The sequence below is a fragment of the Bacillus infantis genome (assembly GCF_050107595.1).
GTDB classification, from domain to species: domain Bacteria; phylum Bacillota; class Bacilli; order Bacillales; family Cytobacillaceae; genus Bacillus_AB; species Bacillus_AB infantis_C.
In genome coordinates, this window is the sequence record NZ_JBNILH010000012.1 from 1 (window position 1) to 114,186 (window position 114,186).

At 46.0% G+C, this 114,186-nt stretch carries 116 protein-coding genes, 1 other RNA gene and 1 riboswitch (1 of these 118 only partly in view); of the genes, 27 read left to right on the top strand and 90 right to left on the bottom strand.

The window, feature by feature from the left end; all coding sequences use genetic code 11:
• Nucleotides 1-359: 359 nt before the first annotated feature.
• From ACQCVH_RS21045 to ACQCVH_RS21060, 4 genes are all read left to right on the top strand, one after another.
• Nucleotides 360-1,445, top strand: a complete 1,086-nt coding sequence (locus ACQCVH_RS21045; RefSeq protein WP_426837545.1) for an SGNH/GDSL hydrolase family protein — start codon at nt 360-362, stop codon at nt 1,443-1,445.
• Between the two features lie 65 nt (nt 1,446-1,510).
• The gene (locus ACQCVH_RS21050; RefSeq protein ID WP_426837546.1) at nt 1,511-2,098 is read left to right on the top strand and encodes a DUF502 domain-containing protein; all 588 of its coding nucleotides are present in this window, start codon (nt 1,511-1,513) and stop codon (nt 2,096-2,098) included.
• Between the two features lie 103 nt (nt 2,099-2,201).
• On the top strand, nt 2,202-2,534 hold the full coding sequence (locus ACQCVH_RS21055; RefSeq protein WP_426837547.1) for a transposase: 333 nt from the start codon (nt 2,202-2,204) through the stop codon (nt 2,532-2,534).
• Nucleotides 2,535-2,545: 11 nt separating this feature from the next.
• A complete protein-coding gene (locus ACQCVH_RS21060; RefSeq protein ID WP_426837700.1) occupies nt 2,546-3,382 on the top strand; it encodes an IS3 family transposase in 837 nt (278 codons plus the stop codon).
• Between the two features lie 54 nt (nt 3,383-3,436).
• Here ACQCVH_RS21060 and ACQCVH_RS21065 read toward each other — a convergent pair whose 3' ends face one another.
• The 4 genes from ACQCVH_RS21065 to rsgA form a co-directional block, all read right to left on the bottom strand.
• The gene (locus ACQCVH_RS21065) at nt 3,437-3,931 is read right to left on the bottom strand and encodes a PTS sugar transporter subunit IIA (protein WP_426837548.1); all 495 of its coding nucleotides are present in this window, start codon (nt 3,929-3,931) and stop codon (nt 3,437-3,439) included.
• A gap of 14 nt (nt 3,932-3,945) precedes the next feature.
• A complete protein-coding gene (gene msrB / locus ACQCVH_RS21070) occupies nt 3,946-4,389 on the bottom strand; it encodes a peptide-methionine (R)-S-oxide reductase MsrB (RefSeq protein WP_426837549.1) in 444 nt (147 codons plus the stop codon).
• Nucleotides 4,386-4,925 (bottom strand): peptide-methionine (S)-S-oxide reductase MsrA, encoded by a 540-nt coding sequence (gene msrA, locus ACQCVH_RS21075; RefSeq protein WP_224901293.1) that lies wholly within the window; start codon nt 4,923-4,925, stop codon nt 4,386-4,388. Before msrA ends, msrB begins: the two co-directional genes overlap by 4 nt.
• A 252-nt stretch (nt 4,926-5,177) precedes the next feature.
• Entirely contained in the window at nt 5,178-6,239 is a 1,062-nt protein-coding gene (gene rsgA / locus ACQCVH_RS21080; protein WP_426837701.1) for a ribosome small subunit-dependent GTPase A, read from the bottom strand.
• A gap of 336 nt (nt 6,240-6,575) precedes the next feature.
• Between rsgA and ACQCVH_RS21085 the strand changes: the two genes are divergently transcribed.
• A complete protein-coding gene (locus ACQCVH_RS21085; protein ID WP_426837550.1) occupies nt 6,576-7,340 on the top strand; it encodes a DUF4397 domain-containing protein in 765 nt (254 codons plus the stop codon).
• 151 nt (nt 7,341-7,491) lie between these two features.
• Here the strand turns inward: ACQCVH_RS21085 and ACQCVH_RS21090 are convergent, their stop codons facing one another.
• The 11 genes from ACQCVH_RS21090 to ilvA all read right to left on the bottom strand — a co-directional run bounded on the left by ACQCVH_RS21090 (nt 7,492) and on the right by ilvA (nt 17,857).
• A complete protein-coding gene (locus tag ACQCVH_RS21090; protein ID WP_426837551.1) occupies nt 7,492-8,076 on the bottom strand; it encodes a YpmS family protein in 585 nt (194 codons plus the stop codon).
• A 1-nt stretch (nt 8,077) separates the two neighbouring features.
• Nucleotides 8,078-8,911 (bottom strand): SGNH/GDSL hydrolase family protein, encoded by an 834-nt coding sequence (locus tag ACQCVH_RS21095; RefSeq protein ID WP_426837552.1) that lies wholly within the window; start codon nt 8,909-8,911, stop codon nt 8,078-8,080.
• 117 nt (nt 8,912-9,028) lie between these two features.
• The gene (locus tag ACQCVH_RS21100; protein ID WP_426837553.1) at nt 9,029-9,613 is read right to left on the bottom strand and encodes an SCO family protein; all 585 of its coding nucleotides are present in this window, start codon (nt 9,611-9,613) and stop codon (nt 9,029-9,031) included.
• A gap of 104 nt (nt 9,614-9,717) precedes the next feature.
• Complete coding sequence (locus ACQCVH_RS21105) at nt 9,718-10,866, bottom strand: Ger(x)C family spore germination protein (RefSeq protein ID WP_426837554.1); 1,149 nt, start codon at nt 10,864-10,866, stop codon at nt 9,718-9,720.
• A complete protein-coding gene (locus tag ACQCVH_RS21110) occupies nt 10,850-11,980 on the bottom strand; it encodes a GerAB/ArcD/ProY family transporter (RefSeq protein WP_426837556.1) in 1,131 nt (376 codons plus the stop codon). Before ACQCVH_RS21110 ends, ACQCVH_RS21105 begins: the two co-directional genes overlap by 17 nt.
• 12 nt (nt 11,981-11,992) lie before the next feature.
• Nucleotides 11,993-13,516 (bottom strand): spore germination protein, encoded by a 1,524-nt coding sequence (locus ACQCVH_RS21115; RefSeq protein ID WP_426837557.1) that lies wholly within the window; start codon nt 13,514-13,516, stop codon nt 11,993-11,995.
• A 151-nt stretch (nt 13,517-13,667) separates the two neighbouring features.
• On the bottom strand, nt 13,668-14,654 hold the full coding sequence (locus tag ACQCVH_RS21120) for a nucleoside hydrolase (RefSeq protein WP_426837559.1): 987 nt from the start codon (nt 14,652-14,654) through the stop codon (nt 13,668-13,670).
• A 129-nt stretch (nt 14,655-14,783) separates the two neighbouring features.
• Entirely contained in the window at nt 14,784-15,626 is an 843-nt protein-coding gene (locus tag ACQCVH_RS21125; RefSeq protein WP_426837560.1) for a DegV family protein, read from the bottom strand.
• A 148-nt stretch (nt 15,627-15,774) separates the two neighbouring features.
• Nucleotides 15,775-16,026, bottom strand: coding sequence for a YpmP family protein (locus ACQCVH_RS21130; RefSeq protein WP_022544097.1), 252 nt, complete (start codon nt 16,024-16,026; stop codon nt 15,775-15,777).
• Between the two features lie 113 nt (nt 16,027-16,139).
• Nucleotides 16,140-16,439, bottom strand: a complete 300-nt coding sequence (locus tag ACQCVH_RS21135; protein ID WP_426837561.1) for a DUF5658 family protein — start codon at nt 16,437-16,439, stop codon at nt 16,140-16,142.
• Nucleotides 16,440-16,588: 149 nt separating this feature from the next.
• Entirely contained in the window at nt 16,589-17,857 is a 1,269-nt protein-coding gene (gene ilvA / locus ACQCVH_RS21140) for a threonine ammonia-lyase IlvA (protein ID WP_426837562.1), read from the bottom strand.
• Nucleotides 17,858-18,069: 212 nt separating this feature from the next.
• Here ilvA and ACQCVH_RS21145 point away from each other — a divergent pair, with 212 nt between their 5' ends.
• Nucleotides 18,070-18,288, top strand: coding sequence for a hypothetical protein (locus tag ACQCVH_RS21145; RefSeq protein WP_426837563.1), 219 nt, complete (start codon nt 18,070-18,072; stop codon nt 18,286-18,288).
• 14 nt (nt 18,289-18,302) lie between these two features.
• Here ACQCVH_RS21145 and ACQCVH_RS21150 read toward each other — a convergent pair whose 3' ends face one another.
• From ACQCVH_RS21150 to ACQCVH_RS21185, 8 genes are all read right to left on the bottom strand, one after another.
• Nucleotides 18,303-18,800 (bottom strand): dihydrofolate reductase, encoded by a 498-nt coding sequence (locus tag ACQCVH_RS21150; RefSeq protein WP_426837564.1) that lies wholly within the window; start codon nt 18,798-18,800, stop codon nt 18,303-18,305.
• Nucleotides 18,797-19,591, bottom strand: coding sequence for a thymidylate synthase (locus tag ACQCVH_RS21155; protein ID WP_426837565.1), 795 nt, complete (start codon nt 19,589-19,591; stop codon nt 18,797-18,799). Before ACQCVH_RS21155 ends, ACQCVH_RS21150 begins: the two co-directional genes overlap by 4 nt.
• A 25-nt stretch (nt 19,592-19,616) precedes the next feature.
• Nucleotides 19,617-20,321 (bottom strand): anthrax toxin lethal factor-related metalloendopeptidase, encoded by a 705-nt coding sequence (locus ACQCVH_RS21160; RefSeq protein ID WP_426837566.1) that lies wholly within the window; start codon nt 20,319-20,321, stop codon nt 19,617-19,619.
• Between the two features lie 307 nt (nt 20,322-20,628).
• On the bottom strand, nt 20,629-21,843 hold the full coding sequence (thrS, locus tag ACQCVH_RS21165; protein ID WP_426837567.1) for a threonine--tRNA ligase: 1,215 nt from the start codon (nt 21,841-21,843) through the stop codon (nt 20,629-20,631).
• A 966-nt stretch (nt 21,844-22,809) separates the two neighbouring features.
• Entirely contained in the window at nt 22,810-23,388 is a 579-nt protein-coding gene (locus tag ACQCVH_RS21170) for a TerD family protein (protein ID WP_426837568.1), read from the bottom strand.
• A gap of 53 nt (nt 23,389-23,441) precedes the next feature.
• Complete coding sequence (locus ACQCVH_RS21175) at nt 23,442-24,053, bottom strand: TerD family protein (RefSeq protein ID WP_426837569.1); 612 nt, start codon at nt 24,051-24,053, stop codon at nt 23,442-23,444.
• Between the two features lie 74 nt (nt 24,054-24,127).
• Complete coding sequence (locus ACQCVH_RS21180) at nt 24,128-25,234, bottom strand: toxic anion resistance protein (RefSeq protein ID WP_426837570.1); 1,107 nt, start codon at nt 25,232-25,234, stop codon at nt 24,128-24,130.
• Between the two features lie 3 nt (nt 25,235-25,237).
• Entirely contained in the window at nt 25,238-26,881 is a 1,644-nt protein-coding gene (locus tag ACQCVH_RS21185; protein WP_426837571.1) for a YceG family protein, read from the bottom strand.
• 257 nt (nt 26,882-27,138) lie between these two features.
• Between ACQCVH_RS21185 and ACQCVH_RS21190 the strand changes: the two genes are divergently transcribed.
• Nucleotides 27,139-27,405 carry a hypothetical protein gene (locus ACQCVH_RS21190; protein WP_426837572.1) on the top strand — a complete coding sequence of 89 codons (267 nt, stop codon included), beginning with the start codon at nt 27,139-27,141 and terminating at the stop codon, nt 27,403-27,405.
• Here the strand turns inward: ACQCVH_RS21190 and ACQCVH_RS21195 are convergent.
• The 20 genes from ACQCVH_RS21195 to ACQCVH_RS21290 form a co-directional block, all read right to left on the bottom strand.
• Complete coding sequence (locus ACQCVH_RS21195) at nt 27,365-28,210, bottom strand: hypothetical protein (RefSeq protein ID WP_426837573.1); 846 nt, start codon at nt 28,208-28,210, stop codon at nt 27,365-27,367. The two genes, ACQCVH_RS21190 and ACQCVH_RS21195, sit on opposite strands and share 41 nt — an antisense overlap.
• Nucleotides 28,207-29,319, bottom strand: coding sequence for a cysteine protease StiP family protein (locus ACQCVH_RS21200; RefSeq protein ID WP_426837574.1), 1,113 nt, complete (start codon nt 29,317-29,319; stop codon nt 28,207-28,209). The genes ACQCVH_RS21195 and ACQCVH_RS21200 overlap by 4 nt, the downstream gene beginning before the upstream one ends.
• Nucleotides 29,312-30,688 (bottom strand): phosphoribosyltransferase family protein, encoded by a 1,377-nt coding sequence (locus ACQCVH_RS21205; protein ID WP_426837575.1) that lies wholly within the window; start codon nt 30,686-30,688, stop codon nt 29,312-29,314. The genes ACQCVH_RS21200 and ACQCVH_RS21205 overlap by 8 nt, the downstream gene beginning before the upstream one ends.
• On the bottom strand, nt 30,630-31,826 hold the full coding sequence (locus tag ACQCVH_RS21210) for an HpcH/HpaI aldolase/citrate lyase family protein (protein ID WP_426837576.1): 1,197 nt from the start codon (nt 31,824-31,826) through the stop codon (nt 30,630-30,632). The genes ACQCVH_RS21205 and ACQCVH_RS21210 overlap by 59 nt, the downstream gene beginning before the upstream one ends.
• A gap of 175 nt (nt 31,827-32,001) precedes the next feature.
• Entirely contained in the window at nt 32,002-32,775 is a 774-nt protein-coding gene (locus ACQCVH_RS21215; RefSeq protein ID WP_426837577.1) for a TerC family protein, read from the bottom strand.
• Between the two features lie 86 nt (nt 32,776-32,861).
• Nucleotides 32,862-33,443 (bottom strand): TerD family protein, encoded by a 582-nt coding sequence (locus ACQCVH_RS21220; protein WP_148974352.1) that lies wholly within the window; start codon nt 33,441-33,443, stop codon nt 32,862-32,864.
• Between the two features lie 104 nt (nt 33,444-33,547).
• Nucleotides 33,548-34,138 (bottom strand): YpjP family protein, encoded by a 591-nt coding sequence (locus ACQCVH_RS21225; RefSeq protein WP_426837578.1) that lies wholly within the window; start codon nt 34,136-34,138, stop codon nt 33,548-33,550.
• A gap of 29 nt (nt 34,139-34,167) precedes the next feature.
• A complete protein-coding gene (locus ACQCVH_RS21230) occupies nt 34,168-35,349 on the bottom strand; it encodes an LL-diaminopimelate aminotransferase (RefSeq protein WP_426837579.1) in 1,182 nt (393 codons plus the stop codon).
• A 318-nt stretch (nt 35,350-35,667) separates the two neighbouring features.
• A complete protein-coding gene (locus ACQCVH_RS21235) occupies nt 35,668-36,456 on the bottom strand; it encodes a class I SAM-dependent methyltransferase (protein WP_426837580.1) in 789 nt (262 codons plus the stop codon).
• Nucleotides 36,457-36,575: 119 nt separating this feature from the next.
• Nucleotides 36,576-37,013 (bottom strand): BrxA/BrxB family bacilliredoxin, encoded by a 438-nt coding sequence (locus ACQCVH_RS21240; protein ID WP_426837581.1) that lies wholly within the window; start codon nt 37,011-37,013, stop codon nt 36,576-36,578.
• Nucleotides 37,014-37,088: 75 nt separating this feature from the next.
• Nucleotides 37,089-38,801: a dihydroxy-acid dehydratase gene (gene ilvD / locus ACQCVH_RS21245; protein ID WP_426837582.1), complete on the bottom strand. Its 1,713-nt coding sequence runs from the start codon at nt 38,799-38,801 to the stop codon at nt 37,089-37,091.
• Between the two features lie 206 nt (nt 38,802-39,007).
• Nucleotides 39,008-40,138 (bottom strand): conserved virulence factor C family protein, encoded by a 1,131-nt coding sequence (locus ACQCVH_RS21250; protein ID WP_426837583.1) that lies wholly within the window; start codon nt 40,136-40,138, stop codon nt 39,008-39,010.
• Between the two features lie 93 nt (nt 40,139-40,231).
• Nucleotides 40,232-42,112 carry an ABC-F family ATP-binding cassette domain-containing protein gene (locus ACQCVH_RS21255; RefSeq protein ID WP_426837584.1) on the bottom strand — a complete coding sequence of 627 codons (1,881 nt, stop codon included), beginning with the start codon at nt 42,110-42,112 and terminating at the stop codon, nt 40,232-40,234.
• Entirely contained in the window at nt 42,109-42,753 is a 645-nt protein-coding gene (locus ACQCVH_RS21260; protein WP_426837585.1) for an HD domain-containing protein, read from the bottom strand. Before ACQCVH_RS21260 ends, ACQCVH_RS21255 begins: the two co-directional genes overlap by 4 nt.
• Nucleotides 42,754-42,893: 140 nt before the next feature.
• On the bottom strand, nt 42,894-43,742 hold the full coding sequence (locus tag ACQCVH_RS21265) for a DegV family protein (RefSeq protein ID WP_426837586.1): 849 nt from the start codon (nt 43,740-43,742) through the stop codon (nt 42,894-42,896).
• Nucleotides 43,743-43,823: 81 nt separating this feature from the next.
• The gene (locus tag ACQCVH_RS21270) at nt 43,824-44,684 is read right to left on the bottom strand and encodes an amidohydrolase family protein (RefSeq protein WP_426837587.1); all 861 of its coding nucleotides are present in this window, start codon (nt 44,682-44,684) and stop codon (nt 43,824-43,826) included.
• Nucleotides 44,681-47,779: a GNAT family N-acetyltransferase gene (locus tag ACQCVH_RS21275; RefSeq protein WP_426837588.1), complete on the bottom strand. Its 3,099-nt coding sequence runs from the start codon at nt 47,777-47,779 to the stop codon at nt 44,681-44,683. Before ACQCVH_RS21275 ends, ACQCVH_RS21270 begins: the two co-directional genes overlap by 4 nt.
• Nucleotides 47,780-48,063: 284 nt before the next feature.
• Entirely contained in the window at nt 48,064-48,546 is a 483-nt protein-coding gene (locus ACQCVH_RS21280; RefSeq protein ID WP_426837589.1) for a glutathione peroxidase, read from the bottom strand.
• Between the two features lie 62 nt (nt 48,547-48,608).
• Nucleotides 48,609-49,133, bottom strand: coding sequence for a hypothetical protein (locus tag ACQCVH_RS21285; protein WP_426837590.1), 525 nt, complete (start codon nt 49,131-49,133; stop codon nt 48,609-48,611).
• Nucleotides 49,134-49,147: 14 nt separating this feature from the next.
• Entirely contained in the window at nt 49,148-50,836 is a 1,689-nt protein-coding gene (locus ACQCVH_RS21290) for a formate--tetrahydrofolate ligase (protein ID WP_426837591.1), read from the bottom strand.
• Nucleotides 50,837-50,999: 163 nt separating this feature from the next.
• Between ACQCVH_RS21290 and metA the strand changes: the two genes are divergently transcribed.
• Nucleotides 51,000-51,905 carry a homoserine O-acetyltransferase MetA gene (gene metA / locus ACQCVH_RS21295; protein WP_426837592.1) on the top strand — a complete coding sequence of 302 codons (906 nt, stop codon included), beginning with the start codon at nt 51,000-51,002 and terminating at the stop codon, nt 51,903-51,905.
• Nucleotides 51,906-51,981: 76 nt separating this feature from the next.
• Here the strand turns inward: metA and ACQCVH_RS21300 are convergent, their stop codons facing one another.
• Together ACQCVH_RS21300 and ACQCVH_RS21305 are read right to left on the bottom strand one after the other, a co-directional pair.
• Nucleotides 51,982-52,674, bottom strand: a complete 693-nt coding sequence (locus tag ACQCVH_RS21300; protein ID WP_009791608.1) for an AIM24 family protein — start codon at nt 52,672-52,674, stop codon at nt 51,982-51,984.
• Nucleotides 52,675-52,689: 15 nt separating this feature from the next.
• Nucleotides 52,690-53,370 carry a class I SAM-dependent methyltransferase gene (locus ACQCVH_RS21305; RefSeq protein WP_426837593.1) on the bottom strand — a complete coding sequence of 227 codons (681 nt, stop codon included), beginning with the start codon at nt 53,368-53,370 and terminating at the stop codon, nt 52,690-52,692.
• A 113-nt stretch (nt 53,371-53,483) separates the two neighbouring features.
• Here ACQCVH_RS21305 and ACQCVH_RS21310 point away from each other — a divergent pair, with 113 nt between their 5' ends.
• Complete coding sequence (locus ACQCVH_RS21310) at nt 53,484-53,690, top strand: DUF3892 domain-containing protein (RefSeq protein ID WP_426837594.1); 207 nt, start codon at nt 53,484-53,486, stop codon at nt 53,688-53,690.
• A 349-nt stretch (nt 53,691-54,039) separates the two neighbouring features.
• Here ACQCVH_RS21310 and mntR read toward each other — a convergent pair whose 3' ends face one another.
• The 8 genes from mntR to ACQCVH_RS21350 form a co-directional block, all read right to left on the bottom strand.
• Complete coding sequence (gene mntR / locus ACQCVH_RS21315) at nt 54,040-54,468, bottom strand: transcriptional regulator MntR (protein WP_426837595.1); 429 nt, start codon at nt 54,466-54,468, stop codon at nt 54,040-54,042.
• A gap of 239 nt (nt 54,469-54,707) precedes the next feature.
• A complete protein-coding gene (locus tag ACQCVH_RS21320) occupies nt 54,708-56,897 on the bottom strand; it encodes a DNA topoisomerase III (RefSeq protein WP_426837596.1) in 2,190 nt (729 codons plus the stop codon).
• A gap of 323 nt (nt 56,898-57,220) precedes the next feature.
• Complete coding sequence (locus tag ACQCVH_RS21325; RefSeq protein WP_426837597.1) at nt 57,221-58,102, bottom strand: metal ABC transporter permease; 882 nt, start codon at nt 58,100-58,102, stop codon at nt 57,221-57,223.
• Nucleotides 58,099-59,412 carry a metal ABC transporter permease gene (locus ACQCVH_RS21330; protein WP_426837599.1) on the bottom strand — a complete coding sequence of 438 codons (1,314 nt, stop codon included), beginning with the start codon at nt 59,410-59,412 and terminating at the stop codon, nt 58,099-58,101. Before ACQCVH_RS21330 ends, ACQCVH_RS21325 begins: the two co-directional genes overlap by 4 nt.
• Before the next feature lie 10 nt (nt 59,413-59,422).
• Entirely contained in the window at nt 59,423-60,172 is a 750-nt protein-coding gene (locus ACQCVH_RS21335; RefSeq protein WP_426837600.1) for a metal ABC transporter ATP-binding protein, read from the bottom strand.
• Between the two features lie 11 nt (nt 60,173-60,183).
• Nucleotides 60,184-61,107: a metal ABC transporter solute-binding protein, Zn/Mn family gene (locus ACQCVH_RS21340; RefSeq protein WP_426837601.1), complete on the bottom strand. Its 924-nt coding sequence runs from the start codon at nt 61,105-61,107 to the stop codon at nt 60,184-60,186.
• Nucleotides 61,108-61,303: 196 nt separating this feature from the next.
• Entirely contained in the window at nt 61,304-61,591 is a 288-nt protein-coding gene (locus ACQCVH_RS21345; RefSeq protein WP_426837602.1) for a hypothetical protein, read from the bottom strand.
• Nucleotides 61,592-61,703: 112 nt separating this feature from the next.
• Entirely contained in the window at nt 61,704-62,681 is a 978-nt protein-coding gene (locus tag ACQCVH_RS21350) for an HD-GYP domain-containing protein (RefSeq protein ID WP_426837603.1), read from the bottom strand.
• Nucleotides 62,682-62,972: 291 nt separating this feature from the next.
• On the opposite strand from ACQCVH_RS21350, the gene cspD reads away from it, so the two are divergent.
• Complete coding sequence (gene cspD, locus ACQCVH_RS21355) at nt 62,973-63,173, top strand: cold-shock protein CspD (RefSeq protein WP_009791749.1); 201 nt, start codon at nt 62,973-62,975, stop codon at nt 63,171-63,173.
• A gap of 102 nt (nt 63,174-63,275) precedes the next feature.
• Here the strand turns inward: cspD and ACQCVH_RS21360 are convergent, their stop codons facing one another.
• On the bottom strand, nt 63,276-63,452 hold the full coding sequence (locus ACQCVH_RS21360) for a zinc-finger domain-containing protein (RefSeq protein WP_426837604.1): 177 nt from the start codon (nt 63,450-63,452) through the stop codon (nt 63,276-63,278).
• A gap of 43 nt (nt 63,453-63,495) precedes the next feature.
• Nucleotides 63,496-64,152 (bottom strand): ribonuclease H family protein, encoded by a 657-nt coding sequence (locus tag ACQCVH_RS21365; protein WP_426837605.1) that lies wholly within the window; start codon nt 64,150-64,152, stop codon nt 63,496-63,498.
• A gap of 194 nt (nt 64,153-64,346) precedes the next feature.
• Between ACQCVH_RS21365 and ACQCVH_RS21370 the strand changes: the two genes are divergently transcribed.
• The 3 genes from ACQCVH_RS21370 (at nt 64,347) to ACQCVH_RS21380 (ending at nt 66,515) form a co-directional block, all read left to right on the top strand.
• On the top strand, nt 64,347-65,048 hold the full coding sequence (locus tag ACQCVH_RS21370; protein ID WP_426837606.1) for a queuosine precursor transporter: 702 nt from the start codon (nt 64,347-64,349) through the stop codon (nt 65,046-65,048).
• Nucleotides 65,049-65,187: 139 nt separating this feature from the next.
• Nucleotides 65,188-65,595 (top strand): reverse transcriptase-like protein, encoded by a 408-nt coding sequence (locus tag ACQCVH_RS21375; RefSeq protein ID WP_426837607.1) that lies wholly within the window; start codon nt 65,188-65,190, stop codon nt 65,593-65,595.
• On the top strand, nt 65,592-66,515 hold the full coding sequence (locus tag ACQCVH_RS21380) for a DMT family transporter (protein ID WP_426837609.1): 924 nt from the start codon (nt 65,592-65,594) through the stop codon (nt 66,513-66,515). The genes ACQCVH_RS21375 and ACQCVH_RS21380 overlap by 4 nt, the downstream gene beginning before the upstream one ends.
• Nucleotides 66,516-66,659: 144 nt before the next feature.
• Here the strand turns inward: ACQCVH_RS21380 and ACQCVH_RS21385 are convergent, their stop codons facing one another.
• Together ACQCVH_RS21385 and ACQCVH_RS21390 are read right to left on the bottom strand one after the other, a co-directional pair.
• The gene (locus tag ACQCVH_RS21385; RefSeq protein ID WP_257991620.1) at nt 66,660-66,929 is read right to left on the bottom strand and encodes a DUF6123 family protein; all 270 of its coding nucleotides are present in this window, start codon (nt 66,927-66,929) and stop codon (nt 66,660-66,662) included.
• Between the two features lie 29 nt (nt 66,930-66,958).
• Complete coding sequence (locus tag ACQCVH_RS21390; RefSeq protein ID WP_426837611.1) at nt 66,959-67,456, bottom strand: divergent PAP2 family protein; 498 nt, start codon at nt 67,454-67,456, stop codon at nt 66,959-66,961.
• A gap of 116 nt (nt 67,457-67,572) precedes the next feature.
• On the opposite strand from ACQCVH_RS21390, the gene sspL reads away from it, so the two are divergent.
• On the top strand, nt 67,573-67,710 hold the full coding sequence (sspL, locus tag ACQCVH_RS21395; RefSeq protein WP_022544111.1) for a small, acid-soluble spore protein L: 138 nt from the start codon (nt 67,573-67,575) through the stop codon (nt 67,708-67,710).
• A gap of 54 nt (nt 67,711-67,764) precedes the next feature.
• Here sspL and ACQCVH_RS21400 read toward each other — a convergent pair whose 3' ends face one another.
• The 8 genes from ACQCVH_RS21400 to ACQCVH_RS21435 form a co-directional block, all read right to left on the bottom strand.
• Complete coding sequence (locus ACQCVH_RS21400; protein WP_426837613.1) at nt 67,765-68,664, bottom strand: 5'-3' exonuclease; 900 nt, start codon at nt 68,662-68,664, stop codon at nt 67,765-67,767.
• 130 nt (nt 68,665-68,794) lie between these two features.
• Nucleotides 68,795-69,403 carry a hypothetical protein gene (locus ACQCVH_RS21405; protein WP_426837614.1) on the bottom strand — a complete coding sequence of 203 codons (609 nt, stop codon included), beginning with the start codon at nt 69,401-69,403 and terminating at the stop codon, nt 68,795-68,797.
• Between the two features lie 74 nt (nt 69,404-69,477).
• Nucleotides 69,478-70,329: a sulfurtransferase gene (locus ACQCVH_RS21410; protein ID WP_426837616.1), complete on the bottom strand. Its 852-nt coding sequence runs from the start codon at nt 70,327-70,329 to the stop codon at nt 69,478-69,480.
• The gene (locus ACQCVH_RS21415) at nt 70,307-70,513 is read right to left on the bottom strand and encodes a hypothetical protein (RefSeq protein WP_426837617.1); all 207 of its coding nucleotides are present in this window, start codon (nt 70,511-70,513) and stop codon (nt 70,307-70,309) included. Before ACQCVH_RS21415 ends, ACQCVH_RS21410 begins: the two co-directional genes overlap by 23 nt.
• Before the next feature lie 9 nt (nt 70,514-70,522).
• Nucleotides 70,523-71,272: a nucleotidyltransferase domain-containing protein gene (locus ACQCVH_RS21420; RefSeq protein WP_426837618.1), complete on the bottom strand. Its 750-nt coding sequence runs from the start codon at nt 71,270-71,272 to the stop codon at nt 70,523-70,525.
• Nucleotides 71,273-71,276: 4 nt separating this feature from the next.
• The gene (locus ACQCVH_RS21425) at nt 71,277-74,927 is read right to left on the bottom strand and encodes a dynamin family protein (RefSeq protein ID WP_426837619.1); all 3,651 of its coding nucleotides are present in this window, start codon (nt 74,925-74,927) and stop codon (nt 71,277-71,279) included.
• 372 nt (nt 74,928-75,299) lie between these two features.
• A complete protein-coding gene (locus ACQCVH_RS21430) occupies nt 75,300-75,857 on the bottom strand; it encodes an isoprenylcysteine carboxyl methyltransferase family protein (protein WP_426837620.1) in 558 nt (185 codons plus the stop codon).
• 1 nt (nt 75,858) lies between these two features.
• On the bottom strand, nt 75,859-76,944 hold the full coding sequence (locus ACQCVH_RS21435) for a type III polyketide synthase (protein WP_426837622.1): 1,086 nt from the start codon (nt 76,942-76,944) through the stop codon (nt 75,859-75,861).
• Nucleotides 76,945-77,310: 366 nt separating this feature from the next.
• On the opposite strand from ACQCVH_RS21435, the gene ACQCVH_RS21440 reads away from it, so the two are divergent.
• The gene (locus ACQCVH_RS21440) at nt 77,311-77,760 is read left to right on the top strand and encodes a chemotaxis protein CheX (RefSeq protein WP_426837623.1); all 450 of its coding nucleotides are present in this window, start codon (nt 77,311-77,313) and stop codon (nt 77,758-77,760) included.
• Between the two features lie 76 nt (nt 77,761-77,836).
• On the opposite strand, the gene ACQCVH_RS21445 is transcribed toward ACQCVH_RS21440, so the two are convergent.
• The gene (locus ACQCVH_RS21445) at nt 77,837-78,610 is read right to left on the bottom strand and encodes an SDR family NAD(P)-dependent oxidoreductase (protein ID WP_426837702.1); all 774 of its coding nucleotides are present in this window, start codon (nt 78,608-78,610) and stop codon (nt 77,837-77,839) included.
• 107 nt (nt 78,611-78,717) lie between these two features.
• Nucleotides 78,718-78,858, bottom strand: a complete 141-nt coding sequence (locus ACQCVH_RS21450; RefSeq protein ID WP_426837625.1) for a hypothetical protein — start codon at nt 78,856-78,858, stop codon at nt 78,718-78,720.
• Nucleotides 78,859-79,034: 176 nt separating this feature from the next.
• Here ACQCVH_RS21450 and pnuC point away from each other — a divergent pair, with 176 nt between their 5' ends.
• Nucleotides 79,035-79,730, top strand: a complete 696-nt coding sequence (gene pnuC / locus ACQCVH_RS21455) for a nicotinamide riboside transporter PnuC (protein WP_426837626.1) — start codon at nt 79,035-79,037, stop codon at nt 79,728-79,730.
• Entirely contained in the window at nt 79,727-80,764 is a 1,038-nt protein-coding gene (gene nadR, locus ACQCVH_RS21460; RefSeq protein ID WP_426837627.1) for a multifunctional transcriptional regulator/nicotinamide-nucleotide adenylyltransferase/ribosylnicotinamide kinase NadR, read from the top strand. The genes pnuC and nadR overlap by 4 nt, the downstream gene beginning before the upstream one ends.
• A gap of 40 nt (nt 80,765-80,804) precedes the next feature.
• Here the strand turns inward: nadR and ACQCVH_RS21465 are convergent, their stop codons facing one another.
• The 3 genes from ACQCVH_RS21465 to ACQCVH_RS21475 form a co-directional block, all read right to left on the bottom strand.
• Nucleotides 80,805-81,248 carry a DUF6376 family protein gene (locus ACQCVH_RS21465; RefSeq protein WP_426837628.1) on the bottom strand — a complete coding sequence of 148 codons (444 nt, stop codon included), beginning with the start codon at nt 81,246-81,248 and terminating at the stop codon, nt 80,805-80,807.
• A 103-nt stretch (nt 81,249-81,351) separates the two neighbouring features.
• Nucleotides 81,352-82,659: a nucleobase:cation symporter-2 family protein gene (locus ACQCVH_RS21470; protein ID WP_426837629.1), complete on the bottom strand. Its 1,308-nt coding sequence runs from the start codon at nt 82,657-82,659 to the stop codon at nt 81,352-81,354.
• Nucleotides 82,656-83,252 carry a xanthine phosphoribosyltransferase gene (locus ACQCVH_RS21475; protein WP_426837703.1) on the bottom strand — a complete coding sequence of 199 codons (597 nt, stop codon included), beginning with the start codon at nt 83,250-83,252 and terminating at the stop codon, nt 82,656-82,658. Before ACQCVH_RS21475 ends, ACQCVH_RS21470 begins: the two co-directional genes overlap by 4 nt.
• Nucleotides 83,253-83,374: 122 nt before the next feature.
• Nucleotides 83,375-83,476: riboswitch (purine riboswitch) on the bottom strand.
• Between the two features lie 446 nt (nt 83,477-83,922).
• Here ACQCVH_RS21475 and ACQCVH_RS21480 point away from each other — a divergent pair.
• The 3 genes from ACQCVH_RS21480 to ACQCVH_RS21490 are packed head-to-tail and all read left to right on the top strand — an operon-like array spanning nt 83,923 to nt 86,256.
• The gene (locus tag ACQCVH_RS21480; protein WP_009791219.1) at nt 83,923-84,072 is read left to right on the top strand and encodes a hypothetical protein; all 150 of its coding nucleotides are present in this window, start codon (nt 83,923-83,925) and stop codon (nt 84,070-84,072) included.
• Between the two features lie 52 nt (nt 84,073-84,124).
• Nucleotides 84,125-84,604: a cytochrome c oxidase subunit II gene (locus ACQCVH_RS21485; protein WP_426837630.1), complete on the top strand. Its 480-nt coding sequence runs from the start codon at nt 84,125-84,127 to the stop codon at nt 84,602-84,604.
• Nucleotides 84,604-86,256, top strand: coding sequence for a b(o/a)3-type cytochrome-c oxidase subunit 1 (locus ACQCVH_RS21490; protein WP_426837631.1), 1,653 nt, complete (start codon nt 84,604-84,606; stop codon nt 86,254-86,256). The genes ACQCVH_RS21485 and ACQCVH_RS21490 overlap by 1 nt, the downstream gene beginning before the upstream one ends.
• 119 nt (nt 86,257-86,375) lie before the next feature.
• Here the strand turns inward: ACQCVH_RS21490 and ACQCVH_RS21495 are convergent, their stop codons facing one another.
• Both ACQCVH_RS21495 and ACQCVH_RS21500 read right to left on the bottom strand, forming a co-directional pair.
• The gene (locus ACQCVH_RS21495) at nt 86,376-87,284 is read right to left on the bottom strand and encodes a DMT family transporter (protein ID WP_426837632.1); all 909 of its coding nucleotides are present in this window, start codon (nt 87,282-87,284) and stop codon (nt 86,376-86,378) included.
• Nucleotides 87,285-87,347: 63 nt separating this feature from the next.
• Nucleotides 87,348-88,880, bottom strand: coding sequence for a carboxypeptidase M32 (locus ACQCVH_RS21500; protein WP_426837633.1), 1,533 nt, complete (start codon nt 88,878-88,880; stop codon nt 87,348-87,350).
• Between the two features lie 102 nt (nt 88,881-88,982).
• On the opposite strand from ACQCVH_RS21500, the gene ACQCVH_RS21505 reads away from it, so the two are divergent.
• Nucleotides 88,983-89,117: a hypothetical protein gene (locus ACQCVH_RS21505; protein WP_426837634.1), complete on the top strand. Its 135-nt coding sequence runs from the start codon at nt 88,983-88,985 to the stop codon at nt 89,115-89,117.
• A gap of 105 nt (nt 89,118-89,222) precedes the next feature.
• On the opposite strand, the gene ACQCVH_RS21510 is transcribed toward ACQCVH_RS21505, so the two are convergent.
• The 9 genes from ACQCVH_RS21510 to ACQCVH_RS21550 form a co-directional block, all read right to left on the bottom strand.
• Nucleotides 89,223-91,145 carry an ATP-dependent DNA helicase gene (locus ACQCVH_RS21510; RefSeq protein WP_426837635.1) on the bottom strand — a complete coding sequence of 641 codons (1,923 nt, stop codon included), beginning with the start codon at nt 91,143-91,145 and terminating at the stop codon, nt 89,223-89,225.
• 436 nt (nt 91,146-91,581) lie between these two features.
• Entirely contained in the window at nt 91,582-91,749 is a 168-nt protein-coding gene (locus ACQCVH_RS21515) for a hypothetical protein (protein ID WP_224901073.1), read from the bottom strand.
• Between the two features lie 91 nt (nt 91,750-91,840).
• A complete protein-coding gene (locus ACQCVH_RS21520; protein ID WP_426837636.1) occupies nt 91,841-92,986 on the bottom strand; it encodes a THUMP domain-containing class I SAM-dependent RNA methyltransferase in 1,146 nt (381 codons plus the stop codon).
• A gap of 191 nt (nt 92,987-93,177) precedes the next feature.
• An RNA gene (gene rnpB / locus ACQCVH_RS21525) (RNase P RNA component class B) lies at nt 93,178-93,566 on the bottom strand.
• An 81-nt stretch (nt 93,567-93,647) separates the two neighbouring features.
• A complete protein-coding gene (gene gpsB, locus ACQCVH_RS21530) occupies nt 93,648-93,950 on the bottom strand; it encodes a cell division regulator GpsB (protein ID WP_009791232.1) in 303 nt (100 codons plus the stop codon).
• 85 nt (nt 93,951-94,035) lie between these two features.
• On the bottom strand, nt 94,036-94,596 hold the full coding sequence (locus ACQCVH_RS21535; protein WP_426837637.1) for an SLOG family protein: 561 nt from the start codon (nt 94,594-94,596) through the stop codon (nt 94,036-94,038).
• A 112-nt stretch (nt 94,597-94,708) separates the two neighbouring features.
• Nucleotides 94,709-95,032, bottom strand: coding sequence for a CotD family spore coat protein (locus ACQCVH_RS21540; RefSeq protein ID WP_426837638.1), 324 nt, complete (start codon nt 95,030-95,032; stop codon nt 94,709-94,711).
• 404 nt (nt 95,033-95,436) lie between these two features.
• Complete coding sequence (locus tag ACQCVH_RS21545) at nt 95,437-96,726, bottom strand: ribonuclease H-like domain-containing protein (protein WP_426837639.1); 1,290 nt, start codon at nt 96,724-96,726, stop codon at nt 95,437-95,439.
• Entirely contained in the window at nt 96,710-99,013 is a 2,304-nt protein-coding gene (locus ACQCVH_RS21550; protein WP_426837640.1) for a DEAD/DEAH box helicase, read from the bottom strand. The genes ACQCVH_RS21545 and ACQCVH_RS21550 overlap by 17 nt, the downstream gene beginning before the upstream one ends.
• Nucleotides 99,014-99,266: 253 nt before the next feature.
• Between ACQCVH_RS21550 and ACQCVH_RS21555 the strand changes: the two genes are divergently transcribed.
• The 3 genes from ACQCVH_RS21555 (at nt 99,267) to ACQCVH_RS21565 (ending at nt 101,873) form a co-directional block, all read left to right on the top strand.
• Entirely contained in the window at nt 99,267-100,169 is a 903-nt protein-coding gene (locus tag ACQCVH_RS21555) for an ABC transporter permease subunit (RefSeq protein ID WP_426837641.1), read from the top strand.
• Nucleotides 100,166-101,083, top strand: coding sequence for a peptide ABC transporter permease (locus ACQCVH_RS21560; protein ID WP_426837642.1), 918 nt, complete (start codon nt 100,166-100,168; stop codon nt 101,081-101,083). Before ACQCVH_RS21555 ends, ACQCVH_RS21560 begins: the two co-directional genes overlap by 4 nt.
• A gap of 310 nt (nt 101,084-101,393) precedes the next feature.
• Complete coding sequence (locus tag ACQCVH_RS21565) at nt 101,394-101,873, top strand: Hsp20/alpha crystallin family protein (RefSeq protein ID WP_426837643.1); 480 nt, start codon at nt 101,394-101,396, stop codon at nt 101,871-101,873.
• Between the two features lie 117 nt (nt 101,874-101,990).
• Here ACQCVH_RS21565 and ACQCVH_RS21570 read toward each other — a convergent pair whose 3' ends face one another.
• The 3 genes from ACQCVH_RS21570 to ACQCVH_RS21580 form a co-directional block, all read right to left on the bottom strand.
• On the bottom strand, nt 101,991-104,387 hold the full coding sequence (locus tag ACQCVH_RS21570; RefSeq protein WP_426837644.1) for an ABC transporter permease subunit: 2,397 nt from the start codon (nt 104,385-104,387) through the stop codon (nt 101,991-101,993).
• The gene (locus ACQCVH_RS21575) at nt 104,380-105,243 is read right to left on the bottom strand and encodes an ABC transporter permease subunit (protein ID WP_426837645.1); all 864 of its coding nucleotides are present in this window, start codon (nt 105,241-105,243) and stop codon (nt 104,380-104,382) included. The genes ACQCVH_RS21570 and ACQCVH_RS21575 overlap by 8 nt, the downstream gene beginning before the upstream one ends.
• Nucleotides 105,244-105,395: 152 nt before the next feature.
• Entirely contained in the window at nt 105,396-105,938 is a 543-nt protein-coding gene (locus tag ACQCVH_RS21580) for a YppG family protein (RefSeq protein ID WP_426837646.1), read from the bottom strand.
• A gap of 190 nt (nt 105,939-106,128) precedes the next feature.
• On the opposite strand from ACQCVH_RS21580, the gene ACQCVH_RS21585 reads away from it, so the two are divergent.
• The gene (locus ACQCVH_RS21585) at nt 106,129-106,335 is read left to right on the top strand and encodes a YppF family protein (protein WP_426837647.1); all 207 of its coding nucleotides are present in this window, start codon (nt 106,129-106,131) and stop codon (nt 106,333-106,335) included.
• Between the two features lie 81 nt (nt 106,336-106,416).
• Here the strand turns inward: ACQCVH_RS21585 and ACQCVH_RS21590 are convergent, their stop codons facing one another.
• From ACQCVH_RS21590 to ACQCVH_RS21600, 3 genes are all read right to left on the bottom strand, one after another.
• On the bottom strand, nt 106,417-106,785 hold the full coding sequence (locus ACQCVH_RS21590; protein WP_426837648.1) for a YppE family protein: 369 nt from the start codon (nt 106,783-106,785) through the stop codon (nt 106,417-106,419).
• Between the two features lie 90 nt (nt 106,786-106,875).
• Nucleotides 106,876-107,142 (bottom strand): hypothetical protein, encoded by a 267-nt coding sequence (locus ACQCVH_RS21595; protein WP_426837649.1) that lies wholly within the window; start codon nt 107,140-107,142, stop codon nt 106,876-106,878.
• Between the two features lie 945 nt (nt 107,143-108,087).
• The gene (locus ACQCVH_RS21600; protein WP_426837650.1) at nt 108,088-109,074 is read right to left on the bottom strand and encodes a DUF2515 domain-containing protein; all 987 of its coding nucleotides are present in this window, start codon (nt 109,072-109,074) and stop codon (nt 108,088-108,090) included.
• Between the two features lie 132 nt (nt 109,075-109,206).
• On the opposite strand from ACQCVH_RS21600, the gene recU reads away from it, so the two are divergent.
• Together recU and ACQCVH_RS21610 are read left to right on the top strand one after the other, a co-directional pair.
• Nucleotides 109,207-109,824, top strand: coding sequence for a Holliday junction resolvase RecU (gene recU, locus ACQCVH_RS21605; RefSeq protein WP_426837651.1), 618 nt, complete (start codon nt 109,207-109,209; stop codon nt 109,822-109,824).
• Nucleotides 109,825-109,858: 34 nt separating this feature from the next.
• Entirely contained in the window at nt 109,859-112,612 is a 2,754-nt protein-coding gene (locus tag ACQCVH_RS21610) for a PBP1A family penicillin-binding protein (RefSeq protein WP_426837652.1), read from the top strand.
• A gap of 42 nt (nt 112,613-112,654) precedes the next feature.
• On the opposite strand, the gene ACQCVH_RS21615 is transcribed toward ACQCVH_RS21610, so the two are convergent.
• The 3 genes from ACQCVH_RS21615 to ACQCVH_RS21625 all read right to left on the bottom strand — a co-directional run.
• Nucleotides 112,655-113,185: a YpoC family protein gene (locus ACQCVH_RS21615; protein WP_426837653.1), complete on the bottom strand. Its 531-nt coding sequence runs from the start codon at nt 113,183-113,185 to the stop codon at nt 112,655-112,657.
• Complete coding sequence (gene nth, locus ACQCVH_RS21620; protein WP_426837654.1) at nt 113,185-113,832, bottom strand: endonuclease III; 648 nt, start codon at nt 113,830-113,832, stop codon at nt 113,185-113,187. Before nth ends, ACQCVH_RS21615 begins: the two co-directional genes overlap by 1 nt.
• Nucleotides 113,833-113,972: 140 nt before the next feature.
• Nucleotides 113,973-114,186, bottom strand: the 3' portion of a protein-coding gene (locus ACQCVH_RS21625) for a DnaD domain protein (RefSeq protein WP_426837656.1). The gene runs 491 nt beyond the window's last position; 214 of the gene's 705 nt are visible here — the last part of the coding sequence; the start codon falls outside the window, past its right edge; the stop codon is at nt 113,973-113,975.

The window sequence follows — 114,186 nt, forward strand, 5'->3', positions numbered from 1 at the left end:
AGGCGACTGTTCAGGTGCGACAAGCATAAGGCGCTTTGGAGTTGAAGGCGTTCTTTGCCTTCGGGTCCAAAGTGACTTATGACTCGAGCACCTAGGAGCCGGAGCTGGACAAAAAGAAAAGCGGAGGCGACTGTTCAGGTGCGACAAGCATAAGGCGCTTTGGAGTTGAAGGCGTTCTTTGCCTTCGGGTCCAAAGTGACTTATGACTCGAGCACCTAGGAGCCGGAGCTGGACAAAAAGAAAAGCGGAGGGCGCTTGCTCAATTTAGGAACCCAGGAAAAGGACGCCCCCGGACCAGCAGCAGAGCTGGATTAAATAAAAAGATTAAAATCGACCATCAGGGGGAACTTGAGACACCAATGAAAAGAAGATTAATGGCTGTTATCTCACTGATTTTGGCAGCAGCCTCCTTGTGGAGCCTGCAGATTTTCTCACGGGCGGACGAAACAGAGTCGACAGTATATGAAAAACTGGCGCGAAATGAAGATATCCGCTATATGATCATCGGAGACAGCATCGGCAGGGGCTCAGGAGCCGAGAAGAAGGAGCTTACCTGGTTTGCCCAGCTTGAGGAGCTGCTAATGGAAAAGTTTCACAATGATTATACAAGAGTTTCAGTCGTACAAAGCGGTGCAACTGCTTTCGAAGGTATATATAAGCTGCAGCATACTGAACATCAGGGAAGAATCGACCTGATTTTTCTTGTATTCGGGGAAAATGACCGCAAGTATATGAAAGAGCAGGATTTCTCCTACTTTTATGAAATGCTGCTCAGAAAAGCGAAAACAAAATATCCGGCAAGCGAAATTATTACCATTACTGAAAGCCCGCTGGACAATGAACTCTTTACGAATGAAATCGAAAGAATTTCGAAGCATTATCATGCAAAGAACGTAAATATGAGAGACGCATTTGAAAAGTCAGGCCTTGCAGATGAACAATTGACCAAAGATCTAGTCCATCCAAATGGAATAGGCTATAAATTTTATGCAGAAGAACTTTTTACTGTCATCAGTTCACTTTTAGAAGCCAATCCTGCTATTGCTTCCCTGGAATCACCCATTCACGATGCTGCCGATTGTTCCATGGACAGAAAAAGCTATGCCCGAAAGTTGGAAGGGGATTTCCGCTATCAAAACGGATTCCTGAAAAGCTCGGCAAAGGGCAGCTTTCTGGAATATGAATTTAGAGGCACCTTTGTTGGTGTAAATGTACTGAGGAGTGACGAAGGCGGCATGCTTGATGTCTTCATAGACGGACAGCATTATACCACCCTTTCCACCTGGTGGCCATTTGAGAGAAAAAGGGCGCTATATGCAGCAAGCGGACTATCCGACGGACCTCATACCATTAGACTTGTCGTGAAAGGTGAACAGAGCCTCCAAAGTCTATTGACCTATTCGTCTGTCAGCATATCTTCCATTATCGTGCCGGAGAAACATTAAAGGAACCCTGGGCTGCCCTGCGGCAGCTTTTTTTTCGGAGGAAACAATGATAAAGGAGAAACAAGATGAAAAACCTATTGAAAAATTTTATTAATGGCATATTGACCATAGTCCCAATCATTCTGGTGATTTTCGTTATATACAAATTATTCATGTTCCTGGATAATCTTCTGGGCAGTACCCTGAAGCCGTATTTGAAGGAAGATTACATCCCTGGCGTGGGACTGCTGGCAACAGCTGCTGCCATTACGTTATTGGGATGGCTGTCGACCAAATTCATCACCGGCAGCGTGATCCGGTTCATTGACAGGATACTGGATCGGATTCCGCTGATTAAGACGATCTACTCTGTCATCAAAGATACAATTAATTCCTTCCTTGGTGAAAAGCGGGCCTTTTCAAAAGTGGCGATTGTCACCATACCAGGCACCGGCATGAAAAGCATCGGTTTTATAACCGCAGAAAATCTGGAACATTTTTATGAGCCTTTGAAAAATGACATTGCTGTCTATATCCCTCAGACTTTTCAAGTGGCAGGCTTCACATTCCTGATTCCAAAGGATAAGGTAGAGATCATTGATGTAAAGCCGGAGGAAGCAATGAAATTCATCTTATCCGGAGGCATGGCCACGCATAAGGGCGATGTTTCCTGAATGGAAAAAAGCCGTCTTATGATATTGTCCCCTTTAAGTAGACATTCAAAAAAACCTTCATGTTACCATGGAGGAAAGAATGCTACTTGGAGGGGATTTTTTCATGGCAAAGAAAGGACAAACTTTTAATAGCTATTCGGAGGAATTTAAACATAATGCCGTCATGAGATACGTGAATGGGTCTAAAAGTTATAAAGTGTTGGCAGAAGAATTGGGAATTCGTCACTGTAGCCAGCTAAAAGTGTGGGTTAAGAAATGGAAAGAAGGAGTACCGTTTGATGAGCGTAATGGAGTCTCTAACCCTTTAAAAGGCAGGCCTAGGACTAAATTCAAATCGGTTGAAGAGGAAAGGGATTATCTAAAGGCACAGGTTGACTTTCTAAAAAAGCAGTATCCAAATCTGGTAAAGGAGGAGGAATCATACCCAGAGGATTAAAGTATGAGCTGATCGATGAGTTAAGGGATACCTATCCGGTATCCTGGCTGCTGGAAATAGCCTATATCAAACCGGCTAGTTATTATAAATGGAGAAAAACGAATGCTATACGGGAAGAAAAGGCTAGGGGTGACCATGACATTCGAGAACACATATTAGGGATTCATTTCATACATCCTGAATATGGTCGGCCACGTATTACAGACGAATTACATGAAAACGGGTATGTAGTTAACCACAAGAAGATTAACAGGCTGATGAAGGAAATGGATATAAAATCAGTCATCCGGAAGAAAAGAAAACGGCACGGTCATAGTCCTTCTATCATCTTCCCTAATCGCCTTAAAAGGAATTTTAAGGCTGCAGGACCTAATCAAAAAATGGTAACGGATATCACATTTGTGTCTGTTGGAGAAGAATTTTATTATTTATCGGTCATACAGGACCTCTTTAATAACGAAATAGTAAGTTGGGAGCTATCTAAGAGAAATGACTTGGAACTTGTGTTAAATACAGTAGAAAAATGGACAAAGAAAAAAGACGTGGCTGAAGCCGTTCTCCATTCAGATCAAGGCTTTCAATACACGTCAAAGCAATACAGCAGCCGATTAGAGAAGAATGGCATCAAGGGCAGCCACTCTCGAAAAGGAAACTGCCTGGACAACGCGTGTGTAGAATCATTCTTCTCACACCTTAAAACCGAGAAGCTGTATTTAAATAAATGTAAGTCAGAAAAAGAACTAGAGCAAGCTCTTGAGGATTACGTCTACCATTACAACTACAAAAGAAGACAAAAGAAACTAAAGAAACGCGCGCCGATTGAATATCGACACGCGCTCACTGCATAGCTTTTTATATTGTCTACTTGACAGGGACAAGACCACTTATGACGGCCTTTTTTATTATTTAACGAGAGTGATAATAGGTGTCTCCCCGCGGTTTACGGCTCCTAAAGGTTTCTTTTCAATTGAAGAAAGAGCATCTCCATTGGTGATGATTACAGGTGTGACGGTGCTTTTCGCCTTTTCTTTGACCAAATCAATATCAAAGCTTACGAGCTTGTCACCTGTTTTCACTTTTGAACCTTCGGAGATGTGGGTTTCAAAGCCTTCCCCTTTCATTGACACGGTTTCAAGGCCGATATGGATAAGGATTTCCGCTCCATTTTCAGCCCTTAATCCAATCGCGTGCTTTGTCGGGAACACTTGTACAACCTCCCCATCCACAGGTGAAACGACAATGCCTTCAGAAGGTTCAATTGCCAGACCGTCTCCCATCATTTTTTCTGAGAATACAGGATCCGGCACTTCTTCCAAATCAACCGCCTTCCCTGTCAAGGGTGCCTTCAGCTCTACTTCCGTAATTTCCTCTTTTTTGCCAAATAATTTCTTGAACATACAAACACCGCCAATTATTTTTTCTCGTCTTCGTCAAAAAGCTTTTCATACTCTTTATATCCTTCTTCTGCGAGCTTTTCCTTCGGGACGAACCGCATTGCAGCAGAATTGATGCAATAGCGAAGTCCGTTTGGACCCGGCCCATCATCAAACACATGCCCAAGATGGGAGTCAGCTTCCTTGCTCCGTACTTCCGTCCGGACCATGAAATGGCTCATATCCGCTTTTTCAATGATTTCTTCGTCCTGAATAGGTTTGGTAAAGCTCGGCCAGCCGCATCCCGCATCATATTTATCCTTTGAGCTGAACAGCGGCTTGCCTGAAACGATGTCCACATAGATACCGTCATTAAATTCGTTCCAGTATTCATTCCGAAACGGCGGTTCTGTACCATTGTTCTGAGTCACTTCGTATTGCATCGGAGACAGATTCTTTTCAAGGTTTGCTTTATTCTTCATTTTATGTCCCTCCAGTTATTGCGGATGAACGCATCTCTTCCCGAGCCGATACGGTATGATTCGTACCTGTCCGGGTTTTTCTTATAATAGTCCTGATGATAGTCCTCAGCAGGGTAGAATTCCTGGCCAGGCAGTATCTTTGTCGCAATCGGCTTATTAAACCGGCCGCTTTCCTGAAGCTGCTTCTTTGATTCCTCTGCAAGCTCCTTCTGTTCATCATTATAATAGAAGATGGCAGTCTGGTAGGACTGGCCTCTGTCAAAGAACTGGCCTCCAGGGTCGGTTGGATCGATCTGCTGCCAGTAGACATCAAGGAGTCTGCTGTAAGAGTAGACCTCAGGATCGTAAGTGATTTCAACAGCTTCATAGTGTCCTGTCGTTTCGGAGCAAACTTCCCTGTAGGTTGGGTTTTTCACGGTACCTCCTGTATATCCGGAAACCACTTTTTCAATTCCGGGCTCCTGGTCAAATGGTTTGACCATGCACCAGAAACAGCCTCCAGCAAAAACGGCCTTTTCAAATTTCTTCTCATTCACTTGAAGACACCTCTTTTCAGCTTTACATTCACCTTACTCTTATTCCCTTTAAAACAAGGTTTTAAAGCTATCTTCCCTAGATTATCCGATTATGCCGGGTGAGTGCAAGCGCTTTGCATTGATCAGGCGGCAGGCAGCTGTTTTGCTGTATTTTATCGGGAAAACCGTGAAATTGAAAAAGCCCCCTTGACTCAGGAGGCTTTCAAATATCGGGATTAATCAGCATAACCGGACAGCAGCAGTCTATCTATGTTAATGCCTGGTTTTATGCTTGATTTGTTTATGGATGCTCTTCCATTTTTTCTTTTCGTCAGACTGGGCTTTTTTGTCCATTCGCCTGTCGAGGTATGCCAGTTCGCGCTGAAGCTTTTTATAGCTCGCAAGCCTGCTTTCCTCCAATGCTCCATCCTGTATGCTTCTGCGGACAGCACAGCCTGGCTCATCTTCATGGGAACAGTCCCTGAACCGGCAGGAATCAGCCAGTGCTTCGATATCAGAAAAGCTTTCGGACAGCCCATTTTCAGTATTCCAGAGCTGAAGCTCCCTCATGCCCGGTGTATCAATAAGCACACCTCCGTCCGGAAGGATGAACAGCTCTCTATGTGTTGTCGTATGTTTCCCTTTGTCATCATCCTCACGTATCTCCTGGACCTTTTGCACTTCTTTTCCCATGAGATAGTTGGTAAGGGTCGATTTGCCTACACCAGAAGAACCAAGCAGGGCAACTGTTGACCCCTGCCCGATATAAGGACGGAGCTCTGCAATCCCCGATTCAGACATAACACTGACCGGAATCACAGGTACACCCATGCTGATTGATTCAACGAGCGACTTTTTCTCATCCGCATCTTCACATAGGTCTGCTTTGGCGAGGATGATGACGGGATTTGCACCTGACTCCCATGCCAGGAGCAAATAACGTTCGATTCTCCGGAGGTTAAGGTCGTCATTCAGAGAATTGACAAGAAAGATGGTTGAAACATTGGCTGCCACAATCTGCTCTTCGGTTGTATTTCCAGCCATTTTACGGGAAAATTTTCCTTTACGCGGCAATAGTGCCTGTATGGTCCCTTTTTGTTCTCCAGTTCTGGGTTTCACAGCCACCCAATCACCAACTGCGGGGTAATCTTCCCTGCTGCCTGCCGCAAAGGCATATTTGCCGGAAACCTCGCAGAGCAGCTCTCCTTCTTCCGTCCAGACCCGGTACATTCTTTTATGTTCAAGAGCCACTCTGCCCGGAATAAGTCCTTCCGCTGCAAGATGGTTAAACTCTGTTTCAAAATGTGAATCAAAGCCGATTTGTTTTAAGTTCATGTTCATTATTTCCTCCATGCTGACCGTTTTATTTGTTTTTTGACATAATAAAAAACCATTGGCACACAGCCCATGGTTTTAGTCAGCATAAAAAAGGAATAGAACTATTCTCAGGTTTATACAGCTACTCTCCGGGCCGTGCTTGAAAATACAATCTCATTTACTGCAAATAACAATTTTTCCATAGCACTTCACCCGCTTTCGCTTATATTTGTTTCCATTATATTCTTTTTATCCTCGAATGTAAACCTTTTTCCGAAAATTCCGCTAGGCACACACCTATCCTTGGAGGCATATCATACTCTGAGAATATTTGAGGATAGGAGCGGAAAAGGTATGTCTTTCAACAGAGATCATCATGATTATTTTTCAAAAGCCAGTAAATACGATCTTCTTGCCAAGTATTATAAGTACAGCGATCCAGCTTTGCATGTTTCCTATTATTATCAGCATCTAAAATATATTAGAAGGGCTGTCCAAAGCATGCGAATGGATGCCGTCCAGCAGTATGAAAGCATGCGGCAGCCAGCTATGGTCCGGGTCGTGCACGCTTCCCCCGATGCACCGAATGTCGATATTTATGTAAATGGGAACAGGATATTGAAGGATTTCCCTTACAAAGATGTCAGCGGCTATTTGTCCCTTCCTGCGGGGAAATACCAGATAGATATCTATCCTGCCGGTGATATGGTGTCAACCGTTCTCAGCAAAAAAGTGACTGTGGAGGGCGGAGAATCCTATACCCTTGCTGCAGCAGGACCGGCTGCCAAATTGAAGCTGCTTGCCATTGAAGATCAGCCTTCTGTACCGTCCGGCGAGACAAAAGTCAGATTCATTCACCTTTCACCGGACGCACCGGCTGTCGATATTGCCGTCAAAAAAGGGGATGTCATTTTCCCGAACATCTCTTTCAGGCAGGCGACTCAATATTTAGGGCTCACTCCGATGACAGTCGATCTCGAAGTCAGGGTTGCCGGTTCCAGCAATACAGTCCTTTCCCTCCCGGGAGTCAAGCTGCAGCCGAATAAAGTGTATACCATTCTTGCAGTGGGCACAGCAGCCGGGGAACCGCCTCTTGAAGCCCTTATCATTGAGGGGTGACCTGATCTCCCCCATGATGCTGCGGCTGGAAACCGGCTGGCACCTTTCCCGCATGCCTCTATTAATCCTATCAGGCCCATGTCTGCACGATTATCCTGCCTATTAATCTCTTATGGAAAGAAAAAAACTGGCTGAAATATCAGCCAGTTTTTTATTTAGTCGGAACAAATAAGGTAACGCGGATATCATCCTTTTTCAAGTCAAACTCATCAACCTTAACTTTAAGATCGCTCTTCAGCTTCATATCCTGCAGAGAGACATATATCTGCTCTTTATCAGGCTGGATGACAACCCCTTCAGGCAGCTGATATCTGTCGCGGACAAACTTCAGCACATAAGATACCGGGAGATTCAGCTGGCCGACAGCAATGGATTTCTGGCTGAGGACAACATCGCCGTTGTCCAGTGCTTCAGGCTCGAAAGTCAGTTTCATTTCAAGGTTCTGGCTGAATACCGGGAGATTTCCATAAAGCTCAACCTCATCATCAAGAATCACTTCATAGTCAATCGGACCGTCCAGTCCTTCCTTGGCAATATAGTGAGCAATGATTCTGTTAAGGTCGTGTTTATTGGTCTGAAGATGAAATGGAACATATTCGTCTTCATCCACCTCTGCTGTATTAATCTCTTCATCTTTCGCCGGGAGATTTATCATAATGAAAAAAAGGGCTATGAAGGCAATCACAATCCCCAATAAGAGGAAAAACAGGACCTTCCATTTGTTTTTTTTGTTCAAGTCAATTCTCCTCATTCCTGGCTGTATATTTCTGCTGCTCGGCAATCACTTCGAGTGTCTCCCGGCCAATCTGCCTGTAGACTCTGTCAGCAATAAGCTCATACCCTTTATCATTCGGATGGAAATAATCGGTATACAGCAAATCCTCTGCCTTATTTTCAAATATATCCTTAATATCAACAAAATAAGTATAATCATAATGGGAAAGGATTTCCCTGCTGGCTTCATTCCAGTTGTCCATGATATCAGATATTTCCGTAATATCCGAAAACCATTTATAAAATGGATTGTAAAGTCCAATCAGTGCAATCTGGGTATCAGAATTCTCACTGCGTACTGTATCGATGATTTCTTTAAGATTTTCTTCATACTGGGCTTTCTGGCCCTTAAAATCGCTGACATTCAAATTGGAGAAATTCTGCCTTACAACTTTCATGACATCATTTCCGCCGATAGTGATAATGACCAGGTCTGCATCCGAAATGGCAGACCGGACTTCCGATGATTTGAGCTTTTTCAGCAATTGGTCTGTCCGGTTCCCTTTAACTCCAAAATTAAGGAATTCCGTCTGTGCAACGCCTTTCTCCTGTTCCAGCTGTTCTTGGAGGTAAGGCAGGTAGCCTCCCCTTCCAGTACTGTCGCCAACACCCTCTGTCAGCGAATCCCCAACTGAGACCACATGAATATCACGCGGAATAAAGTCATTGGGCACCTTTTCCTTTTCGAAAATGCCGGTTTCCTTCAGTCCCATATTCTTAGGGGATGAGTCCCCTGCCCCGCTGCAGGAAGAGAGGAACAAAGCTGCCAAAACAAGTAAGGTGAATGTCTTTTTCATCTAATCACCTGCCTTTTCTAGTATAATTATTATAACACGTTTGCTTTCAATCGAAACCAATCAGGGCTCGATGCCCCAGCCGGAAAGAAAAAGAGGCAGCACGGGCTGCCTCTTCGCTTATTGAATCGATTTAATATCCTTAATGATCTCCTCATAAGGTATATCCTTCAGCCCTGTGTAAGACTTAAGGACTTTGCCTTCCTGGTTTATAAGATAAAATTCGGTCCCATGGATTACCTGATCATCTGATTCCGGTTTCACGACAAGAGTCTTAAAGCTTTCCTTCGCAAAATCCTCAATTTCCTGCTGTTCATAGCCTGTCAGAAAGCTCCAATTGTCATAGTCTGCTTCAAAATTATCGCCATATGCCTTCAATGTTTCCGGTGTATCAATGGCAGGATCGACGCTGAAGGAAACAAACTGAAGATTTTCTATGCCCTCTTCCTTTGCCTTATCCTGGAGCTTTGACATATTGAAGGTCATTGGAAGACAGACATCCTCACAGCTTGTAAAAATGAAATCTGCAAGCCATACCTTTCCCTTCAAATCCGCAAGCCCTGTCTGTTCTCCAGCCTGATTGGTATATGTAAAGTCCTGAACTGTCCAATTATATGGATTTTCGATACCCTTTTGGCCGCAGGCGGAAAGAATGATCAGCAGCATCAGTCCGAGGCTAAATAGCATTACCCGCTTTTTTTTCATATATGATCACCTGCTCTTCATCAGATAGCCATAATTCTAGCAGACGAATTAGAAAGAAGAAAGAAAAAGATATGACAAATCAGTGAACTTACCTTGCAGCTCCTTTAATCGATAACGCCCGTCCTGACAATCGTGTTTTCCACATGGACATCAAATTTTGCCTTCTTGTAAAGGTTTCGCCATTCATCTCTTGTCATGCGCTTTTCGCGTTGAAGATGAGCACTGTACACATTTCCGAAACCGATGGGATCCGACTCCATTTTCTGCAGCCTTTTCAGCATGGCTTCCATCTCCTGCTTAATTTTAAATGCTGTTTCCTCTTCCAGCGCCTTGATCACCTGGGGATTGCCCAGATCCATGTCGCTGGACACCTCAAGTATCCTGGACTCCAGCTTAACATCGATGGCAAACCTAACGTCTTCCATGTCTTTCAGACGGATTTTCTTTGAAGATCTGATATCATCTATCGTAATGAACAGGGGTTCGTCTTTTTGTTCTTCCGTTTCGCTGCTTAAGGCAATAATATATTTCTTTAATTTCTCCTTCGGAATTTCAAGCTCAAGATTTCCTGATTCATAGTTATCTTCCAATGTCTTCAGGTAGAATAACGTTTCAATATCAATCTCTCCTGCCATCAGATCATCCTTAAAGGCAGCCATTCCTGAGATAATCACTTTATCTTCTTCGAGCTTCAAGACAGGAAGGACAGGATCCTTGCCCGGGTCAAAATAGCTGTGATTGAATTCATGGAGCGTTGGCGATACGATCAGTTCGTCTTTAATGTTCTGTTTGATCAGATTATACAGATAGGTGCCAAGATTGGTCTTTTCTTTTTTTCCTGCCTTTTTCAGCAGGTCTTTCGCTTTCCCTTTGCTGACCGTCAAATAAACCAGGTTTCCGATTGTGGCATCGCGATTTAATGTGTCCACGAGCTGTATGAGCCCTTTTTTTGCTGTTTCATCACTGTAAACCGCGACCCTTAGCTGGCCGGATACAAGATTGTGTGAGGTTTTGATATTCTGCTTCTGGCGAATACCCTTGCTTGTGTTGCCTGAGGCTGAAATGATCTGCGTAACATTTTCCTCCTTGGATTCAAAGGTATGCAGCACCACAGTCCCCTCAATAGTGTCCCCACTACGGTCATAGCCTACTGCTGTAATGAGCCCAAGTCTTTCCAGCTGCTTTGTCTTCACGCATCCGGAAATTGGCAGAAGGAGGGCAGCTGTTATCAGCAGACTACGCATCATTATCATTTTGCTTCATCCTTCCTCTCAGTCTCTTTTTCAACAGAACAAGCATTGAAAGCAATACAGGATAGCAGATGCCTATAAAAAATCCTGCCATGCCTATATAATCGGTTACGATATTCATCTGGTATCTGGCCTTAACGAGGAAACTGCAGCCCCATACCAGGAGTGCGATCAGCGCAATAAAGGTTTTTTGTTTCAAACGGGGAAATACCCTTTTCATCCCTCTTGAAGCTGCCCAGAGATATAAACAGATATTCGGAAGTATGATCAGCATCCAAAAGGAAACGGCGATGAATTCGAAACGCTCCAGATTAGGAAGGCGGACGATCTTAAACATGGAAAGCACCGGCCAGATTGTCCTTTCGAGTCCCTTTTCTCCGAAAAAGCCAATAGAAATGACGGTCACGAGGACAAACAGCAGTGTTGTATACAAGCCGCCAAGCTGTGTATACAAATGGGCCTTTTTTTTATCCTTAATAAAAGGGTATAGGAAAAGGAGCATTTCAAATCCAACTATGGAAAGGGATGTTTTGTAGACCCCTTTTAAAATATCCGCATAGTCTTTATTCAGGACGGGCAACAATTGTGTGTAATCGAAATCTCTGGCTGGTATGATGATGATCAGGGCAATCCAGAAGGTGAGCAGGAATGACATAAAGGAAAAGCCGACAGCGATACGGACCCCGCCCATCACTGCATACACAGCCAGGAGCAAAAGAATCATTGCAAGGAACCAGGTGGACAGATCAGGAAAAACCCATGCCTGAACAATTTCAACGTAATTCATGACGATGACATAAATGCCTGAAATAAGATAAAAGGTATAGAGGAGATTAACGAGCCTTCCTAAAAAGGTCCCAAACACATCATAATGTATCCCGAACAGATCTGCGCTTTCATATTGCTTCAGCATCATGACCGACAGAAAGATGACTGCTGAGACGAGCAGTCCGGCCAGTATGATGGAAATCCAGCCGTCATGTCCGGCGGAAAGGTAAACGACCCTCGGGAGTCCTGCAATTCCCACCCCTGTCTGGACTGAATGAATGAGGAAGAACATAAAAAATGCATCAAACAGGAGATTTTGTTTAGGATTTATATTGACCTGTGGCTTCATCTTCACACCTCCCTATTCATCCACATCTTTTGTTTTAGATGCTTTGCGCGCCGGATATCTTGAGTGATCTTCAGTCATATTCATCTCTGGCCTTTTCGATAAATACTGAAGCGGAAAGCGAACCATGCTGTAGCGGATATCCTTCCATCTCAGCGGATAAATCGGTGCCAGGTACGGCCTTCCGATAGCTGATAATTTCAATAGATGAATCAGCAGGAAGCAGAAAGAAATCATGATTCCGATCCCTCCCCATAAACCGGCCATAATAATGATAGGAAATCTTATGATCCTGATGGCTGTTCCCATTGAATAGCTTGGAACCGTAAAGGAGCCGAGCGCACTCAGGGCAATGATGATAATGAGGATATTGCTTGTAAAACCGGCGTCAACTGCTGCCTGCCCGATGACGATACCGCCTACGATACCCATTGTCTGGCCGACCTTTGTTGGGAGCCTCGCCCCTGCTTCCCTTAACAGCTCAATGATAAATTCAAGGAGGAGGGCCTCAAATACAGGAGGAAATGGTACATTTGACCTTGACTGTCCTAAAGAAACAAGCAATGGGGAAGGGATGACCTCATAATGGTAAGTCAATACCGCCACATAAGCCGGCGTCAAAAGGACAGACAGAAAGATGGACAAAAAGCGCAGCAGGCGCAGGAATGTTCCCATATTCCAGCGCATATAAAGATCCTCGGTCGTTTCAAAAAAGCTGAAAAACGTTGTCGGACCGTACAAGGCGCTCGGGCTCCGGTCAAGAAGGACTCCTACCTGTCCCTTTATGAGAGAAATGCAGAAACGGTCCGGCAGTTCTGTTGTCAAAATCTGCGGAAACACGGACCAGCTGTTATCTTCTATATACTGGGCAAGGACAGTAGTATCAGGAATATAATCGGTATCCAAGTCACTGACCCTTTGCCGGAAAGTCAGTACATTGTCTGTATCTGCTATATCCTTGATATAAAAAAGCTTTGCTTTGAGCTTGCTTCTCCCGCCTACCTCAAGATCCTCGATGCATAGATTTGCACCATTCAAATTTCGCCTGATGATATTTACATTCGATTCAAGCGATTCCGTAAAAGAGATTTTCGGGCCATAAACAAGAGATTCTGTTTCAGCCTTCTCAATTGACCTTTCTGCGGTCTTGCCTGTTCCTGCAAGGTTCCCAAATGGCTGTCCTTCTATATAGATATAGGTATTGCCGTACAATAAAGCGGCCGAGATTTCTTTCAGCCGATTGGCGGAGCTCACCTCCCCTATCGGAAGAATGCTGGATATACCCTCAGGCTCTAAAGGGCCTTTTGCTTTTTGAAGAGGCAAAAGGATCCTTTCATCTAAAATCAATGGATCTGTCAGCGTTTTGACAAATATCACCGCTATTTTCTGCTCTTCCTTCCTCAGCAGGCGGACATGCAAATCAGGGCTTTCATTCAGTTCCTGGCTGAGTTCTTTTTGCAGCTCATCAATCGTCAATGAATGAGAGCGGGTTTGTTTTTGATCTTTTGTAATGTTTTTCCCTCGTCTGCTTCTGAACATAAAGAACACCTTTTTTTGTTTTTTTATAGCATTTCCCAATAAAGGTAAAATATCAGCATGGCTTAGAAAGCTGTTCCAGCCACTCGAGAAAAGGGAATGGAAAAGAAGCCAGCCCTAGAAAAAGGGCTGGCTGGCGTACAGTTCTATAAGTCTATGATGGCGGCTGTTCGCTGTGGTGATTTTTCATCGTAGTGTAGAAGCTGGTGATGAATTTTGCATAATCGAAGGAAATGGCAACTTTGTGTACAGGGTATTCGGCTTTTTCGATAAATTTGCGGAAATCTCCAATGCTCTGCCCCTGTCCCTCACCTTTGTCAACCTGGATGATGACAGGCAATTCCTTATACTCAACTGCAGCATCCTCAGTCAGGGCCCAAAGTGTAAAAACATCGTGAAGAGGGCTCCCGCTTATTTCAGGGTCTCTTTTTTTATAAAATTCATAGTAATAGTCAACCATCGGCTTTACAAGCAATCCGGGCTTGCTGTTTATCTCCTTATAATATTCATCCAGACGGTCTATAAGCATAGGAGTCACAATGGCTGACATGGTCACATCAAGCGGGAATATGTGGATCTGCTTTGGAGCCTGCCTGATAATAATATTGGCCGCATAAGGGTCGCCAAAGAAATTGGCTTCTGCCACAGGGGTGACATTCCCGGGAACATTAAAGGCGCCTCCCATAATATAGAAGTCCTTTACCCTGGACATATAAGAGGGATATAAAATAAATGCTGTAGCCAGAGAAGAAAGCCTTCCTACATTCACAATAATAATATCGTCTTCGTATTTAGCTATAATATCTTTGATGCCATCAAAGTTCTCAAAAAATTCGTCTGTCACTTCATATTCAGGCAGTGAAATCGGGCCGAGCCCCTCCAATCCGTGGACATCAGGAAAATAGACAGGGTCCTCTCCTGTCAGCGGCAGCTCTGCACCGCTGAATACCGGGATGTCAGCAATGCCAGTAACCTCCCGCAGATAAACTGCATTCCTTAGCGCATCAAGCCTGGAGATATTTCCATAGTCGGCAACGATTCCGACGATATTGACTTCCTCAGAAAACAGTGCATAAATGGCTGCCACAAAATCATCTATTCCAAAGTCGCTGAAAAACAGGACATTTTTATTTTTGGCCATAGTATTTCCCCCTCCTTTTAAGATATTGCAGTCACCTGTCTATAATGGCTTTTTTTTGAAAGGTTTATTAAAAGAGGCAGATGAAGAGCTGACTAAAATAGAAAAAAGCTGGAGAAGTCCAGCTTTTCTTCATTCATAATAATACATAAAGCCAATTGCACCCGGGCCGGTATGCGTGCTGATAATTGGGGTCGTTTCTGCAATCTCAACATTTTCGTAGCCTGTCAATTCAATGAGCCCCTCTTTGACCTTCATTGCAAGGTCGAGGCCTTCTGCATGACAAATCCCTACCCCTTTTATTGTCCTGCCTTTTACATCTTCTGCAAATTGCTTTACGAGATATTTAGCAACCTGTGTATAGCTTCTTGCCTTCGTTACAGGCGTATAAACTCCGCCTTCAAGCGAAGCGATCGGCTTGATATTCAGCAGGGATCCGATGAGCGCCTTCCCTTTTCCGATCCTCCCGCCCTTGACGAGATTTTCGAGAGTATCGACTACAACATATAAATGAGTCTTCTCTCTTATTTTTGCAAGCTTTTCTACAATTTCTTCCATACCCAGCCCTTCGCTGGCCATCTTTGCCGCCTCTGTTACCTGAAAAGAAAGTGCTTTCGAAATAAATCGGGAATCAATCACTGTTACCTTAGCGGAAGACATCTTTGCAGCACTTTCTGCTGATTGGACAGTACCGCTCATCCCGCCTGTCATATGTATCGACAATACCTCATAGCCTTCTCCCCCAAAACGGTCATAAAGCTCAACGAACTTCCCTGGAGGCGGCTGCGAGCTTTTTGGCAGTTCTGCAGAAGTTTTCATTTTTTTCATAAATTCAGAAGGGGTTATGTCTATCCTGTCCAGATAGGTTTCGCCATCTATGCTGATCGACAGGGGCACCACTTCAATTCCAAGCTCGGCTGCAAGTGCTGCCGGCAGGTCTGCTGTTGAATCTGTCACTATCTTTACCTTTGCCAAAATATCACTTCCCAACAATCCACTTATGGATATAATTATACATGGATTTGGTCAGCAAATAAAATAGAAAGCAGTGTAAATGCCAGCCGGCATTTCTTCACTGAGTGATTCAGGCAAAATAAAAACGCCGGAAAACCGGCGCAAGGAATTAAGCATTATTTTTTAATTCAACTACATTAAACAGGTGTTCATAATCCTTCCATTTCAGGACTCTTTTCAAATACTCTCTGAATGAGTACACACTTCTCCTGCTGGTATCTTTGTGAACGGCCGAGATGAATGTTTTTAAACGGAATTGGATCATAAAGAAATTTGGGCTATCTTCCTCCAGTACTGGAATTTCAATGACCTTAACCTTCTGTCCAACAGCATTTTTGAACTCTAGGCTTTTGAATAGCAAAATATCAATCCTCTTTTTCACCCGTTTGTTATATTATACCTCATCCAGGCCCCGAAGTGTGTCTAAATATGCGCTGTTCCTGTTATTTTTCAAAGAGTTTGTTCAGCTTGTTTTTATGGAAACTGGCTTGCTATCCAATATAGGTGGAGAAGGCATACTGAGGTATATAAAAAAGAAGAGAACAGCAGCAGAACTTTCAGAAGCTTCGTTTCAGGCATATATTTCATATAAGCAAAGCAGCCTAGAAGCGCGCTGAATGATACTTTGACCAGGAGGAAGAGCAGCGGCCCTTTTTCATATAACCCTCCCATCACCGGATTCGCTTCTTCTATCAGCCCCGCATTCAACCCGAGACAGGTGGCCAGTGCATCCAGCGCATTCAATATCCCTAAATAGATGTATATGCCCCTCATGGACTCACCGCTTCCTATCCTATTTGAACGATTATCATAATCTCCCCTTCTCAAAAAGAAGGAATATCAAAACTTTTCTGATAACAAAATTGTACTTTATAAAGAACATATTTGCAATAAAAACCCCCGCAGGGCACGGGGGTCTGCATTTAAATCAGCAGGTGGAAAAGATTGCTGTCTTTATTGATTTCCGTGAAAGCAAAGGCTTTTTTATTCATCCTTTTTATCAGGCCGGCATAGTCCTCTTTATCCTTAAGTTCAATGCCGACAAGTGCCGGCCCGTTTTCTTTATTGTTTTTCTTCGTGTACTCAAATCTTGTAATATCATCGGAAGGGCCGAGGACCTCATCGAGGAATTCCCGCAGTGCACCAGCCCGCTGGGGGAAATTCACGATAAAATAGCACAGAAGCCCTTCATATAGAAGCGATCTTTCCTTGATCTCCTGCATCCGCCCTATATCATTATTTCCGCCGCTCACGACACATATAACTGTCTTTCCGGCTATCTCCTCACGATACAGATCAAGGGCGGCTATCGGCATGGCGCCTGCAGGCTCCGCTACGATTGCATGCTCATTATACAGCTCCAAAATCGAGGTGCAGACCTTCCCTTCAGGGACCAATACAATATCCTCCACCAGCTCGCTGCAAATATCAAAGGTTTTTTCCCCGACACTTTTAACAGCGGCCCCGTCAATAAATTTATCGATATCGGCAAGCGGGGTCACAGATCCGTAAAGGCAGGACTCCTTCATGGAAGCCGCTCCGGCAGGCTCAACGCCGATCATCTTTGTCAGGGGCGAGACGCTATGAAAATATGTACTGAGGCCGGCCATCAATCCGCCGCCTCCTATGCTGGCAAAAACAAAATCGATCGGCTCTTCACAGTCATTCAGTATCTCTACAGCTGCAGTGCCTTGCCCGGCAATGATCTTCTCATCATCAAACGGATGGACGAAAGCCATCTGCTCATCCTCTGCACATTTTACGGCCTCTTTATAAGAGTCATCAAAGGTATCTCCTGTCAGAATGATATCCACATGGCCTCTTCCAAACAGTTCAACCTGGCTCACCTTCTGCCGGGGGGTTGTGGCCGGCATAAAAATTTTTCCTTTGATTCCCAGCTGTCTGCAGGAAAAAGCGACACCCTGGGCGTGATTGCCTGCACTGGCACATACGACCCCTTTTGCAAGCTTTTCTTCTCCCAGTGATTTCATGCTGTAATAGGCGCCGCGAAGTTTGAAGCTTCTTACATGCTGGAGATCTTCCCTTTTTAAATACACATTGCAATTATACTTTTCCGACAGCCGGTCATTTTTCTGCAGCGGCGTATGGGCAACGATATCTTTGAGCTGCTGGTATGCAATCAGTATATCCTCCAGCTGCACCCATTTTTTCTTCAATAATTTCTGTTCCATATCCTACCCTCATTTCTGCCTTTATAATTTGTACATTATACCACGGCAGAAACATTAATCAACAGAATAGTCAAAAAATTTATCTTTTTTACATAGCAAGAAAAGAGAGTCGGGGTCCTAATTATGCATATACTATTGAAAAGATTGCCGAGCTGGTCATTTTTTCTACATCAAGGGAATATAGAATTAAAAACCAAAGGAGGGTGGACACAATGGAATTTTCGCTCTGCAGCCTTGACAGCAGGCTGCCTGTGGAAGTGACGGCCGATGAAGATAATGGCCGCTATATGATCAGGAAGGCGGATACAAGCGGTGAAGTTTTCAATAATAGAGCAGACCTGATTCAATGGGTGAAAAACAATTTCCGCGAAGAAGATTTCTGCGATCCCGGACAGTTCCGCAGCATGCTGCAGCAGCTGGAGGAAATCTAAAGAAAAGAACAGCCTCATGGCTGTTCTTTTCTTGTGTAAACCAAAAATTCATAGTCGTAAGGATTCTTTTCATCGCGAATCCCTTTGTCCCGGCTCTCCAATTGCCATTCCTTCCAATCAATTTCAGGAAAGAAGGTATCAGCTTTAAACTGATCATGGATCATCGTCAGATAAAGCCTGTCGGCAGCTGGGAGGGCCATCTTGAAGATTTCAGCCCCGCCAATGATGAAGATCTCCTGATCACTTTTTTCTCTGCAGCCTGCAAGAAATTCATCAAAAGAATAGAAAATTTTGCAGCCTTCGCAGGTAAATCCACTGTCCCTCGTCAGCACGATGTTTTCCCGGCCAGGCAAAGGCCGGCCTATAGAATCCCAGGTCTTCCTTCCCATAGCAATCGAATGGCCCATTGTAACCCGCTTGAAATACTTGAGGTCCTCCGGCAGGCGCCAGGGCAGATCATTATTGTTGCCGATGGCAGAGTTTTCGTCCATGGCCCAAAGCAGAGAAATCAAACACTGACAACTCCTTTAATATGAGGATGTGATTCATAGCCTTCCAGGATAAAATCTTCATATGCAAAGCTGAAGATATCTTCAACCTTGCGGGCGAACTTCAGCTGGGGCAGCTTGAGCGGCTCCCTTGAAAGCTGCAGATTCACCTGTTCCAGATGATTACGGTAAATATGGACATCCCCGAACGAATGGATGAATTCACCCGGCTCCAGATCACACACATGGGCGACCATATGTGTCAGGAGGGCATAAGATGCTATATTGAACGGCACCCCCAGGAACACATCAGCAGACCGCTGATAAAGCTGGCAGGACAGCTTGCCGTCCGCTACATAGAACTGGAAAAGGCAATGACAGGGAGGCAGCGCCATATTGCCGATTTCAGATACATTCCACGCATTGACAATCAGCCTTCTAGAATCAGGATTATTCTTGATTGAGCTGATCAGCTCACTGATCTGGTCAACCGTTTTACCATCCGCACCGGTCCATGATCTCCATTGATGGCCGTATACAGGTCCGAGATTACCTTCCTCATCGGCCCACTCATTCCAGATCCTGACCCCGTTATCCTGAAGATATTTCACATTGGTGTCTCCATCCAAAAACCAAAGAAGCTCATGGATGATCGACCTGAGATGCAGTTTCTTTGTGGTTACCAATGGGAAGCCTTCCTGCAGATCGAATCGCATCTGATACCCGAAAGTGCTGATTGTGCCGGTTCCCGTCCGGTCTTCTTTGATTGTACCCTTTTCCAGTACATGCCTGCAAAGCTTTAAATACTGCTCCATTCCATTGACCTCCTATTATGAATCGTTAATTTAGCGTGCTGAAAAACTGCCAGGTACGCGGGGCCTTTTCTTTTAACCTCAAATGCTCTTCCCCACCCATATAATACATGGCGAACGTTTCAGCAAAATATTCTTCAGGGAATGAAAGGAAGTAAGGCTGGCCGGGAAACAGCTTTGCCTTCTCCTCTTTCCAGATACCCTGGAACTTTCTGTTGAAGCGGATCTCGCTCAGGACAAAGCGGTCAACCGAATGTGCCAGTTCATGGAGCTCCAGGTTGACAGATCCATGCCCCATGCCTTTGCCGCTGTACCCGATCTTTACAAGGACAGTCCGTCCCCCGCCGATTCCGGGTACATCATCCCAGGTTGTTTCTTTATTCTGATAGCCCCTGGGTGTCAAGCCTGCCAGATGGCTTGCAGTGGGGTTATCTGTGAGCTGTCCTGTAAAAAGCTTAAGCGTGATGCCCTCTTTTCTGATTTTAGACAGCAATGATGAGGGAAGCTGATCCAGTCTTTCTATCATTCTAGCCGCTTCCTCCTGATCAAATTCCTCCAAAGGAAGAGTAATAATCCTGCCCAGATCTTGTCCTGAATGAAGAGACAGGGAGTTGACAAGCTCTGAGTTGCCAGGGAAATCTTTAAGTTTTATACCTCCCATCGCTGCCTGGGAATTTCCCATCAGCGCCAGGGAAGCCACTACTATAAGCAGAAAAAAAATCCTGAATCTCATTGCTATCACCTTCTGTCCATTCTCAGACGCTTCCAGCCCTGTTTGCTGCCTGCTATCTATGTATATATGAAAATATTATAGCATATCATTTTGGGTAAAAAGGACGCGATTCATGGGCAATTTCAGGAAGTTTTACAGTGGTGAGGCAGGATGGGTATTTTCAGAGGCTGGCAGTTAAGCTGAATTAATGTTCAGGAGCTTTAGAATGGCTTGTCTCTTATACCTTGCGGCTCTGCTTCTATGAATTTTTCCCAACTCATCAGTAACCTGGAAAAGAAGGGGCCCTGTATGAGCCCCGTTTTACCTCTTACTTACTTCCGGGTCTGTTTTCTACCCTAAACCTGTCCAGCAGTCCCTGCAGATCAAATACTCCCAGATTTCCTTCCCCTTTTTTCCTCAAGGCAGCTCCCCCCTCCTCTTTTTCCTTATCCCCGATGATGATCATATAAGAAACCTTCTGGAGCTCTGCCTCCCTGATTTTAAAGCCCAGCTTCTCTGCCCTGCTGTCAATATCAATCCGGCAGCCGGCTTTCTCAAGATGGGATTTGACTTCCAGCGCATAACCGATATGTGCTTCAGAAACCGGAAGCACCATGGCTTGGACCGGTGCAAGCCAGAAAGGAAAATCTCCTGCGAAATGCTCGATTAAGATGGCAAGGAACCTCTCGATTGAACCGTAGATGGCACGGTGGATCATGATTGGCCTGTGAGCCAGATTGTCTTCGCCGATATATTGGCAGCCGAATTGCTCTGGCATTTGAAAATCAAGCTGAACAGTTCCGCATTGCCAGCTTCTTCCCAGTGAATCAGTGATATGGAAGTCGATTTTCGGGCCATAGAACGCTCCGTCGCCAGGATTAATTTCGAAAGGGATGCCCTTTTCCTGCAGGACCGATTCTAATGCTGCTTCTGCCAGATTCCAAGCTTCTTCCGAACCCATAAATTCATCTGGCCTAGTAGAAAGCTCTACCTTATATTCAAAGCCGAACAGCGAATAAAATTCGTGCACCAGCTCCAGCACTTTTGCTGCTTCTTCTTTTATTTGATCTTCCCTTACAAACAGGTGGGCATCATCTTGTGTGAAGGACCTTACCCGCAAAAGCCCATTAAGTGAACCTGATAGCTCATGGCGGTGAACGAGCCCCAGCTCAGCATACCGGATAGGCAGCTCCCGGTAGCTCCTCCTTTTGCTGCTGAAAATCAATACAGCACCAGGGCAGCTCATTGGCTTTATCGCATAATCATGTTCATCAACTTTTGAAAAATACATATTCTCATGATAGTGGTCCCAGTGCCCCGACTGCTCCCATAAACCCTGCTTCATCATGATCGGTGTCTTGACCTCATGATAGCCTGCTTCTTGATGTTTTTGTTTCCAAAGGTTTTCCAGAATGTTTCTTACCTGCATCCCTTTAGGAAGATAAAAGGGCATTCCCGGTGCTTCTTCCCTGAACATGAATAGTTCAAGCTCAGCCCCCAGCTTTCTGTGATTTCTCTTTTCTGCTTCTGCTCTAATTGACATTTTAATTCCTCCTAATTTAAAATAAAGGCTTTGTTAAACATTGTTGTTGATTTTGAGCTCATTTTAGCCAGATATTCTGAAATGCGTGTGAAACAAAGTTTCACACGAATGAGCCCAAAATCAACAAGGTATACTAACACTTCCAAAATAAAAAAAGCCGCAATTCTCCCTGTACCAAGGGACAATTGCGGCTGTGGTTCCACCCTAATTCCGCCTCATGCATCGCATTCGGCGCTCAAACAAGATAACGGTTTCCCGATCATGGTTAGCAGACTTCAGCCTTTCCCCATGATAGCTCCAAGGCGGTAAATTCATCTCTTTCTCCTAAGGGCTTTCAGCCGGCGGCCCTTTTCTCTGTCAGAAGCAGCGGAAATGATTCATGTCCTTTTCTTCGCAATATAATATTTGTTTATAAGGAAAATAGCGCAAGCGCCTTGGAAACCCTTAAGAACAACAAAAAAGCCGCAATTCTCCCTGTACAAGGGACAATTGCGGCTGTGGTTCCACCCTAATTCCGCCTCATGCATTGCATTCGGCGCTCAAAAAAAGATAACGGTCTCCCGATCATGGTTGGCCAAAGACGGACTTTCCCCATGATAGCTCCAAGGCGGTAAATTCATTTCTTTCTCCTAAGGGCTTTCAGCCGGCGGCCCTTTTCTCTGTCAGAAGCAGCGGAAATGATTCATGTCCTTTTCCCAGCTTATTGGAATGATAAAAATGATTAAATGAATTATATTCCAGTACCTTTTATATTGTCAATGCAATTTTTTTATTTTCAACAGAAAAGAGCTTACTGCTCACTGAGCCGTTACGCCGCCTGAAACGTCACGCCGGCTGCTGATAAGCAGCGCCCTTTTCTTCCTAAAAAAATTATAAAGCATGAAACCAGTTTCATAACAAGCGTTATTTCTCATTTTTTACAAAAGCCAAAGCCCGGCAGCATGCCGGGCTTTGGGGTATACAGAATTAAACGGCAAGACCGAAATTTTTGCACAGGGCAGCAAGTCCGCCGGAAAATCCGCTGCCGACAGCATTGAATTTCCATTCTCCTCCATGCCTGTACAGTTCACAGATGACAACGGCCGTTTCAACGGAGAAATCTTCTCCCAGATCAAAACGGAGCACTTCCTGGTCTGTGTCTTCATTCACTACACGGGCAAAAGAATTGGATACCTGGCCAAAGTTCTGGCTGCGGCTCTCGGCATCGTGAATTGTGACAGTAATGGCAATGCGGTGGACATGGGCCGGGACCTTGCTGAAGTCGATTTTGATCTGCTCATCATCGCCGTCGCCTTCCCCTGTCCGGTTATCCCCTGTATGCTCCACAGAGCCGCTTGGGTGAACAAGATTGTTATAGAAAATAAAATCGTGGTCCTGGACGACTTTTCCATTTTCATCAGCCAGGAATGCAGACGCATCCAGGTCAAAGTCCCCGCCGCCGGAATATCGGTTAGTGTCCCAGCCAAGCCCAATAATCACTTTTGTCAGGCCCGGATTGCTTTTGGTCAGATCGATGCGCTGCCCCTTAGAAAGATTGATGCTCATTTTTTCTTCACCTCTGTTAATAGTTTTCAATTATTGTCTAACAGTCCAGCTTATTAAGTGTAAGAACGGACCACATCAGACAGTCCTGGTGCATTGGTGCCTGTTCCGACTGCAGCAAATTTCCAGTCAGTTCCGTGCCTGTACAATTCTCCGACTACCAGGCTTGTCTTGCCGCTGTAATCGTCAGTGAGGTTATAATGGATGAGCTCTTCCCTGCCCATTGGATTCACAATGCGGATATACGCATTGCGGATCATGCCGAAATGCTGCTTGCGTTTAACAGCATCATAGATATTCACTACAAAAACAAGCTTCTGGACGTGTGAAGGGACGCGGCTTAGATCTACATTGATCTGCTCATCATCTCCATCTCCTTCTCCAGTCAGGTTATCACCGGTGTGCTGTACGCTGCCATCTGAACTTTTCAGGTTCCCGAAATAGATGACGTCGCTGTTATTCCTTAATTTATCATTCTCCCCAAGCATGATGACTGAAGCATCACAATCGACATTGGCGCCTCCGCCGCCGCCGAAGAGAGAGCCGAGAAGTCCGCCTCCTCCTTTGTTTTCAATCGGATCCCACCCGAGGCCGACCATAATTTTCGATAATCCTGGATTTCCTTTTGTCAAATCTACTCTTTGTCCTTTTTGCAAATTAATCGCCATCATTTCACCTCATAAATTTACTTTTCTGTATTATTTATATTTAACAGCCCGGAGTCAGGCTGAAAAAAGCGCCATCAGCCTTGACTTTTCATATTTTTGAAGTTTTCCTGGAGCTGTTCGAGCCTCTTTGTCCCTTCTTCCCTCAAGCGCCTGTTTTCATCTTCAATCGATTTCGTTTCCTGCATCCCCTTCATGATGATGTTCCACGATTCTTCAATCGTTTCAATCTTGATGCTCGGACCTCCGGCAAGCCTGGCTATTTCTGCACTTTGGTTTGAAATATTCTGGGCATTGCGGACGAGCATCTCATTGGTTCTGCGGTCAAGTTCGCTCATGGAATCTGCAACCAGCTTCTGGCGCTTTGCCGCAACCGCCTGGATCAGGCCGTTTTTAAAAATCGGAATAGTTGTAACAAATGCTGAATTGATTTTCCCAATCAGCTTCGTGTTCCCTCTTTGGAGCAGGCGGATTTGGGGAGCTGTCTGCAGTGCCACCATCTTCGCCATTTCCAGATCATAGACACGCTGCTCGAGAAGGTCAATGCTATTACGGAGTGTATCGGCCTGCATGGAGGCGATCTGGTCTCCAGATGCCGCTTTTGCTTCCAGCTGAGGAAGCTGGGTGCTTTTGAGCTCCTCTGCCTTCATTTCGCCTGCAACTGCATACTTTTCAAGCGTCAGATAATACTGGTAGTTCTGGTCGTACATCTGTTCAAGCATATTGGTGGAGTCCACCATTTCACTCTGGTACTTGGAAATCTCCACATAAACCTTGTCAATTTCCTTGCCCATTGTCTGATATTTGCCAAAGAGCTTTTCAATCATTTTTTCCCCGCGCTTGAACAGCTTTCCGAACAAACCGCCTGAAGTCTGTTCAAAATCCTTCTTGTCGAACCTGTCCATGATTTTACCCAGCTGCTTCAGGAGAACACCTGAATCTTCCACCTTGGTAGCCCTCATATTGCCCAGAATCTGGTCAGAGAAGCGGGAGATCTGCTGAGCTGGTTCTTTACCAAATTCCAGTATTTGTATCTGATCGCGTTCATCGATCGATCTGGCAAGATTCTGTACTTCCGCTTCCTGCCTCAGTGCCAGCTTTATTTCCGGCACCTTCGTTTCTGTAAGCACATCAGCCGGTTCCTGGGTAACCAGTCCCGCATTAGCTCGTTGCGGATCATTCATGATTTAGTCTCCTTTCAAATTTTTCAACAGCCCTTGCAGAAACACTTTCTTGATCAGTGAAGGCTCTTTATAGTCCTGGTCAAAGACCACTTCTTCCAGCCAGTGCGAATCAAAAACACCTTCATTGACATAGTTTTCAAGGTCATTGTGGCCTGGCGGATTATACACGATGATATCAACTCCAAATTGGTTCAGGAGAAGCAGGAGGGCTGCGTCGCTCCTTGTCATCGTACCATTCATTTCATTGTTATAGAGAATCAGCTTGGGCACATCCTGAGAGTAGTCAAACTTCTGCAGAAGCTTCAGGATGCTGGCCGGCATCTGCATTGCCTGTGTAAATAAATAGATGCTGATTTCTTCCTGGCTCTCATTATGGCTGGGCTTAAGCTCCGGCTTTGCGCATAGATTCCTGATTGCGTGTGAGATTCCTTTCTGGAGGCCGCCGGGAAGATGCCCGTATTTCCAGTAGTGAGAGCCCATAATGATGTCAGGATCGAGCTTCCCGTCTTTCCCAAGGGCATTTCTGTAATGAAAGCGAAAGTCGCTTGTCAGGGGGTTAGAAAAAGGGAACTGCCTGATCAGAAAGCTGCAGTCATTCTCAACAAGTGCATGCAAGCGGTCCCAATATTCTTTCCGGCTTTTGCTCACTCCGTTGATTTTCGAAAAAATGGAAGGAATCTTCACTTCCCCGGCGCTGACTTCAAAATTCGGCCTGATCATCGCTTTTTCTTTGGCAAGGATGAACAGTTCATCATACGTTGTTTTCAGCGTCACAGCTGAAGGTTTATAGTCCCTCAGCTGCCATGCCTTATAAAGGCCCGAGCCTTCGTGGTTAAGGATGGTTTCGATTTCTCTTGAGGCTTTATAGGCCACCGTTGACTTCCTTCTCCTTTTCTCTCTGGGAAAAGGTTCAGCTGCCTTCTGTCCCGGATACTGCTGGACAAATGTCTCTTCTTTGCCCGGGTCGGCGAGCGCAAGGACATCCTGGCCATCCGGGCAGAAAGCCGCCAGATCGCAGCCGAGAAAAAAGATGAATGACAGGAAATATTGCTGGCTCTTGCTTGCTTCCCCATACCATAGAAATTTTGGCATGCTTTCTTCCGGATTGCTGCTGCTGAGCGGCTGGGAGAGATGGTTAAAGGACCATTTCACAAGATCCACAAGCACCCTTCGAAAATCGGGGCTTTCAAGGCCCTCCCCCTCCCTGCCGGAAAACATCTCGATGACTTTAGTGAATGCCTCCCTTACTTTTCTATGGACAAGGGGATTTTCAGGCTTCAAGAGAAGCTGCTCACCATCAAGGAAAGCGATGAAGCGGTTGATTGAAAGCTTCTGCTCCCTGTTGATGTTCAATACCTTCTGAATGGCCTGAAAATGCTGGTTGTCTATCGTTTTATCAAGAGTTTCGCTGCTTAAAAGGATAAGTCCATTATCTGGAGAGTGTATATAATCATAAAGCTGATTATAGTATTCGTCTTCATCCGCAGGAATGCCCAGAAACCTGGCAGCAACCTGGCTGATCTGGATGATGCCGTCGCCTGCCTGATATTGCGGGCGGTCTGAGCTGCGCTTTTTAATTGCAGACAGCCAATTTTCCGCAGACACAGGCAGCAGATTGACCTTTAATCTGTTATAAGTTGGATACATGATTATCCCTTCCCTCTAGGAGCGAAAGATTTAGCCCTATTGGCTTATGTAAATTTCTTTCATCATATCATATCAGGCGCATGTTTTAACAACGATAGCCTTCAGCACTGGCTTTTAGCTGTATTAGAATATACGGATCAGGCTGAAAAAAGTTTCAATAACATCAAAACAAGTTATATTCACTCTTCTCCGGCACAATCACCAAAGGGCTTATCCCTGCATATAGTTGAGTACAAATAATTAAAGAAGGTGATCCCTTGCGCTTCCTGATTAAAAGGCCCCCATATGAAAGCTGCAGGAACGAACTGGAGGCTGTCCGCCAGATCATGACTTCCGGCGCTTACCAATTCATTGACCTCCTGCTATGGTCAGCTATGCTCGCCATCATGACGTATCCGCTTCACCACTCGCCGCCTTATGCGCTTGCGATTTTTCTTGCTTTTTATGCATTTGGGGCTTTGCTCCTGCTATTGCTTCATTTCTTTATGAAAGGGCATTCCGGCCGCGGGCAGGATTTCCGCTGACGGCAGCTTCCCGGCCAAGAAGCAGCCGGTAAGCCTTCAGGAGGATTTCTTCTCCGGCAAGTATACCCCTGTTCTCAGAAAAATTGCAGCTGAATCCTTGAGGCATCTCCATAGAAAGCTCTCCATGATCAGGGACAAATGCATGCTGGCAGACCTTCAGGAAATCGTAATCAAGGAGGGAATCTCCCGCACCGGCAAGAATTCCTGCTCCCTCTCTTTTGCTGATGAATTTAACCGCCTCTCCCTTGCAAACAGGAATCGGCATAAAATAAAGCTTCCTGCCTTGCAGAGATATCCGCCATCCCAGACGGCGGACATCATCTTCCAGCTTTTTCTTTTCCTGTAGGCTGATGCGCTCCTCAAGGATATAGTAAAAAAAGGAATCTCCCGCCTTTTTCAGTGTTCCGGAAAATTTGCATCCTGCAGCAAACTCAGCTATTTCCTCCTGAAGAGCACATTCCTCTTTAAGCCGCTTATCTACCAGCTCTGTCCACTCTGCCAGCAGTTTTCCCTTAAAATGGATTTGAGCTCCATTTGAAGTGACCTCATAGGAGACAGGGATATCTCTTCCAAATATCCCTACTCTTTTATACTGTTCATATGTCCTGGTCGTGACAGGCACAACGAGTGCCTCCTCTGCAAGCTCCGTTAGCAGGACAAGCGACCTTGCAGTCATGAATGCAGCAGGCTGCCCTTCCTTCATTTCGGCGGCTGACAATTGGAGATCTTCCTCACAGCCAAGATCTTCAAGTGCTCTGTTTGAATAAATCATAGTCCTGTCAAGATCTGTTGCAAACATATTCATGAATGGCCGCCAACCTTTTTGATCAGTCCGCAGCATGTATAGCTCATGCCAGGATACCGGACGATCTCCACCCCGCGTTCTTCAGCAAGCAGTTTAATATGCCTGACATAAGGGCTTTCAGGGTCCCTCATCAGAATTTTCCAGGGCACTCTCCTTAACAGTACGCGTGTTGTTTCACCAACGCCGGGCTTAACAAAATTCGTGCTTTCAATTGCATATTCTTCTTTGATTGCCAGTACTTCCTCCATCCCCCTGAAATCAGGTTCGGATTCAGCGTCGGCAGAATAGCCTTCACAGAGTTTTTTCGCCTCTTCCACAACCGAATCAAATTGTGCTTGTATTATGCTGATATATTCATTGGAAACATCTGCTTCTGCAAGACTGCGATAATATTTTGCACCATGGAAATCTTCTGGCCCGATTAAATCATTGAGGACCGTCCTGCTGACAAGACCGGAAACAGTCGAATTCAGGCAGGCGCTTGGAATCAAAAAGTCTTCCCTTGTCCCATACAGGCTGGTGCAATAGCCTGGATCTGCGAGGACAGCAAGGGTGTCATCAAGATCCCAGCCATATTTTTCATTCATGCAGCTGCATGCTTTTGACAATTCAATCGAGATAGCCCCCTTGCCTGTCCAGCCGTCCACAAACTGGATCTTGCAGCCAGGATGCTTTTCTATTATGTATTTCAGGGCATTCTCATCAATTCCCCTGTCCCGGATGATGGAGATACTGTAATGGGGAAGGGTTGTCCCGTATACATGCTCTATATACCGCTTCATCAGGATCCCGACCGGAGTGCCTGCCCTTGCAAGGGAAACTAGGACAATCTTGTCTCCTTTTCTGCTGAGCAGCTTTTCCGCGGTTACCGCTGTGCAAAGCGCCACCTTTTCCTTATAGTCTTCAAGCGTTTTCCAGAACAGCTCTAAATAATGGGCTGGAGGGGTGTACTCAATTGGAAGCGTCTCGCTGTAATGCTGGCCTGATTGAATCTTTTTTTCCCTGTTTTCAGTTGCCCCTTCCAGTTCGTATGCACTGAGGTCCTTCAGCAGAAAGATGACATCTTCCGTACTGTAAGAGCCAAAAGCTGCTGCTGCTGTTTCAGCCATTGTTGTACCCTCCATTAAAATAAACGATTTTTATATCCTTGATCTCTGTTCTCTTCAGTTCCTCCAGCAATGGGGCAAGTGCTTCCCGATCCGGTTCCCGTTCAAAGAGGACAAAGAGTTCATCATAAAATCCAGGAGTGATATTATAGACAAATTGCCTGATATCAGTATCCTCAGGGTTGGGAAATGACAGTCCTTCCCTTGCCCCGTACCCTTCGCGGTCCAGAACATGGACAGGGCTTCGTGTAGTGGACTGAAAAAAGACCTCTTCCCCCATATGCGATGCCACTTTCATAGGGATGTACATGAACTCTCCTGTTCCCAGGACGAGAGTTTTTTCTCCTTTTCTGATTTTAGCCAGGAGGGCGGCTGCAGCCTCCAGCTCCTTTTCAGGCTCATCCGCGCCCTTTTGGAGCCCAAATCTGCCTGTACCTTTGAGGTAGGGGATATTGCGGATCACGCCTCCAAGCGTAACCGAAGAACTCCCTGCTTTTTCAAAAGAAAGCCCCGATTCCCTCAGATTGATGTAACTTATGCTGTACCCGTCTGCATCCAGCTTTCTGTCTTCTATCTTCGTATGGATGACAGGTTCTCCTGCAGCCTGCATTTCCCCTTTTAAGAGGCTTACACTGCTGATAGTGATTCCGAGTTCTTTTTCAAGCGCCTGGAATGCTGCCAGATTTTCCTGTGAACGCCAGTCCAATATCGAAGCAACAGTATATTCACTTCTCGGGAATTCTGCCTGGATGGATCTAATGATATTGACTGCCGTTTTGCCTGTGGTCATTTCATCATCGACCAGGATAATTTCACGCTGGTTGTCAAGAAGCTCCCTGTCCGTATAACAGCGGTGGGAGGTTGCATGAGAATGCTCTTCCTCAAAGTCTATTATGGAGACCGCTTCAGGAAGTATTTCTCTTGTGGTATGAAAATACCCTGCTGCCTTAAAGGCATTATAAAAGCTGTGCCCAAGCGCGGTTGCAGTCTCTGCAAACCCGATGATCACAGGATTATATTTTTTATCAATAAAGGGGATGGACGGCCTGCTTCCTGCCGATTCCTGCAAAAAGGCTGCCAGAATCTCTTCTGTTTCAGGCAGCGCCCTGCCTTCCTTTAATTCGGCATACCGTGCAGCCAGGAGCTCCCCAGTGATCAGACCCTTTTCCGGATGGATAGGCAGATGCTTCCCCAGCAGTTTGCTCACAAAAAGGAATGACCTCTTCTTGTTGATGCGGGCAGCCATTGTAAAAAAATGATCAACTGGTATGTTATATGGATTTTCAGTTATATCAAGTTCAACGTTCAGCCCCTCAATAACTGGAAGCAAATACTTCTTTTTCGAGCAGGTCAATGTATGAGTATTCTTCATGAAGCACCCCGTAAATTTCAGATTTCAATAAGATCTTCTGCGCCCAATATAAATGCGGCTTAATTTCATTCATTTTGTTTGAATAAACGCTCTTCATGACGCCAATGCTGCCTCCCGCGCCGGCGGCAATATTCCTCGCATCCTCGTACTCTTCGAGGGTAACGGCATTCAAAGCCTGCACCGGCCTTATATGGGTAGGATGGATGATTGTCTTTCCTGTCAGGCCATTGGCAATATCCATCATAATTTCACGGATCAGGCCGTCCATATGCTTATCGATCAGCCCCGTCCTCATCCTGATGCCTGCTTCCCCGTACTTCTCCAGGAAGGGCGTCTGCCTCAGCTGAGGCTTAAGCATTCTGTCCTTAGAGGAAAAGTATTCCCAGACCGGCCCAGAAACCGTGAAATGGCTGTCGGCACGCACAAATACATTTATGATATCAGCAATACAGTCCCGTATGACCGCAATATCATAAACAGTGTTATCCGAATTCCTCCTGATGCCGTACAGGCCGGAAAAATCGGTCGCACCTATCCTGACATTTAGGACAATATCCCTGTATTGTTCAAGAAGTGCTTTTATGTCCAGAAGCTCACCAACTCTTGTTTCTTTCTGGATGATTTCCTTCGTTTCCAGAATCGGCATTGCATATAGGACGTGGCCTTCTCTATTCCTGCGGCTGATTTCTGCCAGTGATTCTGCACCTTCCACAGGGTCAAATTTAGGAATGACAACTCCTGTCAGCATGCTTATCTCCTGGCCCATCCTGGAAAACAGCCTCACCAGCTGTCCATGGCTGCGGATTCTTATAAAAATAAGCGGCAGATCGTCCTCCTGGAAATATCCTTTCCCCAGCTCTTGATGAAGGAGCTTAAGCTCTGCCAGCAGGCTTTCTTCGGCCTGCTCCACTTCTGAATCGCCAATGGCATCTTCCAGGCAGATCACCATGGAAGTAAGGCCTGAATGCTTCTTTGAAAGCAGATCCTGATGAATATTGGGCCTTGTTGCTGGCATATAAAGTGTTGCGCCTAAGCAATAGGACAAAAGCTCTTTTGGGGAACGTTTAGAGAAAGACCCTGGTTTTTTATAAAAGAGCCTGTCAATCTCCCGGGCTTCCAAATCAGCAAATAATTTCATTTAAATTCTCCTATCCAATACATAGTAAAAGAGGGAAGCACTTGGCTGCAAAGGTTTATCAAGCATCCCCTAAGCATACTTGTCCCAATCTATGAAACTTTCAAACTGCCAAAAAAGGATAAAAAGAAAAGGAGCGGACAATTGTCAGTTCCCTTTCCGAGTTTCTATACATCTGTCAGTTGCTTTTCTGGCCCTGCTCAGCCTTCTTCTTATTCTTAAAGTGGACGATGAAAGTCGCACCGAAGACCACAATCAGCAGGAGGAAGAAATAGATATGTTCAATGTGGATATGGAATACGCCAAGAAGCATCTTCACAGCAATGAGCAGAATCAGCACATATGCGCTTGTTTCAAGCTCAGGCACTTTATCGATCAGCTTAAGGAAAACTCCTGCTACGCCACGCATCATCAGAACACCAAGCATCCCTCCAAGAAGAAGGACCCAGATTTGATCACTGACTCCAAATGCCGCCAGGACGCTGTCAACTGAGAAAGCTATATCCATAAGTTCTACCGCTGCTACTGTTCCCCAGAAGGTACCAAACAGGCGGATCAGCAAACCGCTTTGATTAAGGCCTTCAAGCTCCTCATCATCGCCGACGCCTTTCTTCTTATCAATGAAATATTTAATTGCAAGCCATGCGAGGTAGCCGGCTCCCAAAATCTTTACCCACCACAGCTTAATCAGGAATACCCCAATCCCGATTGCAATGAAACGGAAAAGGTAAGCCCCCAGCAATCCGTAGAAAAGTGCCTTTTTGCGCTTTTCAGGCGGAAGGTGCTTTACCATAACAGCCAAAACCAGCGCATTGTCGGCTGACAGCAGCCCCTCTAAAATGACCAGGGTTCCAATAAGACCCCAGCTTACCGGGTCAGTCAGGACCTCGGCCCACATCTGCCAGTCAAAGAATGCGGCATATGTATCTATAAAACCTTGAATAATTGTCATCTCCTGAAGTTCCTCCATTACCTTATATAAGTGCTAACGAAAGACCCGGCAGAGCCGAGTCTCGGTAATCAATAATAAAAAAGGGATTATCCAATCTGCAGGCCAAAGTCAGTTGCAAGTGCACCAAGGCCGCCCTGATAGCCGGACCCGATCGCGCTGAATTTCCACTCTCCGCCGTGCCTGTACAGTTCGCCTACAACAAGTGCTGTCTCGATGGAGAAGTCTTCTCCAAGGTCATAGCGGATCAGCTCTTCATTTGTTTCACCGTTAAGGATGCGGACATAAGAATTGGAAACCTGTCCGAAGTTCTGGCTGCGCGCCTCGCCATCATGGATCGTGATGGTGAAAGTAATGCGCTGGACATTTGCCGGTACAGCACCGAGCTCAACCTTTACCTGCTCATCATCGCCTTCTCCTTCGCCTGTCCGGTTATCTCCGGTATGTACGACAGAGCCGTTTCCGCCTGTTGTGTTGTTATAGAATACAAAATCCGCTTCGGAAGTAACCTTGCCATTTTCCCCAAGAAGGAAAACCGAGGAATCCAGGTCAAAGTCTGCTCCTCCATCATACTTATTTGTATCCCAGCCTACCCCTACAATTACATTTGTGAGGCCCGGATTGGATTTTGTCAAATCTACCTTCTGTCCTTTTGATAAACTTACTGCCATTTTTTCTACCTCCAATTATTGTGATAGTATGCTTACGTTTCAATCTTTAAAAAGTTTCAAAACTACAAGCATATTTTTTCATACTTTTGCTTACATTTCAAATCTCAGCTCAGCCATTTTGGCGGAGTATTTTTATTCCAGTAGATGGAGCCCAGCTCATGATGCTTTTGGAAGGCATCCTCTGAGGTATGGTAGTGGAAGTTGAACCAGTATCCCTCCTGGGGCGGATGGTCCCTCCTGACATGAAAACGAAGGACATCTTCATTGGACTGCCGGTTGACAATATGGAAGATTTTTTCTGAATTCCCCCCGCCTGGCCATTCGGTGATTTCCAGATTGCCCAGGTCGCTCCCCGGTATCCTTGCTGCTGTTTCCTCCACTGCTTTTTCAATATTCGGCAGGATGACTTCGCGGAACTCATCTTCAATGACGGGTTTAATCTTTTCCCCAAACTTAATATAAGACTGGTTCTCCGCCTCCTGGACAGCAGTCTGGACAAACCTTTGCCTGATCGATGCCTCATCCTCTTCAGGCGAAGCAAGTTCCAATTCCTCGGCCTGGGCCTCCAGGATATCACGCTTTGGAGACCTGTCCTGATTTGCATTATCATACAGAAATGCCTGTGAAGGTGTAACCAGCCCGAAGGTAAGAATGGTTACCATTACCACAAACGATTTGCGCAGCCACTTAGGCATTTTTATCCCTCCTCAATAGAAGACTATTTTCAAAAGATAGATTCCTTTTTTAATATGCCGGAAGAGCTTATTTTCTGAGCGGCCTGCCGGAGCCTGTCTTCAGGCTGCACGAGTGCAATCCGTACGAATCCCTCGCCGGCTTCACCGAACGCGCTTCCCGGTGTAACAGCCACTCCAGCTTCCTCGAGCATGTTGATGCTGAACTCCCTGGAGCTGATGCCGTTTGGAATTTCTGCCCATACGAACATTGAACCTTTCGGGCTGTCAACATCCCAGTCTGCCTCACGAAGGCTTTCTACAAGGGCGTCTCTTCGCTTCCTGTAGACCTCTCTTGATTCGGCCAGGAAATTCGACTGATCTGCAAGAGCCCTGGCAGCCGCGGTCTGGATGGGATGGAATACACCGTAATCCAGATGGGATTTCAGGTCTGAGATCATGCGGATGATGTCTTCATTTCCAGCTGCGTAGGCAATCCGGCAGCCTGCCATGTTGAAGCTCTTAGAAAGGGAATTCATTTCTATCCCTGTTTCAAATGCGCCTTCGACAGCTAAAAAGCTTACCGGTTTTTCTTCAAAATAGAGCTCAGAGTATGCAAAATCATGCAATATGACAATCTCGTATTTTTTGGCAAACTCTATTGCCTCCCTGAAAAATGCTTCATTCGCAAGGCCGGGCACAGGATTGCCGGGAAAGTTCAAGATCATCAGTCTCGCCTTTTTCCTTATTTCTTCCGGTATTTCGGAGAAATCCGGGAGAAACTGCTTTTCTTTCATGAGAGGCATTGGATATATCTTTGCCCCTGCAAGGGCGGCACCCGCTGCATATGCGGTATATCCAGGATCGGGCATCAGTATATAATCGCCCGGGCTGCATAAAGCAAGCGGGAGATGGACGAGACCATCCTGGGAGCCCATAAGGAGAGAGCATTGTTCCTTGGGATCTATGTATACATCGTGATTCTTCCGGTAATAGGAGCTGACTGCATTGCAGAAGCTTTCTGTCCCTGCAAGGGAGTAGCCGTACTGGGTGCTGTCCAGCGCCCCCTCAGCAATCGCCTCTCTGATAAATAACGGAGGCGGGAGGTCAGGGCTGCCGATGCTCAGATCAATCACATCTTCACCTGCTGAGATCTTCGCTTTCTTCAGACGGGATAATTCTGCAAATACACTTTCCCCAAATGCATCCATTCTCTCTGCCATGGAAATCTTCATACTAGAACCCTCCAGCATTCTTTGAAGCCTGATGCTTACTTAGAAAATATTATACTCTTTTTTTAGGGAAAAAGAAAAAGTCGGGAGAAAAATTTTTGAAAAAAAAGAAAGTTTCCTAGAAAAAAGCGATTAAAGAGAGAAAATATTGGGAATGATATAAGACTAACGGTAAATGAATACATAGTCTGAGGAGGAGAATAATGGATTGGGAAATTGTTTTTGTAGCTGTATGCATGCTGACGCTGGGATACTTTGTATTCCTGACAATTACGGATTAACGGGCACGAAAAAAAGCGCTGGGCGGAAATCCCGGCGCTTTTAATTATGCCTGCTCATATTTTTTTTCAGGACCCCAAAGTGAAATTTTGAAGACTTTCGCCTGAAGACATCAAAGCCGAACAAGCCAAATCTTTCGCTCCGGAAATGGTCTTTCATGACGATTCTTTTGCGGGCCACTCTTTTTGCTTCTTCAACCAGCTCTTCAGATAGCCCGTATATAGCAAATTTCGCTAATTCCTTGATTCCGTCAGAGTCCAGGAGCTTTTCCTCGAACATTGGATCAAAATAAACAATATCAGCAGATTGATCTGGCATGCCCTTCAAAAAGTCAAGGGAGAGAGCGCTGACAACCTCGATTCTGGCCATTGCCTCATCCATTTCCCGGACCCCTGACTTCCAGGATTTCAGCCCCTTTTCAGCAAGAAATGCAAGGAAGGGGTTCCCTTCCACACCGGTCACCTTCCCCGATGGACCTGCTGCATAGCTTGCGATGATGCTGTCTGAAGCTAGGCCGAGCGTGCAGTCCGCCACTGTGTCCCCGGGCTCGATTCTCGCCGCTTCCAAAAAGGGATCAGGTTCGCCTCTCATCAGCCTTTTTATCCTGAATGCTGCAGAATTCGGATGAAAGAAATACGGTGAATTTTCACCGTATAGAAATAATTCAAGTCTGTTTTTGCCATATACAATGCAATCATCCCGCCACTGCTCCTGGAGTGAAGAGACAGAGAGGCTCTTTCGCGGATGAAAAGGGACTCCCAGTTCAGCTGCCGCTTCTTTCGCCTCCTGTACCATGCCAGGGGTTGTCCTGCCTGCTGTAGTTACAAACATCGTTTCTACCTTCCTGAGTAAAATAATAATAATAATTGTACAGCAAATCGTGTTTCCGCTTTGAGAAAATGCAAAAAATGCGAAAGGATGCCTTTTAAGGCATCCTTTCCTGTGCTGCTTCAGCAGTTTTCTTCAAATGCACCCAGAAGATTTTCCATGATGGTTTCCATCGGGAAGCCTTCAATATCATGGCGCGGGATAAAGTGTACAACTTCCTTCCCCTTCATTAAAGCCATGCTTGGGGAAGAAGGTTCGATCCCCTCAAAATATTCGCGCATCTTTGCAGTTGCTTCTTTATCCTGGCCGGCAAATACAGTCACAAGGTTATCAGGCTTCTTTTCAGCGTGCATGACAGCCTGCGTTGCAGCAGGGCGAGCCAGTCCGGCAGCACATCCACAGACAGAGTTAACAACAACAAGTGTCGTCCCCTCTGTGTTTTTTTCCATAAACTGTTCAACTTCTTCTTCAGTCAGCAGCTCATTGAAGCCTGCGCGTGTAAGCTCTGCACGCATCGGCTTTACCATCTGCCTCATATATTCTTCATATGCCATAGACATGTTTGATTGCCTCCTTTAAACGTTTGCAATGATAGCATACTATAATTTCAGCTCGATTTGCAATCGGACGGCATTCTATACTTTAAGCGGCCTGGCTGCGTGCTCTTCCTCAAAATGGTCAGTGACAGCCCCCCTGGAGGCGGATGAAACAAGCCTTGTATATTTAGCAAGGGCTCCGCGGGTTAAAAGCGGCGGCGGATTCCACGATTTCTTACGCTCATCGAGCTCAGCAGATGATACATCTACTTCAAGTGTCTGCTCGTTGCTGTCAATAGTAATCATATCACCTGTCTGTATTAGGGCAATCGGGCCGCCAACCTGTGCTTCCGGAGCGATATGTCCTACCACAAGGCCGTGAGTCCCCCCAGAAAAGCGCCCGTCTGTCAGCAATGCTACGCTTTCTCCGAGCCCTTTTCCTACAAGTATTCCGGAAATGGAAAGCATTTCAGGCATGCCAGGCCCTCCTTTCGGCCCTTCATACCTGATAACCAATACATCACCGGCCTGAATGTCACCCCTCAGGACAGCATCTGTAGCAGACTCCTCATCATCAAACACTTTGGCAGGCCCTGTGTGCCTGGTGACCTTCAGTCCTGATACCTTCGCTACAGCGCCTTCCGGGGCAAGATTGCCTTTCAGGACTACGAGCGGCCCGTTTTCCCTCAGAGGAGCGCTGAGCGGGTAGATGACCTTTTGGCCGGCTTTCAAGTCTTCTGCCTCTTCCAGATTTTCAGCGAGCGTCTTCCCTGTAACAGTCAGGCAATCTCCGTGAAGAAGCCCTTCCCTTAATAACATCTTCATTACTGCACTCACCCCACCGGCTTCATGCAGGTTCTGCATGACATATTTTCCGCTCGGCTTTAAATCGGCGATATGGGGAACGGTTTTCTGGAGGCGGTTGAAGTCCTCAAGTGACAGGTCCACTTCAGCAGAGTGGGCGATAGCCATCAAATGGAGGATGGCATTTGTCGATCCGCCCAAGGCCATCACGACAGTGATCGCATTCTCAAACGCTTTCTTCGTGAGAATATCCCTTGGCCTGATATCCTGCTCCAGAAGGCGGTAGACTGCCTTTCCCGCTTCATGGCAATCCTGGCGCTTTTCATCCGTTTCTGCCGGATTGGAGGAACTGCCCGGAAGGCTCATCCCCAGTGCCTCGATAGCGCTCGCCATCGTATTTGCTGTGTACATTCCTCCGCAGGAGCCGGCCCCCGGACATGCATGGCATTCAATCTCATTGAGTCCAGCTTTATCAATAGCTCCGCCATTAAACTGCCCTACCCCTTCAAATACAGACACGATATCGATATCCTGTCCCTGCAGCTTGCCAGGCTTGATCGTGCCTCCATACACAAATACGGCAGGCAGGTTCATCCTTGCAATGGCCATCAGGCAGCCCGGCATATTTTTGTCGCAGCCCCCAATGGCAACAAAGCCGTCCAGGCTTTCACCGCCAACGACCGTTTCAATGGAATCAGCAATCAGGTCACGGCTCGGAAGGGAATACCTCATCCCTTCTGTCCCCATGGAGATTCCATCAGATACAGTAATAGTATTGAATACAAGCGGAGCTCCCCCGGCTTCCCTCGCCCCATCCTTCGCCTTGAATGCAAGTTCATTGATATGTATATTGCACGGAGTCACTTCACTCCATGTGCTTGCAATGCCGATCATCGGCTTTTTGAAATCTTCATCCGTAAATCCCACTGCCCGCAGCATTGCACGGTTTGGAGCGCGCCTTTCATCCTCGCTGATTACATGGCTTTTTATTCTAAGATCTCTTCCCAATTATAAGCCCTCCTGAAAGATTTTCTTTTCAATATAGAGGACTTTTTCAGCAATTGCAATAATTTTCACAAAATTTAATGATTTTTTATTGCTAAAAAGCAGGTTAGCACTAAAGCAATATAGTGCAGCTCCGGAAAAATTGGAAGAAGGGTCCGGAACTTTTCGTTCCGGACCCTTCGTTTCATAGATAAACAAATGCTGAAAGGTCAGCTGCTTTGGTTCATGGCCTCGGTCATTTGCTTCCACACAGAACCCTTGGCTTCTTCACCCTGTTCAATCCGTTCAATGGCCATCTTGATTTGCATGCTGACTTCAAATTCAGGATCTTCTTCAGCATCCTTTAAAGCCGGGAGCGACTTTTCAGTACCTTCTTCATACAGGAACATGGCAGCGCGCCAGCGGACAAGCTTGCTCGGATCCTGGAGGGCATCCATCATCGCTTCCTCTGCTTCAGCAAAACCAAGGTCTGATAAACAGTCCCCCGCCGTTCTCCTTACAGTTACACTTTTATCCTTCAAAGCTTTATATAGATATGGAAGAACACTTTTGTCTTCGATCATCCCGAGATAAACGGCTGCCAGCCTGCGGATCGAAGCCTTCTCGTCTTCAAGCGCCTTTTCGAGGACAGGATAATCCTCTACCCCCGGATCTTCCATCTGTTCCATCAGCTGATAGCGTGTCCGCCAATCATCGCTGTCAAGATCCTCTGGGACCAGCTTTCTTTTTGTCCTTGCAGGCCTGCTGTCTGCAGCTTCGCCATGTTTTCCCTGCTCGATAAGGCTCTTCAGCCTGCTTTCAGGATAGGCTGCCAGCAATTCTTCAAGAATATCCTGCCCGACCTGGTCCATATCCCCGTACCTGACACCAAATTCCTTCCACTTTCTGCTCATAACCACATTATCATCAGGCTGCTGAACTTCACGCACTGCCTGCACGTAAGCTTCCGGCAGTCCAAAGCGCTTCTCTTCAGTTCCATCAGTCAGCTTGATCTGCATCGGGATATCTTTGTACATTTGCACCTGGACTTTTACCTCGCCATAATGTTCATTCAGGGCTGCCTCACCGCCTGATTCTTCTGCTTCCTCGCCGAATGCCTTACGGACCTGAGGGAGAAGCTCTTTCCAATCAAATTTTGCATTTCGTTCGACCGCGAGGAAATCTGCTACATGATATACCCCTTTGATTCCTTCTACCTGAAGAATATCCAAAACAACTTTTGGCGCTCCTTCTGTCTTGTCCTTTTTATAATTATTGCTCTTGCCCATAGGCAATTCTTCATCAAGGATGATTTTCATCGTATTCGGGCTTGGCGTAGGCTCAATCGATTTTATTTTCAATGATGGTTCCTCCTCATGAGTAGATAAATTTTGTTTCATCTTAACATACAGAGCCCGGCCGGTGCCGGCCCTCTGCTTCTGCTGTATTTGCCCTCAGCCTTCTGCAAGCTCGGCCAGATAGCTCCATCTTTCAATAAGCTCTTCAAGCTGTTCATTTAAACTTGCTTCTTCCTCGAGAAGTTCATTTGCCTTCATGAAATCGCTGCCCGTTCCTGCCATCTCAACGGCAATTTCTTCAAGGCGCTTTTCGGCAGCGGCAATCTTTCCATCGATGCTTTCCCACTCTCTCTGCTCATTGTAAGACATGCGCTTCTTCTTTGGCTTTGCCTCCTGCTTTGGCTTAGGTTCCTGCTTCACGCTCTTTGGCTTTGCCTGCTGCGGCTGGCTCTCAATATACTCTGTATAGTTCCCATAGTAAGAGCCGATTCTGCCGCCTCCTTCAAGGATGAGCAGCTGCTCTGCCACTTTATCAAGAAAATAGCGGTCATGGGAAACAGTTATGACCACCCCTGCAAAATCGTCGAGATAGTCTTCAAGCACGGTCAGTGTCTGTGTATCCAGATCATTTGTCGGCTCATCCAGCAAAAGGACATTCGGCTCTGACAGAAGGATCTTTAGAAGATAAAGCCTTCTCTTTTCCCCGCCGGAAAGCTTCCTGATCGGTGTTCCATGGGTGCTTGACGGGAAAAGGAAGCGCTCGAGCATCTGTGCTGCAGAAATCGTTTTGCCATCAGAGGTATGCACGATCTCGGCTGTCTCCTTCAAATACTCGATCATTCTCTTGTTTTCGTCCATGTCTTCGCTTTCCTGCGTATAATAGGCTACCTTGACTGTCTGGCCGATGATCCGCTCACCTGAATCCAGGGGGATTTTGCCGGCTAGTATATTCAGAAGCGTGGATTTTCCTGTCCCGTTTCTCCCGATTATTCCAATTCTGTCGCCAGGCTTGACCAATAGGCTGAAATCATCAAGCACGACCGTGCCGCCAAGCTCTTTGGAAGCATCCTTCAGCTCAAAAACCTGTTTTCCGAGCCTGCTTCCGGATAGAGCCATATCAAGCTTTTCCGATGCTTTGACAGAAGACAGGGTGTCTTCCAGCTGGTCAAAGCGCTGAATCCTGGCTTTTTGCTTGGTGCTTCTTGCTTTTGCACCTCTTCTGATCCATTCCAGTTCCCTGCGGAAAAGATTTTTCTGCTTTTCAATAGTAGCAGCCTCGTTTTCCTCCCTGACGGCCTTCGCTTCAAGGAAAGCGGCATAATTGCCCTTATAGCTGTAAAGACTTCCTCCATCCAGTTCGAACATTCTGTTTGTGACCCGGTCGAGAAAATAACGGTCATGCGTGACCAGCAGGAGCGCGCCATTAAATCGGCTAAGATAATCCTCCAGCCACTTAACGGTTTCATAATCAAGATGGTTGGTCGGCTCATCAAGAATAAGAAGATCCGGAGACTGGATCAGCACCTGTGCCAGGGCAACCCTCTTCTTCTGCCCTCCGGAAAGCTCCCCGATCTTCCTGCTGTATTCCTCGATGCCGAGCTTGCTTAGAATCGCCTTTGCGCTGGCATCCGCTTCCCAGCCATCCAGCTCATCCATCCTTTTCTGAAGGCCAAAAAGCTTGTCCTGAAGTACGGTGTCCTCAGGCGATTCTCCGAGCCCCGCCATAACCTGTTCATATTCCCTCAGAAGGCGGAATATCGGGGCATCCCCTTCAAATACCTGCTCCAGCACTGTCAGTCCCGGATCCAGCTCAGGCTTCTGTTCAGAGTAAGACACTTTATAATCTTTTGGACATACGATCTCCCCTGAATCCGGAACATCCACTCCAGCCACGATCTTCAGCAAAGAAGACTTTCCAGTTCCGTTGACGCCGATCAGCCCTACCCTTTCTTTTTCAGCTATCGTGAAGGAAACATCCCGGAAGAGCTGCTTTTCCCCATAAGATTTTGATAAGTTTTCAATTGAAATCATCTTCATGCCTGACCATTCCATTCCCTGTAAAATTCATTTAAATATAACTGCATAAATTCATCCCGCTGTTTTGCCATCTCTTTAGCTGTATCTGTATTCAGAAGATTGCTGAGCTTCAGCAGTTTTTCATAAAAATGATGGATTGTGGAGGATTTTCCATTCCTGTATTCCTCCTGTGTCATTTCTTCCCTGGCTGACAGCGCCGGATCATAAAGGGGATGGCCTTTCATCCCTCCATAGGCAAATGCCCGCGCAATCCCGATTGCGCCAATGGCATCAAGCCTGTCTGCATCCTGGACAATCATTGCCTCAGGTGATTCTGCTTTTATGCCGGAGCCCCCTTTGAAGGAAACAGAGGCGATGACCTCTTCCAGCTGCTTTTGCAGCCCAGTTTCAATCCCTGTCTCTGCAAAAAAGCTGCGGAGCCTGTCCCATCCTTTTTCCTCATCGGCATTCAGCTTAGCGTCGGGTATATCATGCAAAAGGGCTGCCATTTCAATAACAAAAGCATCTCCCCGTTTCTCCTGCCTCTGTATATATAACGCATTTTTCCTGACTCTATCTATATGATGCCAGTCATGCCCTGAAGCATCCCGGCCAAGCTCAGCACGGACATACCGCTCTGCCTGCGCTATTATTTTTTCCATTAAACGCACCTCTTTCCTGCTGATGCTTATTTTATCATGAAAAGGGGGAGGATGTTTCTTCTCAGCTATATCTGTCTTTTTCTGAACAAAAATACAAAAGAAAAAGCCTTGCTGCTATGCAAGGCTTTCCACATACTGAATTATTTCAACCCGTTGAACCAGCTGAACCCGATGGTGTTTTCCCCGGCATGAACCCCGATGGTGGCCCCGAGAGGGAAAGCGCTGAACTCGATTTCCTGAAAGCTGGCCTTTAGATCGGCCATCCACTCCTTTGCTTCTCCGTCATAAAGGCCATACAGAATGAAAACCTCCTTGAAGCCATGCTGTTCATAGGCTTCCTTCAGCATGGCCTTCATCCGTTCTTTGGCCTTCCTGATGCTCCTTGCCTTTTCTTTTATGCTGAGTGCCCCGCCGCTTATGGCAATGATCGGCTTAATGCTCAATAGGCTGCCAAAATAGAATTGAAGCCCTGACATCCTGCCGCTGCGGTGAAGCTGTTCGAGGCTCCCGACAAGGACTAATGTCTCCGATGTGGATCCTGTTTCCTCGATCCTGCGGGCTGCTTCGCTGCTTCCGATCCCTGATTCTACCAAAAGCACCCCTTCCTTTATCAGCCTCGTCAAAGGATAGGACAGGATACCCGAATCGACTGTATAGACAGGTATGTTCACAAGCTGTGCTGCCTGCTGGCTGGATGAAACAGTCCCGCTGAGCTTCGCCGATACAAGGACAGCCACGATAGAATCATAGCTTCCTTCCAGCTTTTCAAAAAGAGCCTGAAAGGAGCCCACAGAAGGCTGTGAGGTCTTTGGAGGAGAAGAAAGTGTCTTCAGCCGCCTGAACAGGTCTTCAGCGCTTATGGTCCTCCCCTCTATATATTCCTGCCCATCCAGGATGATTGTCATCGGTACAACATAGACATCCGGGTGCGCCGCTAATTCTTCATCCAGGCATGCTGTGCTGTCGGTAACCCATGCCACTCTTCCCATTAGGTTTCCTCCTTAAGGTGATTATGTATCTCTATTTTTTTAATAAACGGCTATCCCAGGAAAAAGGATAGCCGTACGCTGTTATTCCTCCGGCAGAAAAGCCGAGATTTTTGGAAACAGTCTCAAAGCATTTTGGTAAAATACCTTTTCATGATGCTCTTCAGGGATCAGGTCCTTGATAAACTCAATATATGGAGCTATAGGGATCAAGGGCCAGTCGGTCCCAAAGATCAATTTATCATATGAATCTGCGAACTCTATCGCGTGGCGAAGGTGGTCAAGGAAACGCCCTCCGCTCCTTCTCTTCAGGTCTTCTTCTGTCCCGACTATGAGCCCCGAAAGGTCTGAAAAAACATTCGGGTTTTTATAGATGATTTCGGCTCCCGTCAGGGTCCAGGGATCACCGAAGTGCGCCATCATGAAATTGACATTCCGGTGCCTGACAGCCACTTCATCTATGGCAAGAGGGTGTGAGTACTTCAGCAGCCCTCTTTCTGAATAAGTGTCGCCAGTATGGAAGACAACCGGCACACTGTATTTTTCAGCAAGCTTATAGACTGGTTCATACACTTCGTCGTAAGCGTAAAAAGGATAATAGCCAAGGTAGATTTTAAATCCGACAGTCCCCGGGCGCTGAATTACCTCTTCCAGCCTTTCAAGCGCCTCAGAATCCATATTGAATGGATTTATGCCGGCGCAGGCCACTATTGTATCAGGCTGGGATTCAGCCAGGTCCAGCATCATCGGCGTTTTGGCATCATGGTCCGGAAAACCCATACCCTCTGTTTCAGCAAGGCCCATGCCGATTCCGAGCAAGACACCGGCATTCTGGTACTCTGCTGCGATCCCTTTATAGGAATAATCAACAAACGAAAGGTCCCTTGCTGTTTCATGAAAAGATTTAATTTGTGAAAAATGCATATGTGCGTCTATTATTTTCATTCTGTCTCCTCATTGCTGAAACTGATTTTCTGCAGCCTGTCAAGCAGCTTCCCGGATAAATCCCTGCTGTCAAAAAGCATGAATACCGGTTTCGTCCGGCTATCCCGCCCTCCGGCGCTGAATGGCTGTCTTGATATAAGCTGGCATGCCTCTTTGTTCATATATGCCTCATTATGGTCAGCCATGCTGTTTGTCACCATATACAGCTTTTCTTCGGCATGTGTGCTGCAGATGGAAGAGCCATTCCCCAAAAAGAGAACATTCTCGTCCTTCCCTGCTGTATACATGCCATTCTCCTCTGCTCCGTCCGGCCTGACAGAAAGATCTTGAAGATTTCCGCCATTCAGGAAAGCATCCGTGACAGCATACTCACCAGCAAGGAGCTTGCCGCCCGCTTCCTCTATTCGGAGAAATGATGCGATCAATGGTACACCTGGGAGCATGAGATAATATTGTGAAAATACGAGCTCCTGCCATACAGGATGCTCCCCAAGCCTGGTTGTGATTTTGAGTCCCTGCCAGGAATTTCCTGAACTATCCCTAACAGCAGCTGCCTCCGCCTCTGTCTGCCCCTTCAGGATAGAGAAAACATTCACCTTTGAAGGAATTGTTTTCATTCCTCCGCCCCAGGGATTCCACCAGCCTTTTGCCTGCAGTGAAGGGAAGGAGTGGTCCAGCCATTTTCTCCCGTTCACTGAGATGGAGAACAGACCAGGGTAGAAGCCTGGAGCCGATTTGATTTCCACTGGCCCGTTTACTGCTTTTGCCACTTTTAATCCGGCTTCCTCTTCCGATGATATTTGCACATCTCCACCAGGCTTCAGGACGATGCTATCGATCTTTTCGCAGCTGCTGCCTTCCTCAAGAACTGCAGATACTATAGAAATTCCTGCTTTTTCGCCCAGTGTAACGCTGGTTTTGTAACCTTTTCCTCCTTCAAGCATAATCTCTTCAGAAGCCTTAACACTGCCATCAGCTGAAATGGAGAGCTTCCCTTCGAATGGCTGGAGCCTGCGATTGGTTAAAGTCAGGTCTGCCGCATATTTTTCATCATGGCAGAATACAGACGTGATATTTATCTCCTTCTCAGGAGCTGTACTTTTTTTACCAGCTGAAGGGGAGTGTGATGCAAATGCTTCGAATTCTTCCCAGGATTGGAAGGCCCCAATTGATAGATAAAGAGGATCGAGGACCGCCTTGTCTTTCGCCTGAATCTCACCTGTTTGGAATTCGACCGAAAGCTGCCAATTATCCGGCACCGCCCTGGCGCTTTCCGGCCATGCAAGCCCTACCGGTTCCCCTCCTTGTCCTGCGAAATACCAATTTCCTGACAGAGAGCTAAAGCTGACATCTCCATACAGAAGCTCCTTCATATCTGAAAACGCAACTGCTTCCCCGTCCAGCGGAAACACCATCTCCCGGCCCTCATGGTACATAGACTGAGAGATATACAGCTGTTCAACCGGCTCTTCCCTGCTATTCTCACATTCCATCCACCTCTTTACAAGTCCTTCTGCATAAAGGGATGTAAAGATAGCAAGCTTGATTCCAGGAATATTTTCTGAAAGAAATTCCAGCTTATGGGTTACTGCTGCCCCATCTTTATACCACTCTGCAGAAATAGGTTTCTTTTTGGTGAATTCTGCGGTATAGGGTTTCCCCAATTTTGGCTGGAAGAAAGCAAATGGCTGATCTATTTTCCCGCTTCGGCCGGCTTTCACAGTATAGTCCCGCTTTCTGATATTCACCTGGCTGTTTCCATTGAAGATTTGCCAGTAATCTTCTGTCTCGCCGCCAAATTGGCTGCCAAAACCCTTCAGTGCCAGGCCGGCTTTCTTTTCGAATTGGAATCGGCCTCCATTTGAGCCAGTTAGAGCCACCTGCAGAAGGTGTTCGGAAAAACCATGCTTTTTTACCGCAGCGGGAAGGAAGAAGCTTTTCCGTTCTTTCGGTTTTAAATTCAGCACAATTTCTTTCTGCTCAGGAATGAGCTTCTCTGTTTCCGGAAACTGGATTTCCACTTTTGCCTCTTCCGCAAGGTTATTTTTAATCTCGACAGCAACCTCTGCCTGTTTGCCCTGGTAGCTTAGATGTCCAAGAAGCGAGGCAGTGACATCAGCCGGCTTTTTAGGAAGGATGCCCAGCTTTAGTGAACAGCTCAGGCCATTTATAGACAAATCCACAACTGCAGATGGGTGTGTCTTCGAGGAGTCTGGCGCGTCCCCTTCTCTGATGTCCAGTACTCCTGTGAAGACCTCTTCCCCAGAGACCATTGCGGATGCTGTTAAGCTGCATTTCACCCTCCCGCTGTCCTTCCCGGCTGCTTCAACCGCAAGCGGATTTCCAGATTTATTGAAAATCCTTAAAGAAATGGACTCCTTCCGCCCCTCAATCAGCTGTTGCCCGTTCAATACCAGCTCAGCCAGGAACTCATCTGTCTCAATCAGGCGCATGCCTCTTCCTGAACGTTCAAATTGGACTCTTGCATGAGTTCCCTCATGCTCCCACTCATAATCATAATAAGTGAAGCCATTTTCGTTTTTCCCATCAGGCTTCACTTCAATTTTCCTGGTGCTTGAACTGTACCAGTCCAGCTTTTCAAAAACTGGCCTCAAAAGCGGCGTATTCAGGAGAGCGGGAATGAAGTTCATCAAGTGAGTGGAGTCGTCCCTGTCTTCCCAAAAGAACCCGCATTTTTTATACAATGGAACGGCTTTTGTGTTGCCTGGCCAGGTATACAGGTCCAGACGCGGCCATCCGAGCTCCACTGTCTTTTCAAGTGCCTCAAGAACAAGGAGCTTGCCGATTTTTCTGCCATGATAATCCGGCCGCACATTCAGGAGAGGAATATAAAGCGCACCTTCATCTTCCTTATATTCTGAAAGTCCGCAATAGCCTACGACCTCTTCCCCATCCAGGGCGATATACAGTTCGATATTATCCGAGTTTTCCTCTTTCGTCTTTACTTGCTCCCCTGTCATCACCCTGTTTTCGCCGCCCCAGCTTTCCCGGCTCATATTCCACATCTTCGCAATTGCATCCGCCAATCCCGGCTGGTAGCGGACCACCTGTATCTTACTTATCACTTTTTCCATGTCTCTGCCTCCTCGATTCTTAACTACGTGCCTTCCATCTTATCGCTCAATTGAATTTGTATGATTCCTGCTTTGTCCATCTTCTTTTTCCTCCTTCAATCAGGCAGTTATTTGATTTGCCTTGTTCTCCATAGGTGGAACATTTTGGCACGCCCATTCTTATCGTATTAGGTAAAAGAACCAAAGTAAAGATAATTCTAAATTTTTAAAACAGAAAAAATAACAGACAAAAAGGCCCTGCCTCAGCAGAGCCTTCCGCACGTCCAGTTTCAGACTGGAAGCATTTATCTTGCCAATTCTTCCTCAATATCGCCGAGGATTTCTTTTGGATTTGTATTGGGAGAATACCGCTTGACGACTTCTCCTTTTTTATTCACAAGGAATTTGGTGAAATTCCATTTTACAGACTTCATGCCAAGCATGCCAGGCGCTTCTTCTGTTAAATATTGAAAAATAGGGTCGGCATTTTTCCCATTCACATCCACCTTCGCGAACATCGGGAATGACACCCCATAGTTCAGCTGGCAAAACTGCTGGATTTCCTCGTTGCTGCCCGGATCCTGATTCATGAATTGATTGCAGGGAAAACCGAGGATTTCAAGACCTTCTCTATGCAGATTTTCATAGATTTCCTGAAGCTCCTTGAACTGTGGTGTAAAGCCGCATTTGCTGGCTGTATTGACTATAAGGAGCACGTCTCCCTCATACTCCTTCAGCGGAACATTCGAGCCATCTGCTTTCATCGCATTAAATTGATATATAGACATCATCGCACCTCCTGCTCTTATCGTAATCACGATCCGCCTGTAATGCCAGTTTAAACACTTGTTTAAGAGAGCACATCCTCAAGCTTCCTCAGGCATTCGGCCATATGATCGGACAGAAGCGCAAGATCATCAATCTGGTCTTCATAAATGAGTCTGCCAAAAGTGATTTCAGTTACATTCTGCAAAGTGTCCGGCTTGCTTAAGGGATCATAGGAAACTGTTTGGGTGATTGTTCTATTTTCTCCCCAAATGGCCTTCATCAGCTTGCCGATCCCGGCTGTCTGTTCCGGATCATTTCTTTGGCTGAAGGAAAATCGGATGCTGATCCTGCAGCCTGAGAGCTTTTCAGAAAGGAGGGCGGGATGCAGCTCTGCCGCAAGATTTTCGAGCGCAGCTTCCATGATAAAGGTGCATGAAGCTTTGGCATACTCCCTGTCCTGAAAAGTGATTTCAAATTTTCTTGAAAGCTTGGCGGTATTGATCAGCTCGTTGCGGTCTATAATGCTGATTTCACCGGCAAGGTCCTTATCATACAGAAGGCCTTCCATGACGATCTTCATATTTTCATACGCAGTAGGGTCAAACAAGCAGAACACCCCTTTTAAAATAGGCCAACGGCATTTCCGTTCTCATCCACATCCATTTTCAAAGCAGCAGGAGCTTTCGGAAGTCCCGGCATTGTCATGACATCTCCTGTAAGGGCTACGATGAAACCTGCACCGATGGATGGCTTCAGCTCGCGGACCGTTACGGTGAATCCTTCTGGCCTTCCAAGCTTTGCCGGGTCATCTGACAGCGAATACTGGGTTTTGGCCATGCATACCGGCAGACGCCCCCAGCCAAAGGTCTCAAAATCAGCAAGCTGCTTTTTAGCTTTGCCTGCAAATTCTACGTCGGCTCCTCCGTATACTTTCTGAACGATTGTCCTGATTTTCTCTTCAAGCGGATCTGAAAGGCTGTATAACGGAGCAAAGCTGCTTTCTTTTTTGTCAATAAGCTTTAAAACAGTTTCCGCCAATGCCAGTCCGCCTTCTCCTCCTTTTTCCCATACTTCTGTAAGGGCGGCAGGGAAGCCTTCTTTCTCACAGAGTCCAAGCAGTGTGTTCACTTCCAGATCTGTATCGGTTACGAATTTATTGATGGCCACAGTAAATGGAAGGCCAAAGCTCTTAATCGTTTCAGCATGCTTCTTCAGGTTAGCGAATCCTTCTGCTAATGCAGCTGCATTTTCCTCTGCAAGATCTGTCTTTTTTACTCCGCCATGCATCTTAAGTGCCCTGATTGTTGCTACAATCACCACAGCTTCGGGCTGAATGTCCGCGTTTCTTGTTTTAATATGAAGGAATTTTTCCGCGCCAAGATCTGCACCGAACCCAGCCTCTGTAACCACATAATCGGCCAGCTTTGAGGCAGCTGTTGTAGCGGCCGCGCTGTTGCAGCCGTGGGCGATATTGGCGAAAGGCCCTCCATGCACCAAAGCTGGTGTATGTTCAATCGTCTGAACCAGATTCGGCTTAATGGCATCCTTTAAAAGCAGGGCAAGTGCGCCTTCTGCACCTAAATCCCCAGCTGTTACAGGTTCCTTTTGATAATTATAGGCGATGACCATTCTGGAAAGCCTTAACTTCAAATCTGCCAGATCGGATGCCAGGCATAAAACGGCCATGATTTCCGAAGCCACCGTAATATCAAATCCGTCTTCCCTTGGCACTCCCTGCATTGGGCCGCCAAGGCCGACGATCACCTTTCTAAGGGCCCGGTCATTCAAATCGACTGCCCGCTTCCAGACAATCCTCCGCTGGTCGATGCCCAGTTCATTACCCTGCTGGAGATGGTTGTCAATCAAGGCAGAGAGCGCATTATTGGCTGAAGTAATGGCATGGAGGTCACCTGTGAAATGAAGATTGATATCCTCCATAGGCAGTACCTGTGCATATCCACCGCCAGTGGCGCCCCCTTTGATGCCCATCGTTGGGCCAAGTGAAGGTTCCCGCATCGCAATCAGTGTTTTCTTCCCAAGTCTTGTCAGTGCATCACCAAGCCCGACAGTGACTGTTGACTTCCCTTCTCCTGCAGGAGTTGGATTAATGGCTGTAACAAGAATGACTTTTCCAGACTCTTTTGTCTGCAGCCTTTTCATTGCCTCATATGAGAGCTTGGCCTTGTGCTTCCCGTAAAGCTCCAAATCATCTTCTTCCAGTCCGATTCCGGCTGCGATTTCTTTGATCGGTTTCAGTTCTGATTCCTGTGCGATTTCGATATCCGACTTTACCTTTGGTTTCACGTTCATTCTTGTCCCCCCGATATATGCAAAGTTTCCTTCTATATTGTACCACCGCGTCCAATAATAAGTGATAGAATTTTTAATAATGAATCTTTTGCCCGGCATTGCCTGACAATGCCGTTTGCTTTTATAATTAGATAATTGAATATTCCAACAAGGAGGAAGGCCCGTGCCCATTTGTATTCCGCCTCTGCTGCCTGCCCGTGAGATTCTGGAGAAAGAAAACATTTTTATCATGGATGACAGCCGGGCAAGGCAGCAGGACATCCGTCCGCTTAATATTGTCATCTTGAATCTCATGCCTGAAAAAGAAAAAACAGAAGCACAGCTTTTGAGGCTTCTCGGCAATACACCGCTGCAGGTAAATATTTCATTCCTTAAGACTGCTACCCATGAGTCAAAAAATACGAGCGAATTGCATCTTGAGCAGTTTTATACAACGTTCCCGGAAATCAGGCATCAAAAATTCGATGGGATGATCATAACAGGAGCGCCAATTGAGATGCTGGATTTCGAGGAAGTCGACTATTGGGAAGAGCTGACCGGGATCATGGATTGGGCGAAACAGAATGTGACCTCCAGCATGCATATCTGCTGGGGTGCGCAGGCTGCGCTTTATCATTATTACGGAATCGGCAAGGAGATTCTCCCTCAGAAATGCTCAGGCGTATACTCTCATACAGTAAACGATCCTTCAGTCAAGCTTCTGAGAGGATTTGATGATCATTTCCTTGCTCCCCATTCAAGGAATACAGACGTCTCTGTTGCAAAAATAAACGGGCATCCGTCCCTGAAGCTTCTGTCAGTTTCAGAAGAAGCCGGTGCGTTCATCATCAGTTCAAAAGACGGCAGAAGAATCATGGTCACCGGCCATCTGGAGTATGAATCAAGAACACTGGCTGATGAATATGAAAGGGACAAAGCAAGGGGGCTGGTGCCAGACCTGCCACTGCATTATTTTCCGGAAGACAATCCTATGCTGCCCCCAAAGAACAAATGGAGATCCCACGCGCATCTGCTTTTCTCAAACTGGCTGAACTATTATGTATACCAGGAAACACCATACGAATGGTAGCTTCCTTTTCAGAAAGAATGACAAAATGGCTGCACTCTTTGGTGCAGCCATTTTCGTTTTCATATGAAATATTCAATCAGCTTTGCTGGCTATAGTAGACTTCCTCAAACGGCTGCACGACAACAAAGCCATTGCCCGAGAATTTCATCTGTATCGACTCCCCGCTTCCTCTTCCAAGGAAGGTTTTAAAGGATATATCTGTCACAAATTCCGGCTGAAGGCTGCCTGACCATGCTACAGTAGCATTTGGATCTGTGTACACTGGATTATCCGGCGTTACAAGCAGTGTCAGCGGCTCATAATGGGATGTGATTGCGACCATGCCGCGCCCTTCAAGGCGGACATTAAAAAGCCCTCCTGCCATCATGCCGGCAATCCTTTTCATCAGCTTGATATCCCAGCTGATGCCGGGTTCGAATGCCAGCAAGTCATTTCCGTTCACAAAAATCGCTTCACCGCCAAGGTTGAGGATTGATATCTTTTTTCCCTGGTCTGCCAGATAGAGTTTGCCATTCCCTGTCGCTTTCATCAGCGACGTTCCTTCACCCGTCAGCGCCTTTTTGAACATTTTCCCGAGACCGTGCTCCAGGATCCCTTCTCTTTCAAACTTAATGTTTCCCCTGTAGGAAACCATCGCACCGGTTTTTGCCCAGATCTGATTTGTCAGGTTGATTTCAAGCATCCTCGGGGTTTCAAGCTCAAACAGGCCTTCCCCTTTGTCCTGCTGCTTTGTCTGGCTGACGAATTCTTCGATTGAATATCTGCTCATCCTATTACTCTCCTCTTATTTATCATTTTTGATCATGAATACCCACATAAAAGATAATGTCTGCTGCAGTTCTTCTGTTAAGGAGGCTTTGGGAATCTGTTCTGCACTCCTTTTATAAACACCCAACCCGGCTGTCCTGCTCCATCCATTTTCAGCAGCAAGCCTTGCAAATTCCCATGGCATCATTGTATTGCAGACAGCTTTCTTGCCGTAAAGCCTTTCATAGCTGTTTTCCCGGGGCTTCGCGGTGGGGCCTAAAATGCCGACGCACCCATACCCTCCCGGCCTGACCACCCTCTGCATTTCCCGGAGTACTGCCAGGGGGCTTTCAGTCCATTCAAGCGAATTAATGGCCAGCACTGCATCAAAAGCATCATCAGGAACATCCAAAGACGCAATATCGGTTTTAATAAAACTTGCATCATTTTCTTCATTTACCTTGATGGCTTTATGTATCATTTCCTCTGAAACATCTGCACCTGTTACTTTATAGCCCGCACTGGCAAGCTTCAGAGTGCCGTAGCCATCGCCGCAGCCAAGGTCGCATACCGAAGAACCCGCAGGGACATGCCCGCTGAAAAAGCCTGCAATGTCTTTCCGGCTGCCTGATTCCCACATTTCCCTGCTCTGCCGGCTCCAGGAGCCGGATTTCTCATCCCAAAGCCTTTCCGCTTCAGAGGCCCAATTAAATTCCATCTGATGATCCCTCACTTTAATTACGTATATATTCAAAAAAGGTTTCATTCTTGTATTTCTATAAGGACGGCTGGTAATCCTTTGTACTAAGGAAATTAAAGGAGGGGCTTTACATGCAGCCGGAAAAATTAATAGCTGTCCAAAGAAACCACCTGGGAGAGATTATGTCTTTCCAGACATCAGGAGGGCGCATCATATCGTTCAGAAAAGCATTGATGGAAGCAGAGGAAGGGATCATTGAGCTTACTGGCCCGGAACACAGCTTAGTGGATGCAGATGTTAATACAGTGAATCTTTTAGATGATTTTCCGAGCTTTTAGCTAGTAAAACAAATGACATAGAGATGTGAGAATCATGAAGCAGAAACAAACGAAGTATCAGTATCTTCACTAGGTTTGTGGAGAGAATTTGTGGTAATAGAGATTTAATGGAAATTCAATTCTAAAGCCCTGTTGATTGGAGTGGAAGGCACGCAGACTCCTGCGGGATTGCAGCGGCAGAGCTGAGACCCCGCAGGAGGTACGACGAGGAGGCTCAGCGCCGCCCCGCGGAAAGCGAAGTGCCTGGAACGGAAATCAACAGACTCCATTTATAAGCAAAACCTTATAACACTGCTGATAAAGAAAAAAAAGCGGCAAGGTATACTCTCATACCTTGCCACTTTTGTCTTCATCCTTCAGTCTGCTCATTTTTCCTGGCGATTTCGCGGAGGGAATCCACTCTCCCCTTATCTTCTTCAAAGAACTGGACAAGGTCACCCACCCGGTCAATTGCATCCCAGCTTAAATGATGCTCTATTCCCTCTACATCTTCATAAATATTCTCTTCTTTCACGCCGATGATCCTTAACAGCTGTTCCAGAAGTTCATGACGGTATACAAGCCTTTTGCCGATCTTTTTGCCTTTTGGAGTCAAGATCAGCCCTCTGTATTTTTCATAAACAAGATATTCATCTTTATCCAGCTTCTGCACCATCTTAGTAACTGAAGATGGATGGACGGACAAAGCTTCGGCGATATCGGATACACGTGCATAACCTTTATCTTCTATCAGTATGTATATTTGTTCTATATAATCTTCCATGCTTGGAGTAGGCATCCGATAACCTCCTAAGTATTAAAACCAGCTTTTTGCCGGACAGAAATCTGCACCCGGTTTCAGCTTCATTGCTGTTTTCTGTTGAAAAATTTTCCAAAGGGCTATGCTTTCCTGCAAACAGAAAGGTCCATATTGCAGCCCAGTAAAAATTGTCCAATAAAAATTTTACTATAGATGGAGAGGACAAACAAGTCAGTCAAGCGAAACACCAGGGAGAAGCTTATGCTCCTCCCCTGCATTTATTTCTGTTTTATGCTGTTTTCAAAGACGAAATTCAGCCTGCCTTCTCCCCATTCGAGCCTGGCCTGAAATTCCTTTTCGCCTTTTTTAAACCCTTTGATAAGATCCGTCTGCCCATCTTTCAAAAGCTTGCGGACATTTGCCTGGCTTACAGTTTTCCCAAGCACTTTTTTGGATATGGTGAAACGGCAGTCAGAAGCTTTATAATTCGCACAGCCATAAAAGGTTCCTTTGTCGACAACATCGCCGCCGCAAAGCTTGCATTTGCCGACCTTCGTCCCAGTACCGCCCCTTTTCCCTTTCTTCCCTGGCCTTCTATCCTTAAATTCCTCCAGGTCATATCCATCAAAGCTCCACTGGGCACTCTGTTCTGTCGCATCATTAATTAACTTGGTTGACAGCTTCTTCGCCTGCTCCATGAATTCTTTGGGCGATGCTGCCCCCTCACCGATTTCATTCAGGCGCTGCTCCCATTTGGCGGTCATTTCAGGGGATCCCAGCACACTTTCTCCGATTGAATCAATCAAAAGCTTACCTTTGTTTGTCGCATACACCTGGTTCTTGCGGACATCAATATACATCCGGTCCTTAAGAATCCCAATGATACCCGCACGCGTCGCTTCAGTGCCAAGCCCTTCAGTCTGGTTCATTACTTTAACCAGATCAGAATCCTCCAAATGCTTACCTGCGGTTTTCATCAAGGTGATAAGCTGCCCCTCTGTGTACCGCTTTGGCGGCTGCGTCTTGCTTTCCTTAACTTCAGTATCCTGCACAATCCCTCTTTCGCCGGATTTCAGGGACGGAAGATCCTGCTCATCTTCATCTTTTGCTGCACTCTTCTTTTGGCTGTACAGGACCTTCCTCCAGCCCTTCTGGATCAGTTCCTTGCCTTTTGAAAGGAAGGCAGCCCTCTCGTCCGCCAGTGTATGGATAGTCGTGTAATCAAAGATGGCTTTTTCATAATGGGCGGCAATCAGCCTTTTTACAATCAGCTCATATATCCTTGCTTCATCAGCACCCATTTTCGCCGGATCAACTGCCTGTTCTGTAGGAATGATGGCATAGTGGTCTGTCACTTTCTTTTCATTCACAAATCTCTTATTATCTAGTATGGATGAAACAGGAAGCGGAAAAAAGGCTTTAAAAGCATCCATTCTTGAAAGCTTTTCCAGCGTTTCCGGAAATGCCCCCGCTTCCTCTTTAGTGACAAAGCTTGAGTCAGAGCGAGGGTACGAAATAATACCTTTTACATAAAGCTTCTGGGCGATTTCCAATGTTTTTTGCGGGGAATATTTGTAAAGTTTATTCGCTTCGGCCTGCAGGGACGAGAGATTGAATAAATAAGGAGGCAGGAATTCCTTCCTCTCTTTATCGATCGATTCAATCCTGGCGTTCTTTCCTGCTGCAAACTGCTGGATTTTCCTGGCCATGCCCTCATTATCGAGACGGGAATTCCCATCTTTATGCCATTTCCCTCTATACGTCTTCCCTTCCATATTGAAAGTAGCCATGACTTCCCAGAAAGGCTCTGACTTAAAGTTCTCGATTTCTTTCTCTCTTTTTACAATCAGTGCAAGGGTCGGGGTCTGGACCCTTCCGGTTGAAAACACATCCTGAATCCCTTTTTGCTGGAGCAGAAGGGTGTATGCCCTGGAAGCATTCATGCCGACAAGCCAGTCGGCACATGCCCTGCTTAGCGCCTCATAATATATATTTCTAGTTTTCGACTCATCGAGGAGATTGGCAAAGCCATTTGTTACAGATTTGGCGGTGAGCGATGAAATCCATAGCCGTTTCATCGGCTTTCTGCTGCCGCATTGGGTCAGAATGACTCGGATAATTGCTTCCCCTTCTCTTTCTGCATCACCCGCGATGATGATTTCATTGACTTCTTTACGGTGTACCAGTTGTTTAATGACTTTAAATTGCTTCCACTTTGACTTGGATACACGGTGCTTAAACTGCTCCGGGAGTATCGGCAGAGTGCTCAGCGACCACTTTTTCCATTTAGGATCATATTCCTCTGGGGGAACGAGTTCACATAAATGACCGATGGCCCAAGTCATGAAAGCACCATCAGGGAACAGGTGGTTCGGCGAAATTTCCAGATAGCCTTCTTTTTTCTTAAATGAAAATGGGGCGGCAAGCTTCATTCCCTGATCAGGCTTCTCTGCAATAATCAGCTTCATATTCATTCTCCTAGCTCGGGACTGCGCAAGTCCGACTTGATTATTTTGCTGCTTTACCCAAACGGCAGCAGGGCCCGAAAAAAAGATTATACATGATTTCAGGCTTTTCCGGCACCATTTAGCTCCTGCCAGATTGGACCAGGCACTTTTTTCAGAATTGATTTTAATGGGGAGTTTCTAAGGGGGATGAGGGCCTTGAGGAAGCTGGTGTGCACATAACTTAAGGCAGAAGAAAAAAGCGCCCTTCCCGGCGCTTCTTCTATTATACTATTAAACTTTCTTTCTTTAAAGCTCCTTGCAAACCAAGGATCTTTGCAGCGTCATCATTCTGCTGTATGGACACGCATGCTGTTCCGTTTTTTCATTATAAAGCCTTTTGAAGGCGAAAACAGGAAAACCAGGGCAAAAATTATTCCATTGGCAGCTGCCATGCTTCCCGAAATGGAGGCATTCAGCCAGCTGGCGGCGAAATACCCGCCGATAGCCGCAGCCGCTCCGATCAAAGCACTATATATAAGCATGGCTCCAAGCCTGTCTGTCAGCAGGTATGCAGATGCTCCAGGCGCAATCAGCATAGCAACGACAAGGACTGCTCCGACGCTGTCAAAAGAAGCTACAGTCGTAATCGATACCATCCCCATCAGCAGGTAATGGATGAACAGGACCGGAATCCCAATCGCTGCTGCCATCTGGGGATCAAAAGATGTAATTTTGAATTCCTTATAGAATAATCCGATCAGCAGCAGATTAAACAGCAGGACACCCACAAGCATCAGAAAGGCTTTCGGGACTTCAGGAAGCATTCCAATCTGGGCGACATCCCAGGGAACAAAAGCAATCTCTCCCATCAATGCATGGTCGACATCCAGGTGGACATTTTCTGCAAAAAGCGAGAGCAGTATTACTCCTGCAGCAAACAGGAAGGTGAACACAACACCGATTGAAGCATCCTCCTGCACCCCGCTGCTGTTAAAGGTCTGGACAAGGAAGGCTGTTGCCAGACCGGTTGCCGCTGCTCCAAGGAGCATGTAAAATCCGTTCATGCTTTGGCTGATCAGAAAAGCAAGGACGATTCCAAGGAGCACGGTATGGCTGATTGCATCGGCAAGCATGGACAGCTTCCGCAATATCAGGAAGCATCCGGTGATGGCACAAGTGATTCCTGCCAGTGATCCTACTGCCAAAATCCACAATTCATAGCTCATAGATTCTCTCTCCTTTCAGAAAGGGAAAAAGGTGATAGGGCCGGCATCATATTATATTGCCAAAGCAGCCCTTCCGCTCTTTTGGCAAGCGGATCAGACGGTCTTTCAATCAGCCTTTCTGCCAGCGCTTCCCTCTGGTCCTCATTAAACTCTTCACTGTGCATGAGGCACAGTTCATTTATGCGGCCTTTCAGTGTCAGGATATACCCTTCGAGAACACCTTTGTCCGTAAGCATCCAGCCGCCGGAATCTCTTGCGATTAAATGCTCCTTGTACAGGTCGCTCATCAGCCTCATGGTATGTGATTTTGAGAAAGCGAGCTCATCGGATATCCTGCTTTCAGCAATGATCATTTGTTCCTTCCCAGTCTCCCTGTAAGCAGATTCAGTCAGTTTGTACATTGCCCTCAGCACCTGGCTCCTCTTTGTCTTCCTGTTAAAGACAATTCTTTTTGCCAGTTTTGTCAGCAGTCCTCTCTGCGGGGCAGCCAGGACAGAGAAAAGAAATAAGCCGGTAGCCGTAACTACAATGAACGGTCCTGTTGCAAGCCCCTGCCCCAGCGTGCTCAGAAGGGTTCCAATCATTCCTGATAAAGCCCCGAATACTCCTGAAATGACCACCATTTTCCCAAGTGACTCTGTCCAATACCTCGCAGCAACGCTTGGTGTGATCAGCATGGCAGCCATTAGGATCACTCCTACTGCCTGAATCCCGATAACAACTGCACCAGCCAGCAGTGTCAAAAACATAAAGTTCAGCCAGCCGGCAGGAAGGCCCAGCCCCCTCGCAAAATCAGGATCGAAGGTCAAGACCTTCAGCTCTTTAAAAAACAGCGCAGTTACCACGATGAGCACAGCAGAAGCGCCTGCCATCAGCTTTACATCGCCTCCTACCATGGAAGCGGCCTGCCCAAAGATAAAATCATCCAGCCCGCTCTTGTTGCCTGCAGGTGATTGGGATATCTTTGTCAGCAGGACAATCCCGAACCCGAAAAATACAGACAAAATCAGGCAAATCGCGCTATCCTCTTTTAGAATTGAGTTGGAAGTGATGAATTGGATGCAATAGGCAGCAAGCAGACCGGTGATTGCTGCTCCTATAAGAAGGGCAGGCAGAGATTTTTCTCCTGTGAGCATAAAAGCAATACATATCCCCGGCAATGCTGCATGTGCAACAGCATCCCCGATCAGGCTTTGTTTTCTTAGAAGGGCTATGCTTCCAAGCACTCCGCTTGCCACACCCAGAAGCATTGTACCGAACAGGACCCACTGTGTATTCGCATTGCCCAGCATTTGCATTAATTCACTCATATAAGGCACCTCACTTTTGCTCGACCATCACTTGGCTCTTTTCCAAAAAGGCCAGCTTGCCGCCATATGTCTTGTGCAGGTTCTCCATTGTAAATGTTTCATCAGCCGGACCATGGGCAATGGTTCTCATATTAAGCAGAATGACAGAATCAAAATACTCTTTTACAGTCTGCAGGTCGTGATGGACGACCAGCACCGTTTTCCCCTGGGCCTTCAATTCATTAAGCAGGCTGATGATAGCCCTTTCTGTAGCGGCGTCCACCCCGACAAATGGTTCATCCATGAAATAGACGCTTGCATCCTGTGCAAGTGCCCTTGCAAGGAAGACCCGCTGCTGCTGTCCTCCTGATAGCTGGCTGATCTGCCTGTGCTGAAAAGCTTCCATCCCTACTTTGCGGAGGCATTCCCGTGCTGCATCCACATCGGCTTTTTTTGGACGCCTGAACCAGCCGACATGGCCGTATCGCCCCATAAGGACAACATCAAGCGCATTCGTAGGAAAATCCCAATCGACTGTACCCCTTTGCGGCACATATCCAACGAGCCTGTCTTTGGGCCGATATTCTCTGCCGTAAACCTTTATCTCCCCTGAGGCTCTCGGAATCAGGCCCAGTATGGCTTTAATAAGCGTAGATTTTCCGGCTCCATTCGGCCCGATGATTCCCACCAGACTTCCTTCCCCAACTGAAAAGCTTACTTCTGTCAGAACCGGCTTCTTTTGATATGCGACTGTCAGATTTTTTATTTCTACTGGATTCATGGCTTTCCCCCCTATTTCAGCGCTTTTGAAATGGTATTGACATTGTGCCTGTACATCCCCAGATAAGTTCCTTCCTCTGTTCCTTCCTCTCCCATTGCGTCAGAGAACAGCTCTCCTCCGATGGAAACGGTATGGCCTTTTTCCTTTGCGCCTTCAATGACCGCGTTGATGGACCTTTCCGAGATGCTTGATTCTATGAAAACTGCCTTTATATTGCGCGAGACCAGTGCATCAACAAGGGCCTGAACATCGCCGAGTCCGTATTCGGCATCAGTGCTCAATCCCTGAAGGCCCATTACTTCCATATCGTATGCTCTTCCGAAATACCCAAAAGCATCATGGGCCGTAACCAGCACCCTCTGTTCTTCCGGAATCCCTGCCATTTCCTTTTCAGCATATCGTTTTAATTCATCCATTTCTGCAAAATAAGTATCTGCATTTTCCCGGTAGTATTGTTCATTATCAGGATCTGCCTTAATCAGTCCTTCTTCTGTCTTTTTGAGAGCGGTTTTCCATAGATCGATATCGAACCATACGTGGGGGTCATGGGCATTGTTCCCATCTGCAGCCAAGAGCTTCTCTTGTTCTATAGATTCAGCAATGGCATATGTTGGCTTCTGTTCATTCATTTTCTCAAAGATACCGAGCATCTTTCCTTCCAGGTGCAGACCGCTGTAAAAAATGATGTCAGCTTTTTGAAGTTTCTCCATATCTCCCTGTGTTGCTTTATAAAGGTGGGGATCTGTGCCAGGCCCCATCAAACTATGCACCTCCGCCTTATCCCCCGCTATTATTTTCACAGCATCGGCTATCTGCCCAATCGTTGTAGTGACATAAAGCTTCTCTCCATCTCCTTCACTTTCAGCAGTCTTACCGGAGCATCCTCCCAGCACCATCAGGCTAAAAGCAAATACTAACATCATCCATTTTTTCAACTTGAACACCTCTTCCTTCTTTTTTTCTTCATCCTCAGTCCTAAATTGTATGCGCCACTTTTAGTGATGTGCACACTTTTTATATACAACTATAAATATTAAACAAAAACATAAAAGTTTCCTTCGGTAAACATTTTAACCTCAGTGTAAAATTTGTCAATCTATTCGGCAAAAAAAATAAACCGGCTGCGCCGGTTTATGGTTGATATGGCTTTATAGACAGATTGCACTGGGTATACCATCTTTCTTTTGGAACTACATGGGATACAGTAAGGATCAGGGACGGAATTTTCTCGAGAGTAAAAATGATCATGCCGATTTGTTCATCTATGATAGAAAATGAATCGCCGTGTGAACTTTGCACAAAGGTTTCGCCAAGCTGTATGAGCGAACTGTAGATAGCCTGTTTGATTTCAGAATCCAGCTCGATATTCGGAGAGAATCTTAATATCCATTCCTCATTCCCTATTAAGAACCTGAACATCTTCTCACCTTTTTCTTTGTTTTTCAGCCGTTTCAACATTATTAAGGATGAAGTCGGCTGTTTTTATAATTTATGAGAAAAAAGGCTGAAAATGACAAGCAATCTCTCTTATTCATAATATCCGTTCGATTTGCAGCTCCCTGCTGTATCTTAAGTCAATGAGGCGGTCTTCTGTCTGCACAAGTGCGGATAAAGGATCATACGGGTGGACCAGCAGGATCCTGCCCTCTGACTGGTCTGTCAGCCTGACCATCGATCCTGCCAGGCTGTTCATCAGCTTTTGGATGAAAATGAGCATAAAACCAGGTTCAAATGAACCGAAAGCGCCATCCTTCATTTTGCGCATGACCTGGTAAAAAGGCAGGGCATCATGGTAAATGCGTGCAGACGACATGGCATGGAAAACATCTGCAATGGCTGTAATTTTAGCTAGCTGCTCTATTTCCCTGCCTTTCAGGCCAAGGGGGTATCCCCTTCCGTCTTCTCTTTCATGATGCTGCAGAACAATAAGGGCCGCTTTGGGGCTGACATCTTCCAAATCCCTCACCATTTCATATCCATACACAGAATGAAGTTTCATTTCTTCATATTCTGATAGGGTAAGCTTTCCGGGTTTTGAGAGAATTGCATCTGGAATCTTAATTTTACCAATATCATGAAGGATGGATCCAAGAAGCAAATCCTCCATCAGGGCTCCGCCAATACCAAGCCAGCGCCCGATCATCCCGGCTATCATACTGACACATACAGCATGGCTGGAAGTATATCTGTCTTTTCGGTCGAGCAGATGGAAAAAATGAGGCACTCCGGGAATCTCCGCAAGTGTCCGGATGGCAGGCAATATATCTGTTTTGATTGCAGTTATTCCGACCCCATTCCCTAATCTTACTCCGGCAAATATATCCTCCACCTGCCTCACCGCATCATCGATCAGCACGGCAGCATTCTTTCCGCCTTCCCCATCGCTCATCCGGCCTGAATCCATTCCCGGAGGGCCTTGCCTGTCTCTTTTCAGCTGGAAAAGGAGCCGATCGATTTCTGCTGAAGATAAAGGCTTCTCCCTGCCGGGTTCCTTAAAGTTTCTCACCATCTCACCCCGCATGCAGAACTATTTTACAGCTTAAATTTTAACAAAAACAGGAAACGTCACCTATCATTTTTTGTGATTTTTTCTATAAATATAAAAGATTCAAAAAATTCCAGAGATTATTGTAAAAATTCTGCATTATTCCTTGACTGGAAATTTTCCTTCGTGTATATTATAGACATCATTTAACAGAATAATTTTCTGATTTTTCCAGAATGGGTTAATTATTCTGCTAATGATAATATTTATTTCGACACACTCTGTGTCTTGAAAGGCTTAGGAGGAAAAGTTCACATGCAAAACGGTAAAGTTAAATGGTTCAATAACGAAAAAGGTTTTGGTTTTATCGAAGTTGAAGGCGGAGACGATGTGTTCGTTCACTTCACTGCTATCCAAGGCGACGGCTTCAAGTCTTTGGAAGAAGGCCAGGAAGTTTCTTTCGAAATCGTTGAAGGAAACCGCGGACCTCAAGCAGCTAATGTTGTAAAACTTTAATCAGCACTTATAGATAATTGGACCATTGGGGGCCAATTAAAAAAGGGTGGCATATTGCCAGCCTTTTTTACATAGGTAAATGAAAGCGGCAGCAGACTGTTATTAGGACAGTCTGCTGCCGCATTTTTTTATTTTTTCCCCGATTGTGCATTGAGTTATGCAAAATCGGTGAGCGAACCTCTTCCCTTTTTCTTCCTTGTGATGCTTGTGGAGAAAGCAGCCTTTACAGTACTGTTCCATAAGCTCTTCTGTTTCTTTATAAATATCCTTCCGTTCCAACTCTTTCCTTCCTTTCCTCTGCAGAAAACAGTTATTCCAGCCTTTAGATGATCTGCATTTTGCTGTTGATCAGCTTTCCTTCCAGCGCCTGGCTGGCCAGCTTATCTGCTTCTTTATTCTCTGATCTCGGTATTGGCTCATATTTCGGCTCAATTCCCAGCTTGTTTATTTTTTCTTCAATCCGGTCAAGCCATCTGTTCAAACTTTCTTCATAACAAGGCCATTCTCCCTCAAGCTGCTTAAGCACGACCTGTGAATCACCCAGGAAACGGCATGTCATATGATGCGCTCCCATTTCTTCCAGCAGTGTAACAGCATAATGCATCGCGGCGTACTCAGCTTCGTTATTTGTATCCATTTCGCTGATTTTTTCATTTGCCCGGATGCGGAATTTCTTTTTCCCCTGCTTATAATAAATGACTGCTCCCAGTCCCGCCTGATAGGTATCTTTATTGAATCCGCCATCAAAGTATATTGTTATATCATGAGGCTCGGCTTCCACTTCAGCCAGCAGCTTCCTCATTTCCTTTAAGGACCAGCCGGTCCCCATCTCATCGAAAAACTCAAGATCCAGGGCCTTTCCTCCCTTTTCGAGGTCTCCGCCAAGTTCCAGCGCAGTTTCCCCGTCCATCCAGTCAGAGGTGAACCGGATTCCGTCTGTTCCTTTGAGCCTGTAGAGCCACTCTAACTTGTATTTCATAGTATCCGCCTTTCGCTTCTGTATCAAGTATTTGTTTAGCCTATTCCAAGCAGGGCACAAGTATCACAAAATTGCTAAAACTTTCACTTTTACTAAGATGTGTCTTTCCTTCTATATTCACGCTATAATGGTCAAGGACAATTAAATATATGGCGGTTCGCAACTTCCCGCACTATCAAAACTAGGAGGATCTTATGTTTAACGAATGGTTTGGCTTCATTTTTGCTTTAGTTAATTTTGCTTTCGTACTACTATTTTACCGCATTTTCGGCAAAACCGGACTTTTTGTCTGGATTGGCCTTTCTACTGTACTTGCCAATCTGCAGGTCATTAAAACAATTGAAATATTCGGGATGACTGCAACCCTCGGAAATGCCATGTATGGCACCGCCTTCCTTGTCACGGACATCCTGAACGAAAAGTACGGTAAAGAAGAGGCAAAAAAAGCGGTCTGGCTTGGATTTTTGACACTTCTGTCCATGACAGTGATCATGCAGATGGTGCTGCTTTTCCAGCCTCATGAAATCGATATGGCACAAGGTGCATTAAGTACGATTTTCTCGTTTCTTCCGCAAATAGCGCTGGGAAGCCTTGCAGCTTATCTTGCAAGCCAGTTCCTGGATGTATACATTTTTCAATTCCTGAAAAGGAAGTTCCCTAAAGACAATCAATTTTGGATCAGAAATAACGGGAGTACGATCATCAGCCAATTTATTGATACACTCGTTTTTACCGGGATTGCTTTTGCAGGGGTCTTTCCATTCAATGAATGGATCCAGATATTCATTACAACTTACCTGCTGAAATTCATCGTTGCCATCCTGGATACGCCTTTTGGATATCTTGCCAAGAAAATGCATAAAAAAAGCAAGGCGCAAACAGCTGTTGATCAATAGAATGAAGAGAGTGCCGCGGCACTCTTTTTTTTGCATTCTCGGTGATAAGAAAAAGCCGTTTCTGTGATAAACTTACATATAGTGTTACCCGTTCTCATCCAGGATAAGCAAGGTTATTCTTTAATATGGAGGATTTGCGATGATCGAAGTATATATCGACGGTGCAAGCGCCGGCAACCCGGGACCAAGCGGCGCCGGGATTTTCATCAAGGCTGGAGGTTCTGTTGAACGCCATAGCATACCGCTCGGCGAGATGAGCAACCATGAGGCAGAATATCATGCTTTCATCCGCGCACTGGAAATTTGCCTGGAAAATGGCTACAGGACCGTTTCTTTTCGGACAGATTCCCAGCTTGTTAATGCAGCAGTCGAGAAGGAATTCGTCAAGAACCCCCTTTACAGCGGCCTGCTTGAAAAAGCTCTGGGCCTATCCAGGCAGTTCGACCTTTTCTTTATGAAGTGGATTCCAAGCAGTGAAAATAAAACAGCAGATGAACTGGCCAGGAAAGCAGTCCGCGGCAATGGGAAAGAAGGGACCGCCGGATGATACAGTCACGATCCCTAGCAGATATCTCTCTTCTTCTGGTCGCACTCGTTTGGGGTGCGACGTTTGTGCTGGTCCAGAATGCCATTTCTTTTCTGGAGCCTTTCACTTTTAATGCGATCCGTTTTTTTATCGCCGGGGCGCTTCTTGCGGTGTGGCTCTTTATTTTTAAACGGGAGCAGCTGGTCCATCTCAATTGGAAGCTGGTGTCCTCCGGCATATTTATAGGCCTTTGGCTGTTTGCAGGATATGCGTTCCAGACAGCCGGCCTTCTTTATACAACCTCTTCAAAAGCAGGCTTCATTACAGGCTTAAGTGTAGTCATGGTCCCTTTATTGGCATTTGCTCTTTTGAAAATTAAGCCAGGCGGCAACAGTATCATCGGAGTGGCAGCTGCGGCTGCCGGCCTCTATCTGCTTGCCATGACAGACGCATCTTCCCTGAATAAAGGGGATATGCTGACTCTTGTCTGTGCTGCAGGATTTGCCCTTCATATCATTTTCACCGGCAATTTCAGCAAACACCATCCGGCCCTTCTTTTGACTGTTGTGCAAATTTTGACTGTGGCAGGTCTTTCAAGTGTTTCTGCTATTTTATTCGAGGATTGGCAGTCAGCCCTTAATCCTGATATCATCCTCGAAGGAAATGTTGTTACAGCTTTGCTGGTGACTTCCATATTTGCCACAGCTCTTGCCTTTTTGGCACAAACTGCCTTCCAGAAATTCACCACTCCCACTAGAGTGGCGCTTATATTTGCAATGGAGCCAGTCTTTGCAGCTGCAGCCGGCTATTTCTGGGCAGGGGACCGCCTTACAATTTCAGCACTTGCTGGATGCGGCTTGATTTTTGCGGGGATGGTCTATGCAGAAATGCCTTCAAGGAAGGAAAAAAAAGCAGTGGCTTCTGAGCAAAAATCGGCCTAATAAAGAAAACAGCAAAAAGGCCAGCTGAATGCCGGATATAGAGACGAAAAGCCCTGGCACTTGCCAGGGCTTTTCGTCTCTACAGCTGCACCAGCTAAGTACCATTAGTTAAAAAAGAAGGGAGGCCTCGGCCTCCCTTCTGGCTTATATAGCCAAAAGCTCTTTTTGTTTGATGAAATGGAGCGCTTCTTTGCGGGTCGTGATCCCATTTGCTATCAGCATTTCCAGCAGGGACACATAAAAGCTCCCATCAAAGGCTTTTTGTGCTTTTAATGTTATTTCGATAGCGGCATTCGCCAGTTCATCCGAGGCATTCGTATATTGCTTGCCAAAGTATACAAACCCTTTTGCGTCCTCACGGAATTGAAAGCCTTTGCTTTCAAGGTGATTCAAATATTCTTCAACTGTTTTCAATATGCTGCAGCTCCCTGAATCTTGTCATCCTATCTTCTAAATTTTACCTTAAATTTCGACAATTTTCTATCCTTTTTTGAAAGCAGATAGCCTGCCGAACCGGTCAGGATTCCAAGCAGGGCGCCTCCAAGCACTTCCTGAGGCTGATGCCCGAGCATTTCTTTAAGCTTTTTCGGTTTTTCTTCACTGAATTCAACAGCTTCGTCTTTGTGGACTTTATCCATCAGCTCTTCCATAGAGTTAACCTTCAAGGTCAGCTCGCCCGTCTGCCTCCGAATTCCCTGGGCATCGTACATGACAATCAGGCCGAACACAAGAGATAGAGCAAAATCAATTGTCGGCAGCCCGCGTTTCAGGGCGATGAACGTAGTCAGGGAAGACACTCCCGCTGAATGGGAGCTCGGCATCCCGCCTGTCTGAAAGAACAAACCCGGCTTCCATTCCCTTTTTTTAAAAAAGTGGAGCGGTATTTTCATGCCCTGGGCAAGAAAGATGCTGAGCAATGCTACAATGACTCCTTTATTCAATGGCCATCACCTCATTTTATATTGTGAAGATGAGCGGGTTTAAATATTCGTTTGGCAAATACTAAAGCTGCAGGTGCAGAAATCAGCAGCTGCATCACTTTTCCGGAGGTGAACACATGAGTAAAAACGGCCATGCCAACAGAGGGAAAAAAGCCCCTGGCGTTAATCCCCAAGGCTACGGACAGGATGCCGAGTTTGCTGAAGAGCCCAAAAGCAAGCTGGAGAATGCTGCAAAAAAGAAAAACACGAAATAACAGCAAAAGGAGCTGCAGCTGTAGCAGCTCCTCCATTCTTGTATAATGCTGAACTCAGGCTAAGCTTTTGCTTTCCTCAAGCTTTTCGAGATGCCTGTACAGCCCCCTTAATTCCAGTTCACTGAACTTTTCCATTGCCTTCTGGCGATTGATTTTATAAACAGCATCTTCCAGTACGCATTCGACTGGAACATCGCATTTAATCTCTGCCAGCTGCCTGCTTAGATGGAGCATTTCCAGCCCCTCTTCGATCTTTGCTTTCTGCGCTTTTGTGAGCTTATCGAGATTCTCGATGACGCCATCCACATGTTCGAACTGCTGCAAAAGCTTTAATGCTGTCTTTTCGCCGATTCCTTTAACACCAGGATAGTTATCGCTTGGATCTCCCATAAAAGCTTTGAGGTCGATCATCTGCCTTGGCATAATCCCTTTTTCTTCATAAAATGTGTCTGCTGTATGGACAAGATAATTGCCAAAGCCTTTTTTAAGCAGGATGACCGAAATATCTTGGTCAAGGAGCTGCAAAATATCCTGGTCGCCCGTCAGGATTGCAACCCTGGCCTCCGGCTGAAGCTTTTTCGCAATCGTGCCGATGCAGTCATCGGCTTCAAAACCAGCCAGCCCGATATTGGGGATATCCAGAGCTTCTACAGCTTCTTTGACCAGATCAAACTGTGGAAGCAGTTCGATCGGAGCTTCCGAGCGGTTTGCTTTATAATCGCTGAACATTTCAGTCCTGAAGGTTTTGCTGCCCATATCCCAGCAAACAGCCACATGTGTTGGCTTAAAGGATGATACGGCCGTAAAAAAATGCTTCAGGAATCCCTGAATCGCATTAGTCGGAACCCCTTTTGAATTTATCATAAACTGGCCGGTGACAGCAGTAGCAAAGAATGCCCTGAATAACAGTGCCATGCCATCAACAAGCAGCAGCGAAGGTTTATTTTCATTCATTTTGTACAGCCCCTTTTCTCTTTTCATATTTCTCTATTATAACATGAATGAAAGCATGGCTTTCCTGTAAAGATTTAGGGTCCTTTAACGGAAAAAAGGCCCTGGTCAGGCCTCTCCGCTTTCAGCTCCATTACTCTGCCGGAGGATCTTTCTTAACAATCTCTATTCCCTTTTCTTTAAGTACATACTGCATGGCGACCCTTGCTTTGACTACATTGTTATTCAGAACCATGGAATATTTCTTTCCATCTTTGAAGGTCACAATGAATTTGTCATCAGTTGCTATTCCGCCTGATAGTTTGGCTGTCTGCTCTGCAGCTGCCACTTCATCCCATGTGTACGTTTTTTCCTTCAGTGAAAAAATAGGGTCGATTGTTATGCCGTTCTGGTCTGCATAATGATAGCCATCTGTACTAAGCAGGATGAACAGCACTCCAATAACAGCACTGACTGCCAATAACCCTTTCACTCCTGTTGTCATTCTCTGCTTGCTAAGCAGTACAGCTGCAGTTATGCATATGGCTGCAATCAGCAGAAGGCCGGCGATGAAAACGCCATAAGCAGCCCTCAAAGGTTCAAAAAACCATTCCCCCGACGGTGAAAATAGGATTTCCTGCAGAGGTATCAGGATGAAGATCGGGACAAAAAATGACGACAATATCAAGATGATCGCCAACGAAACAAAGATTTGGCTCTTTTCCGTTTTTCTCTTTTTTGTAATAGTATAGCCTGTACTCATGAAAAAAGATCCCCCTATTAAAGTTTCAGAACCTTCCCAATTATACAATAGAAGAAAAAGTAAAAAAATCCCTTTTAAGGGATTTTTTTATTTACTGCTTCCTGAGCCACTAGATTCTCCGGATAGGAAATCCAGTCGCTGAAGCTGCCGATATACAGCTTTACATTTTCATAGCCTGCTTCCTTTAAAGCAATGAAGTTAGGGGCAGCCGTGACGCCTGAACCGCAATAAACAATGACAGGATCTTCCGGACTGGTGCTGCTGAACCTTTTTCTTTGTTCTTCTGCAATTCTGTATTTTCCGCTATCAAATCCGTATGTCCATGGATAATTAACGGCTCCGGGGATATGGCCGGCTTTTTTATCAATAGGCTCCTCTATTCCAAGATAGCGTTTTTTCTCACGCGAATCTATCAAGGTTTTCTTGCTTTCAGCCCCGGAAACCTTTTTTACCTCTTCTGTATCTGCCAGTATATCGGCATTCAGGCTTAAGTTATATTCACCTTTCGCAATGTGGGTAATTTCTTTTGTCACAGGCTGTCCTTCCTTCTTCCATTCCCTGAAGCCGCCATTCAGGACATAGACTTTTTCATGGCCGGCATATTTCAGCAGCCACCATAATCTTGCAGCAAATGCCCCTTCTCCGCCATCATATGCAATGACAGCCGTATGATTGGAGATTCCGGCCCGTTCCAGTTTTCCCTTGAATTCATTCATATCAGGGAGGGGGTGTCTTCCGCCATGCTCTGACACTTGTCCGGAAAGGTCCTTTTCCAAATGAAAATAAACAGCGCCCGGGATATGCTCTTCAAGATAGGCCTGTTCCCCTTCCTGCGGCTCTCCCAGGCTGAACCGGCAATCACAGAACCGGACGTCTCCGCTGCTGAGCCCTTCTATCACCTCATTAATTTCTTTGACCCATTTCATTTTCTGTTCCCCCTTCCCTTTTTTTCATCAGTTTCCTGACGTTTTCTTTTGGATCCCAGCAATTGAATTGGTAATGCGGCAATGTATCAAAGCCGAGCCGCCTGCACCGGTACTCCATTTTCCCGCCGGCCCTCTCTGCCTGGAAATGAATGCAGGTTGCACATGCATGGAATGAATTCCCCATTATTTCCCCCTAAATATCGAGAAGTTCCCAAAGCCATTGGTTCAGCTTCTCCCTGGTATTTTCCCTTTTTCCAGCCGGCGCCGCCGCAGTATCCAGCTGCTTTTTATGCCTGAATAAATGAGCTTCCAATTCAGCCCTTTCACTTTCCTTTATCAGTCTGCCGCTGACCTTTGCTTCAACAAGGATATGATAGTATTGCAAAATTGGCGCAAAGTCCGGTGCTCCAGGAACACCGGGGAAGAGATCAGTTAAAGGCACAGCTTTATTTTCTTTTGAAAGCATTCCTGCCAGCAGGCATGATCTTGCAGCGTGGATGAGCTGCTTCTGCCTCCTGGACGTCAATTCCTTGCCCGAAGTTTCTTTTAAGTTCCGAATCATCAGCCCCTGATAATGCTTTGCAAGCTTAAAAGGAGAATATTCTTCAATGATGAAGTTCCGGAGGCGGCTGGCAAAATCCTGCCTGTCAATATAAACGATTGGGGAATACGCCCATTCATAAAGGCTCGGATTTGATTTTTCCAGCAGGCTGAACGCCTTGAACAAATCCCAGCCTGCAGAGTCTGCAGGCGAGGCGTGGATGATTGTCTCCTGTTCCGGCTTTAATGCTAAATAGCTTCGCACATCATTGTATTTGTAAATAAAACGAATATCGTAATCCGATTGTACGGAAGCCGTTCCCCAGGCACGGCTTCCTGCTTCACATGCATAATATATGGTGATGTTATGCTTATTTTCCAGGTCCTGAAGCCATTCTTTCACATTATCACCCTTTACTGACAGATGTGAATTGGACGAGTGAGCGTTCCAGTTCAGTCAATTTCCCTAGAGGAATTTCATCACTCAGCGCTGCAGACACCCCTTCATAATATTCAGCTGCCTGCTCAGCCATTTCGGCCGCCATCTTTCGGTATTCTTCTTCGAGAATGCCTGCATAGTAGTCTTTCAGCCTGCTGCCCTCAGAAGCCAGATAAGTATCAGCCGGTTCATCCAGCACTTTGTGCAGTTCCTCGCCCAGCTGTTTTCTGCCATTCTGTTCAAAGAATGTCTTCGGGCTTTTGAAATAGCTTAAAGCCTTTTTGAACATCCCAGGCTCCAGGTCCGAAAAAGCGGATGTGAATTCAAGCCCTGCATGGCTGGAGACTTCAAATTCTGTAAATGTAATATCTTCGCTGATTTTCCTGATGGAAGATTCCAGCGAGGCCTGGGATTCCTTTGCCAGCCTGCCGGCAAATACTTCGAGTCTCAGCGAGGTTGCCCTCATCTCCTGGGCAAAATCAAACCCGAAAGAGCTGATGAAGTCTGCCAGGGCATCCTGGAGCGCTTTCTTCATATTCCTGCCATCATCTTTCAGGACAGAAGGATTAAAGGCTTCTTTGATAAAATCGCCAAACCTGAAAAATACCCGCTGCTTAATGTAAAAGATAAGCTCATCCGCTTCCTGTTCAAGCCTTTTCTTCAGCACTATGGAAGAGCCTTTTTCAAGAATATCCCGGATTCCAGCCTTCTCCCCTGCTATCTTCTCGCGTTTCCGCTGCTTTGCCGACTCATCTTCCTGAGAAGAGCGGATAAAGCTCCTGAGCTGACCGATGGCGCGTTTCCATTCACTTTCAGCCGAGTTTACGGCAATGGCGGAAAGTTCGCTGGAAATAAATGAATAAAATCGTTCCTCGAACTCTGCCAAATAGGAATTGCCGGCAGCCTCGCCCAGCTTCTCCTGCAGTCCAAGCAAACTTGAGACCGGATACAGATGCGGACTGCGAATGCCGTACTGAGTCAGCTGGTCTTCCACATAGCCTAGCACAGAATTCATTTCCTCCTCACTTGAGGAGAGATCGACTGCATTGACGGCAAAGAACATTTTGTCGAGCTCAAAAGAATCCTTCACCCTTCCGAGCTGGATGAGGAATTCCCTGTCGGCCCTTGAGAATGCATGATTATAATAGGTCACAAAAAGGATGGCATCTGAATTTTTAATATAATCGAATGCAACGCCTGTATGACGGGCATTGATTGAATCGGCTCCGGGAGTGTCGACAAGGGTGATGCCCTGCCTAGTCAATGGGCAGTCATAAAACACTTCAATCAGCTCCACCAGGCAGGATTTCTCTTCATCCGCCACAAATGCCCCAAATTCTGCCAGACTGGCTGTCATGGTATCACCGAGCTTGGCACGGTACTCCGGATATCCTTTCGAAAAGGCGTTCAGGAAAGCCAGATGGGTTTTTTCGCTGCTGTTCAAATCCCCTGCTTCACTTAGCTTTCCGATTCTTCGAATGGCGTCATCAAGATCTGCTGCCTGTTCATTGAAAGCCTTGAGGGAACGATTGACATCTTCATAAAGAACCTCTGCTGTTTTAAAATGCACGAGGCTCGTGCCATGGGCATGTTCTTGGTCGACAGGCCTGATTTTATTGATTGCGGCAGTTGTCGGATTTGGCGAAACCGGAAGCAGCCTTTCGCCAATCAGTGCATTAGCGAAAGATGACTTGCCGGCACTGAAGGCTCCAAATAAAGCGACCGTATAATCCTTGTCCTTCAGCCGCACTGCTTTTCTCGCCAATTCGGCAGCAGTCTTTGAGAATCCGGGTACATCTTTCAATTTTTCAGCTGTAAATAGAAGCTTTTCGATCATGTCCTCCGGGTCTGCACTCCGCACTGCAAGTTCTACCTCTTCCTCTTCCATTTCAAGCTTATCGTTCACGTTATCCGGAAGGATTTCTTCATCGTCAGGCGCAACTTCGGCTGTTTCGGTGTCGGCTGTCAGCCCGATTGCGCTGGCACTCAGCTGATCTGAAGGATAGTCTTCATGAATTACCTGCTCCAGCCTCATTTTTGCTGCGAGCTGCTTTTCTTTCAATTCGTTCAGGCTGTTACACGCTTCTGCAAGATCTTTGATTACCCTGTATTCCGCTTCTGACTTTTCAATCGCTTCTGAAGAGTTTTCCGCAGCTTTTTGAATCATGCTGTTTTTAATCTGTTCAAAATGGTCCTTAGCCGTTTTTTTCACTGCTGAGGCGACATCCTCTGTATAGTTAAGCACATATTCACCTGTCAGCATTGCACCGCTTTTCACAGTCTGTTCGATCATTTGCGGCGAAAACGGGATGGAAAAGCTTTGCACCGCTTCCAGCAGTTCAGGATCATGAAGCTCTTTTTCTTTTAGTGTTCTTGAAAACACTTCCTTTATATGCCAGACCAGCTCAGACTTCACCCGGTCGTGCAGATCCTGATAAAAAGCATCAAGGCGGCGGGCTGACTCCTCCCCGGTTTTCTGGCGTGAGAAAAACAGGCCGACTTTAAATCCCGGCTGACGGGATTCGAGATACTTTTCTGCAAGCTCCCTTGTTTGGTACGGCATCAGGTAAGCGTTCTTTAATACCTTTTCCAGCTCTTTTCCAAGGTCTTCCCGGAAAGCATCCCTTTCTGCCTTTTTCTTGTTGAGCTTATCCTCAAAAGCAGCAGCTTCCTTCTCTAAAGTTTCCCTCCTCTGTGCCGGAAGCCCTTCCAAAATTCCTTCCAGCCGCTGTTCTTCTGACTCATCAAGCGTCTCCCGGAATCGGATATGCTCATCAGCGAGTCTTCTTATAGCTTCCTCTGCCGCACGGGGAAGCAGTTCGCTGCTTAAAGCCATTTTTTCCTGAATGAATTGGCGCAGCTTTCCAAAATCATTATGAGGATGGTTCTCTTGTTTTAGTGATGTATAGAAAATACGTTCTGGCTGAACTCCCCAAGAAGCAAATGACTCTTTCACACTGGCTTTGAACTTCGCCATGCTTATTTCTTCTTCACGGTGCTTGTCAACCTGATTGATAATCAGATAAATCTCTTTTCCAGCAGCAGCAAGCTCTTTTGTAAACAGAAAATTCAGCTCTGACTGGACATGATTATAATCCATCACATAGAAAATAAGGTCGGAAAGGTGCAGGGCAGATTCTGTTGAAATTCTGTGGGCGTCATCTGCCGAATCGATACCCGGTGTATCCATGACAGCGATATTCTCCGGGAGGCTTGTGCCCGGCTTGCTGATTTCGATGGAATGGATCTGGTCGCCATCCCGGCAATACTGCTTTACACGCTCATAATCATATGGAGCAGGATAGAGGCGGGGATTTCCTTCTTTAAAATAGACCTTGGCATAATCCTCCCCTGCTTTAATTTTCACTAAATTGGCACTTGTAGGAATCGGGCTTGACGGTAAAAGGTCTTCGCCGATGATTTTATTGATCATGCTTGATTTTCCGGCTGAAAAGTGGCCGCAAAAGGCAATAGTAAACTCATTCCGGCGGATTTTCCTGGCAAGCTGGCCCGCCTTTTCTGCTGATTGGGCATCTTTCTGTTCTGTAAAATAATCATGAAGGGCAGCGGCTTTGTTGACCTTCTCTGCTGTCCGCTGTTCTGGCAATGTGAATGACATCCGATACTTCTCCCTGCTTTTATGAATTTACTACCATTTTAAACGATAATTCGCTCTTTTCATATATTTATAACTATGCAGCAGCCATGACGTGCGGAAGAAGCTCTTATAAACAAATAAAGTCAAACAAAAAACCCTTTTCTGAAAAGAAAAGGGCCTGGGATATTTTATTTCATTGTCTGCGGCTTTGCAACATGGCTTAAGACGTGCTTCATGACAAACGAGTATACAGCGATCACACCAATAATAAAAACAGATACCATATGTAACACCGTCCTTGGTTGAATCATTTTTTCAATTGAGAATAATATTCAGCCTCATTTAGAAGTTTATCATCAATGAAAATCATTTTCAACTGCTTTATTCAGGAATTCATTTCGGTCTTCCTGGAAGAAAACGGTTATGCTGCAATTTTCCCCGGTATTCAGTCAGGCTGCTGAGAGCCTGTTCTTCGGCTGGTATCCTGACCGAGAGGATGGCAAGATTCAGAATTGAAAATACGGCCAATGTCCAATACGCCTGGAACATAAGAGGAAAAGCGAGGAATTCCAGGGTTACGATTACATAGTTCGGATGCCGGATGTATCGATAAGGCCCTCTCATGACCACTTGGGCCTGGGGAATAACCAGGATTTTCGTATTCCAGTACTTCCCAAGGGAAAGAAGCGACCACAGCCGGCCAGCCTGAGTGATGATGATAATTGTTAAAATGGCTGGCCACAAAGAGGAAAGGGTCCTGCTCCCCCATAAAACCTCTAAGCTGTAAAAAAGAAAGAAAAGTGCATGGATTACTACCATTAAGCTGTAGTGCCCCTTGCCAAACTCAAGGGCTCCCCGGCTTTTCATCCATTTTTCATTGCTTCTGGCTACTGCCAGCTCCCCGAGCCTTTGCAGCATAATAATCAAAATAAAAACGGTGAATATATCCATGTTATTCCCACCTCAGCAGCAGCAGTTCAGAGCTGAATCCCGGCCCCAGGGCAGCCGCAATCCCAAGCTCTCCTGCCTTCCCTTTTTCCATGAACCTTCTCAGTACATACAAGATCGTAGCAGAAGACATATTGCCGAACTCCTTCAGCACCTGAAGGGATATATCTGTCATATGGGGAGAAAACTGCAGGCTGCTGACATAGGCATCCAGAACCTTTTTCCCGCCCGGATGCGCAACAAAATGATCAATTTCATCCAGCCTGGTGTCCATCCTTTTCAGAAAGCTTTCTACATTCGGCTTGAGCCAGTTTTCAATAATAGAGGGGATATCCTTGGAAAATACTACATAGAGACCCTCGTTCTTTACATCCCATCCCATTACATCAAGAGAATCAGGCATGGTCGTCGAAGCTGTGCCAATGATCTTCGGAATGGCGGCAGAGCGCTGGGTATTATCCAATTCCGCATGTTCCCCGGCTAGTAAGACACAAGCAGCACCGTCAGCAAATAAAGAAGTGCCGATCAGATTGCTTTTGCTTCGATCATTTTTCTGGAAGGTCAGGCTGCAAAGCTCTACTGCCAGGACAATCACCTTCGCCTTTGGATAGGCAAGGCAGTATTCAAAAGCCCTTGATAGCCCTGAAGCCCCGCCGGCACAGCCAAGCCCCCATAAGGGTATTCTTTTTGTATGCTGTGAAAAGGGCAGGACGTTCATGATTCTTGCTTCCAGGCTTGGAGTGGAGATTCCCGTGCTTGTCACCATGAAAATGGCATCAATCTCCGTATAATCTATTTTTCGTTTGAGGAACTGTCTATTATGGAGGCAATTCTGTATGGCCTCTGCCCCAAGCTCTACCGCACATTCAATAAAGGCTTCATTTTTTTCTTCAAAAGAATGTTCACGCCTGTACCAGTCCATTCCTTTGGCAAAATGTCTTTTATGTATCTGGCCATTATGGAAGGCTTTTAAAAGTCTTTCAACATCCTTGAAGGACTCAGCAAACAAGTCTCTTGCAAACTCCATTACTTGTCCCTGCTCCAGCCTGTGGGCAGGGATGGCTTCGGCAGCCGAGATGATAGCTGGCATCTTATTACGCTCCTCGCTCTATAAACAATTCCAAGTTAATTTTTCCAAACTAAGAAGTTTTATACACCTGTTATCATCCTGCATGACTCCCGGGAAGCAGCATGGGACAAAAAAAAGCTTCCCCCGCCAGGAGGAAGCTTCACGTTTTGAAGGAGTTGCTGTGCTCTTTTATTATATATCGTTTTACAAGGGCATTCATTATTTAATCTTTTCCAATTAATATCCACTTGGAGCGTTACTTTTATCCCTGCTACTTTTGCCCTGGTGATTTCGGGAAATAATTAGAGGTATTTTTGTAAAAACTTACTACCAGCATCGGGAAATTATGTTAATATTAATGATAGCTGGTTGCTGGAGGGATCGTTCATGTCATTGACAAAAAGTATTGAGGATATCATTAGTGGTACTATTGAATCAATTAAAAGTGTTTTTCCTTTTGAATCTTCAGTTGAGGCGCCTGCGCAATTTTCACAGCCCTTTACACAGCACAGCATTGGTGTGCTGGTTGGAATAACGGGCGATTTGCGGGGCAGAATCATTATAGATGGAGAAGAGCAGGTTTTCAGCAAAATCGGTGAAGCTATGTTTGGAATGCTGATGGAAGGTGAAATGCTGGAATCTTTCTCGGGTGAACTCGGAAATATGATTGCAGGCAATCTATCTATTTATTTATCAGGGCAGGGCCTGCAAATTGATATCACCCCCCCTACTGTCCTTGTAGGCGAGACGAAGGTCTATGGGTTTGAGAAAGCCTACAGCCTGTCTGTAAAGATTGCAGTCGCAGGTGAGCTGATGGTCGTCCTGATGCTTGAATAGCCTCAGCTGACGCCTATCTGCTGGATAAAAAGAAAAAAATCCCCCGGCACATCGCCGGGGGATTTGACTTTCCTGTCTAAAATCCTTTAATCGTCATGCCGCCATCAACAAAGAGTGTCTGGCCGGTCATATAGCTGCCTGCAGCACTCGCCAGGAATACTGTCGGGCCAACCAGCTCCTCCAGCTCGCCGACCCTGTTCAGCGGCGTCACATCCAATATTTCCTGCAAATATTCCGGATCTGAAAGGAGCTTTTCTGTAAGCGGAGTCTTAAAATACCACGGACCTATTGCATTAACGTTGATATTGTAAGGGCCCCATTCCATGGCAAGTACTTTAGTCATCTGGATTAAAGCCGCTTTTGTTGCTGCATATACAACTCCCGTCCTTAAAGCGACATGTCCGGCAACGGAGGCAATCGTAATGATCCTGCCCGGTGTCCCGCTGTCCTTCATAACCCGTCCGGCCTCCTGGGAGACCATGAAAGCGGATTTGAGATTCGTATCCATAATTGTCTGCCATTCTTCATCTGTTACATCCAGCGCTTTTGAACGGATATTCATGCCTGCATTGTTGACGGCAATATCCAGTCTTCCCCAATGTTCTGCAGCGGTTTTGACTGCATTATGTACATCTTCCCTTTTAGTTGCATCAGCCTGGATGACAATGGCCTCCCTGCCAGTCTTCCTCACTTCTGCAGCGGTTTCTTCCAAATCGGCCTTTGTTCTTGCCAGCAGGGCTACATCTGCACCCGCTTCTGCCAGCCCAATAGCAAGGGCCCGTCCTATTCCCCGCCCTGCACCGGTCACTAATGCCTTTTTCCCTTCTAACCTGAAATCAGGCAAATACATATCTATCACCCTTTTTAGAAAATTCATATAAATTTTATCATACAGCATGCCAGGACACCTAACAGTCTGCCTATAACGGGAAAAGGGCGGCTCTGCGCCCTTCCACCCTATTCCTTGGATTTAACAGATGAAAGCTCCTGGGCCTGGACGTTTATGATGATTTTCTTGCCTGCAGCAGAACCGCATACTTTACAGCTTCCCTCTTCATTGTAAAGGAGCCTGCAATACTCGCAATAAAACTTTTCCACTTCTTCACCCTCATTCTGTATTGCTGCAATTATATTTTATTTTTTTAAAAACAAAATGTTCCTCTGCTAAGCTTCCATGGTAAAAAAAAACAGGAAGTTTATTCCCTATTCAGAAAATAATCACCTATAATAAGTCTTAGGCTGTATGGCCGTATCCGCTTTTATAGGAGGAAACCATGAAAAGATTCCGTGATTGGACGATATTTGAAATAAGCTGGCTTCTTGTTTTTACACTCATTAACGTGTATCTGTTTTTTGCCTGGCAGGATTCACTTCTTGGCCTTATTTCTTCTTTGGCCGGGATGCTTTGCGTAGTTCTCGTAGCTAAGGGGAAAATCTCAAACTATTATTTTGGCATTATCCAGACAGGGACTTATGCCTATATTTCCTATACCTACGGGTTGTATGGTGAAGCTATGCTCAATGGTCTGTTCTATTTTCCCATTCAGTTCATCGGCATTTATCTCTGGAGAAAGAATCAGACAAGGGACAGCGTAAAAGGGGAAGATGTGAAGGTTAAGACGCTTGATTCCAAGGGATGGTCCCTTCTTGGCATCATTGTGCTGGTGTCCATTTTTCTTTATGCCCTCCTCCTTGACTATCTGGGAGGCAGGTCTATTTATATTGACTCTGCCACAAATGTCCTTTCAGTAACAGCACAGATATTGATGCTGAGAAGATTTGCCGAGCAGTGGCTTCTGTGGATCCTTGTCAATGTCCTGTCGGTCATCCTCTGGTTTAATGCTCTGATTTCAACAGGGGGCAATGATATATCTATGCTCGTCATGTGGACAGCATTCTTGTTTAACAGCATTTATGGGTATATAAATTGGACGAAACTTTATAAAAAACAGGGAGCTGCAGCGGTTTGAAGAAAAAAACAATTGGTATGTACGGGGGAAAGTTCCTTCCTTTCCCCCATCTTGGCCATGTATACAGTATGACGGCTGCAGCTTCAATAGCCGACGAGCTTCATGTCATCATCTCACACGACAGTGATTATGAACTAAAGCTTTGTGAAGGCGGCTGTGCAGAGCATGTCAGCTTTACACTGCGTCTCCGCTGGTGGAAACAGCTGACCAGGGAGCTGCCGCATGTACATGTCCATGAAATTTATGATGAACAGACCGGGTCTTTCTCCGATTGGGAAAATGGCGCAAAAAAGATCCTTGCCGCAATCGGCAGTCCGATCGATTTTGTGTTCAGCTCAGAGCCGGATTATGGACCGATTTTTTCCCGTCTTTACCCGGAAGCTGAGCATATCCTCATAGATCCGGAGAGAAAAAGGTATCCGGTATCAGGCACGATGTTCAGGAAAGATGGTGTACTGAAGCATTGGGATATGGTGCCTAAATGTGTCCGGCCGCATTTCGTCAAAAAAGTGGTGATTGCCGGGACCGAAAGCTGTGGAAAATCCACGCTGGCAGCCAATATGGCACAAATTTATAATACTTCTTTTGTGAAGGAGTATGGGCGGACCTTTTATGAAGAACTTGGAGGATGCGAGGGAATAACAGTACAGGAAGATTACCCCTATATTGCATATGCTCATAAGCTGGAGGAATGGAAGCAGCTGAAGCTGGCAGACAAAATCCTTTTTGTTGATACTGAGGCAATCACCACCCAGTTTTTCTCTCACGCCTATCTGAATAAAAGGCAGCCTGTGCTTGATGAAATCGCCAGGCTGCAGGAGTATGATTTATGGCTTTTATTGGAGCCGGATGTGGATTGGGTCGATGACGGGACAAGAAGCTTCGGTGATCAGGATTTGCGCTGGAAGAATCATCTCCTTCTGAAATCCCTTCTTGATGAACATAATGTATGCTATAAAATAATCAACGGCAGCTACCGGGAGAGGCTGGAAATGAGCATAAGATTTACGGATGAGCTGCTGGAAGGAAGATGACAAGACAGAAAGGGCATCCCCAAAGATGCCCTTTTATCCATTAATTCATCAGCCCTTCAATCCGGTTCAGCAGGGCAGATGCTTCGTTTATTGTTTTAATCATTTCTGAGCTCTCCAATTGATCAAGGGCTAGATTGCCGCCATCGATCGCCAGATTGATTTCTGCCAGCAGCAGTTCATTTTTGGCAGCCAGCTCCTCATGTATGGCCTCAGCGGCAGCCGGTATATCCTGAAGCTGAATAAAGTTCTCGATATCCTCTTTTAGAATAACCAGCCTTTCCTCAAGCTGCTGCCGGATTGCTGAATTTTTGGCAGCTTCTTCAATCATCCCAGGAGCGTCCTCGGCAAATGCATTCAGCTTTTCAATATGCTCTGCAGCTTTATTGGCATACTCTACAGTGCCGGCAGCCTCTTCGAGAAAGGAGCAGCCTCCCAGGGAAAGGGCTATCACCGCAAACATGAACAGCCGGAAGATTTTTTTCAATACTCATTCCTCCTTTATGTTTCATGTTATTCAATACGGTTGTCATGAGAATATGTTTCATAAAAAAACCATCCCCGGTAAAAAGCAGGATGGCTGGTTGATGTTATGCTGCCTTCTCTTCAAGCTTGGAGTTCGCTGTCTTTGCTTTGGAAGCTTTTACATTAAATACAAGATTGAGTGCAATAGCCGTCAAACTTCCCGCTACAATACCGTTGTCTGTCAGGATCCTGATGCTCTCAGGCATTTCTGCAAACAGGCCGGGCACTGCTGTGACTCCAAGCCCCATTCCGACAGAGCAGGCGATGATCAGCAGATTTTCCTGGGAAGAAAAGTCCACCTGGCTGAGCATTTTGATTCCGTAGGCTATAACCATTCCAAACATGGCAATCATTGCGCCGCCCAAAACTGCTGATGGAATGACTGTAGTCATGGCCCCAATTTTCGGAACCAGACCAAGGAGGATCAGGAATACGCCCGCTGTATAGATGACATTCTTGCCTTTCACGCCTGAGAGCTGGAGAAGGCCGACATTCTGAGAATAAGTTGTATACGGAAATGCATTGAACAGTCCGCCAAGGACAATCGCAAGTCCTTCTGCCCTGTAGCCGTTTGCCAGGTCTTTTTTATCCAGATTCTTTCCGCAAATATCCCCAAGAGCGAAATATACGCCTGTTGATTCAACCAGGCTGACCATCGCGATAATGATCATCGTCAGGATTGCTGCCGGTTCAAATGTAGGCATCCCGAAGTAGAATGGCTGGACCATATGGAACCATGAAGCCTCACCTACTGCAGAGAAGTCTGATTTTCCCATCAGGAATGCAGCGGCTGTTCCCGCAAACAGACCAAGCAGGATTGAAACGGAGCGGATAAACCCGGTAAACAAACGATACAAAATAATGATGAAGAATAAAGTCCCAAAGGCAAGGGCCAGATTGGAGAGCGAACCATAGTCTGCACTGCCTTCGCCGCCAGCCATATTATTCATGGCAACCGGGATCAGCGTTATTCCAATGATGGTAACGACCGAGCCTGTTACAACCGGAGGAAAGAAACGAACAAGATTTCCAAAATATTTTCCTATCAGTATAACAAAAAGCCCTGAAACCAGAATCGATCCATAAATGGCTGTGATGCCATATTGACCGCCAATAGAAATCATTGGGCTGACTGCCGTAAACGTACAGCCAAGCACAACCGGCAGGCCGATTCCGAAAAATTGATTGCGCCATACCTGAAGGATCGTAGCCACACCGCACATCAAGATATCGATGGAAACAAGATATGTCAGCTGTTCTCCTGTCAGGCCCAGGGCGCCGCCCACTATAAGCGGGACAATGACCGCACCTGCATACATGGCCAGCACGTGCTGGATTCCCAGTGATGCTATTTTAAATGGTGAGTTTTTCATAGGATAGATGCCTCCCTGCTATTTTCCATGAATGTAATGCTTCCATCACTGAGCGATTGGATTCGCGCAAGGGATACCACTTTGACAGCTTTCTCTTCCAAAAGGCTGCGCCCTTCCTGGAAGGATTTTTCAATCACAATTCCGACGCCGGCGACCGATGCCCCAGCCTGTCCTGCAAGCTCAATGAGCCCCAAAGCCGCCTGTCCATTTGCCAGGAAGTCATCGATGATGAGTACCCTGTCGTCAGCGCCAAGATATTTGGAAGATGCTGAAATTTCGTTGGACTCTTGCTTTGTAAAAGAATAAACACTGGCGGAAAGCAGCCCTTCTGAAAGAGTCAAAGATTTTCTTTTCCTTGCAAACAGCACGGGTACCCCAAGCTCAATCCCTGCCATGACAGAGGGTGCAATCCCTGAAGATTCCAGCGTAAGAATCTTCGTAATGGCCTCCCCTTCAAAACGGGCCGCAAACTCTTTGCCTATCTCCTTCATCAGGAAAGGGTCGATCTGATGGTTAAGAAAGGAGTCTACCTTAAGGACACTGTCAGACAGCACCCGTCCTTCTCTTTTGATTGTTTCTTCTAGTAGTTTCATCATTATCCTCCCTATTGAATAGAAAAATAAAAAAGCCTGAAGGAAATCACTCACTGCAAAAAAATGAGTGAAGCAATCCCTTCAGGCTTTTATAAGGCAGGGGCACCAGCAAAAAATCCCAATGCCTCCCATTGCTCACCCATAGTCAGACTGTTAACGGCAGTCCGGTAGAAACTTGCAGGCCATATCCCCGCGATTATATGAGTGTATCGTTATGAAATTATGTTTCATTATATCATCCCAGTAAGATTTTTCAATAGATTCATAAGAGAAAAAGTCGAATTATTTGTTTTTATTTCTCTTGCATTGTTCGCCTTTAAGGATGATATGCTGCTTTACGAATCTCGAGCAGTATATATTCAGCTCTTTTCTGAATAATCCCGGAAATTAAATAATTCCGGCTGTGGATAGTCATGCCATTCCTTTACCCTGGTCATATTTAAATGAAAATGCCCTGAGTTTTTATCATTTTCACATAAATTTCACATTTCTCCCTAAGTATCCCGGCCCTTCCAGCCTGCTGTATCAGTTTTACACTATTAGCATAGTGCCAACACAGTGAATGAACACTTTGTGAAACGGCTGGGGACTGGTAGAATCCAGAGAATTTCCTTGTATGATGAACATGTAATCATTACTTATTCATCCATATTGAAAGGAGAAAAAGCCAATGGCAAATACGGAACTCGGCAGGAAAAATAAAACAAAGATCGAGGATGCTTCCTCTTTAAAAGGAACCTTGGCCTCTGTGTTCATTCTGGGCTTATTTTTAATCGGAGTATGGGCAGGCGTGTATTTCTTATTTACAGATCGATTTTAATCATCCAGCATGCAATCTATTATATTTAAAAGCCTGAAGGGAGAAGAAAGCTATGCATATGCATAAATATGAAAAAGCCTGGCTCGGTTTCGGAATCGGCTCACTGATCGTTTTCTTGACGGTCCTTGGCATCAGCGCATTTTATCTTGGCAACCAGCCGCCAAGCTGCCTCGCGACCATCAACCCGGAGAAGGTGGACCAGACAGCACCATTTAATGAACCGGGCCTTAAGAAGGTCGAAGGCAAGGACTGGGACTATGAGCTGGTATTCGTCGCTTCCGCCTTTTCCTATAATCCCGGGGATGTAGAAATCCCCCTTGGAGCAAAAGTTAAAATAATCGCCACGACAAAAGACGTAATTCACGGCTTCGAGGTCGCCGGCTCAAACATTAATATGATGATAGAGCCAGGCTATATCAGCGAGCATACAGCAACTTTTGATAAAGCTGGAGAATATCTTATCTTGTGCAATGAGTACTGCGGAGCAGGACATCATATGATGACGTCAAAAATAAAGGTGGTTGAAGCATAATGAAGCAAAATCAGAATCCAAAGGTCGACAGGCAGGACGGGAAGCTTGCCATGGCTCATTTCTATGTAGCATTCATAGCGCTTGCAATCGGCGGGCTTGCCGGCCTATTGCAGGTGCTCGTCCGTTCCGGCAAGTTCCAGCTGCCTGCCGGAATCGGCTATTATCAGATTCTCACTGTCCACGGAGTCGTATTGGGACTGGTCCTCACAACGTTCTTCATTATGGGCTTCCAGCTTGCAGCAGTCAGCAAAACATCCGGGACCTTGACGAAAAAGCAGCGGACGATGGGCTGGATCGGTTTTTGGCTCATGACTGCCGGAACCATCATGGCAGCCATCATGATTCTTTTGAATGAAGCAAGCGTTTTATATACATTTTATGCCCCTTTGCAGGCACATGCGATTTATTATCTTGGACTGACCTTCGTAGTGGTCGGCAGCTGGTTTGATGGAGCTGCCATCATCATGAAATACGCAGAGTGGCGCAGGAATAATCCCAAGCACCCGAGTCCCCTGCTCACATTCATGAGCCTGGTAAATACCATCATGTGGATCGTTGCTACCATTGGAGTGGCTGCAACGGTGCTCATACAGCTGCTGCCATGGTCGCTAGGCCTTGTGGAGACAGTCAATGTCGGAGTAAGCCGGACGCTCTTCTGGTATTTCGGACATCCGCTTGTCTATTTCTGGCTTCTTCCAGCTTATATGGGCTGGTATGTTGTAATTCCGAAAGTAATCGGCGCAAAGATCTTTTCAGATTCACTTGCCCGGATGTCATTCATTCTATTCCTGCTATTTTCCATACCCGTCGGATTCCACCATCAGCTGATGGAGCCGGGAATCGATGCTGCCTGGAAATTCCTGCAGGTAATCCTGACATTCCTGGTTGTTATCCCGTCTTTAATGACTGCCTTTTCATTGTTTGCCACATTTGAAGGATTCGGAAGATCCAAAGGGGCAACCGGCTTATTCGGCTGGCTTAAGAAACTGCCTTGGGGGGATGCCCGCTTCACTGTTCCATTCCTCGGGATGGTCGCCTTTATCCCTGCGGGTGCAGGAGGCATTGTTAACGCATCACACCAAATGAACCAGGTGGTTCACAACACAATCTGGGTTACCGGCCATTTCCATTTAACCGTGGCAACTGCGGTGGTCCTGACATTCTTCGGCATTTCTTACTGGCTGGTTCCGCATTTGACCGGCAGGGTCCTGACAAAAGCAATGAACCGCCTCGCCATTACACAAGGTGTGCTTTGGGCAATCGGCATGACATTCATGTCCGGGGCCATGCATGCAGCAGGATTACTGGGCGCCCCACGCCGCTCTTCCTTTTCTGAGTACGGCGGCGCAGCCCAGGCAGCCGAATGGATCCCCTATCAAGTCGCACAGGCAATCGGGGGATCCATCCTGTTCCTTGCCATCATTCTGATGCTGTATATCTTTGTAAATCTCGCCTTCATGGCCCCTAAAGGCTGCGAAGAATTCCCGGTAGGCGAAACAGCGGAAAATGCCGAAAAACCCCCGCTTATCTTTGAAAACTGGAAGCTCTGGATCGGCATAACCGCTGCCCTCATCCTGTTCGCCTACACCATCCCGTTCATCGACCTGATCCAAAACGCACCACCGGGATCTAAGGGATATAAATTGTGGTAAGAAAAGCGGAAGCGGCTTGACCAGATTAAGGAACGCAGACCAAAATCGCTGCTTCCTGCAGCCCAGGATAAAACAATTCTCCAGCAAAAAAACACTCCAGCATCAGCTGGAGTGTTTCCTTATGCACTATTGCCGGCCCCAAGGCCAGTTCTCCCCTTTCTTTCCGGGAGGTTCACGAGGATGACGCATAGTATGATGATCATAGAGCCGGACAGCTGCAGGAATCCAAGCGATTCAGAATATAAAGCCACACCCAGGAGGATGGCGACGACAGGCTCAATGGCAGCAATGACCGCTGCCTTGCTGCTTTCTGTCTTCTCTAAGCCCCAAGTATAAAGAAAGTAGGCAAGCACGGTCGGCAGCAGGCCGAGGCCAAGGCCAAGGAACAGAACCTCCGGCTTTAAGAACAGAGAAGCTTTTTCCCACAGCCTGGTAATCGGCAGCAGGACAGCAGAGGCAGTCAGGAATGTATAAAGTGTTACAGTAAACGGCTCATACTTTTGAAGCGCAAACTTTCCAAAGATGCTGTAAAGTGCATAGCCAAGACCCGCTCCCAGTCCAATGACCACTCCAATTACGCTTAATCCAGCACTGCTCCCCACCCCTGCAATCAGGGTACACCCGGCAACGGTCCCGCAAACGGCAATGGTTTTACGCCCGGTTATTTTCTCTTTCAGAAAAATATGGGACAAAACTGCTACAAATGCAGGAGAAGTATACAGCAGTATGACTGCGATTGAGATATCCATCAGATTGATGCTGGTAAAATAGCACCAATTAAAAAACACGATGCTGCAAATCCCGGTGCCGGCAAACAGTCCAATATCAGATGGTCTTTTAAGAGTCAGCCGGCCAGGCGCCAGAAAAAGCCCTATCAGCAGCAAAGCCGCAGCAGCAGTTACTACCCGGATCCCTACGATTTCCATTGAAGAAAAGCCAAACCCGGATAATCCCCTGATAAAATAGGCAATCAGGCCCCATAAAGAAGCACCGGCAGAGATTGCAAAATATGGCATCAGCTTCTTCATTGCCTCACCTGCAGAAAAAGAGCGGCTGGAACCGCTCTTTTTCCCTTTCTTCATTTTTTAAAATTAACGGGATGACTCTTTTAAACGGTAGACCTTCCCGTATTTCTCATAAAGATAATCAGACAGACAGCTGGCATTCAGCCCTTCGCCAGTCACATCTTCAAGAATCTCAAGCGGCTTTTTCAGCTTGCCGTACTGATGGACGTTTTTCGTGAACCATTCCTTGATTGGTGCAAGATCACCATTTTCAAGAAGCTGGTCGTAATCAGGAAGGTCCTTCAGCATCGCTTGCTTTAGCTGTGCCGCATACATATACCCCAGGGCATATGAAGGGAAATACCCAAAGCTCCCCCCAGCCCAATGGACATCCTGAAGAACTCCTTCCGCATCATTGGCCGGCCTTACTCCCAGGTATTCTTCGTATTTGCTGTTCCAGATTTCCGGAAGGTCCTTCACTTCAATTTCATCATTGAACAGCCCTTTTTCGATTTCGTAGCGGACAATAACATGAAGCGGGTAGGTCAATTCATCTGCTTCTATCCTGATCAGCGACGGTTTGGACTCATTGATGGCACGGTAAAAATCTTCCGGCTCCACCCCGTCAAACTGGCCATTAGCGTACTGCTTGAGCAGTTCGTAATTTTTCTTCCAGAATGATTCACTGCGCCCCACAAAATTCTCATAAAAGAGAGATTGTGATTCATGGATTCCCATTGATGTCCCGGTGCACAGCGGAGTGCCTACCAGGTCTTTGGAAATATTCTGTTCATAAAGCGCATGGCCGCCTTCATGGATTGTCCCGAATACGGCTGTGCGGAAATCCTTTTCATCATATTTCGTTGTTACCCTGACGTCCCCGGGATTCAGGCCTGTCGCAAATGGATGGACCGTTTCATCAAGCCTTCCTGCATCGAAGTCATAGCCCATCTGCTTCAGGATTTCCAAGCTGAAATCACGCTGCTTCTCCTTCGGGAAATTTTCAAATAAAAAGCTGGTATCCGGCTTTGAATCCGATTCAGATATGCTTTGGACGAGTGGCACGATTTTGCTTCTGAGCTCGCCAAAAACTTCATCCAGTACATCGACTGTCACGCCCGGTTCATACATATCCAGGAGTGTGTTGTATTTATGGCCTTCATAGCCCCAATACTGGATAAAGCGCTTATTGGCTTCAACAAGCTTTTCCAGATACGGCTGGAAAAGGGTGAAATCAGACTTTTCTTTTGCCTCTTCCCATACACTTTCAGCCTTTGACTGCAGGATGACGTATTCCTTATACTCCTCAGCCGGGATTTTCTTATTCCGGTCATATTCTTTCTTGCTTTCTTCCAGTACCTTCACGGTAATTGCATCAAGTGATGCAGCTGCTTCTTCTCCAGAAAGCTTTGCTATGTATGCAGCCATTTCTTCTGAAGTGGACATCTTAAACACTTCGGAAGACAGCATGCCGATTACTTCAGTGCGCTGATCTACACCCTTTTTGGGAGCACCGGTCCGAAGATCCCAAAATATTAATGACAGCGCCTCATTATAAGCGCTCATCTTTTTTACAAAATCAAGAAAGTCTTTTTCAGTTTTTTTCAATGCTTCATTCATGCTGGAATCCCCCTAAAAATCATTTGCAAAGTATATTTTATCACATTTTTCTGAATAAAACGCTAGAATAGAACTACAAATCACCTAAAATCAGGAGGAAGAATGATGAAAGAGCCTGCCGGTACTTGCAGACGATGCGGAAAAACAATTTATTGCCTTGATGGATTTTTCAACGGTATCATAACGGATGACAAGAAAACGATTTGCTTTGAATGCAGTGAAGAAGATAGCGGCTGAAGGAATAGATTTTGGCTTATTGGCTTAACCTTGTCTACTGAAACATACTACTTTGTTGTAAATACGAAAAAGCCCCTCCCTCGGCCAAGGGGGGGCAGTTAAACATTATTTCACAGGTGTGACAGGCAGCACAGCTTCAACAGACTCAAGGACTGAAGCATCTTCTTCTGTGCTGGTCAGGATGTGTACTGTTCCTCTGTCCTCATGGCCCCTGATGAGCCTGCCGACTCCCTGGCGAAGCCTGAGGAGCATGTATGGCATGTCGATTTCCCGGAAAGAATCTTCCGCGCTTTCACGCTTGGCATCAAACACTGGATCATGCGGAGGGAACGGGAGTGAGAAAATGATTACATTTTCGAGCGACCTGCCTGGAATATCCAGGCCCTCCCACAGGTTTGTAGAGCAAAGGACTGCTTCTTCTTCATTCTGGAATTTCGATACGAGTGTACTGATTTCAGCCTCCCCTTCAAAATAGACAGGGAATTCCGTTTTGCCCTGTGCATAGTCTTTAAACAGGTTCAGCTCTCTTTGATCAGTAAAGAGCACAAGGCCTCTGCCCCCTGATTTCTTAAGCTGCTCCAGGGTATATTCCATTTTGCCGGCCATATTTTCTTCACTGTATTCTGGCATATAAATGGCCATTTTTTCTTCATAGCTGAAAGGTGATGCTACAGTGAATGATAAATAGTCGTCGATGCCCAGGCTTGAAGCCATATAGTCGAAGGAGCCTTTTTCCGATAAAGTGGCTGAGGAAAAGATGAATGGTTTCTTTTGGGAAAATACCTCATCCCTCATGATTTCTTCAACCATTCTAGGCATGATAACAAGTGTCCTTTCACCATTATGCTCTTCAAACCAATTGATACCGCCCTTATCTTTCATGAACAGGGAGAGCGAGAATGAAATTTGCTCAAGATATTCTTCGACAACCTTCAGGTCATATTCATTAATAACATACATTTCACTTTCAAAGACAAGCTCCTCTTCCAGTGAGCCGATCATTTCAAGCAGGAGCTTTCCTTCTTTCAAAACAGCAGGCCCTTTGGCAATCTGCTGCTTCTCAGAATCCGTCCGGCTTTCGGCAGCAGCAGAAAGCACATGGAAGAATGTCTCATTCTGGACGATGGTGTCTTCAATCAGATTCAGCGTTTTTTCCCTTACGTCATTAGCCATCAGGCGGGTAAGGAGCGATTCCAGAATCTGCTCGGTCAGCCTGTATGTCAAGGCTTTCTGACTGGCATATTCAAGCAGGTGTCCTTCATCGAATACGACTGTGCAGGATTCTGGCAGCAGCGGCAGCTGTCCTTCTCTTTTACGGGATTCTTTTGTCCAGATATGCTCCATATAGAAATCATGTGAGCATATGATCAGGTCCTGGCTGTTCCGGTAATAATCTCTGTGCAGTGTCTGGCCGCACCGGTGCCTTTTCTCGCATGTAAAGCAATCCTGAAGAGAATCCCATGATACACCGGTCCATTCGCTGTCTGTCAGCTCAGGATAGTCCTTCCTGTCTCCGTATCTTTCGAAATTCTGCAATGATCCACCGCTGTGGGTAAAGGACGGAAGCTGGTCATAAATGTTTCCATAAGCCTCGTAATCCTGTTCCGCTACGGCCTTGTCCAGCTTGTTCAAGCAGAGATATTGATCCCTTGATTTTGCCAGGCGCACATCAATATTCAGTCCAAGCGCCTTTTCAAGCTTGGCAATGTCCCCTTCCTTTTTAACAAGCTGCTCAATGAGGGTTTCATCGGCACAGGCAATGATAGCCGGCTTATTCGTATATCTTGCATAGCAGATGGAATACAGGAGATAGACCAGCGTTTTTCCTGTCCCTACACCAGCTTCAGCGAAGATCGTCCTCTTCTCCTTGAAGGCATTTTCCAGCTGGAAAGCCATATAAATCTGTTCGTCTCTTAATTCAAAACCGGCTTCAGGGAGCAGATCATAGAAAACATCCCCGATCCAGTCGCCAAGCTTCTCAAAAAATGATTCTGTTTTTGCTACTGCAAAGGGCAATTGGTTTTGCATGTAATCCTCCTATATCCAGAAGCGTCCCAGGGGCTTCCTATAACTTTGGCAATATGACGGGGGACCGGACATTGGCCTGCGGCCTTGTCCGCCTATAGCGAAAAACTCCTGCACATGCATAAGTGCTGCGATTTTTCAGCATAAAAAAGTATAACCGCCTGGCTGAGGCGGTAATTTTCAATATTATTTACGGCCATGGAAGCACGGCCTTTCATTCTTGCATCAAGCTGCACTCTGCAGCATCAAGGCCTCTAAACTGGGAGGCCAAGAATCATTTTATACTATTTTTCCAACTAGTCAAGCACAAGGGGCCGCTAGAAGCTCTGTGCATGGATCAGGAATTCAGCACAACTAATAATCTTGAACGGCAAAAAACTGGCGCTCCCTTCAAGGAGGCCAGCCTTGGGCCTGGTTATTGCCGGACATCAGGCAGGATTTACTGCTGCCTGCCGGAATGGGAAAAGGACAGGGCCTGCCTGAGCTCGTGCTGAGCGCTTTTCAGTTCATCCAGCACCTGTTCTGCAGGCGTTTCTTTTACCAGCATTTCCATCGAGTAGTCAAGCGCCTGAGAAATTCTATAGAAATCAAGAGTCCTGTAATCCATTGGCTCTCCTCCTGTAAATAAAACTAACTTATCTAATCCAAAAAGGATCGAGTATTGCTAGTTTATTCAATAAGAGAACCTTTTATTCCTCTTACTGCCTGTTTTCTCTTGGCGGGCGCTTGCCCCAGTATTGATAGAGGTCTGTTCGGATGAATCCGTTGAACAGCTTCCTTTTCTTCGTTGCCTGGCGCCCGAAATGCTGTTCAAAGTCCTCATCAGATGTAAGCATGTAAATGGACCAAGTATCAAGTCCTGAGAGGGCCTCTCCCATTTCACGGTACATTTTCTGTACCGCACCCTTTTCCCCAAGCCTTTCTCCATATGGAGGGTTGCCGACAATCACGCCATATTCCTTAGTCGTGGTAAAATCCCGTACCTGCATCTGCTTGAATTGAATCATGTCCCCAAGCCCGGCTTCAAAAGCATTCTCCTGGGCGATCTTCACCATTCTGTGGTCTATATCCGATCCGGTTATATCTAGTACCTGATCATAGTCAGCCAGATCTTCTGCCTCATCTCTCGCATCATCCCACACTTTTTCCGGTATCCAGCCCCACTTTTCAGAGGTAAATTCCCGGTTAAAGCCTGGGGCGATATTCTGCCCGATCAATGCCGCCTCAATTGGAATGGTCCCGGATCCGCAGAAAGGATCCACGAATGGCTTGTCCGGGGTCCAGTTCGTCAGCTGGACGAGCGCAGCAGCCAGTGTTTCCTTCAGCGGCGCTTCTCCCTGGCCTGCCCGGTATCCCCGTTTATGAAGGCCGCTTCCGCTGGCATCCAGAGTCAGGGTTGCTGTATCCTTCAGCATAGATATCTCAATGCGGCATAATGGGCCTGTTTCATCAAACCAGCCTGTTTTCTTATATTTTGTCCGCAGCTTTTCGACAATCGCCTTTTTGACGATAGCCTGGCAGTCAGAAACGCTGAACAGCTTTGATTTGACAGACTTGCCGATTACCGGGAACTCAGCATCTTCTGCAATATACTGATCCCATGGAAGGCTTTTTGTTTTTTCAAACAGCTCATCGAAAGTATAGGCTTTAAATTCGCCGATTTTGATTTTGATCCGGTCTGCCGTTCTCAGCCATAAGTTGCTTCTCGCTATAGCTGTCTCATCCCCTGTGTATTCAACTCTTCCGTTCTCCACCTGGCATTCATAGCCAAGTGCCCGCACTTCCTTCGCAACGAGCGCTTCAAGCCCCATTGCCGCTGTAGCGATTATCTGATACTTTCCCATGTAAGACATCCTTTCCAGTAGGTCTTCCCTTCATTATTGCCGGCCTGCGGTCCGCTTCTTCCATCATAGCCTGAAGAAGTTTCCTCGTGCAAGTGTTCCTCTGTATGAGTTTGGCCAATGTATTATGTATTAAAAAAGCCCTCCTGCAAAAGGAGAGCTTTACCATTTCAAAAATCATCTCACTAATAACGTTCTGTAAGCCATGTTTTGTTCCTTTGTACTGCAATCGACCTGCGTCTCGTACTAAGGCGGCAATCATCTATCTACAGATATAAAATCTGTCCTTCTCCTTGTTCATTTCCTCAGAGAAAGTGCCCCTACCATTATTTGGGTTTCTCGCTCGCGGGGTTTACCTCGTTCCACCCTTCCCATTTCTGGAAAGGCTCCGTCACTGTGGCACTTTCAAGGTATTCATGCCATATCCCGAAGGACTTAGGCATTTTCCCTGCCGTCAGCCGCGCAATCGCCCGGCTGCCCTGGCTTATGACTTCGCCAGGCACGAACACTACGGACATCTCAGTCCGTGCGAGCATGGACTTTCCTCTGCAGCAGCAAGCTGCCGCAGCGATTACCCGAACGTTATTAATGACTACAAATGATATTATATTCAATCTGGCTTCCAATAGCAATGGTTTTAAAAAGGAAAATCAGTTAAAAGCTGTTATTCATAAAGTTTGCTGCCAAAAACGTGCTTTTCCAGATTGGAAAGGCGCTTTAATATATCAAAGTTCGTTGTTCCGGCAGTCTGGGTGCTTGCAGGCCTTCTTGAGGCTTCATCAAGCTGTTTCTTAAGGCGCAGGTTTTCCTGCTGGAGATCTTCGATTTCCTGGTGGAAGGTTTCATAATCCTTGATGATCAGATCCAGGAACTTATCGACGTCTTCAGGCTTGTATCCCCGCATCCCTGCCTTGAATTCTTTTTCCAAAATGTCTTTTGCTGTTAACTTAACTTTATCGGATAGCATCACATTCACCTCAGTCTATCGCTGAATAATCTTAATATATTTTTTCAAAAATATGTACTTTTGTCAATTTATCTTTGGAACTAAATTAAAAATCCTGGTTCTTCAGCTGCTCTTCTTCAACAATCAGCTGAAGGTCATAAAAAGAAATCATCCTGATATCGTATGGATTCTTTTCCTGATAGCTTTTGGCTGTTTCATATATGAACTTTGGCGTACCTTCCTTTTCTGTATCATATACAAGGAGAAGCACATCGCTTTTTTCGATAAGGAATTGATTCTTCAGCCTGAACTGCCAAGGCTTTTCGTAAGGCTTCCTTGTTACTGAATCCACAAAATCGGCCTGGGAAATGACTGATTCATACCACTCTTTATTGGAATCGCTCCAATTCTGCTCCTGGTCAAGGAATGGGGTGATGACGGCCAGCTTTAGATCAGGAAATTCATCGAGCTGAAGCTGAAAGACCTCCTCAGCAGCCCATAACTCTGCGCCCGGCTGCCCGCTGATAATCACCCATTCAAGCCCTTCGTCAAGCATACTGAGCAGGCTTTTCCTGATTGCAGCCCTTATGAAAGCTGCTGCAGGATCATTTCGTTTGAAAATTCCCAACTCGTGGGGTTTATAGCCTGAGACAACCGCTGTTTTCATTTGGGCTGCTCCTTTCTATGTAAAAAATAATATGAGGTTCATGGAAAAAAGTGAGCAGGGACCTGTAAACAGGCCCCTGCCTTGGTATTCTGCACATTAATAGGGCAGATTATTATCTTCCGAAGCCTGGGCCGCCAAAGCCTGGGCCTCCGAACCCAGGTCCGCCGAAGCCGCCTGCTCCAGGGCCTCCAAAGCCTGGTCCCCCAAATCCCGGGGCCGGTCCAGGGCCTGCGACAAACTGCTGGTTTGTCACTTCATTAACAACTGATTGTGTTTGTGGGAAATAATGCTGATGCTGATAATTAATGTGGTTGACTGTCGTAGTGTGTGTAGGATGGATATGGGGCACCACATTATTCTGGAAAGTATGATTTACACAGCATTTTGTCGGATGGACAACTGCCGGGCAAATATTCGGTCTTGGTCCGCAATGCATAATTAAGATCTCCTTTCATTCTGTTATATTTACACTAACAAGTTATGATGAAAGGGGGAATCTTGTACTAATGAAAACACCTAATTTTATGCAGTTGCCGCGGTATTTTCGCTACAGCATAACATAAAAGCTGTCCTTCATGCTGGAAAAAATAATGACTGTCAGACAGATGACAACAAAAAACAGGAACAATATTGCTTTATACATCCAAACCAGCCTCACTCTTTTTATTCACTGTATGTAGCATACAACATTCAATTTTACAGCTTCAATGAGGTACAGACAACTAATAAATAATGGTTTTTGCGCATAGAAATATTAAAGTTTTGTTACAGCGGGCAGACCTGCTTGCCTTGATGCAAAAAGCGCAGCCAGGATGATACTTTCCTGAAGCTGCGCTTTTTTCACATGCTGAAACGGTCACGATTCCGGGACTGTTCTTTTTCCAGCTTTGCATAAAGCCTCCGGATCCGCTTATCTGTTTCCGGCTTAAGCCTATCAGAGGTACCTGATGCAGGAACGGCTGCCAGCGCCATTCTCGCTTTTTCAGCATAATGGACTGCCCGCCCAAGATCTTTGCTGCGATGCTCAAAATATTTTGCCAGTTCAATGGATGATTCTGCCGTAATTTTCGGATTGCCATCCGAATCGGCGCATTCCTGCCAAAGAGCGGCCGCTTGTTCCCAGTCCTTCATTTTCTTGTGCTCAAACGCAAGTGCATTCCTGGCCTTTAACGACTCTTCATTGTCTGTCTGTGCTGCCTGGACAAAGGCTGCTTTCGCCGAAGAAGTGTTGCCAAGAGAAGAAAACCACCGCCCTACTTCATAGGTTTCCGCAGCTGTCTGTCTGCCGTCCAGCCCAAGGAGCTGATAGGATAGATGTGTGTACAGCGTTATAAGCGACAGAATATCGATTTCATTATGCTTCATGATCCCGAGCATGCCTTCGGGGTTCTTTGTCTGGACAAAATCAAAATAAATCATGGGTGCAAGGAAGCCTGGTATATCATCTTTCCGCTCAACACCAAGCACCTCCTTCTCGACGATGGAAAGCTTCAGCCTTTCGAGCCTGTGCTTCCAGATCCTTCGGGATGCGTGGTAAAGATCAAAATGCCCGAAAGGCGGAAGCTTGGGCACCTGTTCCCTGATAAGGGTATGCCTTGTCTTCACCTGCGGCCAGTCAAAAGCTTTGCCATTATAGGTGACCATGGTTGTATAATCCACGCTGTCCAGGAAGCTCTTATAAAGCGGCACCTCTGCACCGGGATGGGGAAGGATATGCTGCTTGAGCTTCACACCATCACGCGTAACACTGGCATGGCCCAGGAGGAAAATCGTGTTGCCGGTGCCGCCGCCAAGACCCGTTGTTTCTGTATCAAAAAAGAACAGCTCCTCAGGCTGATGCCCGGCAGAGGAAAGCGGATGGGACACATCCCTGCTGTTCCATGCTTCCACAGCTGCTGCAAAATCAGAGAACCGGTAATTCCCATGCTTCCAGTCAAGCGGATATTCCTTTTCCCTGACAAGGCAGAAGGTATCCTCAAAATGGAATGGGACAACTCCGTTTTCCTTCCACAGGTGATGTATCATAAAATCCTCGGCGGCTTCTGCTGCCTCTACAGGCTTAGCCGGTTCACTCCCCTGTTCTTTTGAGAGATGAGGCTTTAATCGATTCAGCTTATTTTTGAGGCTCATACCGCTCCCCCTTCATAGCCGTTTTTCTGAATAAAGCCAAAAGCTTCAAAACATCGCTTTTTGCCGTATTCATAGCTGAGTCAGTCCCAATGCACGATGGGCAGCCGTTCTCGCAGGAGCAGCCTGCTACCATGCCTTCAGCCTTTTGTATGACCGTTTCAATGCCATCATAGAGCTTTTCGCTCAGCCCTATGCCTCCCGGATAGCGGTCATAAAAGAAGATGGTCGGCTTCTCATTATGCGCTGCCTTTACTTGCGGTACGACGAAAATATCCTGCGGGTCGCACATGACAAACAATGGGGCTATGTGCTTGAGGGCATGGGCGGTCCCGATCAGACCTTCTTCAATACGGTCCTCATCAAATTGGATCTGCTCCTTGCCGATGGATATCCATGCCGAGCTTGTATGCAGCTCTTCCTGAGGCAGGTGGATCGGCCCGGATCCGATGTTTTCATGTGTCTCAAACTTGATTTTCTTGAAAATCGTTGCCATGGCCAGCACGCTCACATCGCCATAGCCGATTTCCATTTCACCGCGTGACCTGTTTTTATCTTCTTCAAGCACTTTGAGCTCGACGGCCAGATTGGCATCTGTGAAATAATCCACATCAACCTCCCTCACATATGCTTTCTTTTCATCCCAATCCAGATACTCAACCTGGAACTGGGTGCCCTGATGGAGGTAGATGGCTTCATCATGCAGGAGCGTCATCGCAGAGAAACGGTCCATTTCCCCTATGACCTTCACGTTTGCAATGTCGGACTGGTCAATGATGATAACATTTTCCTGTGAAGCTGACCGGAGGCTGATATTGTGGGCAGGGAAAGAATCGTTCATCCAGTGCCATTTATCGCCGTTTTGATAAAGCACCCTTTCCTCTGTCAGATATTCAAGAAGTTCCTCCGTATCTGCAGTGCCGAATTTCTCCCCATATTTAAAAGGCAGCTCATAGGCGGCACACTTCATATGGTCGATTAAAATGATAAGGTTGTCAGGATTGATCCTGGCCGTTTCCGGGCTTTTATTGAAAAAGTAGTCCGGATTCTGAATGACGTACTGGTCCAGGGGGCTGGAGCTTGCAACAAGGATGACGAGAGACTCGCCATGCCTCCGCCCTGCCCGTCCCGCCTGCTGCCACGAGCTTGCGATAGATCCCGGATAACCCGTCATGATGCAGACCTGAAGCTGGCCGATATCCACGCCAAGCTCCAATGCATTTGTACTGACGACCCCGTAGATTTCACCCGCACGCAGTCCCTTTTCAATCGCCCTTCTCTCTGTCGGCAGATAGCCTCCCCGGTAGCCTCTGATGGCTTTCGGACCCAGCTGGTGCTTGACCAGCTCCTGGAGGTAGGTGAGCAGGATTTCGACTCTGACCCGGCTCCTGGCAAATACAATGGTCTGTATGCGGTTTTTCAGGAGCCTTCCTGCCAGCTTCCTTGCTTCAAGCGTAGCGCTGCGCCGTATATTCATCGGTTTATTGACGATTGGCGGGTTATAGAACAAGAAGTGCTTCCTTCCGCTTGGCGCCCCGTTATTGTCTATCAGCGCCATTTTCTTTTCTGTCAGGTTTTCAGCAAGCTCAAGCGGATTGGCAATGGTAGCCGATGTGCAGATGAAGAGCGGGTCGCTCCCATAGAAACGGCAGATGCGCCTGAGCCTGCGGATCACGTTTGCCACATGGCTGCCGAACACGCCTCTGTATATATGAACCTCATCAATAACAACGTACTTGAGGTTTTCAAAAAAAGAAACCCATTTGGTATGATGGGGCAGAATCGCCGAATGCAGCATATCAGGGTTTGTTATGACAACATGGCCCGCTTTCCTCACTTTTTCCCTTATATTTGCAGGAGTATCGCCATCATACGTATAGCTGTTGACAGGGAGCTCCGCTTCCTGGATCAGTTCATTTATTTCACTCTTTTGGTCCTGGGCCAGTGCTTTGGTAGGGAAAATATACAATGCCCTTGCTTTCGGGTCGCTAACGGCCGTCTGCAGGACGGGAAGGTTATAGCATAGTGTTTTGCCAGATGCAGTGGGTGTGACAGCCACAAGGCTTTTTCCCTCAGAAGCAGCCGCATAGGCAGACCTCTGGTGTGTATAAAGGCGGCTGATGCCCCGCCTTTCCAATGCATTTCTCAAGGACGGATGTATATCCTCCGGCAGTTCCTCTGTTTTTGCCTCTTTTTCTTCAATAGTATGCCAATGGACAATATTGTCCTTGAATTCTTCAGTCATCTTTAAATCATTCAATATCTCCTGGAGATTTTTCCTGAGCTTCATTTTCCGTTCACCTCATACACTCATTCTACCGAATAAACGTTCGTTCAAAAAGGATTTTCTTTCGTTTTATTGTTGGATTATTTTGGAACACGATTCGAACAAACGCTTTTGAGATTATCAGATTTTTCCAAAAACAAATTGACTGATAGTATAAAATTTGCGACAATTCAGATATATTTTTTTAGAAAAGCGCTCTTCAGCCGCGGAAAACCTATTTTAACAGATATATAGAAGAATGGGGGTCAATCGTTTTATGCTATTACTTAAAAAGCTGTTCATATTTCTCCTTGTGCTGGCAAGCTTTCTCTTGATTCTGCTGCTGCCAAGAGAACCGGTCATCCATCAGCCTTCCGCATTTCACATTGAAATGGATTATCCTTTCAGTGCAGAGGCATACAAAAATAAAATTAAATCCTTCTTTCAATTTATCCAGAAAGAAAACGGATTCGGCGAGAGCCGGACCGGTAGGAAAGTATCAGAAGAAACCATCCTATATATGAAAAGAAGCCTGGGAATCATCCTTCCTGCTTTCTTTATCAGCATGGCAGCCGGCATACTGACCGGAATTGCAAAGTTTTCTCTGCGCCTCCGTATGCGGGGCAAAATTCAGGAAGCGCTGTCCTGGCTGTTTTCATCTGTTCCGGATTTTTTTCTGTATATGAGCTTGCAGTATATATTGATCAAGCTGATTCAATTGGGATTTCCGCAGATTACACTTTACGGCCACGAGCATTGGTACAGTTTTCTCCTCCCAATGATCTCACTGACACTTTTTCCTTTCATTCATATGGTCAATTTTACCGCTGCTGCAATGGACAAGGAAAGCGGGGAGGATTATATCCGGACAGCCTACTCAAAAGGGCTGGGAAAGAAAAGAATTTATCTGCATATCCTTTTTAACTGTGCCGGGACACTTCTCAATCAGGCACAGTTCATTATGCTGTACATCCTGTCAAGCCTGCCGATTGTGGAGAAGTTATCCGGCTACGAGGGAGCGGGAAACAATCTGCTTAAAAGCATCCTGAATTATAATGATGTTTCTTCTTTTGCACTGATGCTTCCATTTCTGGTGCTGATGTTTTTAACCATACTGGCCTCTCAATCAGCTAAATATCTTTTTATGCCAAAAAGGTCAGGGGGAAGTGAACTGATATGATCAAAAAATTTCAATGGAAAAAGTATAGTGTATTTCTTATAAGCCTGCTTTGTCTTGGGATTTTGGCTTTTATTGCTTTTATTGGCCCTTTCCTCCCTTTTATCGACCGTGATCTGTCGACGATCACTTACATAATGGATGAAAACCGAAAGCCTGTCATCCCGCCATATGGGCCAAATGAAGACTTCCCCCTCGGAACGGATAAAGCAGGCAGGGATCTCTTAAGCATCATTGTGCTTGGCGCTAAGGAAACGCTTTTCCTTGTCGTTGTCATTACAGCGCTCAGATATGCATTGGCGATTCCCTTTGCGTTCCTGGCGCATAAAAAAGTGCTTGCTGCCGATTCTGTGCTGAAATGGCTGAATGGCTTCTTATCCTATATCCCGACCATTATCATTGTCATACTAGTCGTTAATCTGCCGCCTTTATTGTTTGCTGAAGACCGGCCATTCTGGCTGATCCTTGTGGTTGCCCTTTCTGAAGCAGCCAGGGCTGCCGACATGATCAAATTGGAGTTTGATGAAGTATCATCTAAAGAGTTCATTACAGGGGGAATAGCAGCAGGAACCACTCCCTTTGCCATGTTCAAACGATATTACATGCCTTTTTTATACGGAAAAATTTTGGTCTATATGATTTCAGATCTGGGAAAAGTCATGTTCCTCCTGGGACAGCTTGGCTTTGTCGGCATCTTCATTTCTCAGCAGTTTGTCCAGATGCCAACAGGGCTATGGGAATTTGTCAACACTTCCATCTCCTGGCCGATGCTTCTGCAGGATGCGTTCATCGACATCCGGGGCCCGATCTGGATTCCATTCTTTGCAGCTTTGTTTATGACTTTTTCTATATTCACCTTCAATCTCCTTTCCCAGGGGATCAAAAATATTTTCGCGCGGAAAATAAGGTATCTATAAGAAAAGCGGAAGCGCCTTGCTCACCTTTAAGGAACGCAGACTAAGAACGCCACGTCCTGTGGCAACCTCTGCATGACCCGCATCCTGGGGGCCTCATGACGATTCTCCCGGAAAGGCTGTCTTTGCCTTTTTGGGAGGATTGGCTTGTGACCTAGAGGGGGCAGGCGCAGCTGCCAGACAGTAATCGAATTCGTAAAAAGTTATATCCTTTCTTAACCTGTAAGTAAAACGCTGAGTCTCCCTGAAAGGGACCAATCGGGCGCTAATTGCATACTATATCCCAAGATTCTGTTTGGGAGGAGATGCATGAATGTCTTCACAGCTGCCTGATGGCCCAAAAAAGAAAGAGAAAAATGAGCCATTCAGCGATATCATGAAATCGATGAACACATTCTTTCAGGAAAAACCCGTCAAAGGGTTCTTGCAGAGCATTGATGATTTCTTTAAGACCCCCTTTCCTCAGAGTACCTTTTCTGTCAGGGTATCTGAAACCGATAAAGAGCATCATATTACAGCAGAGCTGCCGGGAATAAAAAGAGAGCAGATCCATATTGATGTGCTGGATAATTATATTACCATTTCAGTCAGCCATGCGGAAACCGTCCTGCAGGAAGATGATAAACACAGGACCTTCAGCCGGAAGCAGACGGTGAAGCAATCATCAAGAACCATCCCGCTCCCGCAGCCTATCAATGAAAAAAAGGTAAGGGCGTCATACCAGGACGGTCTCTTGATCATCCGGATAGCTAAGCAATCAGGCAAGAAAATCATCATTGATGAAAACAATTAATGCCTATTGAGCAGATTCCCTGCCAGAGGCAGCCAAGTTTCCTCTTTAGAGAGTGAAAAGCTCCCTTGCGGCTGCAGCAAGGGAGCTTTTTGCATATAGTTCTTCAGCTGAAGAGTGCTATTCGAGCTCCAGCCAATCTGTAAAATAGCCTCGCGGCACAAAGAAGTAATCTGCAGCAAAATCGGCAAACATTTCGGAATCCACTTCTTTATATTTATACTTTTCATAATACGCTGAGAGGAAGTCCATTCCCACATCACGCGGGTCACTGCCTTTAACCATAAAGCGGTTATTGACCAATTCGAGCAGCTTTACTGCCGGCTGGCCGTACACATACCCGTTATGAGCCACTTCATCTAAAGGCACATTTGAATGCTGCCTTTTAACGTTTTCTTCTTCTATGCCTTTCATCCGGTTAAAGGGAAGAGAAAATGCCCTCATTTCCCCCTCGCCTTCTCCTGCATAGAAATACATGCTGGTTGCAAACTCTGTAATCCCCTCGTCCACCCAGGCTTCATAATAAGGATCATTAGAAACGGTTCCGTAGAAATACTGATGGGCTATCTCATGGACGATGGAAACCTGGTAGAAATACGAATCTTCAATATACGGATTGATCGTGACGATGCCCGGATATTCCATGAACTGGCCTTCATCCAGGACGACATCAAGCGTCTCATGAGGGTATTCCCCGATATTATCCTGGTAGAATGTCAGAGCCTTTTTCGCAAGCTCGAGCGACTGTTCAGGGTCTTTATTATGATCTTCTTTTGTAAAAAGCCTCACCTTTACCCCATTTTCCGTTTCGGCTTCATATACGCTTGTATCCTTAAGAATACTGATGAAAAAATCCCTGACCTTTTTAGCCTTCAAAGTTCCCCTGGTTTCAGAAGCTGGCGGGTCTTCATCTGCTGTTGAGGCAATCGTATAGCCTTTTGGTATATCATAGGTAACCTTATAATCCGAAAAATCGGTATGATAGGTTTCCAGCCCTTCGGAATATTCTTCCTTATTCCATTTATGTTCACGGAAGGTTGCCAGCATCGGGTACCATTGGGCAAGGTAATAATTTTTATCCACCTTTGAGAAACGATTTCCTTTTTCAGGAAGGGTGAATTCATAGTTTATCTCAACTTTGCCTTTATCGCCTTCATCCATTTTTTCTGAAAGGAAGACGGTTAAGGTATCATCCTGCAGTTCATAGTTGGCTTCCTTCCCGTCCACCTTGATGTAATCCAGAGTAACGGAGGCGTAGCCTTCCACGCTTTGGAATGAATGGCCTTCCTTGAATACATTCGGGATAAAATAGAACACCAGTTTATCCCATGCATCCTCTGACTCGTTCCTCACTTCAATATTGGCCGTCGATGAGAATTCTCCTTGCTTGTTCATCTTAAGGCTAAGGTCATATTCAGCCTGGCTGAAGTTTTTCACTCCTATATTCTGATCCTTTGTGGCATACACATAGGTGCCGGCACTGATAAAGAGAATCAAAAGGATTATAAGCGCCAGCGGCTCAGGCGACAGGAACTTCCTTCTTTTTTCGGAATCATAATTTTTCCTTACCGGCTTCAGCTTTGGCTCCTGTCCGGTTTTGATCCAAGGTGTTCTTTGATAATTGGACTGGAAGCGGTTTTTCATGCCATTGGCCAGCAGGCTGAATGATATGGTCGTGATCAATAAGACTGCAAGAGGCACCATTAAAATATGAAGGTTCCCATAAATATTCCCCCTTGCCTGGCCGACCAGCCCTGCCAGCTCTTTCGTTATGGAATGGAACAGGAGCGGATCATAAGTGACTCTTGTACCTCCGACAAATATCTCCAGCAGGCCAAGCTGCCCCATAATGGTAATCACATAGACAATCTCAAGAATGAACATGACAAGAAATGTTTCCTTGAGCTGAGGGAAAATATGTTTCCAGATGAGCCTGTGCCTCCCTGCCCCCAATGCCCTGGCTGCTTCTATGTATACAGATTTGTTCAGCTCTGCCGTTTTCTGCCGGACAGATGAGACAATGCTTGGAATGCTGACAAGGGAAGTGATCAGGATGAACAGCGCGATAAGCTTCCATGTCGGAATGAATGTTAGTGTATTGATTCCCCTGAAGAAAAAATAAACGATCAGAAACAGCGGGACAAAGCTCCAGGCATTTTCAAACGCCAGCATCCATCCCGGTGTCCGCTTCCAGGTCCCCACATACAGGCCGATAATTGTACCCAGCACCATCTTGATAAAAGTTACGGCAATCGCGATGAAGACCGTATATTTCAGACCATTGAGAATCATAGATGCAATGTCATAGCCCCACCGGTCAGTCCCCAATGGATATTCATCAGATTCAAACGGCTGGATCGGCGGTGCAAGCACCTTACCATCCTTATACTGCGTCTCCAGCGCTTCAGACAATTGGTGGGGCGCCAGATACGGCCCGAAAACTGCAAAGAAAAGCAAAACACTGACTAGAAATATGCCAATATACAATGAGTAATTCACTCTGAGCAGCTTATTCATGGATCAGCACCCGCTTAAATAAGTAAAATAATATTCTGATAGAAAGATAAACAATCAATGACATCAAAAGCATTGCAAACAAGCCGATTGCAATAGGCTGGAATCCATTAGCCTGGAAAATGAATTTCGTGATTCCTGAAACGTTCATTATGTACTCAACGATAAATAAATTGCCGATCCCAAGCGAAATTACCTTTGTCATTTCAGCAAGGATAAAAGGCTCGATGTTTTTAAAAACATGCTGAAGATTGATATAATCCAGCCGCATCCCTTTAGCCACCGCGGTCCTGATATAATCTTCGCCGCTCAGCTGATAGTATTTCACTGCCACCAGCTTAAACAGATACAATGTTGGGGCTATCGCCACAAGCACTGTCGGAAACCACGTGTTCAGCGCACCGGAATCCGGCCTTAGGGATATAATCCTGATCCCCGTCATTTTATAAAATTTTACGGCAAGGATCATGCTAGCAACTATAATGATGAAATCCGGTATAGATGCCAAAATGTTAAGGATATAATTGAAACCCCTGGCTGCCCGGAACCTGCTGATAAAGACACCGAACACAAGGCTGAGCAAGACCGCTGCCAGGATCCCTGCTTCCATGATCTTCAGGCTTGTAATAAAGAACCTTCCGATATCCTCCCCGATGGACCGTGTCCTGGTCCCCTGCTGATAAGTACCCAAATCCCCATCAGCTATTTGTGTGAAAAATTCGCCGTATACCTGCGGCAGCGCGCCCGGACTGAAGCTCAGCGATTGTGTTTCCGGATCGGCGGTTACCATCAATGGCAGTGAGGCAATGAGAAGAATAAGCAGTACCACGATGATAAGCTGCTGTAATTGCCTAAGCATATTGACCACCCCTTTTTATATGACCTACAGTCAATGTTTACATTTTCCAATCCCTTCACAATTTTGTCAATAATATTCCATGAATTCCGAAATTTCCGCCCCCCCGCATTAATGAAGACCACATAAAAAAGAACAGCCTGCATCAGCTGTTCTTATACCTTAAATATGCCTCCCAGCCCTTTGACCATTGATGAAACCTGATTAACCGCGCTCATCATCTGCCCGGCTGTATTCATCATTTTATTGAAATCAAGGGATCCATCCTGGCCTTTAAAGGAATTCATGATCGACTGGACCCCTGAAGGCTGTTTTGCCATAAAAGACTGCTTCGGGTAAGGATTCATGAAAGGATACGGATTGTTCGGCTGCTGGCTTTGGGGCTGCTGGTATGCTTCCTCCTGCTGCAGCGGATTTTGAAAAAGCCCCTGGCTTATAGGCTGCTGGACTTGAGGCTGAATCGGGGGCTGCATATGCTGCTGATATCCCTGGAAATAGGGCGGCGGATTATGTGCCTGCTGAAAAGGATTGAAGTATGCTGATTGATTGCCGGCAAAAGGCTGGTACTGGGGCTGATATTGGGCCTGGGGGCTTCCTTGCATAGTCGGGAATGCAGAATAGTACCGGTGCCGGCCGTTTATGCCGCTGCCCCCTTGCTGCAGCACTCGTGCCGGAAATCTTCTCTTTTTTTGAAACATGGGCAGACATCCTCCTAATACTGGTCACTACTTTAAAATATGAAGCTTCTGCCCATTTTGTGCATTGCAGGCAAGATTATCCGGTATTGTCTGCTTATGATGAATTTTGTCGGAAGTTTCAATTTTTTAAAAACGGAGAAACTTTTTTGTTTCATGATACGATATTGAAAAAGGCGGAGGAGGAACATTAATGAACATTCACGAACTGAGAGTCAAATTTTTGCAGCTGAAAGATTATAGCCCCGAGAACGTCAATGAATTATTGGATTTCGCCAAAAAAGCCTATATCCATAATGAGATCACCATTAATGAATACCGCAACCTTATTCGTGAGCTTGAAGCACAGGGAGCTGAAGCTGACTGTTCCTTCACCGCAGCAGCAAACCTGCAGAATTGATCCCCGGATTGTAAAGCGGGATACGGGCCGCAAAGCTTTTATCCAATTAAACTTAGCCTGCGGACAATTGTCCTGCAGGCTTTATTTTTTTTCGTCCAAATGGCCAAGGAGCACATTGAGGACATATTTGGTGGAGTTATAGTAATTAATAAAACGCGTCCGGCTTGTTTCCGGGAAAAAGCATTGGACCGTAATCAGCTCTATATGCTCTGCTGCCGAACTAATCTGATTTTCATGCAGGTTCTTGGGCCTGTTTTCCGCAATCCAGCCGGCAGCCTGAGAGGACCATTCATCCAGCAGGTGTTTGCTGCGATCGGCAAAAGGCTTCACTTCCGCATAGAAATCAGGCTTTGTTCCCCTCTCCCGCGCCTGCCGGTAATGAACTGCCGCTTCCTCCGTACATTCCAGCAGCTCTCTAGTCAGCCGGTCTAATTGTTTTGCCTCTTTCATATATTTCATCTCCAGTTGGATATTTGTCCAAAAAAATAAAAGTAGCGTGGTTATCCAGCTACTAAAGGATTATTCTTTATTTTAGACAACCTAATAGCCCAATTCAAGCTTAATGCTGTCATTACCGCCTGTCATCTTTCGGTCCCTGCCGTCCTTTTTCCCGATCTCCTGAAACCCTTTTTCAGCTTTGGACAGCCTTGATTCACAATATATCATCTTTTGCTGATGTTCTTCTGCCATTTGTCCCCTGAATTTTGAAAGGCTTGTCTCAAGTGCTGCATCCAATTCTTCCAGCTGGTCATATATCTCATTCAGCATATGGAGCAATTCTTCTTTCTGTGAAGTGTGTTTCATCATATAACCTCCCTTTTGCATATACCTGCCCGACTGTGCGGCTTATTGCTATTCACTGTATTCGCCTTCTCTCTATACTTCCCTTCCCCCTTGACAAAACTAGAAGCGATTCGTCAAAGAAAGTTAAATTTTTCAATAAAGGAAGACCGTTTCGACATCTTGGATGGATGAAATAATGGGGATTGAACACACTAGATGATGGAGGTGTTGAAAGATGGCAAACAAGGAAAAACAAAATAAGGTTCAGCCGAAAAAGCAGGAAGAAACAAAAGCTGGATATGGCAGTAAAAAGCTGGAAGGACCGGACAGACCTTCCACCTGATGAAAGCAAGGGGGATCCCTTGCTTTTTTTGTACTGTTGGCTGTACAGTGTTTGAATTGGGACTAATAAAACCAAGGTTCCGGAATCAGGGAAACTTCATCCAATAAGATAGAGTCTATGAGAATAGTGTTTCCGGCTGGTGTCCAGAACCGTTTTTTTCTTTTTTGCCGAAATAGCGGTTTCAGCCTCGTCTTCTGGAACCGCTATTTTTCTTTTTGGCCGAAATAGTGGTTTCAGCCTCGTCTTCTGGAACCGCTATTTTTCATTTTGGCCGAAATAGTGGTTCCTGCCTCGTCTTCTGGAACCGCTATTTTTCATTTTGGCCGAAATAGTGGTTCCAGCCTCATGTTCTGGAACCGCTATTTTTCATTTTGGCCGAAATAGTGGTTTCAGCCTCGTCTTCTGGAACCGCTATTTTTCATTTTGGCCGAAATAGTGGTTCCAGCTTCGTGTTCTGGTACCGCTATTTTTCGTTTTTGCTGAAATAGTGGTTCCTGCCTCGTGTTCTATTCATTTTTGCTGATTTAATTGCCCAGGTGCATGAAGTGTTTCCAACTCATTTACCTAAATGATTCTCAATTACAGCTGATCCGCCCCACCCTATTGTCAAAAAACTAACGCTGGGTCTAACTTTTAAAACAGATAAATTTCTTTATTCCTGCTGCCCGTTCCAGCTGCCTTTGCTTATGCAGGAACCACTCTGTCATCAAGACAGGCTCTTTGATTTTCCCTTCTTCTGCAAACCAATCCGGGTTGGTCCTTCTCTCCTTTGACCAATCATGGCTTTCATGTATGTGATGGCTGATAATGGGGTAAGTATCTTTTAAGGTTTGCATGGCGCGCCCTGTTCCGACATTGAGGAATTTTTCATAATCCGCCCTAGATCCCGTGTGGGGCACTTTTCCTGCGAACTTCAGGAACTCCGGAAAAAGAATGGGTGAGAACAAAATCCTTGCAAGCCGTTTTCCGAGCTTGATCCTTTCGTCTGTTTTCCTGAATTTCTTTACACTTGCGCCATAAAGCCGGCCGCTGCAGGTTGGAAAGAGGACCGAGCTGAAATGCATCCAGTCCTGGATGGAAAAAAACAGTGAATGAAACACCCTCTTTTTATATACCGGATGTTCAATCACAGGGCGCTGGATCAGATTTTGTTCATTGATAATGAGGGCTGTCATCAGCCTTTGCCTGTCTCCCCCACGCCAGTAGCGGTTCCATTCTGCTTCCATAAATGAAGAAACATGAAAGAATGGCAGAAGATGAAACATTGGTGAGTTTTTTTTCGTCGAATATTCATAGAGAAGCAGCTGTGGAAAGGCATCTGAGAAAATGAGCCAATTGGCACGCTCATATGTAAGGAAAAGCCGCTCCCTGATTTCCGGTCCAAGGAGGCAGGTCAATGAAGCCTCTTCCAGATCGCACATATTCCAGCCTGCATTTCTGGAAACCATACTTGCCAGGAAAGCCCATTGTATGTCCGGGTGGGACTGATAATAGTCAAAATATGCATCAGTCCGGCTGATATTATCTTTGTTATAATGATCCGCAATCGAACGGATTTCTTCGGCGAGCACCCGTTCGGAGCTGTCAAGTGTGTAATTGGCAGTCTTTCTCAAAGCAAACCTCCTTGCTCACTGCTTTTATCGTTCACTTTTTGGTGCTTTTTATTCAACATTCCAGCCGGCACTTTTGGTATGATGAGTAGTGAGCGATTGCCGGCATGCCGGCAAAGAAAAACGGGCAGGTGAATGCAATTGAGTTTCCACTATCCAAACGGACGAAAGTATTTGCCGCAAAAGACGGCTGCTGCGCCTGTGAAAAAGGAGAAAAAATGGACATATTCCAACAGGGGGATGACACTAGAGGATGATATAAATGAAACGAATGCTTTTTACCTGGAAAGAGGGCTGGCTGTAATTCATAAAAAGCCCACTCCGGTCCAGATTGTAAATGTGGACTATCCGAAAAGAAGTGCTGCAGTTATTAAGGAGGCTTATTTCAAGCAAGCCTCAACAACAGATTATAACGGCCTTTATAAAGGAAGATATGTTGATTTTGAAGCGAAGGAAACGAAGAATAGCACTTCTTTTCCCCTTAAGAACTTCCATGACCACCAGATATCCCATATGCGCCGGGTAGTTGCCCAGGGGGGGATTTGCTTTGTGCTGCTCCGTTTCTCAGAGAGCGAAGAAATCTTCCTTTTGGAAGCCGGCTCCCTTTTCCCATTTTGGGAGAGGATGGAGAATGGCGGGCGCAAATCTATTGCGAAAACGGAAATAGAAGAAAATGGCCATAGGATCCAGCTTGGCTTCCAGCCCAGGATTGACTATATTAAAGTAATAGATTATCTTTATAATCTTACATGATTTTATGCAGATGTAAGAAAGGATGAATATATATATGGCAGAAAACTACAACTCGAGGGAGGAACGCCGGAAGCAGCAGTCTGCCGGCACCAAAAAGAAAAAAACTCCCAAAAAGAAAAATGGCGGTATCTTCAAAAAGATATTTCTGGTGCTGATCGCACTTGGGCTTGCCGGCATCATCATCGGAGCCGGTGCATTTGCATACATGGTCAAAGATACGCCAAAGCTTGATGAAGAGAAGCTGAAATCCGCTATCGCATCTGAAATTTATGATATGAACGGGGAGCAGATTGCGACCATTGGTTCCGAAAACAGGGATTATGTCGAGTATGAGGACATACCAAAGATCGTTGAGGAAGCCGTTATTGCAACAGAAGACTCCCGCTTTTATAAACATCATGGCATAGATCCGATCCGTCTCGGCGGTGCAGTCCTTGCCAACATCACAGAAGGCTTCGGTGCAGAAGGCGCGAGCACCATCACACAGCAGGTAGCTAAAAACTATTTCCTTGAGTTTGATAAAAAGCTTTCCCGTAAAGCTCAGGAAGCATGGCTGGCCATCCAGCTGGAACGTAAATATACGAAGCATGAAATTTTAGAGCTTTATATGAACAAAGTGAATATGTCGCAATACTCATACGGGTTCGCGACTGCATCAGAAACATACTTCGGCAAGCCGCTGAAGGATCTTGAGCTTCACGAAGCAGCACTGCTTGCAGGACTGCCGCAAAGCCCGAACAATTACAATCCTTTCAACCACCCGGACAAGGCTGAAAAAAGGCGGAATATTGTACTGACGCTGATGAATAAGCATGGATACATCACAAAAGAGCAAATGGAAGCGGCCAAGAAGATTCCGGTCACATCCTCCCTGGTCGCGGAAGAGAATCGAAAAATCAATGGAGACATCCCTTATGATTCCTTCATTGGGCAGGCCATTAAGGAAATTGATAATAAATATCCAACGATTAATGTCTTTACAGATGGACTCAAAATATACACAACACTGGACAAAGATGCACAGGAATATGTGGAAACAATGCTTAACGGCAATGAAATTGTAGAATTTCCAAATGAAGAATTCCAGGCGGGCATAACACTCCTGGATACAAAGACAGGGGAAATCCGGGCACTTGGCGGAAACCGAAACTCTGATGTGGAATTTGGCTTCAACTATGCAACCAGCCATACACGCCAGCCTGGATCAACCATTAAACCAATTTTAGATTATGGACCGGCAATTGAATATGAACGCTGGGGAACTTACCATACATTGGATGATAAGCCTTATGCATATTCCAATGGGACCAAATTCAATAACTGGGACGGCCGCCATATGGGACCGATGAGTATGAGGGAAGCACTCGCCCGTTCCCGCAATGTGCCAGCAGTCATGGCCCTGCAGGAAGTCGGCCTTGAAAAGGCTAAAGATTTTGCTGTTAACCTGGGAATTCCATTGGAAGATATCCAGGAGTCCTATGCTATCGGAGGACTAAAAAATGGAGTAACATCCATGCAAATGGCAGGCGCATACAGCGCATTTGGGAATAACGGCATTTACAACGCCCCCCATACTGTAAAGAGCGTTGAACTTCGGGATGGAACTAAGCTTGACCTGATACCGGAATCCAAGGCTGTAATGAAAGATTATACTGCCTTTATGATCACTGACATGCTCAAGAGTGTTGTAAAGGATTCTTATGGCACCGGCCAGCAGGCCAACGTACAAGGCCTGCCAATTGCAGGAAAGACTGGAACAACTAATTACAGCAGTGATGAAATAGCCAAATACAATGTCCCTGACGGGGCCGTTCCAGATGCCTGGTTTGCAGGATATACAACGAATTATACAGCGGCCGTATGGACTGGCTATAAAGACAGGAAGAATTACCTTCCTTCAAACGGAAGAGACCAAAAAATAGCTCAAAATCTATTTAAAAACCTGATTGCCCATGTGTCTGAAGGCAAAGAAACACCTGACTTCAAAATGCCGAAAAGCGTAGAAGTCGTAAAGATTGAAAAAGGCACTTCAAAGCTCGCAAGCGCCTATACGCCAAGCGACCAGATCCTTACTGAATATGCAGTTAAAGGAGAAGCGCCTACACAGGTTTCAAAGAAATACGACAAGCTTGATGCGCCGCAAGGCTTATCAGCAGTATTTGATCCTGAAGCCAATGAAGTCGTGGTTGGCTGGGAATATGGTTCAGAAGAAGGCGTGCAATTCGAGGTGAATGCTTCGGTTGACGGCAGCGGCCAGCAGCCTGCGGTAACAGCTGAGAAAGGCTTAAGGTTCACAGCTCCTTCCCCTGGAAGCACATATACTTTCAGCGTAACGGCGTTTAGAGATGATATGCGCAGCGATCCTGCTTCTGTTTCTGTCACCATCCCGGGAGCTCCTGAGGATGATGGACAGGAAGAACCTGAAGATGGGGAAGACGGCAGCCAGGATGACGATGCTAACCAGAATGATGAGGAAAATGAGGAAGACAATCAGAATCCTGGCAATGGCAACGGTAATGGCAATGGAGGAAATGAAGAAGATGACGGAGAAGGTGACGACAGCGGTTCTGAGGATGAATCCGGCTCCGGCGGTGAGTCCGGGCAAACCGGCCAGAACGGTGGACAGACCGGCTCCGGCGGCGGAAATGGCTCTGGGTCCGGCTCTGGAGGATCCGGGTCAGGAACCGGTTCTGGAGGTTCCGGATCTGGCTCCGGATCTGGTTCTGGCTCTGGTTCGGGAAGCGGAACTGGATCAGGCAGCGGCTCCGGGTCTGACGGCAGCAATTAGTCCTACGCATCTTTCATTAGTAATCATAAATGTAAAAAGCGTTTAAGCTTTGTGCTTAAACGCTTTTTCTATGCTGGCTTTCTTTTGGCGCTGCTTTTCTAATTCAGCCTGCAGCTCACATAATTGGATGAACGAATGATAAAGGAGCGGCCTGGACAAAACAAATTCCAGCCGTTCATTTAGATTAGCAGGCTTTACACTCAAATTAATAAACTCATCAGGAATATCCAGCCTGGCCGGCTGTCCGTTGGTCCAGAACAGCATCTGAAGGAAAAGGCCTATTGCATGCCTCATCAATTCCTTCAGTCCCGTCCTCTCCCGATTCTCATGCAAAGCGCCAATGGAGGCCTTTACCTCCTTCCACTGTTCAATCCTGACCGGAAAGAACTCTTCACCCTTCTCCCATGGCTTGAGGGCTTCAATTCCATGATAAAAAGCAACCTCATAGATGAAGATAGCATCTGCCTGAAACTCAGCTGCCCAAGCTGGCTCCCATGCTTCCTCCTTTCCCAACAGAAAGGGATGGGATACTTCAGGAGGCACTCTCAGCATGATTTTTTCGCTCTCCTCCATTATTTCCTCTTCATCCTTTTCTGGCCTTCCCTGCAAAGGTCAAGAAGCGGGCAGATTTCACACTGCGGGTTTTGTGCCTTACAGTGATATCGGCCGAAAAAAATCATCCGATGATGTGTAACTGACCATTCGTCCTCAGGCACCTTTTTCATCAATGTTTTCTCTACTTCGAGAACAGAATCCTTCCATCTGCAGAACCCGAGCCGTTTGCTGACTCTTTCCACATGGGTATCTACAGCGATTGCAGGCACATCGTAAGCCACAGAAACGACGACATTTGCCGTTTTTCTTCCGACCCCCGGCAGCTTTGTAAGTTCATCCCTGTCATGCGGGACAATGCCATCATACTCGTCAATCAGCAGCCTGCAGAGCTTATGGATGTTCTTTGCCTTGTTCCGGAACAGGCCAATCGACCTGATGTCGTTCTGCAGCTCCTCAAGGGAAACAGCTAAATAATCCTCTGGCGTTTTATATTTTTGAAACAGGTTTTTGGTAACCTTGTTGACCAGCGCATCTGTACATTGAGCAGAAAGGGCAACCGCGATAACAAGTTCAAAAGGGTTTCCATGATTAAGCTCGCAATGGGCATCAGGGAACATTTCGCCCATAACATCCAGGCAATGCCTGATTTGTGTTTTATTCAGCATTTGTATCACCACTCTGTATTTATATATGTTTATATTATTTTAACCTTTTCTCTATATCCTGTCCCTCCAAACCCTCTTCAGGCACCGGAGAATCCAGAATATCATATAAAAAGGGCGGGAGAAGTCTCCCGCCATTAACTTTATTGCTCAAGCCAGTTGTAAAAAGGAATTGATTTTTGCTGAACAGGACGTTCATCCGTTTTTTGCCTTGACTGCGGCTGGTTTTGACGGAATTTGCGTCCAAAGCTCTTCGCCTGTTCAATTGTCTTAATCCCATTCTTCTTCCACTCAAATAAAATGCGGTCGATATAACGGAAATTCAGCTTTCCGGATATAACTGCCTCCCGCAATGCC

Excerpts from the sequence above, each read along its gene's own strand:
- ACQCVH_RS21410 (WP_426837616.1), bottom strand. The coding sequence starts at position 70,329 with ATGAAATGGGTCAAAGAAATTAATGAGGTGATAGAAGGGCTCAGCAGC.
- ACQCVH_RS21510 (WP_426837635.1), bottom strand. The coding sequence starts at position 91,145 with ATGCAAAACCAATTGCCCTTTGCAGTAGCAAAAACAGAATCATTTTTT.
- ACQCVH_RS21585 (WP_426837647.1), top strand. The coding sequence starts at position 106,129 with ATGAACATTCACGAACTGAGAGTCAAATTTTTGCAGCTGAAAGATTAT.
- ACQCVH_RS21560 (WP_426837642.1), top strand. The coding sequence starts at position 100,166 with ATGATCAAAAAATTTCAATGGAAAAAGTATAGTGTATTTCTTATAAGC.
- ACQCVH_RS21215 (WP_426837577.1), bottom strand. The coding sequence starts at position 32,775 with ATGACAATTATTCAAGGTTTTATAGATACATATGCCGCATTCTTTGAC.
- ACQCVH_RS21195 (WP_426837573.1), bottom strand. The coding sequence starts at position 28,210 with ATGAATATGTTTGCAACAGATCTTGACAGGACTATGATTTATTCAAAC.
- ACQCVH_RS21490 (WP_426837631.1), top strand. The coding sequence starts at position 84,604 with ATGAAGCAAAATCAGAATCCAAAGGTCGACAGGCAGGACGGGAAGCTT.
- ACQCVH_RS21235 (WP_426837580.1), bottom strand. The coding sequence starts at position 36,456 with ATGTTTGTAACTACAGCAGGCAGGACAACCCCTGGCATGGTACAGGAG.
- ACQCVH_RS21155 (WP_426837565.1), bottom strand. The coding sequence starts at position 19,591 with ATGGAGCAGTATTTAAAGCTTTGCAGGCATGTACTGGAAAAGGGTACA.
- ACQCVH_RS21535 (WP_426837637.1), bottom strand. The coding sequence starts at position 94,596 with ATGAAAACAGCGGTTGTCTCAGGCTATAAACCCCACGAGTTGGGAATT.
- ACQCVH_RS21170 (WP_426837568.1), bottom strand. The coding sequence starts at position 23,388 with ATGAGCATCAATCTTTCTAAGGGGCAGCGCATCGATCTGACCAAAAGC.
- ACQCVH_RS21210 (WP_426837576.1), bottom strand. The coding sequence starts at position 31,826 with ATGAAATTATTTGCTGATTTGGAAGCCCGGGAGATTGACAGGCTCTTT.
- rsgA (WP_426837701.1), bottom strand. The coding sequence starts at position 6,239 with ATGAACTTAAAACAAATCGGCTTTGATTCACATTTTGAAACAGAGTTT.
- ACQCVH_RS21580 (WP_426837646.1), bottom strand. The coding sequence starts at position 105,938 with ATGTTTCAAAAAAAGAGAAGATTTCCGGCACGAGTGCTGCAGCAAGGG.
- sspL (WP_022544111.1), top strand. The coding sequence starts at position 67,573 with ATGAGTAAAAACGGCCATGCCAACAGAGGGAAAAAAGCCCCTGGCGTT.
- ACQCVH_RS21325 (WP_426837597.1), bottom strand. The coding sequence starts at position 58,102 with ATGAGCTATGAATTGTGGATTTTGGCAGTAGGATCACTGGCAGGAATC.
- ACQCVH_RS21345 (WP_426837602.1), bottom strand. The coding sequence starts at position 61,591 with ATGTTCAGGTTCTTAATAGGGAATGAGGAATGGATATTAAGATTCTCT.
- ACQCVH_RS21610 (WP_426837652.1), top strand. The coding sequence starts at position 109,859 with ATGGCAGAAAACTACAACTCGAGGGAGGAACGCCGGAAGCAGCAGTCT.
- ACQCVH_RS21120 (WP_426837559.1), bottom strand. The coding sequence starts at position 14,654 with ATGGCCAAAAATAAAAATGTCCTGTTTTTCAGCGACTTTGGAATAGAT.
- ACQCVH_RS21265 (WP_426837586.1), bottom strand. The coding sequence starts at position 43,742 with ATGGGAAGAGTGGCATGGGTTACCGACAGCACAGCATGCCTGGATGAA.
- ACQCVH_RS21400 (WP_426837613.1), bottom strand. The coding sequence starts at position 68,664 with ATGAATGAAAATAAACCTTCGCTGCTGCTTGTTGATGGCATGGCACTG.
- ACQCVH_RS21095 (WP_426837552.1), bottom strand. The coding sequence starts at position 8,911 with ATGAAAAAGACATTCACCTTACTTGTTTTGGCAGCTTTGTTCCTCTCT.
- ACQCVH_RS21065 (WP_426837548.1), bottom strand. The coding sequence starts at position 3,931 with ATGTTCAAGAAATTATTTGGCAAAAAAGAGGAAATTACGGAAGTAGAG.
- ACQCVH_RS21225 (WP_426837578.1), bottom strand. The coding sequence starts at position 34,138 with ATGCCTAAGTGGCTGCGCAAATCGTTTGTGGTAATGGTAACCATTCTT.
- ACQCVH_RS21425 (WP_426837619.1), bottom strand. The coding sequence starts at position 74,927 with ATGTCATTCACATTGCCAGAACAGCGGACAGCAGAGAAGGTCAACAAA.
- ACQCVH_RS21180 (WP_426837570.1), bottom strand. The coding sequence starts at position 25,234 with ATGAATGATCCGCAACGAGCTAATGCGGGACTGGTTACCCAGGAACCG.
- ACQCVH_RS21405 (WP_426837614.1), bottom strand. The coding sequence starts at position 69,403 with ATGAGTACAGGCTATACTATTACAAAAAAGAGAAAAACGGAAAAGAGC.
- ACQCVH_RS21185 (WP_426837571.1), bottom strand. The coding sequence starts at position 26,881 with ATGTATCCAACTTATAACAGATTAAAGGTCAATCTGCTGCCTGTGTCT.
- ACQCVH_RS21380 (WP_426837609.1), top strand. The coding sequence starts at position 65,592 with ATGATACAGTCACGATCCCTAGCAGATATCTCTCTTCTTCTGGTCGCA.
- ACQCVH_RS21175 (WP_426837569.1), bottom strand. The coding sequence starts at position 24,053 with ATGGCGATTAATTTGCAAAAAGGACAAAGAGTAGATTTGACAAAAGGA.
- ACQCVH_RS21230 (WP_426837579.1), bottom strand. The coding sequence starts at position 35,349 with ATGAAGATTTCCATGGCAGAGAGAATGGATGCATTTGGGGAAAGTGTA.
- ACQCVH_RS21100 (WP_426837553.1), bottom strand. The coding sequence starts at position 9,613 with ATGAAAAAAAAGCGGGTAATGCTATTTAGCCTCGGACTGATGCTGCTG.
- ACQCVH_RS21565 (WP_426837643.1), top strand. The coding sequence starts at position 101,394 with ATGTCTTCACAGCTGCCTGATGGCCCAAAAAAGAAAGAGAAAAATGAG.
- gpsB (WP_009791232.1), bottom strand. The coding sequence starts at position 93,950 with ATGCTATCCGATAAAGTTAAGTTAACAGCAAAAGACATTTTGGAAAAA.
- ACQCVH_RS21550 (WP_426837640.1), bottom strand. The coding sequence starts at position 99,013 with ATGAAGCTCAGGAAAAATCTCCAGGAGATATTGAATGATTTAAAGATG.
- ACQCVH_RS21330 (WP_426837599.1), bottom strand. The coding sequence starts at position 59,412 with ATGAGTGAATTAATGCAAATGCTGGGCAATGCGAATACACAGTGGGTC.
- ACQCVH_RS21485 (WP_426837630.1), top strand. The coding sequence starts at position 84,125 with ATGCATATGCATAAATATGAAAAAGCCTGGCTCGGTTTCGGAATCGGC.
- ACQCVH_RS21375 (WP_426837607.1), top strand. The coding sequence starts at position 65,188 with ATGATCGAAGTATATATCGACGGTGCAAGCGCCGGCAACCCGGGACCA.
- cspD (WP_009791749.1), top strand. The coding sequence starts at position 62,973 with ATGCAAAACGGTAAAGTTAAATGGTTCAATAACGAAAAAGGTTTTGGT.
- ACQCVH_RS21105 (WP_426837554.1), bottom strand. The coding sequence starts at position 10,866 with ATGATAATGATGCGTAGTCTGCTGATAACAGCTGCCCTCCTTCTGCCA.
- ACQCVH_RS21200 (WP_426837574.1), bottom strand. The coding sequence starts at position 29,319 with ATGGCTGAAACAGCAGCAGCAGCTTTTGGCTCTTACAGTACGGAAGAT.
- ACQCVH_RS21275 (WP_426837588.1), bottom strand. The coding sequence starts at position 47,779 with ATGGAAAAAGTGATAAGTAAGATACAGGTGGTCCGCTACCAGCCGGGA.
- ACQCVH_RS21300 (WP_009791608.1), bottom strand. The coding sequence starts at position 52,674 with ATGAGCAGATATTCAATCGAAGAATTCGTCAGCCAGACAAAGCAGCAG.
- msrB (WP_426837549.1), bottom strand. The coding sequence starts at position 4,389 with ATGAAGAATAAAGCAAACCTTGAAAAGAATCTGTCTCCGATGCAATAC.
- ACQCVH_RS21475 (WP_426837703.1), bottom strand. The coding sequence starts at position 83,252 with ATGAAACTACTAGAAGAAACAATCAAAAGAGAAGGACGGGTGCTGTCT.
- ACQCVH_RS21615 (WP_426837653.1), bottom strand. The coding sequence starts at position 113,185 with ATGGAGGAGAGCGAAAAAATCATGCTGAGAGTGCCTCCTGAAGTATCC.
- ACQCVH_RS21500 (WP_426837633.1), bottom strand. The coding sequence starts at position 88,880 with ATGAATGAAGCATTGAAAAAAACTGAAAAAGACTTTCTTGATTTTGTA.
- ACQCVH_RS21575 (WP_426837645.1), bottom strand. The coding sequence starts at position 105,243 with ATGCTTAGGCAATTACAGCAGCTTATCATCGTGGTACTGCTTATTCTT.
- mntR (WP_426837595.1), bottom strand. The coding sequence starts at position 54,468 with ATGCCTACTCCAAGCATGGAAGATTATATAGAACAAATATACATACTG.
- ACQCVH_RS21335 (WP_426837600.1), bottom strand. The coding sequence starts at position 60,172 with ATGAATCCAGTAGAAATAAAAAATCTGACAGTCGCATATCAAAAGAAG.
- ACQCVH_RS21515 (WP_224901073.1), bottom strand. The coding sequence starts at position 91,749 with ATGGATTACAGGACTCTTGATTTCTATAGAATTTCTCAGGCGCTTGAC.
- ACQCVH_RS21310 (WP_426837594.1), top strand. The coding sequence starts at position 53,484 with ATGCAGCCGGAAAAATTAATAGCTGTCCAAAGAAACCACCTGGGAGAG.
- ACQCVH_RS21085 (WP_426837550.1), top strand. The coding sequence starts at position 6,576 with ATGTCTTTCAACAGAGATCATCATGATTATTTTTCAAAAGCCAGTAAA.
- ACQCVH_RS21205 (WP_426837575.1), bottom strand. The coding sequence starts at position 30,688 with ATGAAGAATACTCATACATTGACCTGCTCGAAAAAGAAGTATTTGCTT.
- ACQCVH_RS21440 (WP_426837623.1), top strand. The coding sequence starts at position 77,311 with ATGTCATTGACAAAAAGTATTGAGGATATCATTAGTGGTACTATTGAA.
- ACQCVH_RS21495 (WP_426837632.1), bottom strand. The coding sequence starts at position 87,284 with ATGAAGAAGCTGATGCCATATTTTGCAATCTCTGCCGGTGCTTCTTTA.
- nth (WP_426837654.1), bottom strand. The coding sequence starts at position 113,832 with ATGCTGAATAAAACACAAATCAGGCATTGCCTGGATGTTATGGGCGAA.
- ACQCVH_RS21280 (WP_426837589.1), bottom strand. The coding sequence starts at position 48,546 with ATGTCTATATATCAATTTAATGCGATGAAAGCAGATGGCTCGAATGTT.
- ACQCVH_RS21115 (WP_426837557.1), bottom strand. The coding sequence starts at position 13,516 with ATGTTCAGAAGCAGACGAGGGAAAAACATTACAAAAGATCAAAAACAA.
- ACQCVH_RS21350 (WP_426837603.1), bottom strand. The coding sequence starts at position 62,681 with ATGGTGAGAAACTTTAAGGAACCCGGCAGGGAGAAGCCTTTATCTTCA.
- ilvA (WP_426837562.1), bottom strand. The coding sequence starts at position 17,857 with ATGGAACAGAAATTATTGAAGAAAAAATGGGTGCAGCTGGAGGATATA.
- ACQCVH_RS21545 (WP_426837639.1), bottom strand. The coding sequence starts at position 96,726 with ATGAGCCTCAAAAATAAGCTGAATCGATTAAAGCCTCATCTCTCAAAA.
- ACQCVH_RS21430 (WP_426837620.1), bottom strand. The coding sequence starts at position 75,857 with ATGGATATATTCACCGTTTTTATTTTGATTATTATGCTGCAAAGGCTC.
- ACQCVH_RS21220 (WP_148974352.1), bottom strand. The coding sequence starts at position 33,443 with ATGGCAGTAAGTTTATCAAAAGGACAGAAGGTAGATTTGACAAAATCC.
- ACQCVH_RS21415 (WP_426837617.1), bottom strand. The coding sequence starts at position 70,513 with ATGGGGAATTCATTCCATGCATGTGCAACCTGCATTCATTTCCAGGCA.
- ACQCVH_RS21260 (WP_426837585.1), bottom strand. The coding sequence starts at position 42,753 with ATGGAAAAAATAATAGCGCAGGCAGAGCGGTATGTCCGTGCTGAGCTT.
- ACQCVH_RS21590 (WP_426837648.1), bottom strand. The coding sequence starts at position 106,785 with ATGAAAGAGGCAAAACAATTAGACCGGCTGACTAGAGAGCTGCTGGAA.
- ACQCVH_RS21435 (WP_426837622.1), bottom strand. The coding sequence starts at position 76,944 with ATGCCAGCTATCATCTCGGCTGCCGAAGCCATCCCTGCCCACAGGCTG.
- ACQCVH_RS21445 (WP_426837702.1), bottom strand. The coding sequence starts at position 78,610 with ATGTATTTGCCTGATTTCAGGTTAGAAGGGAAAAAGGCATTAGTGACC.
- pnuC (WP_426837626.1), top strand. The coding sequence starts at position 79,035 with ATGAAAAGATTCCGTGATTGGACGATATTTGAAATAAGCTGGCTTCTT.
- ACQCVH_RS21470 (WP_426837629.1), bottom strand. The coding sequence starts at position 82,659 with ATGAAAAACTCACCATTTAAAATAGCATCACTGGGAATCCAGCACGTG.
- ACQCVH_RS21365 (WP_426837605.1), bottom strand. The coding sequence starts at position 64,152 with ATGAAATACAAGTTAGAGTGGCTCTACAGGCTCAAAGGAACAGACGGA.
- ACQCVH_RS21050 (WP_426837546.1), top strand. The coding sequence starts at position 1,511 with ATGAAAAACCTATTGAAAAATTTTATTAATGGCATATTGACCATAGTC.
- thrS (WP_426837567.1), bottom strand. The coding sequence starts at position 21,843 with ATGTCAATTAGAGCAGAAGCAGAAAAGAGAAATCACAGAAAGCTGGGG.
- ACQCVH_RS21160 (WP_426837566.1), bottom strand. The coding sequence starts at position 20,321 with ATGAGATTCAGGATTTTTTTTCTGCTTATAGTAGTGGCTTCCCTGGCG.
- ACQCVH_RS21320 (WP_426837596.1), bottom strand. The coding sequence starts at position 56,897 with ATGAAGCTGATTATTGCAGAGAAGCCTGATCAGGGAATGAAGCTTGCC.
- ACQCVH_RS21110 (WP_426837556.1), bottom strand. The coding sequence starts at position 11,980 with ATGAAGCCACAGGTCAATATAAATCCTAAACAAAATCTCCTGTTTGAT.
- ACQCVH_RS21240 (WP_426837581.1), bottom strand. The coding sequence starts at position 37,013 with ATGTCTATGGCATATGAAGAATATATGAGGCAGATGGTAAAGCCGATG.
- ACQCVH_RS21370 (WP_426837606.1), top strand. The coding sequence starts at position 64,347 with ATGTTTAACGAATGGTTTGGCTTCATTTTTGCTTTAGTTAATTTTGCT.
- ACQCVH_RS21135 (WP_426837561.1), bottom strand. The coding sequence starts at position 16,439 with ATGAGGGGCATATACATCTATTTAGGGATATTGAATGCGCTGGATGCA.
- ACQCVH_RS21055 (WP_426837547.1), top strand. The coding sequence starts at position 2,202 with ATGGCAAAGAAAGGACAAACTTTTAATAGCTATTCGGAGGAATTTAAA.
- ACQCVH_RS21595 (WP_426837649.1), bottom strand. The coding sequence starts at position 107,142 with ATGATGAAACACACTTCACAGAAAGAAGAATTGCTCCATATGCTGAAT.
- ACQCVH_RS21145 (WP_426837563.1), top strand. The coding sequence starts at position 18,070 with ATGGAATTTTCGCTCTGCAGCCTTGACAGCAGGCTGCCTGTGGAAGTG.
- ACQCVH_RS21480 (WP_009791219.1), top strand. The coding sequence starts at position 83,923 with ATGGCAAATACGGAACTCGGCAGGAAAAATAAAACAAAGATCGAGGAT.
- ACQCVH_RS21505 (WP_426837634.1), top strand. The coding sequence starts at position 88,983 with ATGATGAAAGAGCCTGCCGGTACTTGCAGACGATGCGGAAAAACAATT.
- recU (WP_426837651.1), top strand. The coding sequence starts at position 109,207 with ATGCAATTGAGTTTCCACTATCCAAACGGACGAAAGTATTTGCCGCAA.
- ACQCVH_RS21570 (WP_426837644.1), bottom strand. The coding sequence starts at position 104,387 with ATGAATAAGCTGCTCAGAGTGAATTACTCATTGTATATTGGCATATTT.
- ACQCVH_RS21555 (WP_426837641.1), top strand. The coding sequence starts at position 99,267 with ATGCTATTACTTAAAAAGCTGTTCATATTTCTCCTTGTGCTGGCAAGC.
- ACQCVH_RS21045 (WP_426837545.1), top strand. The coding sequence starts at position 360 with ATGAAAAGAAGATTAATGGCTGTTATCTCACTGATTTTGGCAGCAGCC.
- ACQCVH_RS21520 (WP_426837636.1), bottom strand. The coding sequence starts at position 92,986 with ATGGGAAAGTATCAGATAATCGCTACAGCGGCAATGGGGCTTGAAGCG.
- ACQCVH_RS21540 (WP_426837638.1), bottom strand. The coding sequence starts at position 95,032 with ATGCATTGCGGACCAAGACCGAATATTTGCCCGGCAGTTGTCCATCCG.
- ACQCVH_RS21270 (WP_426837587.1), bottom strand. The coding sequence starts at position 44,684 with ATGAAAATAATAGACGCACATATGCATTTTTCACAAATTAAATCTTTT.
- ACQCVH_RS21290 (WP_426837591.1), bottom strand. The coding sequence starts at position 50,836 with ATGAACGTGAAACCAAAGGTAAAGTCGGATATCGAAATCGCACAGGAA.
- ACQCVH_RS21305 (WP_426837593.1), bottom strand. The coding sequence starts at position 53,370 with ATGGAATTTAATTGGGCCTCTGAAGCGGAAAGGCTTTGGGATGAGAAA.
- ACQCVH_RS21255 (WP_426837584.1), bottom strand. The coding sequence starts at position 42,112 with ATGAAGATGATTTCAATTGAAAACTTATCAAAATCTTATGGGGAAAAG.